Annotated in this window: 112 protein-coding genes, 3 rRNA genes and 1 pseudogene (2 of these 116 only partly in view); 47 read left to right on the top strand and 69 right to left on the bottom strand. The window is 65.5% G+C overall.

Annotation, left to right across the window (positions count from 1 at the left end; translation table 11 throughout):
• Positions 1–208: the start of a helix-turn-helix transcriptional regulator gene (locus LDJ84_RS11495; RefSeq protein WP_024765702.1), read on the bottom strand. 2,501 nt of this gene lie to the left of the window's left edge; the window shows 208 of its 2,709 coding nt (coding positions 1–208); its start codon is at positions 206–208; the stop codon falls past the left edge of the window.
• A gap of 162 nt (positions 209–370) precedes the next feature.
• Between LDJ84_RS11495 and pabB the strand changes: the two genes are divergently transcribed.
• Complete coding sequence (pabB, locus tag LDJ84_RS11490) at positions 371–1,714, top strand: aminodeoxychorismate synthase component I (protein WP_065084146.1); 1,344 nt, start codon at positions 371–373, stop codon at positions 1,712–1,714.
• An 88-nt stretch (positions 1,715–1,802) separates the two neighbouring features.
• On the opposite strand, the gene thrH is transcribed toward pabB, so the two are convergent.
• The gene (thrH, locus tag LDJ84_RS11485) at positions 1,803–2,420 is read right to left on the bottom strand and encodes a bifunctional phosphoserine phosphatase/homoserine phosphotransferase ThrH (protein ID WP_065084145.1); all 618 of its coding nucleotides are present in this window, start codon (positions 2,418–2,420) and stop codon (positions 1,803–1,805) included.
• A gap of 189 nt (positions 2,421–2,609) precedes the next feature.
• Here thrH and LDJ84_RS11480 point away from each other — a divergent pair, with 189 nt between their 5' ends.
• Complete coding sequence (locus LDJ84_RS11480) at positions 2,610–3,344, top strand: phosphoadenylyl-sulfate reductase (RefSeq protein ID WP_037007390.1); 735 nt, start codon at positions 2,610–2,612, stop codon at positions 3,342–3,344.
• An 85-nt stretch (positions 3,345–3,429) separates the two neighbouring features.
• Positions 3,430–3,774 (top strand): hypothetical protein, encoded by a 345-nt coding sequence (locus LDJ84_RS11475; RefSeq protein ID WP_024765700.1) that lies wholly within the window; start codon positions 3,430–3,432, stop codon positions 3,772–3,774.
• A 179-nt stretch (positions 3,775–3,953) separates the two neighbouring features.
• Here LDJ84_RS11475 and cysB read toward each other — a convergent pair whose 3' ends face one another.
• The 5 genes from cysB to LDJ84_RS11450 all read right to left on the bottom strand — a co-directional run bounded on the left by cysB (position 3,954) and on the right by LDJ84_RS11450 (position 7,940).
• Positions 3,954–4,928, bottom strand: a complete 975-nt coding sequence (gene cysB / locus LDJ84_RS11470) for an HTH-type transcriptional regulator CysB (protein WP_024765699.1) — start codon at positions 4,926–4,928, stop codon at positions 3,954–3,956.
• Positions 4,929–5,095: 167 nt separating this feature from the next.
• Positions 5,096–5,581, bottom strand: a complete 486-nt coding sequence (locus tag LDJ84_RS11465; RefSeq protein ID WP_038803683.1) for a universal stress protein — start codon at positions 5,579–5,581, stop codon at positions 5,096–5,098.
• Positions 5,582–5,677: 96 nt separating this feature from the next.
• Positions 5,678–6,589 (bottom strand): 5'-nucleotidase, encoded by a 912-nt coding sequence (locus LDJ84_RS11460; RefSeq protein ID WP_065084144.1) that lies wholly within the window; start codon positions 6,587–6,589, stop codon positions 5,678–5,680.
• A 17-nt stretch (positions 6,590–6,606) separates the two neighbouring features.
• Positions 6,607–7,554 carry a putative 2-dehydropantoate 2-reductase gene (locus LDJ84_RS11455; protein ID WP_226046335.1) on the bottom strand — a complete coding sequence of 316 codons (948 nt, stop codon included), beginning with the start codon at positions 7,552–7,554 and terminating at the stop codon, positions 6,607–6,609.
• Positions 7,554–7,940, bottom strand: coding sequence for a thioredoxin (locus LDJ84_RS11450; protein WP_226046334.1), 387 nt, complete (start codon positions 7,938–7,940; stop codon positions 7,554–7,556). Before LDJ84_RS11450 ends, LDJ84_RS11455 begins: the two co-directional genes overlap by 1 nt.
• Between LDJ84_RS11450 and LDJ84_RS11445 the strand changes: the two genes are divergently transcribed.
• Positions 7,939–8,358, top strand: coding sequence for a PilZ domain-containing protein (locus LDJ84_RS11445; protein ID WP_024765464.1), 420 nt, complete (start codon positions 7,939–7,941; stop codon positions 8,356–8,358). The two genes, LDJ84_RS11450 and LDJ84_RS11445, sit on opposite strands and share 2 nt — an antisense overlap.
• A 180-nt stretch (positions 8,359–8,538) precedes the next feature.
• Positions 8,539–9,615 (top strand): 3-deoxy-7-phosphoheptulonate synthase, encoded by a 1,077-nt coding sequence (locus LDJ84_RS11440; protein WP_024765463.1) that lies wholly within the window; start codon positions 8,539–8,541, stop codon positions 9,613–9,615.
• 228 nt (positions 9,616–9,843) lie between these two features.
• Here the strand turns inward: LDJ84_RS11440 and LDJ84_RS11435 are convergent, their stop codons facing one another.
• Together LDJ84_RS11435 and LDJ84_RS11430 are read right to left on the bottom strand one after the other, a co-directional pair.
• Positions 9,844–10,128 carry a GNAT family N-acetyltransferase gene (locus tag LDJ84_RS11435; protein WP_024765462.1) on the bottom strand — a complete coding sequence of 95 codons (285 nt, stop codon included), beginning with the start codon at positions 10,126–10,128 and terminating at the stop codon, positions 9,844–9,846.
• A gap of 22 nt (positions 10,129–10,150) precedes the next feature.
• Complete coding sequence (locus LDJ84_RS11430) at positions 10,151–11,425, bottom strand: hypothetical protein (protein ID WP_170859573.1); 1,275 nt, start codon at positions 11,423–11,425, stop codon at positions 10,151–10,153.
• A 237-nt stretch (positions 11,426–11,662) separates the two neighbouring features.
• On the opposite strand from LDJ84_RS11430, the gene LDJ84_RS11425 reads away from it, so the two are divergent.
• Positions 11,663–12,352 (top strand): crotonase/enoyl-CoA hydratase family protein, encoded by a 690-nt coding sequence (locus LDJ84_RS11425; protein ID WP_038803681.1) that lies wholly within the window; start codon positions 11,663–11,665, stop codon positions 12,350–12,352.
• Positions 12,353–12,509: 157 nt separating this feature from the next.
• Complete coding sequence (locus LDJ84_RS11420; protein ID WP_024765460.1) at positions 12,510–12,701, top strand: hypothetical protein; 192 nt, start codon at positions 12,510–12,512, stop codon at positions 12,699–12,701.
• 106 nt (positions 12,702–12,807) lie between these two features.
• Here the strand turns inward: LDJ84_RS11420 and LDJ84_RS11415 are convergent, their stop codons facing one another.
• The gene (locus LDJ84_RS11415) at positions 12,808–13,311 is read right to left on the bottom strand and encodes a macro domain-containing protein (RefSeq protein WP_084359124.1); all 504 of its coding nucleotides are present in this window, start codon (positions 13,309–13,311) and stop codon (positions 12,808–12,810) included.
• Positions 13,312–13,595: 284 nt separating this feature from the next.
• Between LDJ84_RS11415 and LDJ84_RS11410 the strand changes: the two genes are divergently transcribed.
• Both LDJ84_RS11410 and LDJ84_RS11405 read left to right on the top strand, forming a co-directional pair.
• Positions 13,596–13,817 carry a hypothetical protein gene (locus LDJ84_RS11410; protein ID WP_037010437.1) on the top strand — a complete coding sequence of 74 codons (222 nt, stop codon included), beginning with the start codon at positions 13,596–13,598 and terminating at the stop codon, positions 13,815–13,817.
• Between the two features lie 92 nt (positions 13,818–13,909).
• The gene (locus tag LDJ84_RS11405; protein WP_017516914.1) at positions 13,910–14,881 is read left to right on the top strand and encodes a magnesium and cobalt transport protein CorA; all 972 of its coding nucleotides are present in this window, start codon (positions 13,910–13,912) and stop codon (positions 14,879–14,881) included.
• Positions 14,882–15,074: 193 nt separating this feature from the next.
• On the opposite strand, the gene LDJ84_RS11400 is transcribed toward LDJ84_RS11405, so the two are convergent.
• From LDJ84_RS11400 to LDJ84_RS11385, 4 genes are all read right to left on the bottom strand, one after another.
• Positions 15,075–15,827 carry an amidotransferase gene (locus LDJ84_RS11400; protein ID WP_024765457.1) on the bottom strand — a complete coding sequence of 251 codons (753 nt, stop codon included), beginning with the start codon at positions 15,825–15,827 and terminating at the stop codon, positions 15,075–15,077.
• A gap of 204 nt (positions 15,828–16,031) precedes the next feature.
• Entirely contained in the window at positions 16,032–16,586 is a 555-nt protein-coding gene (locus tag LDJ84_RS11395; RefSeq protein ID WP_024765456.1) for a cysteine hydrolase family protein, read from the bottom strand.
• A gap of 246 nt (positions 16,587–16,832) precedes the next feature.
• Positions 16,833–18,977: a 3-hydroxyacyl-CoA dehydrogenase NAD-binding domain-containing protein gene (locus LDJ84_RS11390; RefSeq protein ID WP_226046333.1), complete on the bottom strand. Its 2,145-nt coding sequence runs from the start codon at positions 18,975–18,977 to the stop codon at positions 16,833–16,835.
• 161 nt (positions 18,978–19,138) lie between these two features.
• Entirely contained in the window at positions 19,139–20,344 is a 1,206-nt protein-coding gene (locus LDJ84_RS11385; RefSeq protein WP_226046332.1) for an acetyl-CoA C-acetyltransferase, read from the bottom strand.
• Between the two features lie 688 nt (positions 20,345–21,032).
• Between LDJ84_RS11385 and LDJ84_RS11380 the strand changes: the two genes are divergently transcribed.
• Entirely contained in the window at positions 21,033–21,836 is an 804-nt protein-coding gene (locus LDJ84_RS11380; protein ID WP_065084138.1) for a cytochrome c, read from the top strand.
• Between the two features lie 126 nt (positions 21,837–21,962).
• Here LDJ84_RS11380 and LDJ84_RS11375 read toward each other — a convergent pair whose 3' ends face one another.
• The 4 genes from LDJ84_RS11375 to LDJ84_RS11360 form a co-directional block, all read right to left on the bottom strand.
• The gene (locus tag LDJ84_RS11375) at positions 21,963–22,697 is read right to left on the bottom strand and encodes a proteasome-type protease (RefSeq protein WP_024765453.1); all 735 of its coding nucleotides are present in this window, start codon (positions 22,695–22,697) and stop codon (positions 21,963–21,965) included.
• Positions 22,698–22,776: 79 nt separating this feature from the next.
• Positions 22,777–23,586: a transglutaminase family protein gene (locus tag LDJ84_RS11370; RefSeq protein WP_037010443.1), complete on the bottom strand. Its 810-nt coding sequence runs from the start codon at positions 23,584–23,586 to the stop codon at positions 22,777–22,779.
• Complete coding sequence (locus LDJ84_RS11365) at positions 23,583–24,533, bottom strand: alpha-E domain-containing protein (protein WP_065327624.1); 951 nt, start codon at positions 24,531–24,533, stop codon at positions 23,583–23,585. The genes LDJ84_RS11370 and LDJ84_RS11365 overlap by 4 nt, the downstream gene beginning before the upstream one ends.
• Before the next feature lie 2 nt (positions 24,534–24,535).
• Positions 24,536–25,948: a circularly permuted type 2 ATP-grasp protein gene (locus LDJ84_RS11360; protein ID WP_024765451.1), complete on the bottom strand. Its 1,413-nt coding sequence runs from the start codon at positions 25,946–25,948 to the stop codon at positions 24,536–24,538.
• A 350-nt stretch (positions 25,949–26,298) separates the two neighbouring features.
• Here LDJ84_RS11360 and ydcS point away from each other — a divergent pair, with 350 nt between their 5' ends.
• The 5 genes from ydcS (at position 26,299) to LDJ84_RS11335 (ending at position 32,052) form a co-directional block, all read left to right on the top strand.
• A complete protein-coding gene (gene ydcS / locus LDJ84_RS11355) occupies positions 26,299–27,471 on the top strand; it encodes a putative ABC transporter substrate-binding protein YdcS (protein ID WP_089285848.1) in 1,173 nt (390 codons plus the stop codon).
• A gap of 275 nt (positions 27,472–27,746) precedes the next feature.
• Positions 27,747–28,766, top strand: coding sequence for an ABC transporter ATP-binding protein (locus tag LDJ84_RS11350; protein WP_024765450.1), 1,020 nt, complete (start codon positions 27,747–27,749; stop codon positions 28,764–28,766).
• Positions 28,763–29,665, top strand: a complete 903-nt coding sequence (locus LDJ84_RS11345) for an ABC transporter permease (RefSeq protein ID WP_226046331.1) — start codon at positions 28,763–28,765, stop codon at positions 29,663–29,665. The genes LDJ84_RS11350 and LDJ84_RS11345 overlap by 4 nt, the downstream gene beginning before the upstream one ends.
• Positions 29,655–30,476, top strand: coding sequence for an ABC transporter permease (locus tag LDJ84_RS11340; protein WP_024765448.1), 822 nt, complete (start codon positions 29,655–29,657; stop codon positions 30,474–30,476). The genes LDJ84_RS11345 and LDJ84_RS11340 overlap by 11 nt, the downstream gene beginning before the upstream one ends.
• A 151-nt stretch (positions 30,477–30,627) precedes the next feature.
• A complete protein-coding gene (locus LDJ84_RS11335; protein WP_169887874.1) occupies positions 30,628–32,052 on the top strand; it encodes a gamma-aminobutyraldehyde dehydrogenase in 1,425 nt (474 codons plus the stop codon).
• 160 nt (positions 32,053–32,212) lie between these two features.
• Here LDJ84_RS11335 and LDJ84_RS11330 read toward each other — a convergent pair whose 3' ends face one another.
• The 6 genes from LDJ84_RS11330 to LDJ84_RS11305 form a co-directional block, all read right to left on the bottom strand.
• Positions 32,213–32,917, bottom strand: coding sequence for a type 1 glutamine amidotransferase (locus tag LDJ84_RS11330; protein WP_226046330.1), 705 nt, complete (start codon positions 32,915–32,917; stop codon positions 32,213–32,215).
• Between the two features lie 187 nt (positions 32,918–33,104).
• The gene (locus LDJ84_RS11325; protein WP_024765445.1) at positions 33,105–33,443 is read right to left on the bottom strand and encodes a ribonuclease E inhibitor RraB; all 339 of its coding nucleotides are present in this window, start codon (positions 33,441–33,443) and stop codon (positions 33,105–33,107) included.
• 277 nt (positions 33,444–33,720) lie between these two features.
• Complete coding sequence (locus LDJ84_RS11320; RefSeq protein WP_054908468.1) at positions 33,721–34,404, bottom strand: VIT1/CCC1 transporter family protein; 684 nt, start codon at positions 34,402–34,404, stop codon at positions 33,721–33,723.
• A gap of 33 nt (positions 34,405–34,437) precedes the next feature.
• On the bottom strand, positions 34,438–35,199 hold the full coding sequence (locus LDJ84_RS11315; RefSeq protein WP_226046329.1) for an SDR family oxidoreductase: 762 nt from the start codon (positions 35,197–35,199) through the stop codon (positions 34,438–34,440).
• Complete coding sequence (locus LDJ84_RS11310) at positions 35,196–36,143, bottom strand: alpha/beta hydrolase (RefSeq protein ID WP_024765442.1); 948 nt, start codon at positions 36,141–36,143, stop codon at positions 35,196–35,198. The genes LDJ84_RS11315 and LDJ84_RS11310 overlap by 4 nt, the downstream gene beginning before the upstream one ends.
• Positions 36,127–37,602, bottom strand: a complete 1,476-nt coding sequence (locus LDJ84_RS11305) for a flavin-containing monooxygenase (RefSeq protein ID WP_226046328.1) — start codon at positions 37,600–37,602, stop codon at positions 36,127–36,129. Before LDJ84_RS11305 ends, LDJ84_RS11310 begins: the two co-directional genes overlap by 17 nt.
• A gap of 130 nt (positions 37,603–37,732) precedes the next feature.
• Between LDJ84_RS11305 and LDJ84_RS11300 the strand changes: the two genes are divergently transcribed.
• Positions 37,733–38,749 (top strand): AraC family transcriptional regulator, encoded by a 1,017-nt coding sequence (locus LDJ84_RS11300; protein WP_226046327.1) that lies wholly within the window; start codon positions 37,733–37,735, stop codon positions 38,747–38,749.
• A gap of 20 nt (positions 38,750–38,769) precedes the next feature.
• On the opposite strand, the gene LDJ84_RS11295 is transcribed toward LDJ84_RS11300, so the two are convergent.
• From LDJ84_RS11295 to speE, 3 genes are all read right to left on the bottom strand, one after another.
• On the bottom strand, positions 38,770–39,555 hold the full coding sequence (locus tag LDJ84_RS11295) for a sulfite exporter TauE/SafE family protein (protein ID WP_169887878.1): 786 nt from the start codon (positions 39,553–39,555) through the stop codon (positions 38,770–38,772).
• A gap of 219 nt (positions 39,556–39,774) precedes the next feature.
• Positions 39,775–41,850, bottom strand: coding sequence for an LTA synthase family protein (locus LDJ84_RS11290; protein WP_226046326.1), 2,076 nt, complete (start codon positions 41,848–41,850; stop codon positions 39,775–39,777).
• A gap of 286 nt (positions 41,851–42,136) precedes the next feature.
• Entirely contained in the window at positions 42,137–42,997 is an 861-nt protein-coding gene (gene speE, locus LDJ84_RS11285; protein WP_024765438.1) for a polyamine aminopropyltransferase, read from the bottom strand.
• Between the two features lie 180 nt (positions 42,998–43,177).
• Between speE and LDJ84_RS11280 the strand changes: the two genes are divergently transcribed.
• Entirely contained in the window at positions 43,178–44,083 is a 906-nt protein-coding gene (locus LDJ84_RS11280) for a DNA-3-methyladenine glycosylase family protein (protein WP_196912570.1), read from the top strand.
• Positions 44,084–44,085: 2 nt separating this feature from the next.
• Positions 44,086–44,562, top strand: a complete 477-nt coding sequence (locus tag LDJ84_RS11275) for a methylated-DNA--[protein]-cysteine S-methyltransferase (protein WP_196912571.1) — start codon at positions 44,086–44,088, stop codon at positions 44,560–44,562.
• A 9-nt stretch (positions 44,563–44,571) separates the two neighbouring features.
• Here LDJ84_RS11275 and LDJ84_RS11270 read toward each other — a convergent pair whose 3' ends face one another.
• Entirely contained in the window at positions 44,572–45,108 is a 537-nt protein-coding gene (locus LDJ84_RS11270) for a methylated-DNA--[protein]-cysteine S-methyltransferase (protein ID WP_226046325.1), read from the bottom strand.
• A 24-nt stretch (positions 45,109–45,132) separates the two neighbouring features.
• The gene (locus tag LDJ84_RS11265) at positions 45,133–45,711 is read right to left on the bottom strand and encodes a TetR/AcrR family transcriptional regulator (protein ID WP_024765434.1); all 579 of its coding nucleotides are present in this window, start codon (positions 45,709–45,711) and stop codon (positions 45,133–45,135) included.
• Positions 45,712–45,778: 67 nt separating this feature from the next.
• Between LDJ84_RS11265 and LDJ84_RS11260 the strand changes: the two genes are divergently transcribed.
• Positions 45,779–46,306, top strand: coding sequence for a dihydrofolate reductase family protein (locus LDJ84_RS11260; RefSeq protein ID WP_037012955.1), 528 nt, complete (start codon positions 45,779–45,781; stop codon positions 46,304–46,306).
• A 75-nt stretch (positions 46,307–46,381) separates the two neighbouring features.
• Here LDJ84_RS11260 and LDJ84_RS11255 read toward each other — a convergent pair whose 3' ends face one another.
• The 6 genes from LDJ84_RS11255 to aroC all read right to left on the bottom strand — a co-directional run bounded on the left by LDJ84_RS11255 (position 46,382) and on the right by aroC (position 51,031).
• Complete coding sequence (locus LDJ84_RS11255; RefSeq protein WP_024765432.1) at positions 46,382–46,573, bottom strand: PLDc N-terminal domain-containing protein; 192 nt, start codon at positions 46,571–46,573, stop codon at positions 46,382–46,384.
• Between the two features lie 85 nt (positions 46,574–46,658).
• A complete protein-coding gene (gene mtnC, locus LDJ84_RS11250) occupies positions 46,659–47,342 on the bottom strand; it encodes an acireductone synthase (RefSeq protein WP_065327611.1) in 684 nt (227 codons plus the stop codon).
• A gap of 174 nt (positions 47,343–47,516) precedes the next feature.
• Positions 47,517–48,062 carry a 1,2-dihydroxy-3-keto-5-methylthiopentene dioxygenase gene (locus LDJ84_RS11245; protein WP_024765430.1) on the bottom strand — a complete coding sequence of 182 codons (546 nt, stop codon included), beginning with the start codon at positions 48,060–48,062 and terminating at the stop codon, positions 47,517–47,519.
• Between the two features lie 47 nt (positions 48,063–48,109).
• On the bottom strand, positions 48,110–48,736 hold the full coding sequence (locus tag LDJ84_RS11240; RefSeq protein ID WP_024765429.1) for a methylthioribulose 1-phosphate dehydratase: 627 nt from the start codon (positions 48,734–48,736) through the stop codon (positions 48,110–48,112).
• Entirely contained in the window at positions 48,720–49,880 is a 1,161-nt protein-coding gene (locus LDJ84_RS11235) for an MFS transporter (RefSeq protein WP_226046324.1), read from the bottom strand. The genes LDJ84_RS11240 and LDJ84_RS11235 overlap by 17 nt, the downstream gene beginning before the upstream one ends.
• 59 nt (positions 49,881–49,939) lie before the next feature.
• A complete protein-coding gene (gene aroC / locus LDJ84_RS11230; protein WP_226046323.1) occupies positions 49,940–51,031 on the bottom strand; it encodes a chorismate synthase in 1,092 nt (363 codons plus the stop codon).
• 122 nt (positions 51,032–51,153) lie between these two features.
• Here aroC and LDJ84_RS11225 point away from each other — a divergent pair, with 122 nt between their 5' ends.
• Both LDJ84_RS11225 and LDJ84_RS11220 read left to right on the top strand, forming a co-directional pair.
• The gene (locus LDJ84_RS11225) at positions 51,154–52,185 is read left to right on the top strand and encodes an alpha/beta hydrolase (protein WP_084359787.1); all 1,032 of its coding nucleotides are present in this window, start codon (positions 51,154–51,156) and stop codon (positions 52,183–52,185) included.
• A 48-nt stretch (positions 52,186–52,233) separates the two neighbouring features.
• The gene (locus tag LDJ84_RS11220) at positions 52,234–53,016 is read left to right on the top strand and encodes a hypothetical protein (protein WP_024765425.1); all 783 of its coding nucleotides are present in this window, start codon (positions 52,234–52,236) and stop codon (positions 53,014–53,016) included.
• A gap of 217 nt (positions 53,017–53,233) precedes the next feature.
• Here LDJ84_RS11220 and prmB read toward each other — a convergent pair whose 3' ends face one another.
• On the bottom strand, positions 53,234–54,148 hold the full coding sequence (prmB, locus tag LDJ84_RS11215; RefSeq protein WP_024765424.1) for a 50S ribosomal protein L3 N(5)-glutamine methyltransferase: 915 nt from the start codon (positions 54,146–54,148) through the stop codon (positions 53,234–53,236).
• 180 nt (positions 54,149–54,328) lie between these two features.
• Between prmB and LDJ84_RS11210 the strand changes: the two genes are divergently transcribed.
• The 4 genes from LDJ84_RS11210 to folE all read left to right on the top strand — a co-directional run bounded on the left by LDJ84_RS11210 (position 54,329) and on the right by folE (position 56,736).
• Entirely contained in the window at positions 54,329–54,925 is a 597-nt protein-coding gene (locus tag LDJ84_RS11210; RefSeq protein WP_024765423.1) for a cysteine hydrolase family protein, read from the top strand.
• Positions 54,926–55,098: 173 nt separating this feature from the next.
• A complete protein-coding gene (locus tag LDJ84_RS11205; RefSeq protein WP_024765422.1) occupies positions 55,099–55,419 on the top strand; it encodes a hypothetical protein in 321 nt (106 codons plus the stop codon).
• A gap of 70 nt (positions 55,420–55,489) precedes the next feature.
• Positions 55,490–56,047, top strand: a complete 558-nt coding sequence (locus tag LDJ84_RS11200; RefSeq protein ID WP_024765421.1) for a Smr/MutS family protein — start codon at positions 55,490–55,492, stop codon at positions 56,045–56,047.
• Between the two features lie 143 nt (positions 56,048–56,190).
• Entirely contained in the window at positions 56,191–56,736 is a 546-nt protein-coding gene (gene folE, locus LDJ84_RS11195) for a GTP cyclohydrolase I FolE (protein WP_024765420.1), read from the top strand.
• 62 nt (positions 56,737–56,798) lie between these two features.
• Here the strand turns inward: folE and LDJ84_RS11190 are convergent, their stop codons facing one another.
• From LDJ84_RS11190 to LDJ84_RS11175, 4 genes are all read right to left on the bottom strand, one after another.
• On the bottom strand, positions 56,799–57,647 hold the full coding sequence (locus LDJ84_RS11190; protein WP_024765419.1) for a cache domain-containing protein: 849 nt from the start codon (positions 57,645–57,647) through the stop codon (positions 56,799–56,801).
• 97 nt (positions 57,648–57,744) lie between these two features.
• Positions 57,745–58,206 (bottom strand): bacteriohemerythrin, encoded by a 462-nt coding sequence (locus LDJ84_RS11185; protein WP_024765418.1) that lies wholly within the window; start codon positions 58,204–58,206, stop codon positions 57,745–57,747.
• 369 nt (positions 58,207–58,575) lie between these two features.
• The gene (locus LDJ84_RS11180; RefSeq protein ID WP_024765417.1) at positions 58,576–59,178 is read right to left on the bottom strand and encodes a glutathione S-transferase family protein; all 603 of its coding nucleotides are present in this window, start codon (positions 59,176–59,178) and stop codon (positions 58,576–58,578) included.
• A gap of 10 nt (positions 59,179–59,188) precedes the next feature.
• A complete protein-coding gene (locus LDJ84_RS11175) occupies positions 59,189–60,346 on the bottom strand; it encodes a PLP-dependent aminotransferase family protein (RefSeq protein WP_024765416.1) in 1,158 nt (385 codons plus the stop codon).
• 82 nt (positions 60,347–60,428) lie between these two features.
• Between LDJ84_RS11175 and LDJ84_RS11170 the strand changes: the two genes are divergently transcribed.
• Positions 60,429–60,869 carry a MarR family winged helix-turn-helix transcriptional regulator gene (locus tag LDJ84_RS11170; RefSeq protein ID WP_024765415.1) on the top strand — a complete coding sequence of 147 codons (441 nt, stop codon included), beginning with the start codon at positions 60,429–60,431 and terminating at the stop codon, positions 60,867–60,869.
• Here the strand turns inward: LDJ84_RS11170 and LDJ84_RS11165 are convergent.
• Positions 60,866–61,513: a hypothetical protein gene (locus LDJ84_RS11165; RefSeq protein WP_065327605.1), complete on the bottom strand. Its 648-nt coding sequence runs from the start codon at positions 61,511–61,513 to the stop codon at positions 60,866–60,868. The genes LDJ84_RS11170 and LDJ84_RS11165 overlap by 4 nt on opposite strands.
• 162 nt (positions 61,514–61,675) lie before the next feature.
• Here LDJ84_RS11165 and LDJ84_RS11160 point away from each other — a divergent pair, with 162 nt between their 5' ends.
• From LDJ84_RS11160 to LDJ84_RS11150, 3 genes are read left to right on the top strand one after another with little or no spacing between them, the layout of a single operon-like run.
• Positions 61,676–62,278, top strand: a complete 603-nt coding sequence (locus LDJ84_RS11160) for a LysE family translocator (protein WP_024765413.1) — start codon at positions 61,676–61,678, stop codon at positions 62,276–62,278.
• A 13-nt stretch (positions 62,279–62,291) separates the two neighbouring features.
• Positions 62,292–63,491, top strand: coding sequence for a benzoate/H(+) symporter BenE family transporter (locus LDJ84_RS11155; RefSeq protein ID WP_024765412.1), 1,200 nt, complete (start codon positions 62,292–62,294; stop codon positions 63,489–63,491).
• A gap of 47 nt (positions 63,492–63,538) precedes the next feature.
• Complete coding sequence (locus LDJ84_RS11150) at positions 63,539–64,702, top strand: AAA family ATPase (protein ID WP_226046322.1); 1,164 nt, start codon at positions 63,539–63,541, stop codon at positions 64,700–64,702.
• A gap of 112 nt (positions 64,703–64,814) precedes the next feature.
• Here LDJ84_RS11150 and LDJ84_RS11145 read toward each other — a convergent pair whose 3' ends face one another.
• Entirely contained in the window at positions 64,815–65,705 is an 891-nt protein-coding gene (locus LDJ84_RS11145) for a bile acid:sodium symporter family protein (protein WP_024765410.1), read from the bottom strand.
• A 435-nt stretch (positions 65,706–66,140) separates the two neighbouring features.
• Positions 66,141–66,902 (bottom strand): SDR family oxidoreductase, encoded by a 762-nt coding sequence (locus tag LDJ84_RS11140; RefSeq protein ID WP_226046321.1) that lies wholly within the window; start codon positions 66,900–66,902, stop codon positions 66,141–66,143.
• A gap of 228 nt (positions 66,903–67,130) precedes the next feature.
• Between LDJ84_RS11140 and LDJ84_RS11135 the strand changes: the two genes are divergently transcribed.
• Both LDJ84_RS11135 and LDJ84_RS11130 read left to right on the top strand, forming a co-directional pair.
• A complete protein-coding gene (locus tag LDJ84_RS11135; RefSeq protein WP_226046320.1) occupies positions 67,131–68,135 on the top strand; it encodes an NADP-dependent oxidoreductase in 1,005 nt (334 codons plus the stop codon).
• Between the two features lie 190 nt (positions 68,136–68,325).
• Complete coding sequence (locus LDJ84_RS11130) at positions 68,326–70,074, top strand: SulP family inorganic anion transporter (protein WP_226046319.1); 1,749 nt, start codon at positions 68,326–68,328, stop codon at positions 70,072–70,074.
• Here the strand turns inward: LDJ84_RS11130 and LDJ84_RS30915 are convergent.
• Positions 70,042–70,746 (bottom strand): methyl-accepting chemotaxis protein, encoded by a 705-nt coding sequence (locus LDJ84_RS30915; protein WP_413247457.1) that lies wholly within the window; start codon positions 70,744–70,746, stop codon positions 70,042–70,044. The two genes, LDJ84_RS11130 and LDJ84_RS30915, sit on opposite strands and share 33 nt — an antisense overlap.
• Before the next feature lie 201 nt (positions 70,747–70,947).
• Positions 70,948–70,998, bottom strand: a pseudogene (locus LDJ84_RS30910) (hypothetical protein); the annotation flags it as partial.
• Positions 70,999–72,277: 1,279 nt separating this feature from the next.
• On the opposite strand from LDJ84_RS30910, the gene LDJ84_RS11120 reads away from it, so the two are divergent.
• Positions 72,278–72,652: a hypothetical protein gene (locus LDJ84_RS11120; RefSeq protein WP_169887890.1), complete on the top strand. Its 375-nt coding sequence runs from the start codon at positions 72,278–72,280 to the stop codon at positions 72,650–72,652.
• A gap of 24 nt (positions 72,653–72,676) precedes the next feature.
• Here the strand turns inward: LDJ84_RS11120 and LDJ84_RS11115 are convergent, their stop codons facing one another.
• Both LDJ84_RS11115 and LDJ84_RS11110 read right to left on the bottom strand, forming a co-directional pair.
• Entirely contained in the window at positions 72,677–73,285 is a 609-nt protein-coding gene (locus LDJ84_RS11115) for a flavin reductase family protein (protein ID WP_226046317.1), read from the bottom strand.
• A gap of 64 nt (positions 73,286–73,349) precedes the next feature.
• On the bottom strand, positions 73,350–73,628 hold the full coding sequence (locus LDJ84_RS11110) for a hypothetical protein (protein WP_024767322.1): 279 nt from the start codon (positions 73,626–73,628) through the stop codon (positions 73,350–73,352).
• Positions 73,629–73,778: 150 nt separating this feature from the next.
• On the opposite strand from LDJ84_RS11110, the gene LDJ84_RS11105 reads away from it, so the two are divergent.
• Positions 73,779–74,126, top strand: coding sequence for a GFA family protein (locus tag LDJ84_RS11105; protein ID WP_065327598.1), 348 nt, complete (start codon positions 73,779–73,781; stop codon positions 74,124–74,126).
• Between the two features lie 78 nt (positions 74,127–74,204).
• Here LDJ84_RS11105 and mnmH read toward each other — a convergent pair whose 3' ends face one another.
• Together mnmH and selD are read right to left on the bottom strand one after the other, a co-directional pair.
• Positions 74,205–75,305, bottom strand: a complete 1,101-nt coding sequence (mnmH, locus tag LDJ84_RS11100) for a tRNA 2-selenouridine(34) synthase MnmH (RefSeq protein ID WP_226046316.1) — start codon at positions 75,303–75,305, stop codon at positions 74,205–74,207.
• A complete protein-coding gene (selD, locus tag LDJ84_RS11095) occupies positions 75,305–76,339 on the bottom strand; it encodes a selenide, water dikinase SelD (protein WP_024767319.1) in 1,035 nt (344 codons plus the stop codon). Before selD ends, mnmH begins: the two co-directional genes overlap by 1 nt.
• Before the next feature lie 106 nt (positions 76,340–76,445).
• Between selD and LDJ84_RS11090 the strand changes: the two genes are divergently transcribed.
• From LDJ84_RS11090 to LDJ84_RS11080, 3 genes are all read left to right on the top strand, one after another.
• A complete protein-coding gene (locus LDJ84_RS11090; RefSeq protein WP_024767318.1) occupies positions 76,446–77,483 on the top strand; it encodes a patatin-like phospholipase family protein in 1,038 nt (345 codons plus the stop codon).
• Positions 77,484–77,562: 79 nt separating this feature from the next.
• Complete coding sequence (locus tag LDJ84_RS11085) at positions 77,563–77,799, top strand: type II toxin-antitoxin system ParD family antitoxin (protein WP_024767317.1); 237 nt, start codon at positions 77,563–77,565, stop codon at positions 77,797–77,799.
• Positions 77,796–78,137, top strand: coding sequence for a type II toxin-antitoxin system RelE/ParE family toxin (locus LDJ84_RS11080; protein ID WP_024767316.1), 342 nt, complete (start codon positions 77,796–77,798; stop codon positions 78,135–78,137). The genes LDJ84_RS11085 and LDJ84_RS11080 overlap by 4 nt, the downstream gene beginning before the upstream one ends.
• A 59-nt stretch (positions 78,138–78,196) precedes the next feature.
• On the opposite strand, the gene LDJ84_RS11075 is transcribed toward LDJ84_RS11080, so the two are convergent.
• The 6 genes from LDJ84_RS11075 to kdpF form a co-directional block, all read right to left on the bottom strand.
• Positions 78,197–78,889, bottom strand: a complete 693-nt coding sequence (locus tag LDJ84_RS11075; RefSeq protein ID WP_024767315.1) for a response regulator — start codon at positions 78,887–78,889, stop codon at positions 78,197–78,199.
• 43 nt (positions 78,890–78,932) lie between these two features.
• Positions 78,933–81,590, bottom strand: a complete 2,658-nt coding sequence (locus LDJ84_RS11070; protein WP_065327594.1) for a sensor histidine kinase — start codon at positions 81,588–81,590, stop codon at positions 78,933–78,935.
• A 238-nt stretch (positions 81,591–81,828) separates the two neighbouring features.
• A complete protein-coding gene (gene kdpC, locus LDJ84_RS11065) occupies positions 81,829–82,377 on the bottom strand; it encodes a potassium-transporting ATPase subunit KdpC (protein WP_084359780.1) in 549 nt (182 codons plus the stop codon).
• 173 nt (positions 82,378–82,550) lie between these two features.
• Positions 82,551–84,611, bottom strand: a complete 2,061-nt coding sequence (gene kdpB, locus LDJ84_RS11060) for a potassium-transporting ATPase subunit KdpB (RefSeq protein ID WP_226046315.1) — start codon at positions 84,609–84,611, stop codon at positions 82,551–82,553.
• Positions 84,612–84,623: 12 nt separating this feature from the next.
• Positions 84,624–86,318 (bottom strand): potassium-transporting ATPase subunit KdpA, encoded by a 1,695-nt coding sequence (kdpA, locus tag LDJ84_RS11055; RefSeq protein ID WP_226046314.1) that lies wholly within the window; start codon positions 86,316–86,318, stop codon positions 84,624–84,626.
• A gap of 8 nt (positions 86,319–86,326) precedes the next feature.
• Positions 86,327–86,416, bottom strand: a complete 90-nt coding sequence (kdpF, locus tag LDJ84_RS11050) for a K(+)-transporting ATPase subunit F (protein WP_037007992.1) — start codon at positions 86,414–86,416, stop codon at positions 86,327–86,329.
• Between the two features lie 320 nt (positions 86,417–86,736).
• Here kdpF and LDJ84_RS11045 point away from each other — a divergent pair, with 320 nt between their 5' ends.
• The 5 genes from LDJ84_RS11045 to LDJ84_RS11025 all read left to right on the top strand — a co-directional run bounded on the left by LDJ84_RS11045 (position 86,737) and on the right by LDJ84_RS11025 (position 91,566).
• A complete protein-coding gene (locus LDJ84_RS11045) occupies positions 86,737–87,492 on the top strand; it encodes a response regulator (RefSeq protein WP_037018411.1) in 756 nt (251 codons plus the stop codon).
• Positions 87,473–88,579, top strand: coding sequence for a sensor histidine kinase (locus tag LDJ84_RS11040; protein WP_226046313.1), 1,107 nt, complete (start codon positions 87,473–87,475; stop codon positions 88,577–88,579). The genes LDJ84_RS11045 and LDJ84_RS11040 overlap by 20 nt, the downstream gene beginning before the upstream one ends.
• A 108-nt stretch (positions 88,580–88,687) precedes the next feature.
• Positions 88,688–89,458, top strand: coding sequence for an EF-hand domain-containing protein (gene xopAW / locus LDJ84_RS11035; protein WP_226046312.1), 771 nt, complete (start codon positions 88,688–88,690; stop codon positions 89,456–89,458).
• 126 nt (positions 89,459–89,584) lie between these two features.
• Complete coding sequence (locus LDJ84_RS11030; protein ID WP_037016845.1) at positions 89,585–90,232, top strand: FadR/GntR family transcriptional regulator; 648 nt, start codon at positions 89,585–89,587, stop codon at positions 90,230–90,232.
• Between the two features lie 53 nt (positions 90,233–90,285).
• A complete protein-coding gene (locus tag LDJ84_RS11025) occupies positions 90,286–91,566 on the top strand; it encodes a CynX/NimT family MFS transporter (protein ID WP_226046311.1) in 1,281 nt (426 codons plus the stop codon).
• Between the two features lie 266 nt (positions 91,567–91,832).
• Here the strand turns inward: LDJ84_RS11025 and LDJ84_RS11020 are convergent, their stop codons facing one another.
• From LDJ84_RS11020 to LDJ84_RS10970, 11 genes are all read right to left on the bottom strand, one after another.
• Positions 91,833–92,888 carry an AI-2E family transporter gene (locus tag LDJ84_RS11020; protein ID WP_065327589.1) on the bottom strand — a complete coding sequence of 352 codons (1,056 nt, stop codon included), beginning with the start codon at positions 92,886–92,888 and terminating at the stop codon, positions 91,833–91,835.
• Between the two features lie 62 nt (positions 92,889–92,950).
• Positions 92,951–93,838 carry a DUF4892 domain-containing protein gene (locus tag LDJ84_RS11015; RefSeq protein ID WP_226046310.1) on the bottom strand — a complete coding sequence of 296 codons (888 nt, stop codon included), beginning with the start codon at positions 93,836–93,838 and terminating at the stop codon, positions 92,951–92,953.
• Between the two features lie 81 nt (positions 93,839–93,919).
• Complete coding sequence (locus LDJ84_RS11010; RefSeq protein WP_065327588.1) at positions 93,920–94,783, bottom strand: alpha/beta fold hydrolase; 864 nt, start codon at positions 94,781–94,783, stop codon at positions 93,920–93,922.
• A 9-nt stretch (positions 94,784–94,792) separates the two neighbouring features.
• Positions 94,793–95,593, bottom strand: coding sequence for an alpha/beta fold hydrolase (locus LDJ84_RS11005; protein WP_054908420.1), 801 nt, complete (start codon positions 95,591–95,593; stop codon positions 94,793–94,795).
• 148 nt (positions 95,594–95,741) lie between these two features.
• The gene (locus LDJ84_RS11000; protein WP_065327586.1) at positions 95,742–96,389 is read right to left on the bottom strand and encodes a LysE family translocator; all 648 of its coding nucleotides are present in this window, start codon (positions 96,387–96,389) and stop codon (positions 95,742–95,744) included.
• Between the two features lie 44 nt (positions 96,390–96,433).
• Positions 96,434–97,237, bottom strand: coding sequence for an AraC family transcriptional regulator (locus LDJ84_RS10995; protein ID WP_024766924.1), 804 nt, complete (start codon positions 97,235–97,237; stop codon positions 96,434–96,436).
• A gap of 196 nt (positions 97,238–97,433) precedes the next feature.
• Entirely contained in the window at positions 97,434–97,859 is a 426-nt protein-coding gene (locus LDJ84_RS10990) for a hotdog fold thioesterase (protein ID WP_017517381.1), read from the bottom strand.
• Positions 97,860–97,879: 20 nt separating this feature from the next.
• Positions 97,880–99,547, bottom strand: coding sequence for an AMP-binding protein (locus tag LDJ84_RS10985; protein WP_226046309.1), 1,668 nt, complete (start codon positions 99,545–99,547; stop codon positions 97,880–97,882).
• 257 nt (positions 99,548–99,804) lie between these two features.
• Complete coding sequence (gene sixA / locus LDJ84_RS10980; protein WP_037015946.1) at positions 99,805–100,269, bottom strand: phosphohistidine phosphatase SixA; 465 nt, start codon at positions 100,267–100,269, stop codon at positions 99,805–99,807.
• On the bottom strand, positions 100,266–100,622 hold the full coding sequence (locus LDJ84_RS10975; RefSeq protein WP_054908417.1) for a DUF4389 domain-containing protein: 357 nt from the start codon (positions 100,620–100,622) through the stop codon (positions 100,266–100,268). The genes sixA and LDJ84_RS10975 overlap by 4 nt, the downstream gene beginning before the upstream one ends.
• 12 nt (positions 100,623–100,634) lie before the next feature.
• On the bottom strand, positions 100,635–101,657 hold the full coding sequence (locus tag LDJ84_RS10970) for an NAD(P)H-dependent glycerol-3-phosphate dehydrogenase (protein ID WP_226046308.1): 1,023 nt from the start codon (positions 101,655–101,657) through the stop codon (positions 100,635–100,637).
• A 182-nt stretch (positions 101,658–101,839) separates the two neighbouring features.
• On the opposite strand from LDJ84_RS10970, the gene LDJ84_RS10965 reads away from it, so the two are divergent.
• From LDJ84_RS10965 to LDJ84_RS10940, 6 genes are all read left to right on the top strand, one after another.
• The gene (locus tag LDJ84_RS10965) at positions 101,840–103,948 is read left to right on the top strand and encodes a TonB-dependent receptor plug domain-containing protein (RefSeq protein ID WP_226046307.1); all 2,109 of its coding nucleotides are present in this window, start codon (positions 101,840–101,842) and stop codon (positions 103,946–103,948) included.
• A 1-nt stretch (position 103,949) separates the two neighbouring features.
• Entirely contained in the window at positions 103,950–104,870 is a 921-nt protein-coding gene (locus LDJ84_RS10960; protein ID WP_226046306.1) for an ABC transporter substrate-binding protein, read from the top strand.
• Positions 104,867–106,783 carry an ATP-binding protein gene (locus LDJ84_RS10955; RefSeq protein WP_024766930.1) on the top strand — a complete coding sequence of 639 codons (1,917 nt, stop codon included), beginning with the start codon at positions 104,867–104,869 and terminating at the stop codon, positions 106,781–106,783. Before LDJ84_RS10960 ends, LDJ84_RS10955 begins: the two co-directional genes overlap by 4 nt.
• Before the next feature lie 231 nt (positions 106,784–107,014).
• The gene (fabA, locus tag LDJ84_RS10950; RefSeq protein ID WP_017517389.1) at positions 107,015–107,530 is read left to right on the top strand and encodes a 3-hydroxyacyl-[acyl-carrier-protein] dehydratase FabA; all 516 of its coding nucleotides are present in this window, start codon (positions 107,015–107,017) and stop codon (positions 107,528–107,530) included.
• Between the two features lie 10 nt (positions 107,531–107,540).
• Positions 107,541–108,758 carry a beta-ketoacyl-ACP synthase I gene (fabB, locus tag LDJ84_RS10945; RefSeq protein ID WP_024766931.1) on the top strand — a complete coding sequence of 406 codons (1,218 nt, stop codon included), beginning with the start codon at positions 107,541–107,543 and terminating at the stop codon, positions 108,756–108,758.
• A gap of 172 nt (positions 108,759–108,930) precedes the next feature.
• Positions 108,931–109,335 (top strand): GNAT family N-acetyltransferase, encoded by a 405-nt coding sequence (locus LDJ84_RS10940; RefSeq protein WP_226046305.1) that lies wholly within the window; start codon positions 108,931–108,933, stop codon positions 109,333–109,335.
• Between the two features lie 174 nt (positions 109,336–109,509).
• Here the strand turns inward: LDJ84_RS10940 and rrf (LDJ84_RS10935) are convergent.
• From rrf (LDJ84_RS10935) to LDJ84_RS10925, 3 genes are all read right to left on the bottom strand, one after another.
• A 5S ribosomal RNA gene (gene rrf, locus LDJ84_RS10935) occupies positions 109,510–109,625 on the bottom strand.
• Positions 109,626–109,730: 105 nt separating this feature from the next.
• Positions 109,731–109,846, bottom strand: a 5S ribosomal RNA gene (rrf, locus tag LDJ84_RS10930).
• Between the two features lie 135 nt (positions 109,847–109,981).
• A 23S ribosomal RNA gene (locus LDJ84_RS10925) occupies positions 109,982–110,394 on the bottom strand; it runs 2,479 nt beyond the window's last position.

Below are 110,394 nucleotides of genomic sequence, written 5' to 3'. Positions count from 1 at the left end.
CTTCGCTCGCGCGCTTGCCGGCCAGCGCCGCCAGCGCGGTGGTCTTGCCAAAACCGGCCGGCGCGCAGAACTGCAGTATCGAGGCATAAGGATGACGGTCCAAGGCATTCTGGACCGCGGGACGAATCAAATAATCAGCAGGCACCCGAGGGGGTGTTAATCTGGAGCGCAGTAGGCTGCCGACTGCGGGCTCGAGCACTACATCCACGGCCTGTATCCCTATGTCATTATCGTTGTTGGTACGGAGCTTCTGTCCGTGGGATTTCTCACTTCTTATCAGAATGCGTTTCCTACGTAAACGGATGAAGAACGCTCTAGCATCGACTATCCAGCCGCAAGTGAACATCTAACGCACTGCACACTTTTGCCCATGCCTGACTGTTTCTTACACCCGCTTCCTTACGAAGAAGACCCGGGCGAACGCTTCGCCCTGATCCATCAGGCGCCCGGCGCCGTTCTCCTGGACGCCGGTCGCCCCATTGCCACCCGTGGACGCTATGACCTTCTGAGCGCCTGGCCATTGGCAGAACTGGCACCCACCACCGACGAATCGGCCAAGAGCTTTTTCGCCCGCGCAAGAGTCGCCTTGCAGAGCCTGGGCGAGGCAACAGTCCCGGATAATCGCAAAATGCCATTCGTCGGCGGAATGATCGGTTATCTCGGTTATGACTTCGGCCGGCGCGTCGAGCACCTGCCCGAGCCGAACCTCGACGACCTCGCCCTGCCCGATGCGCGCCTGGGCCTGTACACCTGGGCATTGATTACCGATCACGAGGAGTGCAGCAGCCAGTTAGTGTTCCACCCGTCTCTGGTAAGGAGAGAAAGGGAACGCTTGATCGGATTGTTCGAAGGCGCTCACGACGACGAAGCGCTGTCGCCCTTCCGGCTTTGCATGCCATTCCGTCCTGACCTGAGTCGCGAGCAATACCGCGAAGCGCTGGAGCGTGTGCACGGCTACATCCTCGCTGGCGACTGCTACCAGGTGAACTACACCCAGCGCTTCCGCGCGCCCTGCAGCGGCTCCCCCTGGCTGGCCTATCGCGCGCTGCGCGAGGCCTGTCCTACGCCGTTTGCCGGCTATCTGGCATTGCCTGGAGGCGCCGTCCTCAGCCTGTCGCCGGAGCGCTTCATCCAGCTTCACGGCAACCAGGTGGAAACCCGCCCGATCAAGGGTACCCGCCCGCGCGGCAATACCCCCGAGGCCGACCGGAACAACGCCGAAGCCCTGCTCGCCAGCGAGAAGGACCGCGCCGAGAACCTGATGATCGTCGACCTGCTGCGCAATGACCTGGGCCGTAGTTGCCGGCCGGGCAGCGTGCGTGTACCCGAGCTGTTCGCAGTGGAGACCTACCCCAATGTCCACCACCTGGTCAGCAGCGTGCGCGGCGAACTGGCGGCCGACAAGGATGCGCTGGACCTGCTCGAAGGCAGCTTCCCCGGCGGCTCCATCACCGGCGCACCGAAGGTTCGCGCCATGCAGATCATCGACGAACTGGAGCCGACCCAGCGCAGCATCTACTGCGGCAGCCTGCTCTATCTCGACGTTCGCGGCGAGATGGACAGCTCCATCGCCATCCGTACCGTGCTGGTGAAGGACGGCCAGGCCAGTTGCTGGGCCGGCGGCGGCATCGTGGCCGACTCCAACTGGGAGGAAGAATACGAGGAGTCGCTGACCAAGGTGGGCGTGCTGCTGCGCACACTGGAAAGCCTGTGAGGCTCGCTAGGATTGCCAGTTACCTACAGAAAAAGAAGCCGATAAGAAAAAGCCCCGCATCCGCGGGGCTTTTTCATCACAGCCGGTCTTACAGGTTGAGGGGGCGATTGGACGCCTTGAGGAATTCCTTCTTCAGGTCCTCATAGGTGTGCACCGCCGGGAACTGCGGGAACTCGCGAATCACGTTTTCCGGCGCGTGGAACAGGATGCCGGCGTGGGCTTCGGAGAGCATGGTGGTGTCGTTGTAGGAATCGCCAGCGGCGATGACACGGTAGTACAGGCTCTTGAAGGCGATGACCGACTGACGCTTCGGATCCTTCTGGCGCAGCTGGTAATCCACCACGCGATCAGTCTCGTCGGTGATCAGCTTGTGGCACAGCAGGGTCGGGAAACCGAGCTGGCGCATCAGCGGCTGGGAGAACTCGTAGAAGGTGTCGGAAAGGATCACCACCTGGAAGCGCTCGCGCAGCCAGTCGACGAACTCCACGGCGCCTTCCAGCGGCTTCAGGGTGGCGATCACTTCCTGGATGTCGGACAGCTTAAGGCCGTGCTCGTCGAGAATGCGCAGACGCTGCTTCATCAGCACGTCGTAGTCCGGAATATCGCGAGTCGTCGCCTTGAGCGCTTCGATACCGGTTTTTTCAGCGAAGGCGATCCAGATTTCCGGAACCAGAACCCCTTCCAGGTCGAGACAGGCGATTTCCACGAACGATTTCCCCGCAGGATTGACTTGAGAGGCGGCACTCTAGCCGCTCGCTCCAAGCGGCGCAACGCGGCACTTATACCCAAACACATCAGTCGACCTTCCTGATGGTTATTTAGGGGCATATCCCCCTCTTTGCTACCATCGCGCCCACAGAGCGCACTGCGCCATTAAAACTAGGAATACCGCCTGATGAGCCTCCCGTTCGATATCGCGGAAATCGCCGCGAGCTACGCCAGCAAATCCCCACAGGACATCCTGAAGTTTGCCTTCGAGCACTTCGGCGACGACCTGTGGATTTCCTTCAGCGGCGCCGAGGACGTGGTGCTGGTGGACATGGCCTGGAAGCTCAACAAGAACGTCAAGGTATTCAGCCTGGACACCGGCCGCCTGCATCCGGAGACCTATCGCTTCATCGAACAGGTCCGCGAGCACTATGGTATCGCCATCGAGGTGATGACCCCGGACCCTCGCCTGCTGGAGCCGTTCGTCAAGGAAAAGGGCTTGTTCAGCTTCTTCAAGGACGGCCACGGCGAGTGCTGCGGCATCCGCAAGATCGAGCCGCTCAAGCGCAAACTCTCCACCGTGACCGCCTGGGCCACCGGGCAGCGCAAGGACCAGAGCCCCGGCACCCGCAGCCAGGTCGCCGTGGTCGAGCTGGACGGAGCCTTCTCCACTCCGGAAAAGCCGCTGGTCAAGTTCAACCCGCTGGCCAACATGAGCAGCGAAGACGTCTGGGCCTACATCCGCATGCTGGAAATCCCCTACAACAGCCTGCATGAGCGCGGCTTCATCAGCATCGGCTGCGAGCCCTGCACCCGCCCCGTGCTGCCGAACCAGCACGAGCGCGAAGGCCGCTGGTGGTGGGAAGAAGCCACGCAGAAAGAGTGTGGCCTGCACGCCGGTAATTTGATCAGCAAGGCCTGAAGCCTTACCCTCGACTGACGGAAAATTCCTTGTCTACCCGCAGCACAGGATCGGACTCCTCCACGCCTGCGGCGGAGTCGATCCCATGCGTATCACCCTGGTGAAAAAGGTCCTGGCCGATGGCCAGGACTGCCGCAAGTGCCGCGAAGTCCACGAACGCCTGGTCAAGGGTGGCTACCTGAGCCGCATCGACCGCACCCTGGTCGCCGACGAGCGCAACCCCGCCAGCACCGGCTGGCTGGTTGCCGCACAGTACGGCGTGGACACCGCACCGTTCTTCGTGGTTCGTCACGATGACGGCCGCGAGGTGGTCTACACGGTGTTCATGAGCTTCCTCCACGAGGTGCTCGAAGGCCGTGGAGAGCTACCGCTGGACTCACGCGAGGCCCTCGCTGAACTGGCGCGGCGCGACGATCTGGATCGCCTGTAAACCTCAGCCTTGGCGCTTTCTTGATGGGCCAGTTCTGCCCGCCCCTGAGACACAAGGAAGCTTCCCCATGGCCGACGGTTCGGATCGCACGCGCCCGAGCATTCCCGATACTGCGCTAGCGCATAGGCTGATATGAAAAAGCCCGGCAGATGCCGGGCTTCTCGCTGCTATGAACGCAATCAGTAGACCGGTAGCTCGATACCGTCGAACAGCTCATCCAGCTCGGTCTTGTTATGGCACTGCACGGCCTTGGCCAGCAGGTCGCGGGTCAGGTGGGGGGCGAACTTCTCGATGAAGTCGCACATGAAACCGCGCAGGAAGGTGCCGCGACGGAAGCCGATCTTGGTCACGCTGGATTCGAACAGGTGGCTGGCGTCGAGCATCACCAGATCGCTATCCAGCTTCGGATCGACTGCCATGTGCGCGACGATGCCGACGCCCAGGCCCAAGCGCACGTAAGTCTTGATCACGTCGGCGTCGGCCGCGGTGAACACCACCTTGGGCACCAGGCCGCGCTGGTTGAAGGCCTCGTCCAGCTTGGAGCGGCCGGTAAAGCCGAACACGTAGGTGACGATGGGCTGCTCGGCCAGCAGCTCCAGGGTCAGCTTCGGCACCTTGGTCAGCGGGTGGCCCTGGGGCACGATCACGCATCGGTTCCAGCGATAGCAGGGCATCATGATCAGGTCACCGAACAGCTCCAGGGCCTCGGTGGCGATGGCGAAGTCGACGGTGCCGTCGGCGGCCATCTCGGCGATCTGCATGGGCGTGCCCTGGTGCATGTGCAGGGAGACGTCCGGATATTGCTTGATGAAACCACTGATCACGCCAGGCAGCGCATACCGCGCCTGGGTGTGCGTGGTAGCGATGGACAGGGTGCCCTTCTTCTCGTTGGAGAACTCCTGGGCTATCTGCTTGATGCTTTCGACCTTGCGCAGGATCTCGCCGGCCGTGGTGATGATGCGCTCACCGGCCGGGGTAACGCGGGTCAAGTGCTTGCCGCTGCGGGCGAAGACTTCGACACCCAGCTCGTCTTCCAGCAGGCGGATCTGCTTGCTGATGCCGGGCTGGGAGGTGTAGAGGCTTTGGGCGGTAGCGGAGACGTTCAGATCGTGGTGCGCGACTTCCCAGATATAGCGCAGTTGCTGAAGCTTCATGGACTTTCCTCGAAATGAATGTCGCGACCCGCGATCAGGGGCTTGTCGTTTTATAACCATATTAATGGTTTAAGGAATAAAACTAGACGTTTTTTTTTGCCCTGCATGCCATTCGTCTAAAGCCCTACACAAATTCCGGGCTTGCCCGACGTATCGTCACAAAGCGCTCAACGGTGCTGCAGCATCGGTACCAGGTAGACCGGCACCTCGGCCAGTTGCACGAGTCGCCCGGCGGTGCGCCCCAGTGGCGTGTTCAGCCCCTCCCCGTGGCTGTGGCTGCCGGCGACTATGATGTCGACGCCCAGGCGCTTGGCTTCATCGAGAATCACCATCGGCGCATCCCCCTGCACCACGCGCACCGAGCGGATCAGTTCGGCATCCTGGCGCGCTTCCCCCAACTCGTCGCGGAACCCCTCCATCACCCGCTGCTCGATGCTGCCCATGACGTTGGCCAGGCCATGGGTGCGCATCTCGTTCAGCGTGCCTTCGTCCAGATAGGTCTGCAGGACGGACTCGGCGAACAGCCCCAGCGGCTCCACCGCGTGCACGACATACACCTCGGCTCCGTAGGCACGGGCCAGCGAAAGTGCGTGCTGAAGGACATAGGGGGCGTAGAGACCGAGGTCAGTGGCGTAAAGAATCGATCGGATCATGCGGCCTCCTCGACTGCCTGCGCGGCGGGGCCTATCCAGCAGCGTAGCAGGAGAACGCGAATCGCTCCGATAAGGCCGGATGTCGCGGCCCAGCGGCTATCCGGCGACCTGCTTCTCGTTGCTCACACCATGGGGGACATGGCCGGTGGCTACCACTTCCCGGGCCTTCTCGCAGTGCATCGGCTGGTCGTCGAAGAACACGTCCGCGGCGAAGGCTTCGAGGAAAGCGGCCTTGTCCAGACCACCAAGGAACAGCGATTCGTCCAGGCGGATATCCCACTCGCGCAACGTGCGGATCACCCGCTCGTGGGCCGGGGCGGACCGCGCAGTGACAAGAGCCGTGCGGATCGGGCAGGACTCCTGCGGGAAGGCCTGCTGCACACGGTTCAGCGCCGCCAGAAAGGGCTTGAACGGCCCTCCGCCCAGCGGCTCGCGGGCGGACTCGCGCTCGTGGGTCTGGAAGGCTTCAAGCCCGCCCTGCTGGTAGACGCGTTCGGAGTCGTCGGAGAACAGCACGGCATCGCCGTCGAAGGCGAAACGCAGCTCGCCATTGGCCTCCCGGCGTGTGCCGCCGGAGAGGATGGTTGCCGCGGCGAAGCCGGCATCCAATGCGTTGCGCACGTCCTCGATGTGGGTCGAGAGGAACAGGTGGCAGTTGAACGCCTTGAGGTACGGATAGGGGCTGCGACCGCCGACGAAGGCGGCGCGCGAGATGCCCAGGCCGTAATGCTGGATGGAGTTGAACACGCGCAGGCCGGTGTCGGCGCTGTTGCGCGAGACCAGGATGACCTCCACCGGCGCGCTGTCGGTCCCGCCATTGAGGGCCAGTAGCTTCTGCACCAGGGCAAATGCATCGCCTGGCGGCAGGACTTCGTCCTCTCGGGCGATCTGGTATTGGCGATAGGCCTCGACACCCTCGCTTTCATAGACCTGATGGCTTTCCCGCAGATCGAACAGCGCCCGCGAGGAAATAGCCACCACCAGCTTGTCGCCCAACCCTTTTGCCATGCTTCCCCCGGCGTTCGTCAGCGAGCCTGGTTGCGCGCGTCGATGAAGCGCAGCGCGCGATACAGCGCCTCGATCTTCGGCAGTTCGCACCCGGCCCGGCGTGCAGCTTCCAGTGGCGCCGCGTAGATAGCGCCCAGTTCCAGCGGTCGGCGCTGGGCGAAGTCATGGTACATGCTCGGCAGGTAGTCAGGCATGGCATCCGTGGAGCTGAGCATGGCGCCAACAATGCCCGGAGGCAGCGAATGCCCGCTGGCGGCGGCGCCGGCGATGACTTCTTCCATCAGCTCGGCGACCAGGGCGCGGCTGTCAGGGTTGTCCATGATCGCCCGCGTGCCGCTGTCGAGCAGCACGGAGAGGCCGTTGTAGGGGATGTTCCAGACCAGCTTCTGCCAGCGCGCCTGCTCCAGGTTGGGCATGGCGTTGGAGTCCAGGCCCGCGCTGCGAAACAGTGCGGCGCCCTCCTCCACTATCGCCTGGCGCGCCTCGGCCTCGTCGGCAGGGCCGGAGTGATAGCCGATGTTGACGCCGCCGAAGGCCTGGTGCTCGATCACACCCGGCTCGGCGCGATGCACGCAGATGAAGCACAGTCCACCCAGCAGATGGATGTGCTCGGGCAACAGAGCCCGCAATTCGTCTTCCACGGCGAGGCCGTTCTGCAGCAGCAGGACCTTCGCACCCTGTGCAGCGGCCTGAATGATCAGCGGCGCGAGGTCGGCGTTACTGGTGGTCTTGGCGCCCACCAGCAGCCAATCGCAGGGCGGCATCTTCGCCACGTCGGCATAGGCATTCACTGGCGCCAGGCTCAGCGTGCCATGCACCTGGCTGTTCAGGCGCAGACCGTTCTGCGCGACAGCGGGGTATTCGCTGCGCAGCAGGAAATGCACGTCGTGGCCGGCACGGGCCAGCATCAGGCCGTAGAAACCGCCAATGGCGCCGGTTCCGATGATGCCGATTCGCAGATTCATCAAGGCAACTCCTCAGCAGGGCGCGACAGGGCATCGCGCAGGGCTTGGATCAGGGGTTCGGGGCGCAGGGGGGCATGGATAGCGCCCAGGAAGTGGCCGTCGCACACCAGGAACAGTGAAGGCAGGTGGAAAACTTCATAGCGCTCGACCAGGCCACCGCTGTGCCCGGCGTCGATCCAGCACAGGCGAGCCACCGGCAGGTGGAACTGCGGCAGAGCCTGCCGCGCCCAGCGACAGGTGGAGCAGCCTTCTCCAGTGAAAATCAGCAGCGACGCGCCCGGCAGCTCCAGCAGCCGGCGGTCGGCATCCAGGTCGGTCAGCTCCAGGGCCGGCACTATACTCAAGGTGCCACCACTATAAAGATTGCAGTCGGAGCGTTCCGTCATGCGTCAGTTCCTGCGTCACCCTTGCGATTTTCCGGTCGAGCTGGTCATCCGCAAACAGACTTTCCTGCCGCGCCAGCGGTTGCACAATATCAGCCTGGGCGGTGTCGCGTGCAATTCGCCACGGGGCTTTCGCCGCGGCACCTCCATCGAACTGCGCATCCCCCTGCTGGGCGACTCCGCCCGCTACCCCGGCATCATCGCCTGGAGCCGCAAGCAGGCCAGCGACTATCGCGTGGGCATCGCCTTCATCGACGAGGACACGCTGTTCCGGGCACGCATGGTGGAGCAGGTCTGCCAGATCGAGCAGTACCGCCGCCAGCGGGAGCGGGCCAGCGGCAACAGCCTGCCTTTCGAGGACCTGGCACTGGAGTGGATCGCGCAGAACGCCGCGGACTTCCCATTGTTTTGCGCGGTCTGATCGACGTCGCGCAGAAAGTTGCGCAAATGCCCGTGTTGCGGGCACTTTCCTGCATCGAGCCATTGTCGAGGTCACGCCTGAACGGTTAAGGTTCGGGTTCCCCTTAGCGACACATTTGCCTGCGCCCCATCGCACGGGGATTTCTGGCGGCCGGCACCCGTGACCTGATTGAGTACCACGATGGCTGATTTACAGATCGACGACCTTAACGTTGCCTCCAACGAGACACTGATCACGCCGGAGCAGCTCAAGCGCGAAATCCCCCTGACCGATGCCGCCCTGCGCACCGTCGCCAATGGCCGCCAGGTCGTCCGCGACATCCTCGACGGCAAGGACCACCGCCTGTTCGTGGTGATCGGCCCCTGCTCGATCCACGACATCAAGGCCGCCCACGAATACGCCGAGCGCCTGAAGGTGCTGGCCGCGGAAGTCTCCGACACCCTGTTCCTGGTGATGCGCGTGTACTTCGAGAAGCCGCGTACCACCGTCGGCTGGAAGGGCCTGATCAACGACCCGTACCTGGACGACTCCTTCAAGATCCAGGACGGCCTGCACATCGGCCGCCAGCTGCTGCGCGACCTCGCCGAGATGGGCCTGCCCACCGCCACCGAAGCGCTCGACCCGATCTCCCCGCAGTACCTGCAGGACCTGATCAGCTGGTCGGCCATCGGCGCGCGCACCACCGAATCCCAGACCCACCGCGAGATGGCCTCCGGCCTGTCCTCGGCGGTCGGCTTCAAGAACGGCACCGACGGCAGCCTGACCGTGGCGATCAACGCCCTGCAGTCGGTTTCCAGCCCGCACCGTTTCCTGGGTATCAATCAGGAAGGCGGCGTCTCCATCGTCACCACCAAGGGCAACGCCTACGGCCACGTGGTGCTGCGCGGCGGCAACGGCAAGCCGAACTATGACTCGGTCAGCGTCGCCCTGTGCGAGCAGGAACTGACCAAGGCGAAGATCCCGCTCAACGTGATGGTCGACTGCAGCCACGCCAATTCCAACAAGGACCCGGCCCTGCAGCCGCTGGTGATGGACAACGTCGCCAACCAGATCGCCGAAGGTAACAATTCCATCGTCGGCCTGATGGTCGAAAGCCACCTGGGCTGGGGCGCTCAGCCAATCCCGAAGGATCTGTGCCAGCTGAAATACGGCGTGTCGATCACCGACGCCTGCATCGACTGGGACACCACCGAGAAGGCAGTGCGCAGCATGCATGCCAAGCTCAAGGACGTCCTGCCCAAGCGCCAGCGCGGCTGACGCTTCGAGCGGATAGGAAGAAGCCGGGCAGATGCCCGGCTTTTTCTTTGGCAAATTCTGCACCGGTGCTTTTTGTAGGAGCGAGCCTGCTCGCGAATCGCTTGACGCTGGGTAGAAACACCGTTTGCGAGCATGCTCGCTCCTACAGAACTTCTGCCGGAAATGGAATTCCATTAGGCATAAAAAAGCCCGGCATTGGCCGGGCTTTTCATTTCTGCGCCCTGATGATCAGAGCGCAGTATCAGTGTGGCGCTGGCGGCGCTCCAGGTAGCGCTCCACATAGGAGCACGACGGGATGACGCTGTAGCCCTTGCGCTCGGCGAACTGCAGCGCGTGTTCGGTGAGGGCGGCGGCGATGCCGCGGCCGCGAAGGCTGTCCGGAACGAAAGTGCGATAGATGTCGAGCGTCTGCTTGCCCAGATCCATGTAGGCCAGATAGGCGCGATGACCATCAACAGTCGTTACGAACTGGTGGCTGGTTTCATCATGCTGGATGGACAACGACTCACTCACTTGCTCTCTCCTTCCGGGGGCCTCACAACATGACCCGCACCTGATTGATCTTGTTCAGGCGGAGGAACATTTCTGCCGAGCCGGTCCCCATCAGGACCGTGATATAGGCTCGACCGTTCTCCACCTTGTGCAGCACACCCTGGTAATAGGCACCATCGAACGTGATGAACTGCAGGCGCTTGCCGGTGTACTGGGCAAGGCTTTCAACGCTAACGAACTCATATTGCTGCGTTCTGGCCTGCGACTCAACCGTTTCTTGGGCCGAAACCATTTGATATTGGCTTTCCGGCGTGATTTTTTTCTTCAGCGGATCGACCCAGGCGAATCCCAGCGGTGTAACCGACTGCTGGTTTACTAAGACGACCGGATGCAGCATCTGAATCACATCCTTGGGCTCGAAAAATTGCAGGCCGTCCCAGGCCATACCCTCACTGGGGGTCAGCTCAACGCGCAGCGAGCGCGGGTCTTCTAGGTAACGGCCGTAAGCCTCGAGCACCGGCTTGTCCAGGGCGATACGCTGTTGGCGCAGCGCCTTGTCGAACTGTTCCAGCGAAAGCGCGGTATACGCCTTCTGGTCCACGCCCAGCTTGCCCCGGCAGAATTCGCTGACTCGGCGCTGGTACTGGTTGTCATTCATCTCGACGACGACCTGAGACACCCGCGGCGGATTCACACGCATATCGCCCGGGCGCTCGGAGACGTTCATCAGCGTCATGCTGGTGTGCATGTCCAGCATGTCGCGGGTGTCGCTACGCAGGTCGAAGGTCAGGGTCTGCGCGCCCGGCTGCAGGCGGTAGGAGAACTCGATGTCCGATTCGAGGGTGCGGTAACCCATCTGCAGCAACTCATCGACACCGATGTTGCGTACGTTGCCGCAGGCCACTTCGCTCATGGCGGTGAAGGCGCTCTTCTCCGCCGGCTGGGCGTACAGCGACTGCATGAACGGGCCATGAATCTGCAGTTCAACGCCCTTCAGGTCCACCGCCATCTGCTCCGGCAGCTTGCCCTCGCCCAGGCGCTCCTTGAAGCTGAGCAGTTCGCGCAGGCCATTGAACTTCAACTGTGCATGGGAAACCTTCAGGCTGTCACCGGCCATTGGCACCCTGATCACCACGTTCTGCAGCCCCACCCGACCGTCGAAGGACGAGGAAATGCCACCGTAGGAGATCTCCATGAATGGCGAAACACGAGCGATTGCGTCGTTCACCACACTGCGCACAGAGAGCCAGAGCGACGCCTTGATGATCAAGGCAATCGCAACGATAGCAAAAAGAGACCACTTGAGAATCTTCGACATGGAAGGCACATCCTGGATTGTGCGAGAGCGGGGCGCAGGGATAGTGGCAGCTTAACAGCACACCCTCGACCTCTCTATGAGAGCTGCGAGAATTTGCGTGCACAGCGCACAGATATCGCCCGAATTTAGTGGCCGCTGGATGACCCACCAGTCAGTCAAAACGCTTTACGCTCCAGGTCCGCCTCAGTATGTTCTGGCCCACTTCAACCCACGGACTCCAACCCAGGACTCTCTGCCATGAGTGAGCTGATCAGCTACCAATTCGAAGACGGCATCGCCACCCTGACCCTGAACAACGGCAAGGTGAACGCCATCTCTCCCGCGGTCATCGAAGCCTTCAACCAGGCCCTGGACCAGGCGGAGAAGGACCGCGCCATCGTCATCGTCACCGGCCAGCCCGGCATCCTCTCCGGCGGCTATGACCTCAAGGTGATGACCTCCGGGCCTGAAAACGCCGTGAATCTGGTCGCTGCCGGTTCGACCCTGGCGCGCCGCATGCTTTCCCACCCTTTCCCCATCATCGTCGCCTGCACCGGTCACGCGGTAGCGAAAGGCGCGTTCATTCTGCTCTCGGCGGACTACCGCATCGGCGTGGATGGTCCGTTCCAGATCGGCCTGAACGAAGTGGCCATCGGCATGACCATGCACCACGTCGGCATTGAGCTGGCCCGTGATCGCCTGCGCCGCTCCGCCTTCACCCGCTCGGTGGTGAATGCCGAGATGTTCAACCCGCGTGACGCCGTGGATGCCGGCTTCCTCGACAAGGTGGTGCCGGCCGAACAGCTCCAGGCCGCCGCCCTGGAAGCCGCACAGCACCTGAAGAAGCTGAACATGACTGCCCACCGCAATACCAAGCTGAAGGTGCGCAAGCAGTTGTTGGAAACCCTCGACAAGTCCATCGAGCTGGACAAGAACCACCTGGCCTGATCGCCCGAGAACGCAAAGCCCGGCCTGTGCCGGGCTTTTTCATGCCCAAATTATTACCCAAAAAGCAACACTGATTAATCCTGTTTGCTATTTTTCAAAAATTATTACGCATTAATCTATAGATGAACCCAAGCAAAACCAACCGGAGGTGTTCATCATGAAACTCAACATCATCGCCGCCAGCGTCCTGGCCGCCGCTACTGCCTTTGCCGCTCAAGCCAGCTTCGCCGAAGAGTCCCCGCTGATGCAGGACCGCATGGTTCACATGACCCAGGCCGCCATCCAGCAGCAACAGTCCGAGCAGTCTGCCAGCAAGGTGAATGTCGAAGCCGCTGCCAAGCAGGGCTAAGACCTTTACGCCCCTCCAGCCGCCTGCAGCAGGTGACGTCATGCAGTCGAGCCCGAAGCCGAAAGCCCGGCCTGAAGCCGGGCTTTTCAGAGTCGATGACGCAGTCTCAGGGCCTTTCGGCGGCCTCGACTCCCCGGCGGTAGGTCTCGTAGACCCACACAGTGGCGGCCAGGTCTCCCAGGTAACGCTCCACCAGCGGCTTGACTTCCTTCCACTCCAACCCGCCAACCCCTGTTGCCAGACAGGGCAGAGCCACGCTTTCGATGCGCTCGCTCTGCAGGTATTTGGCCAAATCCTTCAGGCAATGGCTGACATTCTCCAGTGTCGCTCCGGCTGGCTTTGCGCCGCGCCCCTCGCCCTGCATGCCCTGGGTGAGCAGGTTGACGATGCAGCGGGTGGAGCCATCGGCGTCCACGCCCGACCAGATCCAGATCGCACCCGGTTTGGGCGCATTCGAGTGCGACGCATGACGGTAGTCGCGAACCATCGACGGCCAGCGCTCGCGCAAGTCCAGCGCCAGGCCGCTGTCGAAATGGTCCTGCGGCGCAATGCCGTGCGCGATGACCTGGGCCTTGCTCAGCAGAATGTCGCCTTCAACGTATCGAATCATGGGGAGTTCCTTGCGTCCGGGGTGTCCGTGGCAGCTTCGCGCCACCACCTGATATCCAAGCTACGCCCGGTAGCCTCCCCCTCCTTGACGAGGGTCAAGCAGCCATGAAGACCGCCAGAGTCCCGGAAACATCCGACGAGGTCCCGCCACCCGCAGCCTTGCGCCTGGCCGTTGCACCACCATCTATCAATTCGCCTGATACCGGGAACCAACCATCATCGTTATTCAATCGAAATAACCAAAGCGACACTGGGCCATCCCATCCCGGAACCCGAGTCGCCAGCATGAACCGCCAAGCCCACCGCTATGCCCGCAACGGCGCCCTCGCTGCCCTGGGGCTCTACACCATCGTGATCCTGGTGGTCACGGCGCTCACTGCCGGCTTCGACGGCGCCCGCCGTGCTCCAGTGGACAATGTCGACCGCAACGGGCTCTTCGAGCGATTCAACCAGGCGGTGCCCGTCGCGCTGCAAGGTATCCAGGCCGCCCTCACTCCCCACTCCTGACTGCACGTCACTGGCGCGTCTCGCCAGGCTGGCCAACACTCAAATCCTGCAGAACGATTCCCGACCGATCCGATAGCAGCGTGGGTTTCAGCATGGGCCGAGTCATCGCTTCCGCCGTCTACAGCAAGGGCCGCAAGGTTTCCGACATCCCGCTTGAGGACGGCTATCGCTGGGCTTGCCAGCCCGATCACTTCGTCTGGACCGGCCTGCAGGAGCCAACGCCGGAAGAAATGTTCAACCTGCAACGGCAGTTCAATCTCCACGAACTGGCTGTCTCCGACGCCCTGGAAAAGCATAGCCGGCCGAAGCTGGAAACCTTCGGCGATGCGCTGTTCATCGTCATCTATTCGCCGATCCGCGCCGATAGCCGGCTGATGTTCGTCGAAACCCACCTGTTTGCCGGCATCGGCTACATCATCAGTGCACGCCATGGTTTCTCCCAGTCCTATGCCCAGGTCAGGCAACGCTGCGAAGCCCGGCCGCTGCTGCTGGCCCATGGCACCGACTTCGTGCTCTACGCCCTGCTGGATTTCGTGATGAGCAACTACGAACCGGTGGTGGAGGCCATACGCGAGGAGATCGAGGAAGTGGAGCAACAAGTGCTGCGCAAGTCACTGACCCAGGAGCAGATCGAGAAAATCTACGGCCTGCGCCGCGAGGTACTCAAGCTCAAGCACTACGCCGCGCCCATGGTGGAAATCTGCCAGGAACTGCAGCGCCTGGACTTCCCCTTCATCGACAAGCAGATGCGCCCCTACTTCCGCGACGTGGCGATCCACGTGAACCGCCTGCTGGAAGACCTCACTACCCTGCGCGATGTCGCCAGCCAGACCATCGAGGTCGGGCTGGCGCTGGAGTCTTCACGGCAGAGCGTGGTGCAGCGCAAATTCGCTGCCTGGGCGGCCATCCTCGCCTTCCCCACCGCCGTGGCCGGTATCTACGGGATGAACTTCGAATACATCCCGGAACTGCATTGGCACTACGGCTACTTCCTGATCATGGGGCTGCTGGCGCTGGGCTGCGTCGGGCTATACATCAGCTTCAAGCAGGCGGATTGGCTATAGAGACCATTGGCGGCCATTCGGCGACGCGGAACGTAAGATGGCGTGGAACGCAGCGATACTCATCGAATGGTACGCATCGGCCTGCATGGGTGTCGCTGCGCTCCACCCATCCTACAAAAACTGTTCAGCCTGACATCTGCGCAAACGAAAACGCCGCTCATCTGAGCGGCGTTTTCAGTCAGCACGGCAGAAATCAGGCCGCGCTTTTCTTCTCGGCTCTTTTCTTCTCGTCGCTGCCCTGCTGGACGAAGCGCATCATCCACTCACCCACCGCCGTCCCCTGGTGCGGGCGCGCAAGGCTATCGATACCGGACTGGAACACCGGCTCGCTGAAGATGTGCTTGCGCAGTTCCAGGATCGCCTGGGAATAGTCGCTCTGGAACTCCGGGTGGCCCTGGAAGCACAGCACCTGATCACCGATGGCGTAGGCAGCATTCGGGCAGAAATCGCTGGAAGCGATGCGGCGCGCGCCGTGGGGTAGCTCGGTGACCTGGTCCTGGTGGCTGACCAGCAGGGTCAGGCCATCACCCAGCGACGGGCTCATCCACTCCGGCTGCTCCTCGATGCGGTAGTCGTGGATACCCACGCCCCAGCCCTGGCTGGCACGCTCGGTCTTGCCGCCCAGCACCAGCGCCAGCAACTGGTGGCCAAAGCACACGCCCAGCAGCTTGTCGCCGCGCTGGTAGAGCTTGAGCACGTAGTCCTTGAGGGTCTGGATCCAGGGATCAGTGCCGAAGGAGTCCGCCTTGCTGCCAGTCACCAGGTACGCATCGAACTTCTCATCATCGGGCGGGTAATGCCCTTCCACCACGTTGTAGACCTTGAACTCGGCCGGAACGGGTTGCTTGGCGAACAGTTGCTGGAACATCCAGCCATAGCCCTTGTACTGATCGATGAGTTCGGGGCGGAGGATGTCGGTTTCCAGAATGCAGATGTGCAACGACATGCAGGGGTGATTCCTGGGGGGTTGGCGGCTGATAAGAGTGGTTATCCTGACACTGATGAAACGCGCGTGAAAATTACGCCCTATTTTTTCACCGCACAAGATGCCGAAGCCGATTCTTGTGCAGGAATTTCAGGGGAAATACCGGAAAAACCGACTTCCTTCAATTGCACCGGCGCACAAGGGTGACGGCCGGTTGGCAAGGATTCAGTCCAATGACCGCTCGCGCAGAACCGAGTTCGCGTCCACTACCTGGGCGTATTCGCCTTGCAGATTGGCCAGGGACATGGCGTGGACCTCCTCTGCGCTGTGCAGCACGCCGTTGAAATCGCGCTTGTCGAAGGCGAAACAGGCATCCGCCGCCACCTGCGTAGAGAAGCCCAGGTTGCCCGCGGTGCGGGCCGTGGATTCCACCGAGTTGTTGGTACTCACGCCGCAGATCACCACCGACTCGATGCCGCGCACGCGCAACCAGCGTTCCAGGGCGCTGTTGATGAAGGCGTCGGGGACGTTCTTCTCCACCACGTGCTCGTGCTTCAGCGGCGCCAGCTCCGGCTGGAATTCCGCGCCGGGCTGGCCGGGCCAGAACGGTGAGCCTGGTGTACGGGAAATGTGCCGCACGTGAACCACCGGCCAGCCTGCCTGGCGCCAGGCTGCCAGTAGCTCACCGATGCGCCGTTCGGCCTGCGGGTTGTTGCGCGACTCGGGGCTGGTGCGCATGCCGTTCTGCATATCGATGATCAACAGGGCGGGAGCGGTCATCGGTGCGGTCCTGATGGGCGGAAAGACGCCATTCTATGGGCTGCGCAGACGAGAAAAAACCGGCCATGCGGGCCGGTTTTAGAGAGCGGTTGAAAGTCCGTGCAAGTCGATTGCCCTCACCCCAGCCCTCTCCCAGAGGGAGAGGGGGCGGATCGTGCCGGCTGATGCCACGGTTTCACCCTGCGCCGAACGGTCCCCTCTCCCTCCGCGAGAGGGTTAGGGTGAGGGGCTCTCGAAGGAACCGACTCAGAAGCTTTCGCCCCGCGCCGCTTTCTCCAGCAACAGCGCCGGCGGCAGGAAGCGCTCGCCGTACTGCTCGGCCAGGTACTGGGCGCGGGCGACGAAGTCCTTCAGGCCGTACTGGTTGATGAACTGCAGCGCACCGCCGCTCCAGGCCGCGAAGCCGATGCCGAAGATCGAGCCGATGTTGGCGTCGGCGGTGGAGGTCAGCACGCCCTCCTCCACGCAGCGCACCGTCTCAATAGCCTGCACGAAGAGAATGCGGTCGCGCACGTCCTCGGCGGAAATCTGCGCGTCAGCCTTCTCGAAGCGCTGTTTCAGCTCAGTCCACAGATGCTTCTTGCCGTTGGCCGGATAGTCGTAGAAACCGGCGCCGGCGGCTTTGCCCGGGCGCTTGTACTCGTTGACCATCAGGTCCACCACGGCGAAGGCCGGATGCTTCGGCAATGGCTTGCCTTCGGCTTCCAGGTCCTTGCGGGTCTGCTCGCGGATATGGGTCATCAGGCTCATGGAGACTTCGTCGCTGATCGCCAGCGGGCCTACCGGCATGCCAGCCTGGCGCGCCTGGTTCTCGATCATCGCGGCGGACACGCCTTCGCCGAGCATGGCCAGGCCTTCGTTGGTGAAGGTGCCGAACACGCGGGAGGTAAAGAAGCCGCGGCTGTCGTGGACGACGATCGGGGTCTTCTTGATCTGCAGGACGTAGTCGAAGGCCCGGGCCAGGGTGGCGTCGTCGGTCTTCGCGCCGCGGATGATTTCCACCAGCGGCATCTTGTCCACCGGGCTGAAGAAGTGCAGGCCGATGAATTTCTGCGGCTGCGCCACGGCTTCGGCCAGGCCGGTGATCGGCAGGGTCGAGGTGTTGGAGGCGATCACCGCGTCCGGCAGCGCGGCGGTTTCCGCAGCAGCGCTGACCTTGGCCTTCAGGCCACGGTCCTCGAATACGGCTTCGATGATCAGGTCGCAGCCTTCGAAATCGGCGTCACTGGCCGTCGGCTTGATGCGGGCGAGGAAGGCGTCGCGTTTCTCGGCCGTCATCTGGCCCCTGCCGACTTTCTTGTCCAGCAGGCCGGTGGAGTACGCCTTGCCCTTTTCCGCCGCTTCGACGGAAACGTCCTTGAGCACCACCTCGATGCCGGCGGCTGCCGAGACGTAGGCGATGCCCGCGCCCATCATGCCGGCGCCGACGACGCCGACCTTCTTCGTCTGCTGCGGCGGGATGCCTTGCGGACGGGATTTGCCGGCGTTGATCTCGTTGAGCTGGAACCAGAAGGTGCCGATCATGTTCTTCGCCACCTGGCCGGTGATCAGCTCGGTGAAGTAGCGCGCCTCGATCAGTTGCGCGGTATCGAAGTCCACCTGGGCGCCTTCCACGGCAGCGCACATGATCTTCTCCGGTGCCGGGAAGCAGCCCTTGGTCTTGTCGCGCAGCACGGACGGGGCGATGGCGAGCATCTGTGCCACGGCCGGGCTGGACGGCGTGCCGCCGGGGATCTTGTAGCCGGCGCTGTCCCATGGCTGCTTGGCGGCCGGGTTGGCGGCGATCCACTCGCGGGCCTTGCTCAGCATCTCGTCGCGGCTGGAGGCCAACTGATGGATCAGGCCGGCCTTGAGCGCCTGGTCCGGGCGCACTTTCTTGCCTTCGGCCAGATACGGCAGGGCTTTCTCCAGCCCCAGCAGGCGCACCATGCGCACTACCCCGCCGCCACCGGGCAGCAGGCCCAGGGTGACTTCCGGAAGGCCGAGCTGGACGTGGCTTTCGTCCAGGGCGATGCGGTGGTGGCAGGCCAGGCAGATTTCCCAGCCGCCGCCCAGCGCCGCGCCGTTGATGGCGGCAACTACGGGCTTGCCAAGGGTTTCCAGGCGGCGCAGCTGGCCCTTGAGCACCAGGATGCCTTCGTAGAAGGCCTTGGCGTCCGCCTTGGTGACCTTGATCAGTTCATTGAGATCGCCGCCGGCGAAGAAGGTTTTCTTCGCGGAGGTGATCACCACGCCGGCGATCGAGTCCTTCTCGGCTTCCAGGCGCGCGACAGTGGCGGCCATGGCCTCGCGATAGACACCGTTCATGGTGTTGGCGCTCTGGCCAGGCATGTCCATGGTCAGGACGACGATGTTGTCCTGGCCTTTCTCGTAACGGATGGCGTCAGTCATTTTTGTTTGCTTCCCATGCTGGGGGATCGCTTCAGGGGCGTCACGAGCGAAGGTCAGGCAGGGCGGAATCTCTTCGGGAAGCGGAGTTGGCTGTAGCCAATGAGCATTCCCGGAGAGCTTCCAACGCGGCATGGCCGAGCGCAGTTGCCCATGATCGATCCTTAAATACGTTCGATGATGGTGGCTATGCCCATGCCGCCGCCCACGCAGAGGGTGGCCAGGCCGTAGCGCAGGTTGCGCCGCTCCAGCTCGTCCAGCAGGGTGCCGAGGATCATGCAGCCGGTGGCGCCCAGCGGGTGGCCCATGGCGATGGAGCCGCCGTTGACGTTGACCTTGCTCTCCGGCACGCCCATGTCCTTCATGAACTTCATCACCACCGAGGCGAAGGCTTCGTTCACTTCATAGAGGTCGATGTCCTCGGCCTTGAGCCCAGCCTTGGCCAGCGACTTGCGGGTTGCCGGCGCGGGGCCGGTGAGCATGATGGTCGGGTCGGTGCTGGTCACCGCGGTGGCGACGATGCGCCCGCGGGCCTTCAGGCCCAGCTCGCGGCCCTTGGCTTCGGAGCCGATGAGCATGGCGGTGGCGCCGTCGACGATGCCGGAGCTGTTGCCCGGCGTGTGTACATGCTCGATGCGCTCGACGAAGCTGTACTTGCGCAGCGCGGTGGCGTCGAAGCCCATCTGTCCCATCATCTCGAAGCTGGGCTTGAGCGCGCCGAGGCCTTCGAGGGTCGAGTCGCCGCGAATGAACTCGTCATGGTCGAGCAGGACGATGCCATTCTGGTCGGTCACCGGCACCAGGGACTTGGCGAACAGTCCTTCGGCGCGGGCCTTGGCGGCCTTCTGCTGGGAACGCAGGGCAAAGGCGTCGACGTCAGCTCGGCTGAAGCCTTCCAGGGTGGCGATCAGGTCGGCGCCGATGCCCTGGGGCACGAAGCTGGTGTGCAGGTTGGTTTCCGGGTCCAGCGCCCAGGCGCCGCCGTCGGAGCCCATGGGCACGCGAGACATGGATTCGACGCCGCCGACCACCACCAGGTCCTCGAAGCCCGAACGCACCTTCATGGCGCCCAGGTTGACCGCCTCCAGACCCGAGGCGCAGAAGCGATTGATCTGCACGCCGGCGACCTGCTCGTCCCAGTCGGCCACCAGCGCAGCGGTCTTGGCGATGTCCGAGCCCTGGTCGCCCACCGGGGTCACACAGCCCAGGACGATGTCGTCGACCTGGGCGGTATCCAGCTGGTTGCGCTGCTGCAGTGCGCGCAGCACGCCGGCCATCAGGTTGACCGGCTTGACACTGTGCAGCGCGCCGTCCTTCTTGCCCTTGCCGCGGGGAGTACGCACCGCGTCGTAAATGAATGCTTCGGTCATGGCGTTCTCTCTTAGAGTTGTCGTCACGCAGGCGTGGCGTGTCGGCCTACCTTAGCGGCGTATCGGCAGGGAGCAATGACCGCAGCGCTCAGCAAAATTGACCGCCACGCTCAGCGACCGACCGGAGGTGATCGAGCCGAAAGCTCTGGAAAGGGGGTTTCGGCGGGAACGGACGAGCGGTCGAAAAGCTGAACCGCGTTGTCACGTTCCAGTCATATAGAGGGAATATGCCTGAAGCTGCATCACTTGCTGCAAGATGGTCTAAGCCCGCGCGGCACTAGGCTTAGACTCCGTTATGCAGTGAATGAAAAGTGTGCAGATGATGCGAAAAGTGCCGTTGCCGGGTTTTGCCGGCTCGGCGGGAGTCACCAGAAGCCAAGGCATGCGCGCCACTATCAACAGGCCGTGGGTGGCCGTGCCAAGAACAAGAAAGGCGGAAGGACATCATGGACAAACAATCGAGAAAGTGGCGTCAGGCAAGCCTGATCGTCTTCGCAACCACCGTTGTACTGATCATCCCCAATCTGAGTCGTCTGGTCGGCTAGGGCCAACACCCGGCTACCCCGTCGCTGCGTACCGCGTGCCGCCATCCGCGCGCCACGGTCAACGCAGCGCGGGAGCCACCCATCTCCTGCGGCGCCCACACCTCTGCTAATGTTCCGCGGCCCACTCCGCCACGGATGCGACCATGCGCCCACTGCTGCTGACGCTGCTCCTGCTCTGCCCCACCGCTTTCGCCGCGACGCTCACCCTCGAACTGCCCGATGGCAAGCACAGCCTGACCAGTGAGCAATTGCTGGCCGATCCCCAGGCGCAGGACATCGAGATTCCCGCCGACGTTTCCTACAACCGCACCATGCATTACCGCGCGGTGCCACTGGCCGCGCTGCTCAAAGGCGTGAAGCCCGGTGATCACCTGCAGGCAGTGGCGCTCGATGGATTCGCCGCCGAGCTGCCAGCCGCGCCGCTGCTGGAGAACACAGGCTCGCGCGCCTGGCTGGCCATCGAGGAAGCCGATAGGCCCTGGCCGAAACTCGGCGACGGCAAGCCGTCCGCCGGGCCGTTCTACCTTGTGTGGAGCGATCCCAAGGCCGCCGGCATAGGCCCGGAGCAGTGGCCGTTCCAGGTTGCCAGCATCCGTTACCTGAAGCCGCTGGCCGAACGCTTCCCGGCGCTGCTGCCGGCGAAGAGCGCACCGAAGCCAGTGCAGGACGGTTTTGTCCAGTTCCAGAAGAACTGCCTGGCCTGCCACCGCCTGAACGGTGCCGGGGACTCGCAGTTCGGTCCGGACCTGAACATCCCGCACAACCCGACCGAATACTTCGCCGCGGGCTATCTCAAGCAGTACATCCGCGACCCGCAGAGCCTGCGGCACTGGCCGGAAGCGCGGATGAAAGGGTTTGCGACGGATGCGATCAGCGACAAGGAGCTGGATCAGATCGTCGCTTACCTGAAGCACATGGCGGGGCGCAAGGTGAAGGTTGGCGGCTAGAAGCCGGGGCTCTTTGTAGGGCGCATAACGCGCCAGCGTTATCCGTCTTATCGATATCGGCGGATAACCTGTTCCAGGTTATGCACCCTACAGCACTATCCCCAAAACCCGGCCCGCAGCGAAACGTCAGTGCCAGTAATCCCCCGGCGGCGCCGGCAGTTCGCCAAGCAACTGACGTAGCCCGGCGCCCCACTGCCCGCGAATGCCCTCGAAATACGCATCGCCCTCCTGGATACGATACCCCGCCGGCACCTCCAGGCTGCCTTCGCGATACACCAGCAGGTCCAGCGGCATGCCCACCGAGAGGTTGCTGCGGATGGTCGAGTCGAAACTGATCAGCGCGCAGCGCAGCGCCTGTTCCAGCGGTGTCGCGTAACTCATGGCGCGGTCGATGATCGGCTTGCCGTATTTGCTTTCGCCGATCTGGAAGTAAGGCGTGTCGCGGCAGGACTCGATGAAGTTGCCCTGCGGATAGACGTTGAACAGACGCGGCACTTCCTGGCCGATCTGGCCGCCGACCAGGAACGAACTACCCAGGTCGACGCCCTGGTTCTGGCCGATGTTCTCATCGTGATCGACCACCTCGCGCAGAGTCGAGCCCACCAGCCGGGCCGCCTCGAACAGGTTCTCGACATTGCCCAGGTTCGGCCCGTCGCTGCCCATGCGCAGGCGCAGCGTGCTGATCACCGATTGCGAGGTGGCCAGGTTGCCGGCGCTCTGCACCACGATCAGGCGCTCGCCGGGTGTGCCGAAGATGTGCAGCTTGCGGAACACGGCGATGTTGTCGACGCCGGCATTGGTGCGCGAATCGGAAACGAAGACCAGGCCCTGGGCGAGGTTCATGGCGACGCAATAGGTCATGGCGTTCTCATGGCAGGTTCAGGGAACGGGAAAGCTGGCACCGATCTTAAGCCGGTGCCCGGTCTTTCGCCACGCCCGCTCATTGCTGCATCTGCTGGGCCTGCTGGAGATGCCCAGGCGCCACGGTGACGCGGGCGTGCATCTGCTCACCGCCGCCACCCCGACGCATGCCCCGCACCGGGCAAGCGTCGAGGTAGTCCAGGCCCACCGCCAGTTTCAGGTGGCGTTCAGGACGGTCCAGCACGTTGGTCACGTCAAAGCTGTACCAGGCATCGTCCAGCCAGGCCTCCGCCCAGGCATGGCTGGCGAGGTGCTCCTCGCTGTCGGTGTAGAGGTAGCCGGAAACGTAGCGCGCCGGCACGCTCAGATAGCGCAGGCAGGCGAGAAAGGCGTGGGCATGGTCCTGGCAGACCCCTTGCCCGGCCGCAAAGGCTTCGGCGGCGGTGCTGTCCACCTGGGTCGAACCGGGCACGTAGGCGATGCGCTCGTTCAGCGCCTGCATCAGGCGGATCATCGCCTTGCGGTCGCGCCGCTCGGCACACTGGGCTCGGGCGAACTCCTGCAGCGCGCCGTCGGCCTGGGTCAGGCGCGTGCCACGCAGGAACGGCAACGGCGACAGGTGATCGTGCTCGCGCTCGTTCTCCACGTCGATTTCAACGTTGCCGTGAGCGGCTATGGCAATGGCCTCGTGGGGCTCGTCGAGGGTCAGCACATGGAGGATGTTGCCGTAGGCATCGCGCTGCGGGTGCGCCGGGCGCGGCAGGTGCAGTTGCCAGTCCAGGACGTGCTGGCGCTCGCTTTCCTGCGGGGTCAGGCGCAGGTACTGGATGCTCGCGCGCACCTGGTCTTCGTAGCGGTAGGTGGTGTCGTGGCGGATGGAGAGTTTCATGCGGCCTCCAGGTACGAGCTGTGAATGGCGTTGGCGAGCTGGCGAACCAGCCCGATGTGGTCGGTGATCCAGGTGTGCAGGCCGGCGCCAAGCACCTCGTCGATGCCGGTGTAGCGCACCCGTGCCTCCAGTTCGGCGGCCATGCGCTGGGCCGGCCGACCGTTGGCGCCCGGCAGGCTGGCGAGGATCTGGCGCAGTTCCTCGGCACAGGCCAGCAGCGAACGCGGGACGTCCTCGCGCAGCAGCAGGAGTTCGGCGATGTTCCGTGCGTTCAGCGCATCGCGATAAAGCTCGGTGTAACCCTCGAAGGCCGAGAGCGCGCGCAGCAATGCCGTCCACTGGTAGTAACCACGGGCGGAACCTTCCGCCGGGCCGGCGCTGTGTTCGCCCAGCACCTGATGCCGCGCATCGAGCAGTCGCAAGGTGTTGTCGGCGCGCTCGATGTAGGTGCCCAGGCGGATGAAGTGGAAGGCGTCGTTGCGCATGCTGGTGCCGAAGGTGGCGCCGCGGAACAGGTGCGAGCGGTCCTTCACCCATTCGCAGAAGTGGCTGATGCCGTAGCGCAGCAGGCCCTGGTGGGCGATATCACGCATCTCCAGCCAGGTGGCGTTGATGTTTTCCCACATGTCGGTGGTGATGCGCCCGCGCACCGCATGCGCCCCGGCGCGGGCGGCGCCGAAGCAGGAATAGATGCTGGTGGGGTTCTGGGCATCCAGGGCGAAGAAGTTCAGCAGGCGCTCGGCGTGGAGCTCGCCGTGGCGGGCGAGATAGGCGTCGAGGTTGCCGGTGATCAGCAGCGGCATGGCCAGCTCTTCCAGGCCATCGCCGCGGCCGTCCTGGGGCATCAGCGACAGCGAGTAGGACACGTCGAGCATGCGCGCGAGGTTTTCGGCGCGCTCCAGGTAACGCGACATCCAGTAGAGATCAGAAGCGGTACGGCTCAGCATGATCAGTCCTCCACCACCCAGGTGTCCTTGGTGCCGCCACCCTGTGACGAATTCACTACCAGCGAGCCTTCGCGCAGCGCCACGCGGGTCAGCCCGCCCGGCACCAGGCGCACGTTGTCCGGCGCGGACAGCACGAAGGGCCGCAGGTCGATGTGCCGCGGGGCGATGCCGTTCTCGACGAAGGTCGGGCAGGTCGACAGGCTCAGCGTCGGCTGCGCGATGTAGGCCTCAGGGCGAGCCATCAGACGCGCGCGGAAGGCTTCGATTTCCGCCGTGGTAGCCGCCGGGCCGACCAGCATGCCGTAGCCGCCGGAGCCCTGGGCTTCCTTCACCACCAGTTCGGGCAGGTGCGCCAGCACGTGGGACAGGTCCTGCGGGCGGCGGCATTGCCAGGTCGGCACGTTGTGCAGGATCGGCTCCTGGTCGAGGTAGAAGCGGATCATTTCCGGCACGTAGGGGTAGACCGACTTGTCGTCCGCCACGCCGGTACCGATGGCGTTGGCCAGCACCACGTTGCCGGCACGGTAGGCGGCCAGCAGGCCGGGCACGCCGAGCATGGAGTCGGGGTTGAAGGCCAGCGGGTCGAGGAAATCGTCGTCGATGCGCCGGTAGATCACGTCCACCTGCTGCGGGCCGGCGGTGGTGCGCATGTAGACGCGCTCGTCACGGACGAACAGGTCGGCGCCTTCCACCAGTTCCACGCCCATCTCGCGGGCAAGGAAGGCGTGCTCGAAGTAGGCGCTGTTGAAACGCCCCGGCGTCAGCACCACCACGCTGGGGTTATCCAGCGGGCTGGAGTTGCGCAGGGTATCCAGCAGCAGGTTCGGGTAGTGGTCGATGGGGGCGATGCGCTGGGCGGAGAACAGCTCGGGGAACAGCCGCATCATCATCTTGCGGTTCTCCAGCATGTAGGAGACGCCGCTGGGGGTGCGCAGGTTGTCCTCGAGCACGTAGTAGGCGCCGTTGCCGTCGCGCACCAGATCGATGCCGGCGATGTGCGCGTAAACATTGCCGGGCACGTCCAGGCCCTGCATCGCCAGTTGGTACTGGTCGTTGGCCAGCACCTGCTCGGGCGGGATCAGGCCTTCCTTGAGGATGCGCTGGTCGTGGTAGAGGTCGGCAAGGAACAGGTTGAGCGCCTGTACCCGCTGGATGCAGCCAGCCTCGATGATCTTCCATTCGCTGGCGGGAATGCTCCGCGGGATGGTGTCGAAGGGGATCAGGCGTTCGGTGCCCTGGTCGTCGCCATAGAGGGTGAAGGTGATCCCGGCGCGATAGAACAGCAGGTCGGCCTCGCGGCGGCGCTGTTGCAGATGCTCGCCGGGCATGTCCGCCAGCCAGCGGGCGAACTCCGTGTAGTGCGGTCGGCAGGCGCCAGCGGCGTCATGCATTTCGTCATAGAACACCCGAGCCATCTTCTACTCCTTGTTGCCGCTCGTCCTCGGCTGCGAAGGCCATCGCAAGGCCCGTGCCAGAGGTCGATTTCCTGTTGGTTCAATGACTTGCAAAGGCTGCCCGGAGGCCACGCACCCGCTTGGTGCACTTTTCCCGGCCAGCCACCCCGGCCCGCCCCGTTTGGGGCCGCAAGCGCCATGCGGCGGGCCTTTGCGGGGTGCCGGAGGCTTTCTTGTCAGCCTCCGGGGCCGGAACTACGCTGCAAGAGCGTGCCCATTCGCTATGGACATGCAGCGGTCAACGGAGGTGCCATTTTTCTGCGCGCTGGTTCCGCAGTGGCTCCCACACGAAGAACAACAGGAGTCCGTCCATGTCATCCGTGCAATTGTCCTTAGTGAAAGCCGCGGCACTGGCCTTCGCCGGCGTCAGCCTGCTCTCCAGCGCCTCGCTGCAGGCGGCAGAAGCACTCAAGCAGCTCGGCAACCCCGAAGGGGCGCTGGATATCATTGCCTGGCCCGGCTACATCGAGCGCGGCGAGAGCGACAAGAACTACGACTGGGTCAGCCAGTTCGAGAAGGACAGCGGCTGCAAGGTCAACGTGAAGACCGCCGCCACTTCCGACGAAATGGTCAGCCTGATGGCCAAGGGTGGCTACGACCTCGTCACCGCGTCCGGCGATGCCTCGCTGCGGCTGGTCTACGGCAAGCGCGTGCAGCCGATCAACATCGCCCTGGTGCCCAACTGGAAGAACGTCGACAAGCGCCTGCAGGACGCGCCCTGGCACACGGTGGATGGCCAGCACTACGGCACGCCCTACCAATGGGGGCCGAACGTGCTGATGTACAACACCAAGGTCTTCCCCAAGGCGCCCGACAGCTGGAGCGTGGTGTTCAGCGAGCAGAAGCTGCCCGACGGCAAGAGCAACAAGGGCCGCGTGCAGGCCTATGACGGCCCGATCTACATCGCCGATGCGGCGCTCTACCTGAAGACCACCCAGCCCGCGCTGGGCATCCAGGACCCGTACGAACTCAACGAGGAACAGTACGCCGCCGCCCTCAAGCTGCTGCGCGAACAGCAGAAGCTGATCCATCGCTACTGGCACGATGCGACGGTGCAGATGAGCGACTTCAAGAACGAAGGCGTGGCCGCTTCCGGTTCCTGGCCCTACCAGGTGAACGCGCTGCAGGGCGAGAAGCAGCCGATCTCCTCGACCATCCCCACCGAGGGCGTCACCGGCTGGGCCGACACCACCATGATGCACGTGGACGCCAAGCACCCGGTGTGCGCCTACAAGTGGTTGAACTGGTCGCTGGAACCCAAGGTTCAGGGTGATGTCGCCGCCTGGTTCGGCTCGGTGCCCGCCGCCCCCGCCGGCTGCACCGGCAGCCAATTGCTCGGCGCCCAGGGTTGCGCGAGCAATGGCTACGACCAGTTCGACCGCATCGCCTTCTGGAAGACCCCGCAGGCCAAGTGCGCCCAGGGGCAGTGCGTGCCGTACAGCCGCTGGACGCAGGACTACATTGCGATCATGGGTGGGAGGTGATCCCCCTGCCGGATCAAAAGCCCCTCACCCTAACCCTCTCCCGCAAGCGGGAGAGGGAACCGTTCGGTGCAGGATGAAACCTTGCCATCAGCCGGCACGGACGGCTCCCTCTCCCTGAGGGAGAGGGCTGGGGGTGAGGGGATGCGTTGGCACAAACCTCTCCAGAAAACAGTCGCCGCTACAAATGCCCCACCTCACCCACAAGTCGGCAAGCACCCCCGCCCCCATGCGCTACCTTTTCTGATGCAGCCCCCGCCACGCAGGTAGCCCGCAGCATGACCACAGCCGTCCAGTTCACCGACGTGAGCCGCCACTATGGCGAGGTGCGCGCCGTCGACCGCGTGTCCATCGAGATCCGCGACGGCGAGTTCTTCTCCATGCTCGGCCCGTCCGGCTCCGGCAAGACCACCTGCCTGCGGCTGATCGCCGGCTTCGAGCAACCCACCTCCGGGTCCATCCGCATCCACGGCAACGAAGCCGCGGGCCTGCCGCCCTACGAGCGCGACGTCAACACGGTGTTCCAGGACTACGCGCTGTTCCCACACATGAACGTGCTGGACAACGTCGCCTACGGCCTGAAGGTGAAAGGCGTGGCCAAGGCCGAACGCTACCACCGCGCCGAGGAAGCCCTGGGGATGGTCGCCCTCGCCGGATACGGCAAGCGCAAGCCGGCGCAGTTGTCCGGCGGCCAGCGCCAGCGCGTGGCGCTCGCCCGCGCCCTGGTGAATCGCCCGCGTGTGCTGCTGCTGGACGAACCCCTCGGCGCACTGGACCTGAAGCTGCGCGAGCAGATGCAGGTGGAGTTGAAGAAACTGCAACGCCAGCTGGGCATCACCTTCATTTTCGTCACCCACGACCAGAGCGAAGCGCTGTCCATGTCCGACCGAGTGGCCGTGTTCAACAAGGGCCGCATCGAACAGGTCGATACTCCGGGCAACCTCTACCGTCGCCCTGCCACGCGCTTCGTCGCCGAGTTCGTCGGTACTGCCAACGTGCTGCGCGGCGATCTCGCCCAACGCCTGCTCGGCGAGTCCCGCCCACATTCGTTGCGCCCGGAACACGTGCGCTTCGGCCGCGCCGGTGAGGGCGAACTGGAGGTCAGTGGCACCTTGTTCGACGTGCAGTACATGGGCGCCAGCAGCCGCTACGAGATCGAACTGGAGAACGGTGTGCGCCTGGTCGCCGCGCTGCCCAACGGCGAGCGCGAGGAACAGCGCCCGAAACCCGGCGACGCAGTGACCGCCTCCTGGGCGCGTAGCGCGCTGGTGCCGCTGCTGGAAGAACCGCCGTCATGAGGGCGATCTCCACCTTCCTCTACCGGCGCAGCACACTCTACCTGCTGATGCTGCTGATCCCGCCGCTGCTGTGGTTCGGCGTGATCTACATCGGCTCGCTGTTCGCCCTGCTGTGGCAGAGCTTCTACACCTTCGACGACTTCACCATGGCGGTGACGCCGGACCTGACGTTGGCCAACTACCAGGCACTGTTCAACCCGGCCAACTACGACATCGTCCTGCGCACGCTGGGCATGGCCATCGCCGTGTCCATCGCCAGCGCCATCCTCGCCTTCCCCATCGCCTACTACATGGCGCGCTATGCCGGGCCGAAGGAAAAAGCCTTCTTCTACATCGCCGTGATGCTGCCGATGTGGGCCAGCTACATCGTCAAGGCCTACGCCTGGACGGTGATCCTGGCCAAGGGCGGCATCCTCTACTGGGTGATCGAGCACCTGCACCTGCTTGGCCTGCTCAACCTGCTGCTGGAAGTGCCCGGCGTGGGCGGCAACACCCTGTCCACGTCACACATCGGGCGCTTCTGGGTGTTCACCTACATCTGGCTGCCGTTCATGATCCTGCCGATCCAGGCCGCCCTGGAGCGTCTGCCGCCCACGCTGCTGCAAGCCTCGGCCGACCTCGGCGCGCAGCCGCGGCAGACCTTCTTCCAGGTCATCCTGCCGCTGGCCTTCCCCGGCGTGGTGGCCGGCTCGATCTTTACCTTCAGCCTGACCCTGGGCGACTTCATCATCCCGCAACTGGTGGGCCCCAGTGGGCTGTTCATCGGCACCATGGTCTACGTGCAGCAGGGCGCAGTGGGCAACATGCCGCTGGCGGCAGCCTTCACCCTGGTGCCCATCGTGCTGATCGCCGTGTATCTCTCCATCGCCAAGCGGCTGGGGGCCTTCGATGCGCTCTGATGCACATTCCACCGACCGCCCCTCCTGGTTCCTGCGCCTGGCGGCCTGGGGCGGGCTGCTGTTCCTGCACTTTCCGATCCTGGTGATCCTGCTCTACGCCTTCAACACCGAGGAGTCGGCCTACAGCTTCCCGCTGCAGGGCTTCACCCTGAAATGGTTCAGCATCGCGTTTCAGCGCGGGGACGTACTCGACGCCATCTGGCTGTCGGTGAAGATCGCCTGCGTCGCCACGCTGATTGCCATGATCCTCGGCACGCTGGCAGCCGGCGCTCTCTACCGCCGCGACTTCTTCGGCAAGGAAGGCATCTCGCTGATGCTGATCCTGCCCATCGCGCTGCCCGGCATCATCACCGGTATCGCCCTGCTCTCGGCGTTCAAGACCCTGGGCATCGACCCCGGCTTCCTGACCATCGTCATCGGCCACGCCACCTTCTGCGTGGTGATCGTCTACAACAACGTGATCGCGCGCTTCCGCCGCACCTCCTTCAGTCTGATCGAGGCGAGCATGGACCTGGGCGCCGATGGCTGGCAGACCTTCCGCTACATCATCCTGCCGAACATCGCCACGGCGCTGCTGGCCGGCGGCATGCTGGCCTTCGCGCTGTCGTTCGACGAGATCATCGTCACCACCTTCACCGCCGGCCACGAGCGCACCCTGCCGCTGTGGCTGCTCAACCAACTGACCCGCCCGCGCGACGTGCCGATCACCAACGTCGTTGCCATGCTGGTGATGCTCGCCACCATGCTGCCGATCCTCGGCGCGTACTACCTGACGCGCGGGACCAGTGATGTGGCAGGGAGCGGGAAATGACTCTGGCGTTTTGCGAAACGCCCTCTCCCCACCCCTCTCCCTGAAGGGAGAGGGAGCATCCGTGCAGCGGGATACCACCGTGCAGAGGACAGCCCCCTCTCCCTCCGGGAGAGGGCTGGGGTGAGGGGAAACCCATTGAAGGAGGAGCCCCATGCAAACCAAACTCCTGATCAACGGCCAGTTCGTCGCCGGTGAAGGCACCAAGCTGGATATCCTCAACCCCTCCACCGGCGAGGTGATCGGCCAGATCGCCGAAGCCAGCGAAGCCCAGGTGGATACCGCGGTGCGCGCCGCCAACGCCGCCTTCGACGGCTGGTCGCAGACCGCGCCGAAGGACCGCGCCATGCTCTTGCTGCGCCTGGCCGACCGTATCGAGGAACACGCCGAGGAGCTGGCCCGCCTGGAATCGGACAACTGCGGCAAGCCCTACGCCGCCGCGCTGAACGACGAGATCCCGGCCATCGCCGACGTATTCCGCTTCTTCGCTGGCGCCTGCCGCGTGCTGCCCGGCTCCGCCGCCGGCGAGTACCTGCCCGGCTTCACCTCGATGATCCGTCGCGACCCGGTGGGCGTGGTCGCCTCCATCGCACCGTGGAACTACCCGCTGATGATGGCCGCGTGGAAGCTCGGCCCGGCGCTGGCGGCCGGCAACTGCGTGGTGCTCAAGCCGTCGGAACAGACGCCGCTGACCGCCCTGCGCGTAGCCGAATTCATCGCCGAGCTGTTCCCCGCCGGCGTGGTCAACCTGGTCTTCGGCCGTGGCCCGAGCGTGGGCGCGCCGCTGGTCAGCCACGACCTGGTGCGCATGGTCTCGCTGACCGGCTCGGTGGGCACCGGCAAGGCGATCATCAAGAGTGCCGCCGACAGCGTGAAACGCCTGCACATGGAGCTGGGCGGCAAGGCCCCGGTGATCGTCTTCGACGACGCCGACCTGGAAGATGTGATCGCCGGCATCCGCACCTTCGGCTTCTACAACGCCGGGCAGGATTGCACCGCCGCCTGCCGTATCTATGCCGGCAAGAAGGTCTACGACAACTTCGTCGCCGATCTGGCCAGCGCGGTATCCAGCCTGAAGACCGGCCTGCAGAACGACCCGAATACCGAACTCGGCCCGTTGATCACCGCGGCCCAGCGCGACCGCGTCTCCGGCTTCGTCGAGCGCGCCAAGGCCAGCCCGCACATCCAGATCGCCACTGGCGGCAAGATGGTCAGCGGCAAGGGTTTCTTCTACGAACCCACGGTAGTGGCCAACGCCCAGCAGGACGACGAGATCGTCCGCCGCGAGGTGTTCGGCCCGGTGGTGTCGGTGACGCCGTTCAGCGATGCGGACGAGGCCGTGCGCTGGGCCAACGACTCCGACTACGGCCTCGCCTCGTCGGTGTGGACCAAGGATGTCGGACGCGCCTCACGAGTCGCGGCGCGCCTGCAGTACGGCTGCACCTGGGTGAACACGCATTTCATGCTGTGCAGCGAAATGCCCCACGGCGGCTTCAAGCAGTCCGGCTATGGCAAGGATTTGTCGATGTACGGCCTGGAGGACTACACCGTGGCGCGGCACATCATGTTCAAGCATTGAGTCGCACACGCATGCAGACACTGTAGGAGCGAGCTTGCTCGCGAACCCCAGCCCCGCAGCGGGGGTTGTTCGCGAGCAAGCTCGCCCCTACGAAAAGCCAGCTCCTGTGTGGGAGCGGACTCTGTCCGCGATGTCCCACCGCCGCACCAAGATCGCCGGATCAGATCAACCCGGCCAGCTTCAACCAATGACGGTAGAACCCTTCCGCCACCTGGTTCATCGCCGCCACTCGCTGCGGCAGACCGTCGAGCATGACTGCTGCGCTTTCCTGGCTTGGCTGACTGGGATCGAGGTATTCCGGGAAACCGTTGACCCAATCGCTGACCAGTTCCTCGGTCATTTCCGGGTGGCCCTGCAGGCCGAGGATACGATCGCCATAGCTGAAGCCCTGGTTCTCGCACCAGGGGCTGGACAGCAGGCGCGTGGCGCCTTCGGGGATGTCGAAGGTATCGCCGTGCCACTGGTAGATCGGGAATTCGTCGGGCAGGTGCGCCAGCCACGGGCTCTGGCCTTCCTGGCGGCGCATCGGCTGCCAGCCGAGTTCGGTGTACGGCAGGCGACGGATGTCCGCGCCCAGCGCCTTGGCCAGCAACTGGCCGCCCAGGCAGTGGCCGATCATCGGTACGTCGCGCTCGATGAAGCGGCGGATTGCTGCGATCTCGTCGCGCAGCCATGGCAGGTCGTCGTTCACGCTCATCGGCCCGCCCATGATGGCGACGGCCCTGGGCCGTTCCAGGTCGTAGCCTTGCAACTCGTCCAGGTCGGCACGGCGGACGTCGAACGGCAATTGCAGACGGTCGAGCACCACGCTCAGGTGGCCGGGCGGGCAGAAATCGACGTGGGTCAGGATCAGGATATCGGTCATGGTCACCTCCGCGCGGCAGTCTGCCGCATCGGTGGCGCCGGGGGAACCGGGCGTGTCCGCAAGGTCCTTCTTGCATCGCCGCCTTTGCCGAGGTGAAGAAGCGCGCCGTCACTGCTGGCGACGGCGCGCTGTCTGGTTTCGCGGGTAGAAGATCGGCCGCCATGAAAGGCGGCTCAACGACGTGCTGCTAGCGCAGGGAAGTGACCTCCTGGGTCACGCCCCATCCATCGAGAATACCGCCCAGTGGCACCACGACCTCCTCAAGATCGTGTTCGAAATCACCGATGGCGGCGTGGGTGGCGAACATCACCTTGCTGATCTGCAGGCTCCAGCCGCCGTCATCGCGGGCCTCGACCTGGGTTCTCAGCGATTCGCCGCGAAACTGCCGGGCAGCTTTGCGGGCGTTCTGTTCATCGGAAAAGATGGCGAAAAAGTCGATGGGATGAATACGTGCGAAATCGAAGCCACCTTCCTTCATCCGGCGCAACACGTTGACGCTGATATCCTCCGAGAGGGGCTTTTCCATGGTACGCACCTCCTGTCGAGACGTTCAGAGTGTATTCCCCGCCAACGAACGCGGCCTTGGCGGTCGCGTTCCGGGCACTTCAGTGTGCCGCCAGGAAACGTCAAATGCCGCAACGTCCCCCGAAATGGTGGCCAACTCCGCCGAACGCGCCGAGCGGCGCAACGGAAATATACCGGCCACATTTCTCAGCGTAGCGTCTCGGCGCCCGACCTGCCGCTACTTTGACGCTTTGCTCCGCTCGGCGGCGACAGGCGGCGGATGGCGCAACCCCGCGGCACTAGCCGCCCAGCGCGATGCACAGGCCCGTCATGGCAACGCCAAGGGCCGTGAAGCCCAGCGCACCCGGCCAGGGGGAGTCACCGGACCAGCGGCTGAGCAGCCAGCCCAGGCCAAACAGCATGACCACACCGATGCCCTGGGCGATGCGCAGTGCCATCAGCTCGTCCGGCACCAGCCACAGCGGCAGGATCAGCGGCAGGGTGATGCCGCTCACCAGCAGCACGATCAGCAACGCCGCCAGCCAGACAGCGGCACCGCCACCGCGCGGCTGACCGATACCCAGTTCCGAGGCCATCAGCCGCTGGCGCAGGCTCCAGACCTCATCCGGATGGAGCACTGCCACCAGCCTGGGCGGCAGGAACTCGTCGAGCCCTTCACGAAAGTCGGTGTCGCTCGAAACACCCCGCAAAGCGCGCAGCCGCCCGTGCTGGTGCACCCGCTCCACCCGCAGGCGCACCAGCAGCATCAGGGCATCCACCACGCCCCAGGCGATGTTGCAGCCCAACGCGGCGACGATCAGGTCCTGTCGGCTCGCACCGCCACTGGCAGCAGAAATCACCGAGATGATGGTCAGGGTCATGATCACCCCGTAGGTCATCTCGCTGATCCGGTCGAACGGTGTGGTGATGTCCTGCAGCACTCGCTGCCAGACAGAGGGCTGGGGTTCGGGGATTCGCTGCATGGGACGGCCTCCTTCGCCGCCCCTGCAGTCTACTCAGGCACGGCTGAGCCAGGCCATCACCCAGCGGTTGATCGCCGGGGGCGACAGCTGACCGGACCAGTACATGGCGCGGAACATCGCGCCGATGGGTCGGTGCACGCCGCCACTCCGGGCCTGGCGCCAGGCGGCCCGAGCGATGTCTTCGGCGACCAGGGTGACGCCCAGGCGGCGCAATACCGGGGGCTCGAAGGTCTGGCTGGCGACCATCGGCGTGCGCACGAACGGCGGCATCAGGTCGGCGACGCGGATGCCGAGCTCGCGCCACTCCAGCTCCAGCGCCTCGGTCAGCCCACGGATGGCAAACTTCGAGGCCGAATAACTGGCCATCTGCGGCACGCCATACAGCCCGGAAGCCGAGCCCATGTTCAGCACCTGTGCACCCGGCGTGTGCTTGAGGTACGGCAGCGCGGCATAGCAACAGTTGAGTACGCCCTGCACATTGATGGCGATGATGCGGTTGTGCTCGGCGAGGCTGATGTCCTCGAAACGCCCGAAGCGCAGGATGCCCGCGCAGTTGAACAGCAGGCGCAGGTGGCCGTCGTTGGCTTCGGCGAACGCGTTCACCGCCGCCGTTACGGCCTCGGCATCGGTAACGTCCAGCGCCCTTTGCCAGGCGCCATCCAGTTCGGCGGCGAGGTTCTCCAGCGGCTCGGGATTGAGGTCGATCAGACCGACGCGCCAGCCATTGCGGTGGAAGAGCTTCGCGGTAGCGGCGCCGATGCCCGAGGCGGCACCGCTGATCAGGATGGAATTCATCGGCGTGCTCCCTGCAGATGGCCGGCGAGATAGTTGGCAACGTCCTGCAGCGCCCGGTCGGCCACGTCCAGCAGGCCGGCGTGAGCCTGGAACACATGCCAGCAGCCGGGGAAACGTTGCAGGCTGACGCTCACGCCATGCCGCCGCGCCGCGTCGGCGAAGCGCAGGCTGTCGTTGCGCAGCACTTCATCCTCGCCGACCTGGATCAGCAACGGCGGCAAGCCGGTGAGATCAGCATGCAGCGGCGACAGTTGTGCGTCCGCGCGCGGCATGCCCGGCGGGCAGAACATCTCCATGGCGCTGTCCATCCAGGCGCGGGTGATCAGCGGATCGCCGGCCGTTGGCACGTGCAGATGCTCGGCGGAGAGATCGGTCACCGGCGAGAAGGTCACCAGCGCGCCCGGCACCGGCAGCCCCTGCTTCTTCGCCTCCAGCGCCAGTTGCAGGGTCAGGTGGCCCCCCGCGGAATCCCCGGCGACGGCGATGGCGGATGCCGGGATGCCTTTGTCCAGCAAGGCGCGGTAGGCCGCCACCGCGTCCTCGCGCTGGGCCGGGAAACGGTGCTCCGGCGCCAGGCGGTAATCGATCACCCACACCTCGGCCTGGCAGCGCCGCGCCAGGTTGGCGGTGATCGCCCGGTGGGTCGCCGGCGAGCCAACCAGATAGGCACCGCCATGCAGGTAGAGGATCACCCTGCCCTCGCCGCCCCCATGGGGACGCCAGACCTCGGCCGGGACACCGCCCAGCGTCGTCTGCTGACGATGCACGCCGCGAGGCGTCAGGGTTGCGGCCGTCAGCCCGCGCAGCAATGCACGTTGAGCTTTCACCGGCAACTGCGGGCCCATCAACCCGCGGAACAGCAGGTTGAGCGTGCCACGCAAGGTGGCGGTCAGGAGTTTCTGGCGGGTCGACAGCGGTACCACGGGCTCAACGGATGCAGTCATAGTCGGCGAACTCCGGCTGGCGGGTCTGTTGGCGGTAACGGAAGGTGAAGCCCGGCCAGTTGACGGTGTTGCGGCCGCTTTCGGTCTTGTACCAGCTGCTGCAACCGCGCTCCCAGATGGTGTGCTGCAGGTCGTGCTGCAACTGGCGATTGAAGCCCTGCTGTACCTGCGGTTTGAGGTCCAGGTACTTCAGGCCCTCGCGCTGGATGCGCTGCAGGCAGCCGAGTACGTAGGGAAACTGGCTCTCCAGCATGTAGATGATGGAGTTGTGCCCCAGGTTGGTGTTCGGTCCGTAGAGGATGAAGAAGTTGGGGAAGCCGCTGACGCTGATGCCCTTGTACGCCTCGGCGCCGTCGCTCCAGGCCTGGTTCAGCTCGCGCCCGGCAAGGCCGGTGATGCGCATCGGCGCGAGGAACTCGGTGGCGGCAAAGCCGGTGCCGTAGATGATCGTATCCACCGGATGACGCTGGCCGTCGCGAGTGACGATGGCGTCCTCGGTGACCTCGCGGATGCCGGTATCGACCAGCTTCACGTTGCTGCGCGCCAGCGCCGGGTAGTAGTCGTTGCTGATCAGGATGCGCTTGCAGCCCATGGGGTAATCCGGCTGCAGCCGCGCGCGCAGCTGCGGGTCGGCGATGCTCTTGCGCATGTGCAGGTGGAAGCTGATCCGCATGAATTTCATCATCGGCGGGAACACCGTGAAGGCCAGCGCCCGTGCCTCGTGCTGCACGTACTTCAGCCCACGATCCAGACGCTGCAGCCAGGGCAGGCGCGACTTGATGCGGCGCTCCCAGTCGGCGTAGGGGCGATCCGGCTTGGGAATCACGTAGGCGGCGCTGCGCTGGAACAGCAGCAACTCGGCGACTTTCGGCGCGATCTGCGGGACGAACTGGATGGCGCTGGCGCCGGTCCCGACCACGGCCACGCGCTTGCCGTCCAATGGCGTGCCATGGTCCCACTGCGCGGAATGGAAGGCCTTGCCCTGGAAGCGCTCGATCCCCGGCAGCTTCGGGATCAACGGGCGGCTCAGTTGGCCCAGGGCGCAGACCAGCGATTGCGCGCGCAATTCTTCGCCATCGGCGCAGGTAACGCACCACTCGCCGGCAGCCTCGTCGAAGTTTGCCTCGCGCACCTCGCAGTTGAAGCGGATGCGTTCGCGCAGGCGGTATTTATCGGCGCAGTGCCGCGCGTAGTCGAGGATTTCCGCCTGGGGCGCGAACTTGCGCGACCAGTCGGCCTTGGGTTCGAAGGAGAAGGAATACAGGTGCGAAGGCACGTCGCAGGCAGCGCCCGGATAGACGTTCTCGCGCCAGCAGCCACCGACGTCGGCGGCCTTTTCGAGGATCAGGAAATCGTCGATCCCGGCCTTTTGCAGGCGGATCGCCAACCCCAGGCCGGCGAAGCCGGCACCGATGATCAGCACGCGCGGGGCGGCCGATCGACGGGATGATGTTGTCATTGTTGTGCTCCCGGTTCTGATGTCCGCATAGCGGCGGATGACAACATCCTAGTGCGACTTCCCGCCACGGGTTATGGCATAGTCGGACAGAAAATTGTGACTTTCGGTCACCCTGACTCCCGAGGTTTCGATGCCTGCTACCCCAGCCTGCTCCCCCCGGCGCAGTGCCATCAGCGTGCAGCTCATGACCCAGTTCGGCCTCGACCATGGCATGACCCTGGAACAGTGCCTGGGCCGCACCGGACTGGACATCGGCGTGCTCGCCGATCCCGGCGCCGAGGTGGAGGCCACCCAGGAACTGGAGTTGCTGCGCAACATCAACCGGCACATCGGCCAGCGCCCCGGCATCGGGCTCAAGGCCGGCCTGCGCTACCACCTCAACGCCTACGGCATCTGGGGCTTCGCGATGCTCAGCAGCTCGACCTTCCTCAGTGCCGCGCACCTGGGCCTGCGCTACCTCGACCTGACCTATGCCTTCCACCGCATGACCCTGGAGGAACACGACGGCGAAGCGCACCTGGTGCTGGACGACACGTCCGTGCCGGAAGACCTGCGCGACTTCCTCATCGACCGCGACGGCGGCGGTGTGCTGCGCATCCAGCGCGACCTCACCAACCAGCCGCCGCCGATTCGCCAGGCGCTGTTCCGCCGCGAGGCGCCAGCCGACCTGCAGCCTTATATCGATGAACTGGGGGTGAAACCGCTGTTCGGCCAGACGGAAAACCGCATCGTCTTCGACAGCCACATTCTCGAAATGCCGCTGCCGGGCGCAAACCCGGAAGTGGCGCGGCGCTGCGAGGAGCAATGCCGCGCCCTGCTCGCCCGGCGCCAGGTACGCACCGGGCTTTCCGGGCAGATCCGCGACCGCCTGCTGGGCACGCCGGGGCGGCTGCCGGACATGGAGCAACTGGCGGATGAGTTGCACATGACCTCGCGCACGTTGCGGCGCCGGCTGGAAGGCGAAGGCAGCAGCTATCGCGCGCTGCTCGACGAGGTGCGCCAGGCGCTGGCCGAGGAATTGCTGGCCACGGGGGCAATTCGTCTGGAGGAAATCGCCGAGCGACTCGGCTACGGCGAGGTGTCGAACTTCATCCACGCCTTCCGTCGCTGGAAAGGCGTGACGCCGGGGCGTTTCCGCCGCGGCTGAGCCGTCTCGAGAAGTGGAGCTTAGAAGACCAGCTTGTAGCCGATCATTGCCAGCATGATCGCCAGGCACGGGCGCAGCACGCCGTCCGGAATACGCCCGGCTAGGTGGCTGCCGATGTAGATGCCCGGCAGCGAGCCGATCAGCAGGTAGCCCAGCAGGCCCCAGTCCATGTTGCCCATGCTGGCATGGCCGAGGCCGGCGACCAGGGTCAGGGGCACAGCGTGGGCGATCTCGGTGCCCACCAGACGGCGGGTGGCGAGGAAGGGATAGAGGATGAACAGCGCCACCGTACCCAGTGCGCCGGCGCCAATGGAAGTCAGCGCGACCATGCCGCCGAGGATGGCGCCGGTGATCACGGTCAGGGTATTCAGCCGGGGGCCGCTGAAGTGGAAGCTGTCCCCGGCGTGACGCTGGGCGAAGGCCAGCACCTGCTTCTTGAACAGCACGGCCAGCGCAGTGAGCAGCAGCACGACGCCCAGGGCGTTCTTGATCACCGCGTTCATGGCCGCGGTGTCGGTATGCAGGCTGTGCAGGAACAGCAACGTCAACGCGGCAGCCGGGACGCTGCCCAGGGCCAGCCAGCCGGTGATGCGCCAGTCGATGTTGTCGTTCTTGCGGTGAACCAGGACACCGCCGGACTTGGTGATAGCGGCATAGAGCAGGTCGGTGCCTACCGCGGCGGCAGGGTTGATACCGAACCAGAGCAGGATGGGCGTCATCAGCGAACCGCCACCGACACCGGTCATCCCAACGATAAAGCCTACGACAAGACCCGCGACTACAAACCCGATATTGCCGAAATCCATCTACGCGTCCTGACTGGCGAAACTGATCACCTCGTGGTGTGGCCGGGAGGATACTGACTTTTCTTATAATCCTTTAGACCGATGTGGTCTTACTTTATAACTGTCTTTTGCTGAAATCTGGATGGGCCGCGCCTGCGCGATGTCATCTGGAATGGCACTCCTGGCGTAGCGGCAGGCAAGAAAAAGGGGCCCGAAGGCCCCTTTTCACCGGCTCATCGATCACTTCACGTCAGGCTTGCCGTCAACCACACCGGTCTTGTTATCCAGCAGGGCCTGGGTGGCGGTCTGAATGAAGGACTCCAGTCGGGTCTTCATCTGCGACTGCTCGGGGGTGTTTTCGATGCGGGTGACACCGAAGTCCTTGCCCAGCTTGTAATCGTAGACACGGATGTCGCCTTCCTTGGGTTTGATCAGGATGCGATTACCGTAAACCAGCGCCACATCCTGGCCACTGCCCGAGGGCTTGATCATGCCGAAGCCCTTATCACCCTCGGGCAGGTTCAGCAGGTCGCGGCCCCAGCACTGGTGGCGCGCTTCGCCGCCCAGGCGACCCATGATGGTCGGCACGATGTCGATCTGGGTGCCGACGGTGTCGCGAGTGGCGCCGAACTTCTCCTGAATGCCGGGCGCGATGACCAGCAGCGGCACGTTGAAGCGGAACAGATCCATCTCGGTCAGTTGCTCGGGGGTACCGAAGCCGTGGTCGCCGACGATCACGAAGATGGTGTCCTTGTAGTACGGCGACTTCTTGGCCTTCTCGAAGAACTGGCCGAGCGACCAGTCGGAGTAGCGCATCGCGGTCAGGTGCTCGTCCAGGCTGCCGTAACCGGTCACCGGCTGTACCGGCAGGTCCTTGGGCAGCGCGTAGGGCACGTGGTTGGACAGGGTCTGCAGCAGCGCATAGAACGGCTTGCCGGTGGCTTCCAGCTTGTCCAGTTCCTCGTTGCCGCGAGCGAACATGTCCTGGTCGGAGACGCCCCAGGTCGGGTCGGAGAACACCGGGTTGACGAAGTCATTGCGGCCGATGAACGAGGTCATGCCCTGGTTGGCGAAGAAGCCGGACTGGTTGTCCCAGGCGAAATCGCCGTTGTAGACGTAGACGTCCTCGAACTTGCGCGCCGACAGCAACTGCGGCAGGCCGGAGAACTTGTGGCCGCCCTCGGGCGTCTGCATCAGGTACTCGAAGCCCGGCAGGTTGGGGAAGCACGCCATGGTGGCGAACATGCCCTGGTGGGTGTGGGTGCCGTTGGAGAAGTACTGGGTGAACAGCAGCCCTTCCTTCGCCAGCTTGTCGAAGTTCGGCGTGATCTCACCCGGAGCGCCCAGAGCACCGACATAGTGGCCGGCAAAGCTTTCCATGAGGATCACCACGACATTCTTCACCGGCAGGGTGCCATCGGCTGGCGGCGTGTAGTCGCGGCGAACCGGTGCGTCATCGGCATCCACCAGCTTGTCGTCCGGCATCACCAGCATCTGACGCACCGTGGCCAAGGCCTGATCCTGCGGCAGGGTCGACTTCCAGATATTGTCGCGGTCTTCGGAGAAGCGGCTCTCGGCGGCCTTGATCAGGCTCAGGGTGCCGTTCAGGCCGAGCTGGTTGGCGAACTGCGAGTCCGTGGTGAACGCATCGCCCCAGCGCAGCGGCGGGCCCTGGCGCAGGGTGCCGCGGGCGGCGACGACGCACAGCAGGACCATGACCAGGAAGACGGCGGTACGGATGTACCAGGCGGCCGCCGACGGGCCGCTGGCGGCCGGACGGGTGGCGCGGTCAATACCCTTGAACAGCAGGTACAGCAGCCAGGTGGCAAAAGCCCAGGCCAGCAGGTAACGGACCACCGGATAGCCGTACCAGATCATGCTCATGACCGTCTTCGGGTCTTCGGACATGTACTGGAACACCAGGCTGTTCAGGCGCTGGTGGAACTCGCGGTAGAAGTCCATTTCCAGCACGCCGAGGAACAGCGTGATGCTCGCGGCGATGGTCAGCCAGGTCTTCCACAGCCAGCGCCAGCCCATGGCGCGCACACTGACGATAGCGAACACCAGCGGAGCAACGATGTAGACCACGGCGCGGATGTCGAAGCGCATGCCGGTGAGGAATGCTTCGACAAAGGTAGAGGCCGGCGTGCTGCCGATCAGCTCGCGGTTATAGATCAACAGCGCCAGGCGCAGCAGGGAGTACATCACCATCAGCGTGACGACGCTGAGCGCGGTGAACGCCAGATGGCTGGACACGGTCGGCCGCGTGAGGCTCGCACCGGTCTGGCGATTGGTCAGGACTTCTGATTGGCCCATTTCTTGGTTCCGTAATGAACGTGTGGGTTCGAAGGTGCTTCGCCTAGGCCGGGCAGAACCGTGGCCCACGCGAGCGCGAAAGGCTGCGGCATTACACCGCAAAAGCAGCGGCGGCGCATTCTAAAGTGCGCCGCTTAAGCGGACATTAAGCCTGGCATGCCAATCGTTTCGGGATGATGCAAGGGTGAATCGGCGCATGTGGGACCGCCCAAGGGCGGGCAGAGTGCCGTAGAGCGCGTGAAGAAAATGTCGTGGCGCGGGGCTTGTCCCCGCGCTTGCACGACGATCAGTCGTTGGCCCGCTTGCCGATGGCCTGCAGCACGTACTGCGGCAGGGCGAAGGCGCCCTGGTGGATAGCCGGGTTGTAGTAGCGGGTCTGGATGCCGCTGGCGGCGAAGCGCTGGGCCAGGGTGGTCACGTCGACGTGGCGCAGGGCCGGGTTGGTCGAACCCCAGGCGAAGGTCATCGAACCGCCGATGTAGGTCGGTACCGCCGCCTGGTAGAAGTGCCAGTCGGCGAACAGGCCGTTCATGCGGCCGGCGGTATTGCGCACGGTGTCCAGTTGCATGAAGGGTGTGCCGTTCTGGGTCACCAGCACGCCGCCGTCGTTCAGGCAGCGATGGCAGGCCTGGTAGAAGTTCTCCGAGAACAGCACTTCGCCGGGGCCGATGGGGTCGGTGGAGTCGGAGATGATCACGTCGAACTTCTCCGTGGTGGTAGCGACGAAGCGCATGCCGTCGTCGATCACCAGGTTGAGCCGCGCGTCGTCGAAGGCGCCCTGGGAATGGTTGGGCAGGAACTCCTTGCACATGTCGACCACGGTGCCGTCGATCTCGACCATGGTGATGTGCTCGACGCTGGCGTGCTTGGACACCTCGCGCAGCATGCCGCCGTCGCCGCCACCGATGATCAGCACGCGCCTGGCGTTGCCATGGGCGAGGATCGGCACGTGGGTGAGCATCTCGTGGTAGATGAACTCGTCGGCCTCGGTGGTCTGGATCACGCCGTCCAGCGCCATCACCCGGCCCATGCGGGCATTCTCGAAGATCACCAGGTGCTGGTGCTCGGTGCGCACCTCGTGGAGCATCCTGTCGACGCTGAAACGCTGGCCATAGCCGTCGTAGAGGGTTTCCTGGTAATCGTGCATGAGTGCGCTCCCGTCGGGGCAAGACAATAGGAGGGGACGGCCGGGCCGCCCCGAAAGAGGCGCGCATTCTACGTGCCCATCGATGACAGGTCGAACCCTGCCGTCGGCGCCAGCCTTCCTGGGGAATTTGAAAGTCAGGCGCGGGAGGACAGCATCGCCGGCAACGGGTAATGTCGCCCCATGACCAACACGCCCCCCACTCCCCAACTCATTCGCCTGCCCTACCGTGCGCCCTGGGACTGGCAGCAGTTCCACGAGCATTTCGCCCTGCGCAGCCTGACCGGCGTCGAATGCCTGTCGCCGCGCCGCTATGCCCGCAGTGTGCGCGTGGGCGGCGATATCGGCTGGTTCAGCGTTCGCCCGCTGGAAGACAGCGCCGAACTGGAACTGGACATTCACCTGGCGCCGCAGCATGCGCAACCGCTGGCGGCGCGGGTGAGCAAGATGTTCGACCTGGACAGCGACCCACTGCAGATCGCCGAGCACTTCCAGGCCGACCCGCTGCTCGCCCCACTGCTACTGCAGGCGCCCGGCCTGCGCCTGCCCACCGCCTTCGACCCGTTCGAGCAGGCCGTGCGCGCCATCGTCGGCCAGCAGGTCACGGTGAAGGCCGCCGTCACCATCGTCGGACGCCTGGTGCAGCGCCTGGGCGAAGCGTTGCCCGGCGATTGTGAAGGCCAGCCAACGCGGCTGTTCCCCACCCCCGAGGCCCTGGCCGAAGCTGACCTAGCCGGCATCGGCATGCCCGGCAAGCGCGTGGAGACATTGCAGCGCTTCTCCGCCGCCTGCGCCAGCGGCGCGCTGGAATTGCACGTGAACGACGGCGCCGACGACCTGGTACAGCGCCTCTGCGCCCTCCCCGGCATTGGTCCGTGGACGGCGGAGTACGTCGCCCTGCGCGCCTTCGGCGATCCGGACGCCTTCCCCGCCGCCGACCTGGGCCTGCTCAAGTCGCCGGTGTGGGGCGCGGAAGGCATCACCGCCCGCGAGCTGCAACGTCGCGCCGAAGCCTGGCGGCCGTGGCGCGCCTACGCCGCCGTCTATCTGTGGCACGCCTATTCCCAGTCCGGCCGCACCGGAGGATGACCATGCACTACCGTTACCACGACAGCCCCACCGGCCGCCTGCTGCTGGCCGGCGACGAAGGCGGCCTGCGCATGCTCTACATGGACCTTGAGGTGCGCCACTACCCTCAGCCGGACTGGCACGAAGGCAGCCCGCTGCTGGACGATGTGGCGCGTCAGCTGGACGAATATTTCGCCGGCAAGCGTCAGCGCTTCGAGGTGAAATTGAACACCGGTGGCACCGAGTTCCAGCGCCAGGTCTGGCAGGCGCTGCTGGAGATTCCCTACGGCTACACCACTGTCTATGCAGAACTGGCGCGGCGGATCGGCCGGCCCAAGGCCATCCGCGCGGTGGGCGCGGCCAACGGCGCCAACCCGATCAGCATCATCGTCCCCTGCCACCGGGTGATCGGCAGCAACGGCAGCCTCACCGGCTACGCTGGCGGCCTGCCGCGCAAGGAGTTGTTGCTGCGCCTGGAGGGCGCGCTGGAAACGGCCTAGCCGTCCGCTCTAGGAGAAGTCGAAGGCGGTCTGCGCTGCCTGCGGATCGACGTAGCCTTCCAACGCCAGCATGCGCATCTTCGAGCCGCTGCCACCGGGTGCGGAGAAGCCACCGGTCTTGCCGCCACTGGCAAGCACGCGGTGACAGGGAATGATCAGCGGGATCGGATTGGACCCCATCGCTTGCCCCACCGCGCGGGACAAGCCGACATCCCCCAGGCGCCGGGCGATCTCGCCATAGGTCGTGGTCTCCCCGCGGCCCAGCTGGAGGATGTCGTCGTAGACGCGGCGGTGGAAATCACTCTGGCCGGACAGGTCCAGCGGCAACGTCTCGAACGACACCGCCTCGCCCTGCGCATAGCCGAAGATCAACCGGCGCGCTTCATCGATGAATGCAGGCCATTGGGCAGTCTCGGTGCCGAGCTTGTCGAAGCGCTCGCGCACGCTGTGCACGGAGTCCCCCGGCAGATAGGCGCGCGTGATCCCCTGCGGGCTCCAGGCGAGCCCGAACCAGCCAAGTTTTGTTTCGATCAGGCAGTAATGCATCGAACGAGTCTCCATCGCGGCGCCTTATCCCGCAACCCTTTCCGCCTTCAGCACGACATCGCACCAACGGCGCAGCTCGTCGCCGATGGCACTCGCCGGATCGCCTCGACGTTCGAAAGCCCACCACAGCTGCGCACCCTGCCACTGGCAGGCCATCAGCCGGCCGAGAATCGGCTGCCGTTGCGGATCATCGCTCAATCGCCGCCCCAATGCCGCGGCCAACGACGCGCCCCATCGTGCACCACGTTCACGAAGCACTGGATCGCGCATGTCCTCGCGCAGGATCAGCAACCCTTCCGCGTAATCGGTCTCACCCTCGCCCACCGGAAACATCGCCACCAGCATCCGAATCGCGCCTTCCGGGCTCAACTCGGTGCTCTCGTCGAGTCGGGCGGTCTGCTCATCCAGTTGGTCCCAGGCGCGCAGCAACACGGCGCGGAGGAAATCCGCCTTGGTCGCGTAGCGCTGCACCAGTGTCGCGGCGCAAAGCCCGACCTCGCGGCCCACGGCGGCGAAGGTCACCGCCTCCGGTCCTGCGCGCACCATCAGCTGCATGGCGGCGTCGAGTATCGCTGCGTCGCTTACTGTCTTGGTTCGAGCCATGCCAATCTCTTTTATAAATGAACATTCATTTATATATTGGCACAAAGCTTATCCAGGGAGACGCAACATGGCCAGAATTCTCGGCTACATCGCCACCAGCCTCGACGGCTTCATCGCAACGCCCGAACACGGGCTGGACTGGCTGTTCAGGCATGACCAGCTGCAGTTGGGCGAACATGACTACACCCTGTTCCTCCAGCGCATCCGCACCGTGGTCATGGGCCGCGCGACCTACGACTTCCTCGCGGCCGACCCCGGCCCCTGGCCCTATGGCGCACAGCGCGTGCTGGTGGTGACCTCGCGCCCCATCGACGACCCGAAGGGCCCGCTGGAAACCCGCAGCGATGTCGACGCGCTGATCGGGGAACTGCGCGCATTGGAAGATGGCGACGTATGGATGCTCGGCGGTGGCCAGCTGCAGATGGCCTTCCTGGAGCGCGGGGCACTGGATGAGCTGGAGATCTATGTGATGCCGGAGATCATCGGCGGCGGTTTTGCGCTATTCCCCGCCACCGGGCTGCGGGTGTCGCCGACGCTGCTGTCGGCCAAGGTGATCGAGCCGGGCTGCGTGCGGATGCATTACCGGTTCGACTGAGGCTGTCGACCTGCAGGAGCGTTCCATGGGCGCTATCGCGAACATGGCCCGCCCCTGCGGGAGTCGGGATGGCGCTCAGACCCGCACGTTGCCGCGCGGCCCTGCCACCGCCCAGATGATCAGGCCGAGAACCGGCAGGATGACGATCACCAGGATCCAGATGATCTTCATCGGCATCTCGGCGTTGCTTTTCACCACGTTGATGATCGCCCAGATATCCAGGGCAAAGATGATCAGGCTGATCAGGCCACTGAGGGTCGAGCCCATTTGGAAGATCCTTCTATGAGAATGTCGGCCTGATCAGCATAGCTGCCCGCGCCGCAGCGGCGCGGGCGTGCATTCAAGGCAGGGGTCAAACCTGCGCCGGGTCGATCAGCGCGAAGCTTGCCACCGTGTCGTGGCCTTCCAGTCCCCCACCCTCGCGGGCCAGGCCGATGGTCTGCAGGCCGGCCTGCTGCGCTGCATCCAGCTCCTGGACGATGTCGGAGAGGAAGAGGATGTCTTCGCCCGGCAGACCGATGGCGGCGGCGATGCGGCGATAGGACTCCACCTCGCGCTTGGGTCCGCTGGTGGTGTCGAAGTAGCCGGAAAACAGCGGCGACAGGTCGCCCGCCTCCGAGCAGCCGAAGATCAGCTTCTGCGCCTGGATAGAGCCGGAGGAATAGACGTACAGCCGGTAGCCCTCGGCGTGCCAGTGGCGCAGCGCGTCGACGGCGTCCGGGTAGACATGGCCCTTGAGCTGGCCGGCGCTGTAGCCCTGCTCCCAGACCATGCCTTGCAGTGCCTTGAGCGGCGTGGCCTTGCGGTCTTCGGCGATCCAGCCGAGAAGGATTTCGATGCAGCGTTCGGTGTCGGCGTTCGTCTCACCGCTGTCGGCGCGTACGGCGGCGAGTTGCTCGGCCACGGCCGGCTCATCGGCATGCCCACGCACGAAGTCCGGCAGGTGCGCGGTGGCATAGGGAAAGAGCACGTCGAAGACGAAGCTGACCGCGCTGGTGGTGCCTTCGATGTCGGTGAGGATGGCTTTGATGGGCATGGGGACTCCAAAGGCCCGCCTTTAACCCAGGCGGGATGACATGTAGGACCGAGGGGGACGCCCAGTCCTTGCTCGCGAACCGCATGGAACCGAGTGGGCCGGCAACACTGTTCGCGAGCAAGCTCGCTCCTACGAAGAGCAGGAAACAGCCTACCCTCCCCGGCTAAGGAGAGATCAGTCTTCCAGCAACGGAAACCGCTTGGCGATCTCGTCGCCGGTGAATTTCGCGACCCAGCCTTCGGCATTGTTGAACAGGCGGATGGCCACGAAGTGCGGGCGCTCGCCCATGTCGAACCAGTGGCGGGTACCGGCGGGCACCGAGATCAGGTCATTCTTCTCGCACTGCACGGCGTAGACGTGATCCTCGATGTGCAGGGTGAACAGCCCGCGGCCGGCGACGAAGAAGCGTACCTCGTCCTCGCCATGGCGATGTTCATCGAGGAACTTGGCGCGCAGTTCATCCTTTTGCGGATGATCGGCGGTCAGGCTGACCACGTCGACGGTGACGTAGCCCTCCTCCTCCTGCAGGCGACGGATCTCGTGCTGGTAGGCGGCGATCACCTCTTCCTGGCTGGCGCCGGGAACGATGGGGGCATTCGCCGCCCAGCGCTGGAAGCGCACGCCCAGCTCGCCCAGGGTGGAAGCGATGTCCTCGGCGTGGGTCAGCAGTTTCAGCGGCTGCTCGGGGTTGGATTCGTGGTAGACGGTCAGGCTGCTCATGGTCGTTGTCCTTCTGGGCTTTTTTCTCAAAAGCGGGCCGGGTTCGCTCAGCGCGTGCCGCCGCGAAGGCTCAGTACTTTCAGTTCGCATTCGAAGAGGAATTCGAAGGCTTCGATCTGGCGCAGGGCATCGGCCATGCGTGGCCCCCAAGTGTACAGGCCGTGGCCACGGATCAGGTAACCGGGGCAGTCCGGATGCGCATCGAGCCAGGGCTGCACCTTGGCCGCCAGCCGGGCGATGTCCTGGTCGTTATCGAAGATCGGCACGGTCACACGGCCTTCGTGAGTACTGACGCCGGCAAAGGCCTTCTGCAGTTCGTAGTCTTCCAGCTCCAGCCGGTCACCCACGGTCAGGCGCGAGAGTACGGTGGCATTGACCGAATGAGTGTGCAGCACCGCGCCGATCTCCGGGCGCCAGGCGTAGAGCTGGGTGTGCAGCAGGGTTTCCGCCGAGGGCTTCTTGCCCGGTTCCAGGCTGTTGCCGGCGAGGTCGGTTTCCAGCACATCGTTCTCACCGAGTTGGCCCTTGTGCTTGCCCGAAACGGTGAGCAACGCACGGTCGGCGGCCAGGCGCGCGGAATAGTTGCTGCTGGTGGCCGGCGACCAGCCACGGCCATAGAGGAAACGGCCGGCCTCGATGATCTGTTGGGTCAGCTGTTCACGGGTGTCGTTCATGCGGGTCCTCGTTCAGACGGGTCCAGATGATGAAGGCGGCAGCCAGCGCAGCCACGCTGGCGATGGCAAAGGTCCAGGCCGGCCCAAGGCTACCCCAGCTGTAGCCGGAGTAAAGCGCGCCGAGCGCGCCACCGGTGCCGGCCAGCGCGGCGTACAGCGCCTGGCCCTGCCCCTGCTGGCGAGCCTGGAAGCTGCGCTGGACGAAATGAATGGCGGCGGCGTGGAAGCTGCCAAAGGTCGCCGCGTGCAGCAACTGGGCAAGCAGCAGCACCGGCAGGTGCCCGGCCAACGTGCCCAGCAGCAGCCAGCGCAAGGCCGCCAGCAGGAAGCTCGCCACCAGTACCTGGCGCAGCGAGAAGCGCTTGAGCAGGCGCGGCATGACCAGAAACAGCAGCACCTCGGCCACCACCCCCAGCGCCCAGAGCTGGCCGATCAGCCCGCGCGCGTAGCCAAGCGACTCCAGGTGCAGGGTCAGGAAGGTGTAGTACGGGCCGTGGGACAGTTGCATCAGGCACACGCACAGGTAGAAGGCGAGCACGCCGGGCTTGAGCAGTTGCTGGAGGAAACCTCCGGCGCTGGCCTCATCCTGCCGCGCCGGCGGCTGGGCATTCGGTACCCACCAACTGGCGCCGACGATGCCGAGCATGATCGTCAGCATCGCCAGCGGATAGGCGTCCAGGCTGGCGAACTCGAACAGCCAGCCCAGGCCGACCACGGTACAGATGAAACCGATGGAACCCCACAGGCGGATGCGGCTGTAGCTCTCGGTGCGCCCGCGCAGGTGCGCCAGCGTGATCACCTCGAACTGCGGCAGTACCGCGTGCCAGAAGAACGCGTGCCCGGCCATGATCAGCGCCAGCCACGCATAGCTATGACCGAGGAAGATGCCGGCGAAACACAGCGCCGTGCACACCGCGCCGAAGCGCACGATGGCCAGCCGCTGGCCGCTGCGGTCGCCCAACCAGCCCCACAGGTTGGGGGCGATGCAGCGCATCAGCATGGGGATCGCCACCAGTTCGCCAATGCGTGGCGCAGAGAACCCCAGGTGATGGAAATACAGCGCGAGGAACGGCGCCGTCCCACCCAGCAGGCAGAAGTAGAAGAAGTAGAAACTGGACAGCCGCCAGTAGGGAACCTGAGTCATCGGCGGCGAATATCCGACGCTCCCGCCACCTGATCAGGCCGGCGGGAGCGCCAGGTCACTCAAAGCTGGCCGAGGACCGGGGTGCCGACCTTCACGTCGGCATTCTGCGCGCGATTGCGCAGCAGGTGGTCGAGCAGCACGATGGCCATCATCGCCTCGGCGATGGGTGTAGCGCGGATGCCCACGCACGGATCGTGGCGACCTTTGGTGATGACATCCACCGGGTTGCCGTCGACGTCGATGGAGCGGCCGGGGGTGGTGATGCTGGAGGTGGGCTTGAGCGCCAGGTGGGCGACGATCGGCTGGCCGCTGGAAATACCACCGAGGATGCCGCCGGCATTGTTCGACAGGAAGCCTTCGGGCGTCAGCTCGTCGCGGTGCTCGGTGCCGCGCTGGGCGACGCTGGCAAAGCCGGCGCCGATTTCCACGCCCTTCACCGCGTTGATGCTCATCAGCGCGTGGGCCAGTTCGGCGTCCAGGCGGTCGAAGATCGGCTCGCCCAGGCCCGGCGGCACGCCTTCGGCGACCACGGTGATCTTCGCGCCCACCGAATCCTGGTCACGGCGCAGCTGGTCCATGTAGGCCTCCAGCTCCGGCACCTTGTCCGGGTCGGGGCTGAAGAAGGCGTTGTCTTCGACGCTGTCCCAGGTCTTGAAGGGGATTTCGATGGGGCCGAGCTGGCTCATGTAGCCGCGCACGCTGATACCCATGCCGGCCAGGACCTTCTTGGCGATCGCACCGGCCGCCACGCGCATGGCGGTCTCGCGCGCCGAGGAACGGCCGCCGCCACGGTAGTCACGGATGCCGTACTTGTGGTGGTAGGTGTAGTCGGCGTGGGCCGGGCGGAACAGGTTCTTGATCGCCGAGTAGTCCTTGGACTTCTGGTCGGTGTTGCGGATCAGCAGGCCGATCGGGGTACCGGTGGTCTTGCCCTCGAACACGCCGGAGAGGATCTCCACCTCGTCGGCTTCCTGGCGCTGGGTGGTATGGCGGCTGGTGCCGGGCTTGCGGCGGTCCAGGTCGCGCTGCAGGTCTTCCAGGGAAATCTCAAGGCCGGGCGGGCAGCCGTCGACGATGGCGACCAGCGCCGGGCCGTGGCTTTCGCCAGCGGTGGTGACGGTGAACAGCTTGCCGTAGGTGTTGCCGGACATGCGAGGCTCCGCGAAAAGACTGGTATCGAAAAGGCCGAGCAGTATACCTGCGTCAATCCGCCCTGCGAACCTTCGCCGCCCGCGAGGATCAAAGCGCCATCAGCCCCATCGCGAAGTCTTCGATGCGCCGTCTCGCCCTGCTCCTCTTCTGTTTCGTCACCAGCATCGCCCAGGCCGCCCCCACCAGCATCCTGCAGCGTCCCTATGACCTGGATACCGGCCACGGCGTGCTGCGCGGCACGCTGCTGCTGCCCCAGGGCGATACCCCTCCGCCAGTAGCACTGCTGATCGCCGGCTCCGGCCCCACCGACCGCGACGGCAACAACCCCGAGGGCGGACAGAACGCCTACCTGCGCAAACTGGCCGAGGCCTTGGCGGAAAACGGCATTGCCAGCGTACGCTACGACAAGCGCGGCGTGGCCCGCAGCCTGCCGGCCGCGCCGCGTGAGGAAGAGCTCAGCGTCGAAGCCTACGTCAGCGACGTGGTGGCCTGGAGCGACAAGCTGGCCCACGACCCGCGCTTCGGCCGGCAGATTCTCATCGGCCACAGCGAGGGCGCGCTGATCGCCAGCCTCGCCGCGCCGCAAACCCACGCCGAGGCGCTGGTTTCCCTGGCCGGCAGCGCCCGCCCGATCGGCGACGTATTGCGCGAGCAGTTGCAAGCCCGCCTGCCGCCGCCCCTGCTCGCCCAGGCTGACCAGTTGATCGACGGTCTGCAGGCCGGGCAGTTGCAGCCACGGGTGCCGGAGCCCCTGAAGGTGCTGTTCCGCCCCAGCGTGCAGCCCTACCTGATCTCGCTGTTCCGCCAGGACCCGGCCCGCGCCTTCGCCGAGTTGAAATTGCCGACGCTGGTCCTGCAGGGCACCAACGATATCCAGGTCGGCGTCGAGGATGCGCAGGCGCTCAAGCGCGCCAAGCCCGACAGCGACTTCCATCTGATCTCGGGGATGAACCATATCCTGCGGATCGTTCCGACCAGCGGTCCGCAGCAGCTCGCCTCCTACAACAACCCCAACCTGCCGCTGGCCCGTGAGCTGGTGCAGCGCATCACGACTTTCATCCAGCACGCGCCGAGCCTGCCCGGCAGTACGCTTGCCGAAAATGCGCCCGGATCTGGAGCGAACGTCTCAAGAAATCCGCCGGTGCGTCGATAAACCACGGGAGAGCCCTGGCCACGCCCGCCAGGCCCCGAGGTAGACCCCATGACCGAAGCCGAACAGACAGCCGTCGCCGCCGACGAGAGCGCCGCCGCCCGCCCGCATCCCTGGGCGGACCTGGCGCCGGAACACTATCGCCTGCTGCGCCTGGCGCCGCTGCCCACCGACCGCACCACTGGCGCGCGGCCGCTGCGCTTCGTGCAACTGGGCCGGGTGGAACGCCACAACGGCGAGCAGAGCCTGCTGCGGCTGACCGTACAGGTGCCCGGCCAGGTGCTGCGCAAGGAAGTGAACCTGCTGGAGGTCTGGGCGGACCACCGCAACAAGGAAGTGCGCTTCGGCGCCGACTCGGGCTTCACCACCGAACCGCTGAACCGCGGACTGGGGCGATTCCTGCTGGCCCAGGGAGTGGCCTGGGCGAAAAAGAAGTGGTCGCACTACCGTGTCGAGGGTGGCGCGCTGGCGATGAAGGACGCACCCAACGAAGAGGCCCGGCAGCGCCGCGACCACTTCCTGCGCGCCCAGGGCTTCGACGTGATCTACGAGGATTCGCGGCTGCTGAAGGCGCGCTACAGCGTCGGCCGGGTCAGCGAGCTGTACGACGACTGGCACAAGGACAAGGTGCAGATAGTCCCGCTGCTGGAAGCCGGCTCGATGCTGGAACAGGCTGACCAGAACCTCGCCACCCAGTCCAACGAGATTCGCCGGCTGGAGCAGCGCATCGAGACCTTCCGCCGCGACGACACCAGCCTGCGCTTCACCATCGCCTGCCTGACGGTGTTCGCCGTGTTCCAGGCGGGACTGCTGATCTGGATCGCCACGCACTAGCGTGCATGCGCCGCCGACCGATCGGCGCGGCCGGTGGGCAACCGCGGACGAAGTCCGCTCCTACCCAAAGCCGACCTCCGCGATGGGCTGAGTCCCACGCCGAAGCATTCTTTTGTAGGAGCGAGCCTGCTGGCGAACCGGCCAGGCGCCGGACCAACCGGTAAATCCATTCGCGAGCAAGCTCGCTCCTACAGATTCAGCCCACCCTTGGAGCGGATCAGGCCTTTACCCGCGCCCTGAACAGCTCCTGATGCTCGCGGCATTGCTGCGCCGAGAGCAGGAATACCCCGTGGCCACCGTACTCGAAGTCGAGCCAGGTGAAGTCCACTTCCGGGTAGAGCGCCGCCACGTGCACCTGGCTGTTGCCCACCTCCACCACCAATGTGCCGCGCTCGGTCAGGTGGTCCGCCGCCTCGGCCAGCATGCGCCGCACCAGGTCCAGGCCGTCGTTGCCGCAGGCCAGGCCCAGCTCCGGCTCGTGGTGGTACTCGGCGGGCATGTCGGCGAAGTCTTCGGCGTCGACATAGGGAGGGTTCGACACGATCAGGTCGAAACGCTGGCCCGGCAGGCCTTCGAAGCCGTCACCCTGCACGGTGTAGACGCGCTCGCCCAGCTCGTGGCGCTCAATATTGATATTGGCCACTTCCAGGGCATCGAACGACAGGTCGCCCAGCACCACTTCGGATTCCGGGAAGGCGCTGGCGCAGGCGATGCCGATGCAGCCCGAGCCGGTGCACAGGTCGAGGATTCGTGCAGGGTCGGCCGCCAGCCAGGGCTCGAAGCGACGTTCGATGAGTTCGGCGATGGGCGAGCGCGGCACCAGCACGCGCTCGTCCACCACGAAGGGCATGCCGCAGAACCAGGCCTCACCCAGCAGGTAGGCAGTCGGCACACGCTCCTCGATGCGTCGGCGCAGCAGGTGCATCAGGTATTCGCGCTCCTCGTCCTCGAGGCGGCAATCCAGGTAGGCGTCGGCCATTTCCCAGGGCAGATGGAGCGCGCCCAGCACCAGTTGGCGGGCCTCATCCCAGGCGTTGTCGGTACCGTGGCCAAAGAACAGTTCCTCGGCGTGGAAGCGGCTGACGGCCCAGCGGATGTGGTCACGCAGGGTCAGCAAACGAGATTCGGTCACGGCAGCAGTCCTCGCAGCTCGCAAAAAGGGGCGCATTCTAGCGGAATGCGGACACTCCGGGGGCTTTCCAGCCCGTTCCGCCACAGAATGCCATTACCACTTTGGCGCGAGTTCGCAAAGATTCACAGCGGACGCGTTACGGCCCACAATGAGTGAACATGCATTTACAGGAGTCGTGACATGTCCCTTCCGCTCAGCATGCTGCAGATCAGTGGGCGCGGATATCCGCCGGCCACCCTGCGCCAGAGCACTCTGTTGATCATCGATGCCCAGGAGGAGTACCGCAGCGGCGTACTGGCCCTGCCTGACCTGGATGCCGCGGTGGCGCAGATTCGCCTGTTGCTGGAGACGGCCCGGGCCATGGGCACTCCCATTGTCCACGTGCACCACCTGGGCGTGGTCGGCGGCCTCCTCGACCCTCAGGGCCCGCGCGGCCGCTTCCTGCCCGAACTGGCGCCGCTGCCGGGCGAGGTGGTGGTGGACAAGCGCCTGCCCAACGCCTTCGCCGGCACCGACCTGCATGACCGCCTGCAGGCCGGCGGCCGCCTGGACCTGATCGTCTGCGGGTTCATGACCCACTCCAGCATCAGCACCACCGTCCGCGCCGCCAAGGACTACGGCTACCGTTGCACCCTGGTGGATGCCGCCTGCGCCACCCGCGACATTCCCACCCCCGAAGGCGGCGTGCTCGCCGCGCGCGACCTGCACCGCGCCGAAATCGCCGCCCTGGGCGACAACTTCGCCGCCGTGGTCGCACAAGCCCAGGCGCTGGTCTGAAGCCATTCGTCCCGACGGGCGGCAACGACAAGCACCCGGGGTTAGGCTCAGCTTAGGCGCGATAGCCCGCGAACCCGCTCACCCAGCGGGTTCGCCGCGCTTCCCGACCCTGGGGTTGGAACCCCACCCCTCCCCACCGGTCATAGCCTCGTTCAATAGATGAGGAAGTCGGGATGAAGATGACCGATAAATTCGATCCACCCAGCCTGCGCCCGAAGCGTCCGGGTCGCTGGCGCTGGCGCTTCGCCGCCGCGATCGCCGCGGTAATCGCCACCTTGGGCATCCTGTCCGCCATGGCCGGCGTCGCCGCCCTGCTCCGCCGCCAGCCCGCGGTGGGCGTGCTGCACATCGAACCGGGAGCCGGCGCCGTGCTGCTGGTAATCGGACTGTTCTGTCTGTGGCTGGGTGTCACATTCTGGCGCGCCGCGCGCCGCCGTGCCCGTGGCCGTGAAGGCCTGAGCCTGTCGCCCCGGCTGATGAAGCGCCGCGACTGATCCCCGCACGGCGCATTTCCGCAGGACCGGCGCGATCCGTTAGACTGCGCGGCTGTTTGAGGAGGTGCGCATGCAAGACGACGATTTTTCCCAATTCGCCAGCGAAATGCGCGGCGTCAGACGGATCACCGTGGACCAGGCCGACACCGGTAAACCCAAGGCCGACCGCAAGCAGCTCAAGGAGCTGCGACAGAACGCGACCGTACGCACCGAGAACATCCGGGTCGACGGCCTCTCCGACCAGTTCGTCATCGACGTCGGCCCCGAGGACGAACTCTACTGGGCCTGCGACGGCGTCCAGGAAGGCCAGATACGCAAGCTCAAGGCCGGCCAGATCAGTTTCGAGGGCAGCCTCGACCTGCACGGCATGAAGATCGAAACGGCCCGCGAAACCCTCTGGGACTTCATCGCCGAAGCCACGCGCTTCGAGATCCGCTGCGTCCGCGTTACCCACGGCAAGGCGGCGCGCGTCGACGGCCGCAGCCCGATGGTGAAGAGCCATGTGAACACCTGGCTGCGCCAGCACCCGCAGGTACTCGGCTTCACCTCCTGCCTGCCGCGCCACGGCGGTACCGGTGCCATCTACGTGATGCTGCGCCGCAACATGCTCGAAGGCCGCGACGAGTAAAAGCCCTGCCCCCGGCTAGCACTCGCGTCCGGCGACAATCCGCCTGCCATAACGCGCCAACCGGCGCTCGGGCCTTGCCAGCCAAGGCTGAGCGCCCTACCCTGCGCCACGGTTTTTATTTTTGTCATTGCCACAGGTAGATCATGTCCCTGGAACAAAACTACTCCGCGATCCTCAGCCAGCTCGGTGAGGACGTCACCCGCGAAGGCCTGGTGGACACGCCCAAGCGCGCCGCCAAAGCCATGCAGTACCTTTGCCGCGGCTACCAGCAGACGCTGGAGGAGATCGTCAACGGCGCCCTGTTCAGCTCCGACAACAGCGAGATGGTGCTGGTCAAGGACATCGAGCTCTACTCGCTGTGCGAACACCACCTGCTGCCGTTCATTGGCAAGGCCCACGTGGCCTACATCCCCAACGGCAAGGTGCTGGGGCTGTCCAAGGTGGCGCGCATCGTCGACATGTACGCCCGCCGCCTGCAGATCCAGGAAAACATGTCGCGGCAGATCGCCGAGGCGGTCCAGCAGGTCACCGGCGCGCTGGGCGTGGCCGTGGTGATCGAGGCCAAGCACATGTGCATGATGATGCGCGGCGTGGAGAAGCAGAATTCCTCCATGGTCACCTCGGTGATGCTCGGCGAGTTCCGCGAGAACGCCGCCACCCGCAGCGAGTTCCTCAGCCTGATCCGCTGACAGCCGCCGTCATGAAAAAACCGGCCCTCGGGCCGGTTTTTTGTGCCTGTGAATCGCTGCAATCAGCGCGTGTAGTAACCCACCGCAACGAGGTAATGGCCGGCCTTGCGCAGGAAGGCGTGCTTGTTCTCCACCTTGCTGGTCACCGGGTTGCGCCACTGGTACTCGAATTCCGCCTCGCCCTTGGACTTGGCCAGTTCCAGCATGGCGTGGCCGATCGGGTTGCCGCCCGGGTCCTTCAGCGAATCGAAGTCCGTGCCGACCATCCGCGTATTGAAGCCATGGGCAACGAATTTCGACGTATCCAGGTCGACAACGAAGACGTAGAGGTCATCCTGGATAAATGCGGGATCGCGCGCGGTGATCTTCTTGAAGGTGTCCTGCGGATCGGCCTCGACGGCCTTCACCGCCTTGTCCAGCATGGCCGCCGCCTGCTGCGCCGACGCGCGCGGGATGTAGTAGCCCACCGCGAGGAAGCGCTCACCCACACGCTGGTAATAGACGTGCTTGCGCTCGACCTTGCCGTCCGCCCAGTTCTTCCAGCGGTAGTCGGCCTGTTGCACCTTGCCTGTCTCCGGCGATTTCAGCGCCTGCGCAAACTGCTTCTGCAATGACGGATCGAGTGTGGTCGACACATCCCGATCGATCAGCACCACCGATGGCCCGCCGCTGGCAAGCATGGTGCCCTTGCTGTCCACGACGAACACATACAGGTCCCCGTCGATGAACTCGCCCTGGCGGCTGAACGCAGCGAAGGCCTTGTCGCCCTCCTGCTTGTAGGCGGCCACCGCCTTGGACAGCAACGCCTTGGCGCGCTGGTCGTCCGTTGGCGAGGTCGTCGGCTGGGCGGCGAACAATGGGAAGGATGAGAGGAAAGAAAGCAGCAGCAGTGACTTCAACAGCGTCTTCATGCGCGAATACCCCCGTGGCATTGCTTGTAGTTGTGCACAGAGCATAGCCAGCCGAAGGGGATTCGCGTCGGCATTCACCGCCGAAGTGACTGAAAATTCAGCCGAAGAATCGCTTCATCGAGCGCGACAGCCAGCCACCGTGGCTCTGGTCGCGGGTCAGCTCGTGCATGCTGGCCATCACCGACTCCACGTAGTTGGCGTCGTCATTACGGATATGGTTGAACAGCCAGCGTCCGAGCAGGCCCTTGAGTTCCTCGGCGACGTCCTCGCCGGCGTCGAAGCGCAGGCGGTAGTCGGAAACGCGCTTGATGAAGAGTTCGTGGACCTTCTTGTGCGCACGGGTGAACTGGTAGCCGGAATCCTCCAGCAGCGTCTCCTCGAAGGCGAAGTGCGAGATGGTGTAGTCGACCAGTTCCTCGATCACGCCGCCGAGCATGGCTCGGTCGTGATGGGCCTGGGCCTCGTGCAGCTGGTTGATCATTTCGACGATGCGTTTGTGCTGCGCGTCGATCACTCCGATCCCGGTGTCGAGATCCGCCTGCCAGACCAGATAGGCCATCTTTCCCCTCCCCACGCCGGGCGACGACACTGCCTGCCGCTCGCGCCCGGCCACATCGGTACGTCCCGCATGGCAGCCCGTCCAGATTAGGGAGGGCGACAAAACGCCGCCATGATGCCGGTCAACCCCAAAGTACCGAAATCAGCGGTTTAGAGCGGCTTTTCGGACTTATCTGATGGCAAATTGCCTGTTTTCGCTTCGCACAAAGCGAAACTTTGCCAGGAGCAGACTCCGTTCGCGAGTGCTATCCGGCCACCTCGAATCGACGAGAAAACGATCGCGGACCGAATCCGCTTCCGCATCATTGGGTCTGCCAACGAAAAACGCCGCTTCGAGGGAAGCGGCGTTTTCAATGGCCGGGCGTGATGATCAGTCCTGCATCGCCACGTGCCGCGGATGGTCGGCCACCCGCGCCAGCCAGGCATTGATGGCCGGGAAGTTCGACAGGTCGAAGCCGCCCTGGTGCGCCACATGGGTGTAGGCATACAGGGTGATGTCGGCGATGGAGTACTGGTCACCCACCAGGTAAGGCGTCTGCTGCAGCTGCTTTTCCATCACTTTCAGCGCCTTGTAACCGCCCTTCTGGCAGCGCACATACTCCTCGCGGCGCTCTTCGGGCAGGCCCAGGTAGAACTCGATGAAACGCGCCACCGCCACGTAGGGCTCATGGCTGTATTGCTCGAAGAACTGCCATTGCAGCACCTGGGTGCGCAGGCGCGGTTCACGTGGCAGGAGATCGCTGCCATCGGCGAGGAAGTTGAGGATGGCGTTGGACTCCCACAGGCAGGTGCCATCTTCCAGCTGCAGCACCGGCACCTTGCCGTTGGGGTTCATCGCCAGGAACTCGGCGGTCTGCGTCTCGCCCTTGAGGATATCGATCTCGCGCCACTGGTAAGGCAGGCCGAGCAGGTGCAAGGCCAGCTTGACCTTGTAGCAGTTGCCGGACAGTCGATCGCCGTAGACGGTGTACATGCTCATCTCCTCATTGGGCCTGGGCTTCGCGGATGACCGTCGCCAGACGGCGCAAACCTTCGCCGGCACGTTCCGGCGCCACGTGGCTGAAGTTAAGCCGCAAATAGCCGGGATTGGCATCCGGTTGCGTGAAGAAAGGCTCGCCCGGCATGAAGGCCACGTTCTGCGCCAACGCCGCGTCCAGCAGTGTACGGGTATCCAGCGGCTGCTTGAGCTTGAGCCAGAAGAACAAGCCGCCCTGGGGCACATTCCACTCCGCCAGCTCGGCGAAATGCTCTTCCAGTTGCTGCTGCATGGCGTCGCGGCGAATGCGATAGAAATCGCGCAGCTCGGCCAGGTGGCCGCGATAGGCCTCGGTGCCGAACCACTGCAGTGCCTGCCACTGGCCGACGCGGTTGGTGTGCAGGTCGGCGGACTGCTTCAGGCGCAGCAGGTGCGGGAACAGGTCCGGCGTGGCGATCAGGAAGCCCACGCGCAGCCCCGGCAGCAGCGTCTTGGAGACGGTACCGGTGTAGATCCAGCTGGATTTCTTCAGGCGACTGACCAGCGGAGTCGCGGCGCCCGCATCGAACACCAGCTCGCGGTAAGGCTCGTCCTCGATCAGGGTCACGCCGAACTCGTCGAGCACGGCGGCCACTTCATCGCGGCGTTGCTCGCTGTAGCGCACGCCGGACGGGTTCTGGAAAGTCGGGATCAGGTAGGCGAAGGCCGGCTTGCTGGCCTGCAGGCGCTGGCGCAGCGCGGCGACATCCGGGCCTTCGGCGCCCAGCGGCACGGTCAGGCAGTTCGCGCCGAACAGCTGGAAGGCCTGCAGCGCAGCAAGATAGGTCGGCGCTTCGAGCAATACCTCGGTGCCCGGATCGATGAACAGCTTGCTGGCCAGGTCGAGCGTCTGCTGCGAACCGCTGACGATCAATACCTGGCTCGCTTCGCAGGGCACGCCCAACGCTCGCGCCTCGGCGGCGATGGCCTCGCGCAGCGCCGGCTCCCCTTCGCTCATGCCGTACTGGCCCATGCTCACCGGCATGTCGTCCCAATTCACCTTCGGCAACATCGGCTCGGCGGGCAGGCCGCCGGCAAAGGACATCACCTCCGGGCGCTGCGCCGCGGCGAGGATTTCACGGATCAGAGAGCTTTTCAGTCGGGCGATGCGTTCGGAGAAGGCCATGGGGGTCACCGGTAGCGGGAGCACGGAAGAATGAGTCAAACTGCTTGACCGAAGCTACGACGCCCGGGATGGATACGTCAATATGCCTGACCTAACAAAAAACAGCCTGCAACTCGAAGCGATCCAGGCCTTCTTCTACAGCTACCGGGCCTTCACCGCGAAACCCGACGAGATGCTCGCCCGCCGCGGGCTGAGCCGGGTGCACCACCGCATCCTGTTCTTCATCGCGCGTAATCCGGGGCTGAGTGTCAGCCAACTGCTGGCCGCCCTGGGCGTGACCAAGCAGGCACTGAACCTGCCGCTGCGTCAGTTGCTCGAGCGCGAACTGATCAGCAGTGAGGCCTGCGGCAACGACAAGCGCAAGCGGCGGCTGGGGCTGACCGCTGAAGGCGGCAAGCTGGAAAAGGCCCTGCGCCGCGAGCAGGACCGCCTGCTGCAGCGCGCCTTCGGCGAGGCCGGGGAAGAAGCGGTGAAAGGCTGGCTGGCGGTGAACCAGGCCATTGCCCGCTCGCCGGACGATTAGCGGACGGCCCGCTCCTGCTCGCCGGCGGCGCGCAGGAAAATCAGCGCCAAGGGGATGGTGTTGATGATCGACAGCAAGGTGCCAAAGGCGAACAGTACGATGCTCGCCAGGCAGATGCCGCTCACGACGTCGAACCAGCCCATGACCTTCACCGAGGTGAACGGCAGCTGGATCTTCAGCACACGAATGCCATACCAGAGCTGCACCAGGCCGCTGGGCAGGTACATCATCATGAAATACACCGTCGCGTTGCTTTGGCGCGAGCCGGTCAGGTCGACGTCGAAAAGCATGGAAAACACCTGCATCACCACGGCGATGACGATGAGAATCCACATTGGCCAGCGGAGCCCGCGGGCCGCGAATCGATCCTCAAGCAGACGCGTGCTGCGCCAGGCCAGAAAACACCCCAGCAGCATACTCAGCGCACCCAGCCACTCCTCATACGGCATCAGGAACTTCGGGCCACCCGGCAGGCGAGCGACCATGCCGATACCGATCAGCGTCAGGTCCGTCAGCAGCAGAGCAAGCGTGAGTCCCGCCAGCAGCCGCAGCTTGCCGGACGACCAGTCGCCGACGAGGAAAGGCGTGGGCGCGCGCGTGTCGACCAATTCCACCTGCGGCGCGGCATATGGGTTCTGCTCCATGAACGGCTGACTCCTGTCTGTCGGGAGTGTGCAACATACTGCGGGCATGCGGGCCGTGCCAGCGATGCCGCCACTGTACGGGCCACTCGGCCACTGGCTGTTATGGGACAGCCCTGCGTTGGCAGGATTAGTCTGGCCCTACAATTAGACCGGTACTCCGCCATGCCCCTCGAACTCCTCGGCGCTTTCGTGCTGTTCGCCTTCGTCACCTCCATCACCCCCGGCCCCAACAACATGATGCTGCTGGCCTCGGGCGTGAACTTCGGCGTGCGCCGGACCATCCCGCACATGCTCGGCATCAGCATCGGCTTCCTGCTGCTGGTGGTCGCCGTGGGCCTGGGCCTGCACCAGCTGTTCGAGCGTTTCCCGGCGACCTACACGGCGCTGCGCTATGCCGGTGGCGCCTACCTGCTCTACCTGGCATGGAAGATTGCCCGCTCCGGCGCGCCCGAAGCGAAGGGTGAGAACGCCGCCAGACCCATGACCTTTCTCCAGGCAGCCGCCTTCCAGTGGGTCAACCCCAAGGCCTGGGTGATGGCCGTCGGCGCCATCGCCACCTACCTGCCGGCCAACAGCTGGATCGGCAACGTCGTGCTGATCGCCACCCTGTTCGCCGTGGTCAACCTGCCCAGCGTGGGCGTCTGGACCATACTCGGCAGCCTGCTGCGGCGCTGGCTGGAAGACCCACTGCGGCTGCGCCTGTTCAATGTCGGCATGGCCGCCCTGCTGGTAGCCTCGCTCTACCCGCTATTCACCCGCACCTGATGGAAGTTCGTGCATGACTGACACCACTCCCGCCGCCGCGCCCTTGCGCCCGCTGGCCGATTCTTCCCCCGCCGCCATCGTCGCCGGGTTCGTCGCCATGCTTACCGGCTACACCAGCTCGCTGGTGCTGATGTTCCAGGCCGGCCAGGCGGCGGGGCTGACCACCGCGCAGATTTCTTCGTGGATCTGGGCGCTGTCCATCGGCATGGCGCTGACCACCATCGGCCTCACCCTGCGCTACCGCACCCCCATCGTCATCGCCTGGTCCACCCCCGGCGCGGCGCTGCTGATCAGCAGCCTGCCCGGCGTGCCGTATGGCGAGGCCATCGGCGCGTTCATTGTCTGCGCCGCGCTGATCACGATCTGCGGCGTCACCGGCAGCTTCGACCGCCTGATGCGCCAGGTGCCCGGCTCGCTGGCCTCGGCGCTGCTGGCCGGCGTGCTGTTCCGCATCTGCATCGAGATCTGCAACGCCGCGCAGCAGCAGACGGCGCTGGTAGTGGCGATGTTCGTCAGCTACCTCGTCGCCAAACGTCTTTCGCCACGTTACGCGGTGTTCGCTGCGTTGCTGGTTGGCGTCGCCCTGGCCGGTTTCCTCGGCCTGCTCAACTTCAGCCACTTCCAGCTGGAGATCGCCCGTCCGGTGTGGACGACGCCGAGCTTCTCCCTGGCCGCCACCATCAGTATCGGCATCCCGCTGTTCATCGTCGCCATGGCCTCGCAGAACATGCCGGGCCTCGCCGTACTGCGGGCCGACGGCTACCAGGTGCCCGCCTCGCCGCTGATCTCCACTACCGGCATCGCCTCGCTGCTGCTGGCGCCCTTCGGCTCCCACGGCATCAACCTGGCGGCCATCAGCGCGGCGATCTGCACCGGCCCGGAAGCCCACGAGAACCCGCACAAGCGCTACACCGCCGCGCTCTGGTGCGGGCTGTTCTACGGCATCGCCGGCATCTTCGGCGCCACCCTGGCAGCGCTGTTCGCCGCGCTGCCCAAGGCGCTGGTGCTGTCGATCGCCGCGCTGGCGCTGCTTGGTTCGATCACCAATGGCCTGACCAACGCGATGGCCGATGCGCGCCAGCGCGAAGCGGCGATGGTCACCTTCCTGGTCACAGCCTCCGGTTTCACCCTGTTCTCCGTGGGTTCCGCCTTCTGGGGATTGGTTGCAGGCCTGCTGACACAGCTGGTACTGAACTGGCGTCGTTCCGCGTAAGACCCTTCTGCTAGCATGCGGGCGTTTGCCCGAACCGGATCGCCCGCATGCTGCACACCCTGGCCGTCGCCAATTACCGCTCGATCAACTCGCTGGTGCTGCCGCTGGGCCGGCTGAACCTGATCACCGGCGCCAACGGCAGCGGCAAGTCCAACCTCTACCGTGCCCTGCGCCTGCTCGCCGAGACCGCCCAGGGCGGCGTGGTGAATGCATTGGCGCGCGAAGGCGGGCTGGAATCCACCTTCTGGGCCGGCCCGGAAAACCACTCGCGGCGCATGCGCTCGGGCGAAGTGGAAGTCCAGGGCGGCCCGCGCAACGAAGTGAAGCGCCTGCGCCTGGGCTTCGCCGGTGAGGACTTCGGTTACGCCATCGCCCTCGGCCTGCCGCCCCCGCCGGTGGTCAGCGCCTTCGGCCTGGACCCGGAAATCAAGCACGAAAGCATCTGGGCCGGCCCCTGGTATCGCCCCGCCTCGCAACTGGTGGAACGCAACGGTCCGATGCTGCGTGCCCGCGAAGGCCGCAGCTGGCAGGTGCTGGAACAGCACATCCCGACCTTCGACAGCCTGTTCACCCAGATCGGCAGTGGCTCGGACTGCCCCGAAGCACTGCTGCTGCGCGAGCAGATTCGCGGCTGGCGCTTCTACGACCACTTCCGCACCGACGCCGACGCCCCCGCACGCCAGCCGCAACTGGGCACCCGCACGCCGGTGCTGCACCACGACGGCCGCGACCTGGCCGCCGCGCTGCAGACGATTCGGGAAATCGGCGATGCCAATGCCCTGGAAGCCGCCATCAGCGACGCCTTCCCAGGCGCCGAACTACAGATCGATTGCCAGCTTGGCGGGCGCTTCGCCGTCGCGCTGAAACAGCACGGGCTGCTGCGGCCCCTGAGCGCGGCGGAACTCTCCGACGGTACGTTACGCTACCTGCTGCTGGTGGCCGCCCTGCTCACTCCGCGGCCGCCGTCGCTGATGGTGCTCAACGAGCCGGAAACCAGCCTGCACCCGGACCTGCTGCCCGCGCTGGGACGGTTGATCATCGCGGCGTCGAAACACACCCAGGTCTGGGTCGTGTCCCACGCCAGCCGGCTGATCGCCACGCTGGAGGAACACCCCGAGTGCAATTGCCTGCACCTGGACAAGGAACTGGGCCAGACGCGCATCCGCGACCAGGGCATGTTCGATACCCCGGCGTGGCATTGGGCGGATTGAGCTCGGAGTCAGGCAACGATATGGCGTAGGAGCGACGGGAAAACAATCGCGGATGGAGTCCGCTCCTGCGCTCACGAGAACATGGACACCCGATGGCGGGTGCGGTAGCGGATCAGGCAGGCGCCTGCTCCGCGGCTGTCTTCGCCACGCCGCGGCTGACCCACCAGCCGAACAGACCAGCGGTGAAGAACATCAGCACGCCGTAGATCGCCGCCGGAATCGCCATGGTGCTGTTGTTCAGCAGCATCGGGCTGAGCGCCAGGGCAATGGCCAGGGTGCCGTTGTGGATGCCGATCTCCATGCCGATGGCGATGGACTGCGGCTTGGACAGCTTGAGCAGGCGTGGCACCCAGTAGCCCACGGCGAGGCTCAGCAGGTTGAAGCTCAGGGCGGCCGCGCCAACGATGGGGGCGTAGGTCAGGAAGGTCTGCCAGTCCTTGGTCACGGCCACGCCGATGATCACCGCCAGCAGCAGCGCCGAGAGGATCTTCACCGGCTTCTGCAGCGCCGCCGCCACGCTCGGCAGCAGGCGCCGCACGATCATGCCGATGGCGACCGGTCCCAGGACGATGACGAACACCTGCAGCACCTTGCCGAATTGCAGCGGGATGGTCTGGCCATCGTTCATGAAATAGAGCAGAGACATGTTGACGATCAGCGGCATGGTGAGGATGGCGATCACCGAGTTCACCGCGGTCAGCGTGATGTTCAGCGCCACGTCACCGTGGGCCAGGTGGCTGTAGAGGTTCGCGGTGGTGCCGCCGGGGGATGCGGCGAGCAGCATCATGCCCACCGCCAGTGCGGCTTCGAGGGCAAAGCCGACGGTAATGAGGAAGCACGCCAGGGGCAGCAGGATGATCTGGCAGACCAGGCCAATGAGCACCGGCTTGGGATAGCGCACCACGCGGGCGAAGTCGGCGACGGTCAGGGACAGGCCGAGGCCCAGCATGATGATGCCCAGGGCGATGGGCATGAAGAGCGTCAGCAAGGGATCGTTGGTCATTGTCATTATTCTCCAACTGGGGTGGGCCGATTGTTTCGGCCTCTTGGGCGCTTGTAACTGGCCTTGCAGGCCAAAACCACTTCATCCTGTAACAGAATGCAAAGTCTTGTTGCGAACGGGTCGGGATCGTCGGCGGGTACGCTTTTTGTAGGAGCGCGCTTGCTCGCGAACCGCCCAGCGCCGAATCGGCTGGTAAATGCGCTCCTACAGGTGATTCATGAAGTAATAGGACTGGGAACACCCTCTCCCTGAAGGGAGAGGGATTCGTCCTCCGCCACATTCAGTTCGTCGCTCACCTGACACCGTTTCGGTTACATGAAACGGGGGACAAGCCGGCTAAACGGGCGTGTCACCCGCATGCCGAACAGCCCCCTCTCCCTTCAGGGAGAGGGTTGGGGAGAGGGAACACTCGAACGCACCGCTCCCCCGAGACGATCAGATCGCCGTGGCCCCGCCATCCACCGGCAGCGCAATGCCCGTGGTGAAGCCGGCGTGGTCGCTGCACAGGTACAGCACCGCACTGGCGATTTCCTCGACGCGCCCCACACGGCCCACCGGATGCATGGCAGCGGCGAACTCGGCCTTCTTCGGGTCGGCCTCGTAGGCACGGCGGAACATGTCGGTGTCGATCACCGCCGGGCAGACGGCGTTGACGCGGATTTTCTTCTTCGCGTACTCGATGGCGGCGGACTTGGTCAGGCCGATCACCGCATGCTTGGAGGCGGCGTAGATGCTCATCTTCGGCGCGGCGCCCAGGCCAGCGACCGAGGCGGTGTTGACGATGGCGCCGCCGCCCTGCTCCAGCATCACCGGGATCTGGTGCTTCATGCACAGCCAGACACCCTTGACGTTGACGCCCATGATGGCGTCGAACTCGCTCTCCTCGCCGTCGGCCAGCTTGCCCTTCTCGATCTCGATGCCGGCATTGTTGAAGGCGTAGTCCAGGCGGCCGTAGGCGGCCACGGTGCCTTCCACCAGCGCCTTGACCTCGGCGTCGCGGGTCACGTCGCAACGGATGAAGGTGGCCTCGCCACCGGCGGCGCGGATCAGCTCGACGGTAGCTTCGCCGCCCTTGGCGTCGACGTCGGAAACCACGACCTTCACACTCTGCTGGGCAAAGGCCTGGGCGGTGGCGCGGCCGATACCGTTACCGGCGCCAGTGACCAGGGCAACCTGGCCGGAAAGCAGCTGACTCATGAGCGAACCTCGAAGCGGTTTGGGAAATAACCGTCGCAGTCTAGCCAGCGCTCCAGCGGCGCGAAGCACTATCAGGCGGGGCGACGTTCCTGCATCCATGGCAATGATGATTCCTGCAAATCCGGATCACTGGAACCGATGGGTGAACATTCCTCCGGCGGACGAAACTTGCCCCGGCGCAGCAGGCGGACTATCACCTAGGCTTTCCCCCTGACTGAGTCCACTGCCATGTCTGCCGAGATCAACCGCCAGTTCCAGCTCGCCCAGCGCCCGGTCGGTGCCGCCACCCGCGACACCTTCACCTATGTGGAAACCCCGATCGGCGAACCCGGCCCGGGGCAGATTCTGGTGAAGAACCAGTACCTGTCGCTGGACCCGGCCATGCGCGGCTGGATGAACGACGCCAAGTCCTATATTGCCCCGGTGGCCATCGGCGACGTGATGCGTGCCCTCGGCGTGGGCACGGTGATCGCCTCGCAGCACCAGGACTTCAAGGTCGGCGACGAGGTGAACGGCGCCCTCGGCGTGCAGGATTACTTCCTCGGCGAGCCGAAGGGTTTCTACAAGGTCGACAGCCAGCGCGCGCCCCTGCCGCTCTACCTGTCGGCACTGGGCATGACCGGCATGACCGCCTACTTCGGCTTCCTCGACGTCGGCCTGCCTCAGGCCGGTGACACCGTGGTCGTCTCCGGCGCCGCCGGCGCGGTGGGCAGCGTGGTCGGGCAGATCGCCAGGATCAAGGGTTGCCGCGTGGTGGGCATCGCCGGCGGCACCGACAAGTGCCGCTATCTGGTGGATGAGCTGGGCTTCGACGGCGCCATCGACTACAAGGCCGAGGACGTCAACGCCGGCCTCAAGCGCGAATGCCCCAAGGGCGTGAACGTATTCTTCGACAACGTCGGCGGCGACATCCTCGACGCCGTGCTGGCCCGCCTGGCGCCCAAGGCGCGGGTGGTGATCTGTGGCGCGATCAGCCAGTACAACAACAAGGAAGCCGTGCGCGGCCCGGCCAACTACCTCTCCCTGCTGGTCAACCGCGCGCGCATGGAAGGCATGGTGGTGATGGATTACGCCCACCGCTTCCAGGAAGGTTTCAAGGACATGGCGACCTGGATCGGCGAAGGCAAGCTGAAATCGAAGGAAGACATCGTCGAAGGCCTGGAAACCTTCCCCGAGACCCTGGCCAAGCTGTTCAGCGGCGAGAACTTCGGCAAGCTGGTGCTCAAGGTCTGATCCGCCCCTCAGCCCCAAAGCCCCTCTCTCCCGCTAGCGGGAGAGAGTTGGGGTGAGGGGTAAACCCAGCGCTGAAGTTGCCGTGAGTTGCTGGGATGGCTATGCGCCCTCTATCTCAATGATTTCCGACAAGCTCTGAGGCGCCTTTCCAGCTAGGATTTCCCTTGGCCGATTCCAAGGAAGATCCCCGATGTCCCTCGCCCGCTGGCTGCCCGGTCTGGACAGCCTGCTGCACTACCGCTCCGACTGGCTGCCGCGCGATATCCAGGCCGGCCTGTCGGTGGCTGCGGTGCAGATTCCCACTGCCATTGCGTACTCGCAGATCATCGGCTTTCCACCGCAGGTCGGGCTCTACGCCTGCATCCTGCCGATGCTGATCTACGCCATCGTCGGCAGCTCGCGGCAATTGATGGTCGGCCCGGATGCCGCCACCGCCGCCATGGTCGCGGCGGCCATCACGCCGCTGGCGGCAGGCAACCCGGAGCGGCTGCTGCAACTGTCGATGATAGTCGCGGTGCTGGTGGGCGCGCTGTCCATCGCCGCCGGTTTCGCGCGTGCGGGCTTCGTCGCCAGCTTCCTGTCGCGGCCGACGCTGGTGGGTTACCTCAACGGTATCGGCCTGAGCCTGATCGCCGGCCAGCTCGGCAAGATCCTCGGCTACCACAGCGAGACCAGCGGTTTCGTCCGCGGCCTGATCGCGCTGGTGCGCAATCTCGCCGATACGCACCTGCCGACGCTGGCGCTGGGCGTCGGCACCCTGGCGCTGATGATCCTGTTACCACGTCGCTACCCGAAGATTCCCGGCGCACTGGTCGGCGTGTTGTTCGCCTCGGTCATCGCCGCCCTGTTCGGCCTGGACCAGTGCGGCATCAAGCTGCTCGGCGAGGTGCCGCAAGGCCTGCCCCACCTGACCTGGCCGAAGACCAGCGTCGAGGAGGCCGGCAGCCTGTTCCGCGATGCCATGGGCATCACCATCGTCAGCTTCTGCAGCGCGATGCTCACCGCGCGCAGCTTCGCCGCCCGCCACGGCTACGCCATCGACGCCAACCACGAGTTCATGGCGCTGGGCATGGCCAACATCGGCGCGGGGATTTCCCAGGGCTTCGTCATCAGCGGCGCCGACTCGCGTACCGCGGTGAACGACATGGTCGGCGGCAAGAGCCAGATGGTCGGCGTGGTCGCCGCCCTGGTGATCGGCCTGGTCCTGCTGCTGTTCAGCAAGCCGCTGGGCTGGGTGCCGATGCCGGCGCTGGGCGCGGTGCTGCTGATGGCCGGCTGGGGCCTGATCGACTTCCGCGCACTGCGCGGTTTCTGGGCGCTGAGCCGGTTCGAGTTCGGCCTGTGCGTGCTGACCACGGTCGGCGTGCTCAGCGTCGGCGTGCTGCCGGGCATCTTCGTCGCCATCATGCTGGCCCTGCTGCGCCTGCTCTATCTCACCTACCGCCCGCACGACGCGGTAATGGGCTGGGTGCATGGCATCGACGGCCAGGTGGAAATCGAGCAATACCCCAACGCGCGCACCTTGCCGGGGCTGGTGATCTACCGCTTCGACGCGCCGATCCTGTTCTTCAATGCCGACTACTTCAAGCAACGCATCCTCGAGGTGGTGGCCCAGACGCCGAACGCCCGCGCCGTGCTGCTCAACGCCGAAGGCATCCTCAACCTGGACATCAGCGGCCTGACCACGCTACGCGAAGTGCAGCAGACCCTGGAGGCCCGGGGCGTTTACCTGTCGCTGGCGCGGGTCACCGGCGAAACGCTGGCCCTGCTCAAACGCTCGCAACTGCTGGGCGAGGTCAAGCCGCCGCTGGTGTTCAGCTCCGTGCGTGCGGGTGTCAACGCCTACCGGCGCTGGCACCAGCAGCGCAAGCGCGAGCAGGAAGCGGCCGAGCGCGCCGCGGCGGCGTCACAGCCGGAACTGCCCCACCAGCCCCTGTAGCTCGCGACTGAGCTGCGCCAGCTCGACGCTGGACGATGCGGTGGACTCCATGGCCTGCGCCGATTCGTCGGCGATGCCACGGATGCTGGTGACGCTGCGGCTGATCTCCTCGGCGACCGCGCTCTGCTGTTCGGAAGCGGCGGCGATCTGCTGGTTCATCTGGTGGATCACCGCCACCGCCGAGGCGATGTTGCCCAGCGCGGCCTCGGTCTGTACCGCGTCGCCCACGGTCATCTCCACCAGCGCGTGACTGCGCTGCATGCGCTGGACCGACGTGGTCGCGCCGCTCTGCAGTGCGGCGATCAACGTCTCGATTTCGGCGGTGGACTGCTGGGTGCGCCGCGCCAGCGCCCGCACTTCGTCGGCCACCACGGCAAAGCCCCGGCCCTGCTCGCCGGCCCGCGCCGCCTCGATGGCGGCATTGAGCGCCAGCAGGTTGGTCTGCTCGGCGACGTTCTTGATCACCACCAGCACGCTGCCGATGCTCTGGCTCTCGCGGCCGAGCTGCTCGATGCTTTCGGTGGCCGCGCGCACGGCGTCGGCCAGTTGCTCGATACGGCCAAGGGTCTGGCGCACCACATCCTGCCCGCTGGCGACCTTGCCATCGGCCTGTTCGGCGGAACTGGCGGCTTCCTCGGCGTTGCGCGCGACATCATGCACGGTGGCCGCCATCTGGTTCATCGCCGTGGCGACCTGATCGGTCTCGGCCTTCTGCGAGTTCACCCCGTGCTGGGTGCGCTCGGTGACGCTGGAAAGCGCCTGCGCCGACGCGGTGATCTGCCCCACGCCATCGCTGAGGCGGCTGACAATGCCGCGCAGGCTGTCGGCCATGCTGCCCACCGCGCCCATCAATTGGCCGACTTCGTCCTTGCGCCGCACTTCGACACTCACACTCAGATCGCCCTCGGCGATGCGGCTGGCCATGCCGATCACCTGGCGCAGCGGCCGCACGATCATCCAGGTGATCAGCAGCGAAGCCAGTGCGCCCACCAGCAGCGCCAGCGCCGCCGAAGCGACGATCAGCAGCGTATTGGTGCGTAGCTGGGTCTGCATGGCCGCCCGCTGCGCCGCATAGGCGTCATCGACCTGCTGCATGACCTGGGCCGCGCGGTCGTTCATCTGCGCGTGGACCTGTTTTTCCTGCTCGAGGCTGGCGGTGTATTCGTCGAGCTTCTCGACGAAGGCGTTGATGTTGGTGATCACGTCCTTGAGCACCGAGACGTAGGTCGGGTCGGTGATGGCCTCCTGCAGCTTGGCGGACAGTTCCAGCGCCTCGGCGGCGGACTTGATGCGCCCACCCTCGGCCTTCTCGCCGCTCTCGCCGCCGACCGCCATGCGCGAGCGCGCCTCGTTCAGGCCCTGCAGCACCAGGCGGTAGAGCTGGCTGACCTGGGCGGCCTGCTGCAGCAACTCCTCACCCTTCTGGCCCTGGGATTCCTTGAGTTCGTAGGCGCCGTCATCGGCCAGGCTGGATTGCAGGATGTCCAGGCTGTTGGACGCACCGTTCACCGACCAGGTGGCGGCGTCCAGCGACAGCCGCCGGCTTTTGCTGGACTTTTCGAACTTCTCGAATGCCGCCAGGTAATCGGCGATGCCCTGCTCCACCCGGGCCATGACTGCCGCCTGGTCCGGCCGGGCCTTGAGCCGCGCCACCGCCTCGCCGAGATTGCCGGCGTGCTCGCGCAGGCGCTTGGCGGAAGCATCGCTGGCGTCGATGACGAAATCCTTCTCACTCTGGCGCATCTCCAGCAGTTCGCGGTTGATGGTCGACATGTCGCCGAGCAGGTCGAAGCGCTGGGAAATGGCGCGCAACGACGTCACGCCGATGACCGCCACCAGCGCCGTGAGCAACAGCACCAGGCCGAAGCCGATGGCCAGTTTCTTCGCCGTGCCCATGTCGGCCAGACGACGCTGCACGAAGGCAACCATGGCTACTCCCCCCATCCGCAATGGCGTTGCAGGAAATCCTCGTAGGTCTCCTGCTCGTTATCGGTGCTTGTGGGCGGAACATTAGGAGCGCTGCCCATCGACTGGATAGAGGGCGCGACGGTGATGGCACGGTGATGCTGCGCAGGGATACGTGGAGGTCGTATCCAGAACACTGAACAGGACTTTCCTGGCACGGATACGGAAATCGCCGACAGCGACCTGCCTGCCCGACCATTCAGATTCCGACACCTGCCCTTCCACTCCAGGTGCGCGGATGAACGCCTTCTATCAACTGGTCCTGCAGCGCCCGCTGACAGGATTCGCCGACCAACTCTTCCTGCCGGAGCTGTACCGCGAGCAACGCCGCCTCGACCCCCTGCTGCTGACGCGCGGGCATCTGCCGATTCGGCATTTCGTCTGCCCGCAGACCTACGACGAGAGCAAGGGCGAATGGCTGGACTGCTGGTTCGAGGCGCAGGCCGGCTGGCGCCTGGTACAGGTCGTCGTCAGCCTGGTTCACGGCAGTACGCTGGAATTCACCCACCGCGACGAATTGCTCTCGGAACTCTTCGCCCTCGGCGAGCGGCTGGACGAGGCGCGCCTCGGCGACATCCGCTGGCAACTCGGCCTGGAGCTGGAATTTGCCTGACGTCGCAGCGCCAGGCGCGCAGCCCTACTTCGGACGAATCATGCTGAAGGTGTCACGGGTGTAGCTGTACTGGGTGCCGCCCAGACGGCCCACCAGGTCCAGCCGCGCCGGGTCGATGTGGCGTTCGTCCTGCATCACCGCATCGTCGATATGCGCCAGTAGCACTCGGGCGAAGATCAGCATGCTCGAGGGGTTTTCCGCCGGGTACGGCATGATTTCCGCCAACTGGCATTCGAAGGCCACCGGCGCGCCCACGACGCGAGGTGGAGCAACACGCTCGCTGGGCACGGTGGCGATGCTGGCGTGCTCGATCTCGCTGACGCCGTGGGGCAGCCAGGCGGCGGTAGCGTTCATGGCTTCGGCCTGCGCGGCGCTGACCAGGTGGATCACCAGTTCGCCGGTCTCGCGCACGTTGCGCAAGGTGTCCTTGACGCTGCCGTCGTCGCGCACGCTGGTGTTGACCAGCAGGGTCGGCGGCGAATCGCTGATGACCTGGAAGAAGCTGAACGGCGCGAGGTTGCTTTGTCCCTCTTTCGACAGCGTGGAGACCCAGGCGATGGGCCGCGGCGTGACGGTGGAAGCCAGCCAGCGATAGGCCTCGGCCTTGGACAGTTGGGTGAAGTCGAGTTGCATGGGCAGATCCGGACAAATCGGTGGGAAGACGCGGACCGCGCCAGGCGGCCCGGCGGTGCGCGGCTCAGCGGCCGGCGCGGGATTCCTTGATGTAGAAACGCGCGCGGCTGGCCTTGTCGGAGCAACCGGTGTACGCCTCGACCTGCTGCTGGGTCTTGGCGGCGGTCAGCAGGCCCAGGGCCTTGGAGTAGCTGACTGTGCCGGCGAAGCCTTCGGCCTTGGCCAGGTCCAGTTCGTGCCAGGCGGCATCCAGTTGCGAGGCGCAACTGTCGCGGTTGACGGTCTTGCCCGAGCAGCCAGCGACGGCCAGCGCCAGGGCGATGATCAGGGGAATGCGCGGCATGACGGAACTCCTGGGAATATTCGCGGTGAATCCAGCTTAGAACGCGGCGCGGGGGCCTGCCGGATGGCGCCGCAGTATGCCATCGGACGGATGGCGTTCAAGCGACTACTACACTGTCTGCCCACGGGATATCCCGACAGGAGAAGGATCATGGTGCATCAGGGCAGTTGCCATTGCGGGCAGATCGCGTTCGAAGTGGAAGGGGATGTCGGTGAGGTCGTGTCATGCAACTGCTCGATCTGCCGGCGCAAGGGCTCGCTGCTCTGGTTCGTGTCGCGCGGCAAGCTGAAGCTGACGACTCCTGAGAGTGCGATGAGCACCTATACGTTCAACACCCATCGCATCGAGCATCGCTTCTGCCCCACCTGCGGCTGCGCACCGCTGGCCTACGCCAGCGCGCCGGACGGCACGCCGATGGCGGCGATCAATGTGCGCTGCCTGCCGGGAGTGGAGCTCGCCGGGCTGACGGTGAAGGAATACGACGGCAAGAGCCGGTGAACAGACCAATGCCCCGCTGCGGCCTTGAAATCATCGCGGACGGAGTCCGCGATCAGCCAGCCGCTGCAGAAGATTCGATCAACGCTCCGCGCGGAACCGCAGGTATTCCACCACCTCGTCCTGGGTGCCGCGGAACTCCACGCGCTCGCCCTTGCTTTCGCGCTGGAAGGCGTACATCGGGTCGTAGTATTCGCCCAGCAGTCCCTCGATCCAGCCCCGGTGCAGGTCCACCGCGCCCGTCACCTTCTGCTCGTCCAGCGCTGCGTCCATGATCGCCGCCAGGCGCTGATAGCGCTCGCCGCCCAGCCGCTTGACGATGCCCGACAGGCTCTTGCGCAGGTATACCGCGAAGGAGTCGAAGCCCCCCTCCTCGCCCACCACCTGGACATGGTCGGCGCACAGATTCACCACGTAGTCCTTGAGGATGCGCTCCACGCGCTGCTCGAAGCTGTCCTCCAGCCACACCAGCGGGTAGTGCTGCATGCCCTGGTACAGCTCCAGCGGCACCGAACAGCTGCCAACGATGCGGCCCTCATCCTCCAGCACGAACTGCTCCATGCCGGCGTGGCGCTTCTTCAGGATGTCGATGGCCAGGCGGTTCTCGAAATCGATCTGCGCGGGCTGCGGCGTGGCGCGGCGGCCGAAGGCGGAGCCGCGATGGTTGGCGTGGCCTTCAAGGTCCAGGCTGTTGGCCAGTTGGGCGATGACCTCGGTCTTGCCGGTGCCGGTCAGGCCGCCCACCAGCACGAACTGGCATTCCTCGGTGGCCGCACGGGTGGTATCGAAGAGGAATCCACGCATCGCCTTGTAGCCGCCGACAACCCGCGGGTAGTCGATGCCAGCCTCGGTCTTCAGCCACTGCTGGGTGATCTGCGACCGCAGGCCACCGCGGAAGCAGTACAGGTAACCTTCGGGGTTGGCCTTGGCGAAATTCGCCCAGGCTTCGATCCGCTCGGCCTTGATCTGGCCGCAGACCAGTTCGTGGCCCAGGGCAATGGCCGCCTGTTGGCCATGTTGCTTGTAGCTGGTGCCGACCTTCTGCCGCTCGATGTCGTTCATCAGCGGCAGGTTGATCACATTGGGGAAGGCGCCCTTGCCGAATTCGACCGGGGCGCGCACGTCCATCATCTTCACATCGCCGAGGAACAGCTCGCGGTAGTGGCGGGTGTTGTCGCGCATCACTCCACCTCGACCGCGTGGCGCTGTCGGCCAACCAGTTCGCCGATGGGCGCCAGGTCCATGCCCAGTTCCTTCGCCGTGGCGAGGAATTGCGCTTCTCCCTCCGGCTCCACTGCCACCAGCAGGCCGCCGCTGGTCTGCGGGTCGCACAGCAGCAGCTTGTGCAATTCGGGCAACGGCGCGATGCGCTCGCCGTAGCTGTCGAAGTTGCGCAGGGTGCCGCCGGGCACGCAGCCGGCTTCCAGGTAATGCTCGACGCTGGCCAGGCGCGGCACGGCGTCGTAGCGCACGCGAGCGGTCAGCCCGCTACCGTCGGCCATTTCCACCAGGTGGCCGAGCAGGCCGAAGCCGGTGACGTCGGTCATCGCCTTCACGCCGTCGAGCTTGCCGAAGCGCGCGCCGGGTTTGTTCAGGGTGCACATCCAGTCGCGGGCGACGCCCACGTCTTCGGCGCGCAGCCTGGCCTTCTTCTCGGCGGTGGTGAGGATGCCGATGCCCAGCGGCTTGGTCAGGTACAACTTGCAGCCGGCGGTGGCGGTGTCGTTGCGCTTCATGAAGCGCTTCTCCACCAGCCCGGTGACGGCCAGGCCGAAGATCGGCTCGGGCGCGTCGATGGAATGCCCGCCGGCCAGCGGGATACCGGCTTCGTCGCAGACCTTGCGGCCACCGGCGATCACTTCACGGGCGATTTCCGGCGCCAGCACGTTCACCGGCCAGCCGAGAATGGCGATCGCCATCAGCGGGTCGCCCCCCATGGCGTAGATGTCGCTGATCGCGTTGGTGGCGGCGATGCGACCGAAATCGAAGGGATCGTCGACGATCGGCATGAAGAAGTCGGTGGTGGACACCACGCCGCGTTCGGCGTCGATAGCATAAACCGCAGCGTCATCGCGCGAGGCATTGCCGACCCACAGCTTCGGGTCGAGGTTCTGCGCGCCGCTGCCGGCGAGGATCACCTCCAGCACCTTGGGGGAAATCTTGCAGCCGCAACCGGCACCATGGCTGTACTGGGTCAGGCGGATCGGTTCGCTCATCGGGAGGCTCCGGCAGGGAAACAAACGCCGATTCTAGCAAAGCCCGGCTTGGCTCGACCGGTGTGCCCGGCGTATCGTCAGGCAGTTCGTAACGCGGAGTTGCCCTATGTCAAAACAGATTGCGCTGGTGCTTGGCTCCGGCGGAGCCCGAGGTTATGCGCACATTGGCGTAATCGAGGAGATCGAGCGGCGTGGCTATGAAGTGGTGTGCATCGCCGGCTGCTCCATGGGCGCGGTGATCGGCGGCATCTACGCCGCCGGCAAACTGGGCGAATACCGCGACTGGGTGGAAAGCCTGGACTACCTCGACGTGCTGCGCCTGCTGGACGTCAGCTTCCGCCTCGGCGCCATCCGCGGCGAGCGGGTGTTCGGCAAGATTCACGAACTGCTCGGCGAGATCAATATCGAGGACTTGCCCATCCCCTACACGGCGGTCGCCACCGACCTGACCAACCAGCAGGAAATCTGGTTCCAGGAAGGTTGCCTGCACCAGGCCATGCGCGCTTCGGCGGCGATTCCCAGCCTGTTCACCCCGGTCATGCAGGGCACCCGCATGCTGGTGGACGGCGGCCTGCTCAACCCGCTGCCCATCGTCCCGGTGGTCTCGACCCACGCCGACCTGATCGTCGCGGTCAATCTCAACGCCACCAACCAGCGCCAGTACTCACTGCCGGTGATCGAGCGCCCCGCCGCCCTGAAAGGCCGCTTCGATGCGGTGCTCTCCGGGCTGTCCAACAAGCTGAGCTTCTTCCGTAAAGGGGAGTCCGAGCCGCCACCCGAGCTGATCGCCGACGCCCTGCTCCACCCGGTCCCGGCCGCCGCCGAGGAGCCCGCCGAGCCGGAAATGCAGCAACCCGCCGCCGCCCCGCAGGCCAAGGGCTCGCCGCGCTCCGCGACCGGCAGCCACGTGATCGACAGCAGCAGCCCGGCCTCCTTGCTGGAACTGGTGAACCAGAGCTTCGAGGTGATGCAGACGTCGCTGGCGCAGTACAAGATCGCCGGCTACCCGCCGGATATCCTGATCAACGTGCCCAAGCGCGTGTGCCGCTTCTTCGAGTTCTACAAGGCCCCGGAACTCATCGCCCTCGGCCGGCAGATCGCCAGCGATACGCTGGATAGGTATGAGGCGGAGAATCCCTACTGACCGGCTGGCGGAAGGCTTTTGCCATGCGGAATGAACGGCGTATGCTTTGGCAAATTTTGCCATTTCCGAGAGAGCCGGCATGAGCACGATGAATATCTCCCTGCCTGAAGCATTGAAAGGCTTCGTCGATGATCAGGTCAGCCAGCGTGGCTACGGCACCAGTAGCGAATATGTGCGCGAGCTGATCCGCAAGGACCAGGATCGCCAGCACCTGCGTGATCTGCTTCTGGCCGGTGCTGCGTCCGAGCCCGGTGAAGCTGTGGATGACGGGTATTTCGAAGCGCTGCGTGACCGCGTACGCAGGCGCGATTCGTGAAAGCCCGCCCGGTCAGACCCCGGGCCATAGCCCGGCAGGATGTCGCAGAGTCCTTGGAATACTATTTGAGCGAAGGTGGTGAGAAGGCCGCCTTCGGCTTCATCGACGAGCTACAACGTGCCTATCAGTTGATTGCACGAAACCCCGCAGCATCCTCTTCACGATATGCCCACGAACTGGACATTCCAGGCCTGCGCAGTTGGCCTCTGAAACGCTACCCACACTTGGTGTTCTTCATCGAGCGAGCCGACCACATCGATGTCTGGCGCGTGCTTAACGGTAAGCGAGATATCGCCGACTGGCTGCTGACCAACGAAGACCAAGGCTTCAACCTGTAGGAGCACCCCATGGGCGCGATCACGGGCATGGCCCACGCAACAGCGTGAATACCGGGCGATCAGGCCTCGCGCAGGCGGTAACCGACGCCCGCCTCGGTCACGATAAAGCGCGGACTCGCCGGATCATCGGCGAGCTTCTGCCGCAGATGCCCAACCACCACCCGCAGATAGTGCGTGTCCTCGGTATGCGTCGGCCCCCAGATATCCTTGAGCAGTTGCTGCTGGGTAACCACCCGCCCGACGTGCCGAGCGAGGGTCGAAAGCACCGCGTACTCCTTGCGCGTCAGCGAGACTTCGTCACCGTCGAGCAGCACCCGGCGGTAGGAGAAATCCACGCTCAGCGGCCCGACCGCCACCACCGCTTCCTGCGCCTCGCCACTGCCGCCCTGGCGCAGCAACACACGGATGCGCGCAAGAAACTCCTGGATGCCGAAGGGCTTGGTCACGTAGTCGTTGGCGCCGCTGTCCAGCGCCAGCACCTTCTCGCTTTCGCTGGCGCGCACCGACAGCACCAGTACCGGTACCTGCGACCACTCGCGCAACTCACGCAGCACGTCCTGGCCGTCCTTGTCCGGCAGGCCGAGGTCGAGCACCACCAGGTCCGGTCGCCCCAGCGCGGCCTGGGCCAGGCCCTCCTCGCCGGTACCGGCTTCCAGCACCTTGTAGCCGCCAGCGCTGAGGCTGATGCGGAGAAACTTGCGGATCTGCGGTTCGTCGTCGACGACCAGAATCGTGGCGGCGCTGGCGTTCATCGGGGTGTTGGGCTGGCTGACGGAAGCGTTCAGCTTGAGCCTTTCAGACAGCAGCATCAAGCTCCTCCATATCCGGCTGCTGCTGCAGCGGCAGGTGCAGCACGAGGGTGGTGCCGCGCCCGTCGATGCCATCCTCGACGGTGATCCGCCCGCCGTGGGCACCGACCATGCCCTGGCAGATCGCCAGGCCCAGCCCGGTGCCCTGCCCGCCTCGGTCACCACGGGCCGCGGTGTAGAACATGTCGAAGATCTTCTCCCGCTCCGCCGGCGGAATTCCCGGCCCTTCGTCGCTGACCGAGAAGCGCAACTCGTCCTCGATGGAATCCACTGCAACGCGCAAGCGGCCCTGTGGCGGCGAAAAGCGTGCGGCGTTTTCCAGCACGTTGACCAGCGCCTGCTCGATCAGCGCGGCGTGCACGTAGAGCAGCGGCAACTCCGGCGGCACGCGGGTTTCCACGCGATACGGCGCGACCACGGCGCGCAGGCGGTTGAGCGCGCTGCCGACGATGTCGCCGGGCGATACCCAGTCGCGCGAGAGTTTCAGGCCGCCGTGGCCGAGGCGGGTCATGTCCAGCAGGTTCTGGATGTAGCGGTCCAGGCGTTCGGCCTCGTCGCGGGTGCTTTCCAGCAGTTCGCGGCGGTCCGGCGGCGGGATCGCGTCGCCCAATGCCAGCAGGCTGTCGATGGCGCCGCGCATGGAGGTCAGTGGCGTGCGCAGGTCATGGCTGACCGAGGCCAGCAGCGCGCTGCGCAGTTGTTCGGTTTCGCCGTGCAGGCGCGCGGCTTCCAGGTCTTCGGCCAGACGCGCACGGGCCAGGGCCTGCCCCAGCGGCTGGCCGAGGGCGGCGAGCAGACGGCGGCGCGAACCTGGCAGCGGTTGGCCATCGCGCGGGCTGACACCCAGCAGAGCCAAAGGGCCATCCTCGCCGAACAGCGGCCACCACCACCAGCGCCCCCCCGGCAGCGTGCCGGTACCCAGCCCGGCGGGCTGGTCGTGTTGCCAGGCCCAGTCGGCGGCGGCGCGCTCCTGGTCGTCGAAAGGCCGGTTCAATCCTCCTTCGACTTTCCACTCGCGGTTGACCTGCCCGAGCAGGCAGATGTCCAGCCCGTCCCAGCCGCCCAGTTGTTGCGCGGCGGCGGCCATCACCGCCTGGCGATCGGTGGCGGCGGTGAGCTTGCGCGACAGGTCGAGCAGTTGGCTGGTCTCTTCCTGCGTCTCGCGCAGGGCCTGCAATTGCCGGCGCTGGCGGGCGGCAAGGTTGCCGGTGAGGCCGGCCATGAGCAGGAAGAACAGCAGCGTCAGCACGTCTTCTTCGCGCTGGATGGAGAAGGAGAAATGCGGCGGGATGAACAGGAAGTCGTAAGCCAGGAACGACAGCACCGCGCAGGCCAGCGCCGGGCCGAGGCTGCTGCGCACCGCCACCAGCAGCACGGCGGCGAGGAACACCAGGGAGATGTTCGGCAGTTCCAGCACGCTGGCCACGCCCCAGGCCAGCGCGCTGGCGCAGGCAGCGGCCAGCGCGGCGAGCAGGTAATTGCCCCAGGGCCAGGGCGTCTGCGCGCGAACCTTGGGTGGCGTGAGATCAGCCTCGCTGTCGAGCACGCTGATTTCCAGCCCGTCACCCAGGCGCAGCAGGCGCGCCGCCAGGCCGCCGCCGAACAGCTGGCGATACCAGCGTTGTCGTGAACGGCCAACCAGCAACAGCGTGGCGCGACGCTCCTTGGCATGTTCGACCAGGGTTCGCGCGACTTCGCCACCGCGCAGTTCGACGACATCGCCGCCGAGGCGCTCAGCGAGTTGCTGGGCGCTCTGCAATTGCATGCGCGACTCTTCGCTGCGCGCCTCGCCGGTGTCGACATGCACCAGCGACCAGGGCAGGTGCCGGCGTTCGGCTACGCGACTGGCGTGGCGCACCAGGCGTTCGGCGTTGTGTTCGCCATCCACGCCGACCAGCAGGCGCCCACGCACGGCGGGCGCCTCGCCGCCCTGCTGGCGGTAGCGATGGGTAAGGTCGGCATCGACCCGCGCGGCGGCCGTCTGCATGGCCAGCTCGCGCAGCGCGGTCAGGTTGGTCTGGCTGAAGAAGGCATCGATGGCGGCGCGCGCCTGTTCGGGCACGTAGACCTTGCCCTCGCGCAGGCGCTCCAGCAGTTCGCGCGGCGGCAGGTCCACCAGCAACAGCTCGTAGGCTTCCTGCAGGACCCAATCGGGCACGGTTTCGCGCACCTGCACGCCGGTGATGTCGCGGACGTGGTCGTTGAGGCTTTCCAGGTGCTGGACGTTGACCGTGGTGTAGACGTCGATGCCGGCGGAGAGCAGCTCCTGGATGTCCTGCCAGCGCTTGGCGTGGCGGCTGCCGGGTGCATTGCTGTGGGCCAGTTCGTCCACCAGCGCCAGCGTAGGCGGGTCGGCGAGCAGGCCGTCGAGGTCCATTTCTTCGAGGGTGATGCCACGGTAGACGGAGCGCTTGAGTGCCTGCTGCGGCAGACCGGCGAGCAGTGCTTCGGTTTCGGCGCGGCCGTGGGTTTCGACGATGCCGACGCGCAGCTTGACGCCCTGGCGCAACTGGCTCTGGGCGGCCAGGAGCATGGCGTAGGTCTTGCCGACACCCGGAGCGGCGCCGAGGAAAACCTTGAGGCGGCCACGGCCCATGGCAGGCAGGTCGGCCAGCAGGGCGTCGGCGCGGTTGGGGTCGGTCATGTCGCTATCCTCGAAGTGCCTGATGGCGCTCGTTCATGTGTTGCTGGAGAAGGGGCCGAAACCTCTTTCCCACGGGAAGATTCCGTCAGCCAGCGCCGCCTTCCTGCATAGCGTCGACGGCGCTCCTACCAGAACAACGCGCGCGTGCGTTCACGATCAGAGTCGGCGGATAACCTGTTCCAGGTTATTCGCCCTACGGTCCAACCCTGGCTGCACCCTGCTACACAGGCGCTGGAGTCTAGCGAGGCAGGCTGGCCAGGGCCATGTTCAGCGCCAGCACGTTGACCACGGCGGGGCCGATCAGCGGGCGTTCGGTGTTCGCCTCCACCAGCTTCTCCAGGCTCGCCGCCGGTACGCCGCGTTCCAGGGCGATGCGCGGCACCTGGTACAGCGCGGCGGCGGGCGGCAGCTGCGGGTCGAGCCCACTGCCGGAGGTGGTGACCAGCGCCAGCGGCACCGGCTGGCCGCCAATCTGCTGGGCGGCGGCATCCTTGGCGATGCGTTCGGCCAGCGCCGGGTTGCCGGGCGCAAGGTTGCTGGCGCTGCTGGAGACGGTGGCGAAATCACCGGCCGAGGGGCGCGAATGGAACCACTGGGCGCCGTCGAATTTCTGCGCGATCAGGGCCGAGCCGCGGACATTGCCCTGCTCGTCGCGCACCAGGCTGCCATTGGCCTGGTCGTGGAAGGCCACCTGGGCGATGCCGGTGACGGCCAGCGGGTAGACAACACCGGTGATCGCGCTGAGCAGGACCAGCGAGGCGATGGCGGGGCGGAGTTGGTTGAGCATTTTTTCGTGATCCTCTGTTGGGTTCGGAGCGAGAGGCGTCCCTCACCCCAGCCCTCTCCTGAAGGGAGAGGGAGACGTTCGGTGTGTCCGGCGAGGTCGGCGTTTCCCGATCACTCCGGACGGTCCCCTCTCCCATTGGGAGAGGGCCAGGGCGAGGGGAAAAGGCGCGCGCCTCAGGCCAGGCCCACCGCTACCAGAATCATGTCAATCACCTTGATCCCCACGAACGGTGCGACCAGGCCGCCCACGCCATAGATCAGCAGGTTGCGCCGCAGCAGCTGCGAGGCGTCGCTGGCCTGCACGCGCACGCCGCGCAGGGCCAGGGGGATCAGCGCGACGATGATCAGCGCGTTGAACACGATGGCCGAGAGGATGGCGCTCTGCGGGCTGGCCAGTTTCATCACGTTGAGCACGCCCAGCTGCGGGTAGATGCCGGCGAACAGCGCGGGAAGGATGGCGAAGTACTTGGCCACATCGTTGGCCACCGAGAAGGTGGTCAGCGCGCCACGGGTCACCAGCAGTTCCTTGCCGACCTGCACCACGTCCAGCAGCTTGGTCGGGTCGCTGTCCAGATCCACCAGGTTGGCGGCCTCGCGGGCGGCCTGGGTGCCGTCGTTCATGGCCATGCCGACATCCGCCTGGGCCAGGGCCGGAGCGTCGTTGGCGCCGTCGCCGCACATGGCGACCATGCGCCCCTCGCCCTGCTCCTGGCGGATGCGCGCCAGTTTCTTCTCCGGCGTGGCTTCGGCGATCACGTCGTCCACGCCGGCTTCGGCGGCGATGGCGGCGGCGGTCAGCGGGTTGTCGCCGGTCACCATCACGGTGCGGATGCCCATGCGGCGCAGTTCGGCGAAGCGCTCGCGGATGCCTGGCTTGACCACGTCCTTGAGGTGGATGGCGCCCAGCAGTTTGCCGTCGGCCACCACCAGCAGCGGCGTGCCGCCGCTCTGGGCGATGCGTTCGATTTCCTTGGCCAGGCTTTCCGGCATCTGCGCGCGGCCCAGGCCAACGAAGGCCAGTGCGGCGTCCACGGCGCCCTTGCGGTAGATGTGGCCGTCCATGTCGATGCCCGACAGGCGCGTCTCGGCGCTGAAGGCAATCGGCGTCACGCGGCTGCGTTCCGGCTCCGGAAGGACGATCTGCGCGCGCAGGAACTCCACGATGGATTTGCCTTCCGGCGTATCGTCCGCCAGCGAGGCGAGGAAAGCGCCTTCGGCCAGCTCCAGCGGCTGCACGCCGGGTGCGGTATGCAGCGCGCTGCAGCGACGGTTGCCGAAGGTGATGGTGCCGGTCTTGTCGAGCATCAGCACGTGCACATCCCCCGCCGCCTCCACGGCGCGGCCGGACTTGGCGATGACGTTCAGGCGCACCAGTCGGTCCATGCCGGCGATGCCGATGGCCGAGAGCAGGCCGCCGATGGTGGTGGGGATCAGGGTCACCAGCAGCGCCACCAGGAACACCAGCGGCAGGTTGCCGCCGGCGAACAGGGCGAAGGGCTTCAGGGTCACGACCACCAGCAGGAAGATCAGCGTCAGGCCGATCAGCAGGATGTCCAGCGCCACTTCGTTGGGGGTCTTCTGGCGCTTGGCGCCCTCCACCAGCGCGATCATGCGGTCGAGGGTGGATTCGCCGGGGTTGGCGGTGATCTTCACCAGCAGCCAGTCGGAGACCAGCCGGGTGTTGCCGGTGACGGCCGAACGGTCGCCGCCGGATTCGCGGATCACCGGCGCGGATTCGCCAGTGATAGCGGCCTCGTTGACCGCCGCCACGCCTTCGATCACCTCGCCGTCGCCGGGGATCAGCTCGCCGGCTTCGACGCGTACCACGTCGCCCTTGCGCAGGCTGCTGGCGGCGACTTTCTCGAACTTGCCGGTCACCGCCATGCGCATGGCCTGCAGGCCCTGGGTACCGGCCTTGAGGCTGTCGGCGCGGGCCTTGCCGCGGCCTTCGGCAAGGGCTTCGGCGAAGTTGGCGAAGAGCACGGTGAACCACAGCCACACGGCGATCTGCACGGCGACGAAGGTGGGCACCGCCTCGCCGCCGACCACACACAGCACGGTGGTCAGCACGGCGGTCAGGGCGACCACCAGCATCACCGGCGAGCGTTGCAGCTGGCGTGGGTCGAGCTTGATGAAGGCCTGCAGCAGTGCCGGCTTCCAGAGGGCGGACAGCGCGGTGGTCGGGCGTTTTTCAACGGCCTTTTTCATCGCGAGTTCCCGGGTATGTGCGTTCATTCAAGGAGCTCCTCAGAAACCAAGCGTCAGGTGGTCGGCCACCGGGCCCAGCACCAGCGTTGGCAGGAAGTTCAGGCCGCCGACCAGCAGGATGGTCGCGGTCAGCAGGCTGACGAACAGCAGGCCGTGGGTCGGGAAGCTGTTGGGGCCGACCGGCGTGGCCTTCTTCGCCGCCAGGCTGCCGGCGATCGCCAGCACCGGCAGGATGTAGCCGAAGCGGCCGATCAGCATGGCCAGGGCGATCATCAGGTTGTGGAACGGCGTATTGGCGCCGAAGCCACCGAAGGCCGAGCCGTTGTTGGCGGTGCCCGAGGTATAGGCGTAGAGCAGTTGGCTGAAACCGTGCGCGCCGGGGTTGCTCACCGAGGCGGCCGGGCCGGGCAGGCTGGCGGCGATGGCGCCGAGCACCAGCACGCCCACCGGCATCACCAGCAGGGTTGCCACCAGCAGGCGGACTTCGCGGGCTTCGAGCTTCTTGCCGAGGTATTCCGGGGTGCGGCCGACCATCAACCCGGCGAGGAACACGGCGATCAGGACGAACAGCAGCATGCCGTAGAGCCCCGCACCGACGCCGCCGAAGATCACTTCGCCGACCATCATGTTGAGCATCGCCACCATGCCGGACAGCGGATTCAGGCTGTCATGCATGGCGTTCACCGAGCCGTTGGAGGCCGCGGTGGTGGTCACAGCCCAGAGCACGCTGGCCGTGGTGCCGAAGCGGCTTTCCTTGCCTTCCAGCGGGGCGACCTGCTCCACCGGCAGCGCGCTGAGCGCCGGGTTGGGCTGGTACTCGGCCCACAGCGAGGCGCCCAGGCCGAGGGCGAACAGCACCAGCATGCAGCCGAGGATGGCGCGGCTCTGGCGCAGGTCCTTCACGTAGTGGCCGAAGGTGAACACCAGCGCAGCCGGGATCAGGATGATCGAGACGACTTCGAACAGGTTGCTCCAGATGGTCGGGTTCTCGAACGGGTGCGCCGAGTTCACGCCGAAGAAGCCGCCGCCATTGGTGCCCAGTTGCTTGATGGCGATCTGGCTGGCCGCCGGGCCCAACGGGATGGACTGGTCGGCGCCCTGCACGGTCAGCGCGTGGGCGTAGTCGAGGAAGGTCTGCGGCACGCCCTGCCAGACCAGCAGCAGCGCCAGCAGCAGGCACAGCGGGATCAGCCCGTAGAGGGTGGCGCGGGTCAGGTCGACCCAGAAGTTGCCGAGGTTGTTCGTCGACTTGCGCGAGATGCCGCGGGCCAGCGCCACCAGCACGGCCAGGCCGACGGCGGCGCTGACGAAGTTCTGCACGGTCAGGCCGAGCATCTGGCTCAGGTAGCTCAGCGAAGCCTCACCGCTGTAGGCCTGCCAGTTGGTATTGGTGACGAAGCTCACCGCGGTGTTGAACGCCAGCGTCCACTCCAGACCCGGCAGGTGCTGCGGGTTGAGCGGCAGGCCGCCCTGCAGCAGGAGGATGGAGAACAGAAGCACCAGCCCTACCAGGTTGAAGGCCAGCAGGGCCAGGGTGTAGCTCTTCCAGTCCTGTTCGTCGTCAGGGTGGATGCCGCACACGCGGTAAATGGCCCGCTCCACTGGCAGGAAGACCGGACTGAGGAAGGTCCGCTGGCCCTCCATCACCTTGTAGTAGAAGCGCCCGAGGAAGGGCGCCGGCACCAGCACCAACGCCAGGAAGGCAATGATCAGCAGCACGTCATGACTGTTCATGAACGCTCCTAGGAACGGTCGGCGCGCAGCAGCGCCACCAGCAGGTAGATGAACAGTCCCGTGGCCAGGACCAGTGACACAGCGTCGAGCACGCTCATGATCTATTTCTCCTCACGCGGGCGATTCCATCGCTTGCGCGGCTGTTTGCCGCTTGACGGAAATTCTCCGCAAGCAACGCGTAAAGGAGCGATTCCCGAGCGTGCCGGGCGGCATAAAGAAAGCGTAAAAAGCCGCTCTGGCGCGGCGATTGGCGCTTATGTATCCGGACCGATACACAGCCGACACGCTGACGACACCCGCGCACCGCAGCCTCGCCGACCATGGCCCGCGCACGCGCTGACGGGTTAGCATGCGTGTGTCGCATGCCCCTGGCGGCCCCTGGCCACCCTGCCCCACGATTCCCGCGACAGGTTTCTTCATGCACCCGACCACTTCCGACGATCCGCGCCGCTGGACCACCCGCGCCCTGCTGGTGGACGACGACCAGCCGATCCGCGAGCTGCTCTGCGGCTACCTCGCGCGCTTCAACATCGAGGCCCATGGCGTGGCCGACGGCGTCGAGATGCGCCGTGCGCTGGAAAACGAAAACTTCGATGTCGTGGTGCTCGACCTGATGCTGCCCGGCGAAGACGGCCTGTCCCTGTGCCGCTACCTGCGCGCCGAGTCGGACATCCCGATCCTCATGCTCACCGCCCGCTGCGAACCGGCGGACCGCATCATCGGCCTGGAACTGGGCGCCGACGACTACATGGCCAAGCCCTTCGAGCCGCGCGAGCTGGTAGCGCGCATCCAGACCATCCTGCGCCGCGTGCGCGGCACCAGTCTCCCCAGCGAGGAAGGCACCCGCGGCGAACCGCGTGCCCAGGTGCGCTTCGACCAGTGGCGGCTGGACAGCGTGCTGCGCCAGCTGCATGCCCCGGATGGCCTGGTGGTGCCGCTGTCCAACGCCGAATTCCGCCTGCTCTGGGTGTTCCTCGAACGCCCGCGGCGGGTGCTCAACCGCGAACTGCTGCTGGACGCCGCCCGTGGCCGCGCCATCGAGGCCTTCGACCGCAGCATCGACCTGCTGGTCTCGCGTCTGCGGCAGAAGCTCGGCGACGATCCGCGCTCGCCCCGGCTGATCAAGACCGTACGCGGCGAAGGGTACCTGTTCGATGTCCGCGACATCGCCTGAATCCGCGCCCGTGCGCGCAAAGGAAAAACCCCTGGAGCGCGCCGACAGCCTGTTCGCCCGGCTGTTCGGCGTGTTCCTGTTGGCCATCGTGGTCGCGCACCTGCTGGCCTTCGCCTGGTTCCATCACTACGGGCCGCGTCACGAGCCACCGCCTCCGCCGCCAGCGGAGCACAGCTTCGAGCGCGGCCCGCCGCCCCCCGGCATGATGCCGCCGCCACCGCCCGGCCCGCGCCTGCCGTTCTGGAGCGTGCCGTTCGCCTTCCAGTTGCTGACCCTGATCCTCGCCGCCTACATCGGCGCGCGCCTGCTGGCCCGCCCGGTGCAACATCTGGGAGACGCTGCGCTGCGCCTCTCCGAAGACCTGGACAGCCCGCCCCTGCCGGAGACCGGCACGCGTGAAGCGCGCCAGGCCGCGCGCGCCTTCAACCGCATGCGCGAGCGCATTCGCGAACAGGTGCAGCAGCGCAGCCGCATGCTGGTGGCGGTTTCCCATGACCTGCGCACGCCGCTCTCGCGCCTGCGCCTGCGCGTCGAGGAAGTCGACAACCCGCAGTTGCGCACCCGCATCAGCCAGGACCTGGCCGAAATGATCGGCATGCTCGACTCCACCCTGCACTACCTGCAGCAGGAGCGCGCCAGCGAACCCCTGCAGTGGTTCGACGTGAAGGCGCTGGCCGACTCCCTCGCCGAGGACGCCTGCGAGCGCGGCGCCAATGTCGGCGTGGAAGGCTACTGCGCGCCGCTCAAGGTGCAGCCGATGGCACTGCGCTCCTGCCTGAACAACCTGCTGGACAATGCGCTGCGCTATGCCGGCGATGTCAGCATCGAGCTGCGTGACGGCACCCGCGAGCTGGAAATCCGCGTACGCGACCACGGCCCGGGCATTCCCGCGGAGCTGCGCGAGCAGGTGTTCGAGCCGTTCTTCCGCCTGGAAGGCTCACGCAACCGCAACTCCGGCGGCGTCGGCCTGGGCCTGGCCATCGCCCGCGATGCCGCGCGGCGCCAGGGCGGCGACCTGTTCTTCGAGGAAACCCCTGGCGGCGGCGCCACCGCCGTGCTGCGCCTGCCCAGAAGCGCGGCTGCGTAACGCCGTTGTAGCCGCCAGCAAACAAAGCGCACAAACCCGCGACACAGGCGCGCCCGAGGCTGTCATCACCGGAGAACCCTCCGGCTTGGCAACCATGGAGACTCTCCTATGATCAGCGGCGTGAGCAGCAGCTATGCGAGCTACTACACCAGCTCGCTCGCCCGGACCCAGACCGCCAGCAGCACCGCCACACAGAGCGGTAGCACTGGCGCGTCCCAGGGCGCGGCGAAGTTCCAGGAAGACCTGTTCAAGTCCATCGACAGCGATGGCGACGGCAGCATCAGCAAGGACGAACTGACCAGCGCGCTGTCGTCCGGCGACGACTCGGACAGCAGCGATATCGACATCGACGCCCTGCTCAGCGAGTTGGACAGCGATGCCAGCGGCGGCATCTCCCAGGACGAACTCTCCGCCGCCATGCCCCCGCCTCCCCCTCCGCCGGGCGGCATGGGGGGAATGGCCGATGCGGGGGAATCCGCCGACGACCTGATCAGCGCCCTGGACAGCGACGGCGACGGCAGCCTCAGCAGCGACGAGCTTTCCGCTCTGGGCAGCAGCGACGACAGCGAGCGCCTGAGCGAACTGTTCAGCCAGCTCGACGCCGACGGCAACGGCTCCATCAGCAGCGACGAACTCGCCAGCGCACTGCAGGCGCAGCGCAGCGACGGTCCGCCGCCACCGCCGCCTTCGGCCTCCAGTGGCTCATCCAGCGATTCCTCGGACAGCTCGACGACCACCGCCTCCAGCAACTCCGCAAGCAGCGCCAACACCGGCGCTGCCTACCAGAAGCTGGTGGCCAACCTGCTCAAGCAATACCAGAGCAGCGAGGTCACCGCACTCCAGGCTACCAGCGGCAGCCTGGTGAACATCGCCGCCTGATCCGCGTCGTACCCACCGCCGAAGCCCCCGCTCCGGCGGTATCACCCGTCAGTCCCGCATTGCCAGCGACCCCGTGCCTGGCCTAGTCTTGGCCTCTTCAAATTCATCCGATGATTGGATGTTTCCATGCCAAGCCCTCTTCAAAAGCGCTCCCTGGTCGACATCGCCCTGGAGCAGATCCATCAGCGCATCGGCGACGGCACCTGGCCGCTGGGCCAGCGCCTGCCCCCCGAACCCGAACTGGCCGAAGCTCTCGGCATGAGCCGCAATACGGTTCGAGAGGCCGTGCGCGTGCTGACCTTCTCCGGTGTACTGGAAGTGCGCCAGGGCGATGGCACCTACGTGCGCGCCTGCGCCAACCCGCTGGACGCCATGCTGGTGCTCGCCCGCAGCTCGGTGGAGCAGGCGCTGGAGGCACGCGGCATCATCGAGGTGGAAGCCAGCCGACTGGCCGCCGAGCGCCGCAGCGAAACCGACCTCGCCGCGCTGCATGAGGCCCTCGAAGCTTCCGCCGTGCACCACGGCGGATCGCTGGACGAATACATCGCCCACGACCTGGCCTTCCACCAACGCGTGGTGGACAGCGCCCACAACCCGGTGCTCAGCGAGCTGTACCGCTACTTCTCCCAGGTCATCCGCGCCGGGCTGGAGCGCACCATCGGCGACCCGAGCCGGCCGCAGCCGAGCTTCGAGCTGCACCGCGAGCTGGTGGACGCCATTGCCCGTGGCGACGCCGAAGCCGCCGCGAAAGCGAACCGCGCGCTGCTGATCTGACTCCCATTTCCTATACCGAACGCTTTCTGCCTTGCTGCCCTGGAATGCCCACCATGTCCCTGCCCAATGAACCGAAAGACGTCGAACACAAGGTGTCCTGCCCGCCCGAAGAACTGCTGATCGACGCCGAAGACGACAGCGCGCCGAAGAGCGGACCGCGCCCGCAACGTACCTGGCTGTTGCTGCTGGGCCTGGTGCTGGTGGCGATCAACCTGCGCCCGGCGCTTTCCAGCCTGTCGCCGCTGCTCAATACCGTGCGCGACGACACCGGCCTTTCCGCTGCTGCCGCCGGCCTGCTGACCACCCTGCCGGTGCTCTGCCTGGGCCTGTTCGCGCCGCTGGCGCCGATGCTCGCGCGGCGCCTGGGCGCCGAGCGCACCGTGCTGCTGATCCTCTTCACCCTGGCCGGCGGCATCGTCCTGCGCAGCCTGTTCCCGGTGGCCGGGCTGTTCCTCGGCAGCCTGGTGGCCGGCGCCAGCATCGGCATCATCGGCGTGCTGCTGCCGGGCATCGTCAAGCGCGACTTCCCGCATATCGCCGGGACCATGACCGGCGTCTACACCATGGCCCTGTGCCTGGGCGCCGCCACCGCCGCGGGCTCCACCGTGCCGCTGGCCGGGCTGATGGGCAACAGGTGGCAACTGGCCCTGGCGTTCTGGGCGATTCCCGCCGTGGTCGCGGCGGCGATCTGGCTGCCGCAGACGCGCCAGAACCACCACGCCCACCGTGCGGTGTACAAGGTGAAGGGCCTGTGGCGCGACCCGCTGGCCTGGCAGGTGACGCTGTACATGGGCCTGCAATCGTCGCTGGCCTACATCGTCTTCGGCTGGGTGCCGTCGATTCTCATCGACCGTGGACTCAGTGCGGTGGAAGCCGGGCTGGTGCTCTCCGGTTCGGTGATGGTGCAGCTGTTCAGCGCCCTGGCCGCCCCCTGGCTGGCCACCCGCGGCAAGGACCAGCGCCTCGCCGTGGTGATCGTCATGAGCCTGACACTGGCCGGCCTGCTCGGCCTGCTGCTCGCCCCGCTCTCGGGTATCTGGGGCTGGGCGGTGGTGCTCGGCCTCGGCCAGGGCGGCACCTTCAGCATCGCCCTGGCGCTGATCGTGCTGCGCTCGCCGGACTCCCACGTCGCCTCCAACCTCTCCGGCATGGCCCAGGGCGTGGGCTACACGCTGGCGGCCTGCGGACCTTTCCTGGTCGGCGTGGTGCACGACGTCACCGGCGGCTGGGCGGCAACCGGGGTGATCTTCGTGGTGGTGACGGTGGCGGCGATCATCTTCGGCCTGGGCGCCGGGCGGGATCGGTTGGTGCAGGTGAAGAGCGAGCACGTCTGACACCTGAAGCCGCAGGGCGCATAACCCGTTCGGGATTGCGCCTTAACTGTAGGAGCGAGCTTGCTCGCGAATGGAGCTTCCCGTCAGCTCCGAAGCGGCCGTTGCGCCCTCTCCCCCGCCCTGGCTGCGCGCCCCGCTCCGCAGGGCGAGGGAGCCGCTCGGCGCGGGGCTCTTCTACGGAGTCAGCCGGCGAGTGCCGCGCTTTCGGCACACGCCGGACAGTCGCCTCGCCCTTCAGGGAGAGGGCAAAACCCTGCTCCGAACCATCAAACTACAGGCGGTGACGGCGGCCGGCGCGAGCTCTCGACCCAGGCGCTGATCAGGTTGTAGACCACCGCCAGCAGCACCGGCCCGAGGAACAAACCGATGAAGCCGAAGCTGAGCAAGCCGCCAAGCACGCCCAGCAGCACCACCACCAGCGGCAGGTTGCCGCCCCGGCTGATCAGGTAGGGCTTGAGGATGTTGTCCACGCCACTGATCACGAAGAAGCCCCAGATGGCCATGAACACGCCATAGCCATAGCTCTCCTGGTAGAACAGCCAGAGCACGGCCGGCCCCCAGATCAGCGGTGGCACCATCAGCAGGCTACAGACGAAGGTCAGCAAGCCCAGCACCAGCGGGCCCGGCACGCCGGCGATGAGGAAGCCGACGGTCGCCAGCACCCCTTGTGCGGCGGCGGTGCCGATCACCCCGTTGACCACCCGTTGCACGGTACCGGCGATGATGTCCATGTACTGCTGTGCGGTGTCGCCGATGAGGCGCTGCAGCATGCCGTGGGCAAAAGCCTGCAGGCGCAGGCCGTCACGGTAGAAGAAGAAGATCAGCACCAGGCTGAGTACCAGCTCGAAGATCCCCGCCCCCAGTTTGGCGCTGCGCGCCAGCACCCAGTTGCCGACCTCACCCATGTACGGCTTGAGCGCGGAGAACATTGCCACGCCCTGCTGGTCGGCCTGGTACCACCAGCCGATCAGGCGATCGCCGATCAGCGGCACGCGGGCCATCCACTCCGGCGGCGGCGGCAGGCCGGAGACCTGCAGGTTCTTCACCAGCTCCACGCCTTCGCGCACCCGGTCCACCAGCCCGAAGCCCAGCCATACCAATGGCAGCGCCACCAGCACGATCCAGCAGACGGTGAGCACGCCGGCCGCCGCTGCCTGGCGGCCGCCCAGCAGTTGAGTGAGCAGGCGCATCAGCGGCCAGCTGGCGAAAGCCAGCACTGCGGCCCAGACCAATGCCGACCAGAAGGGCAGCAACACCCAGATGCTGGCCGCAAGCAGGCCCAGCAACAGCAGGCGCAGCAACAGGCGATCATTGTCGAACATTGGAAACCCCGGTTGGCTCGAAAGCCCCAGTGTAGGGCGTTTCGCCCTTCAGCGTAGGGGAATCAGCGCAGCCAGGTCAGGTGCAGGCCGTCACTATCGTCCTTGCCTTGCTCAAGACGCGCATCGCGCACGCCCTGGGCGGTGAGTGCTGCGCGCCAGTCACTGGCATGCTTGCCGGCCAGCTCGACGCGCACCCCGGTATCCAGGCGCAGGGTACGCACCAGCAGGTCGAGCCAGGCGCCGCCCGGCTCCTGAGGCACATGGCTGAGGGTCAGCTCGCCGTTGGCCTTGAGCAGGCGCATCAGGGTCGCCGGGCTGGGCAACAACTCGCCGAGGGCGGCGCCGCTGTCCAGCTGTTCGGCATGCAGGTAGGCGCGGCGGTTGCCGCGGGTGATGGTGTAGACCGCTACCAGGCTGTCCTCGTGAGGCGCAGCAAGGCGTACCAGCAGGTAGGCCTGCTGGTCGTCCGGGCCGAACAGCTTGGAGTTGCCGAACACCGAATTGGCCAGCAGGTTGCTGGAGCCGCAATCGCGGCTCTCGCACCAGAACAGCGGCGTGGCGTCGGCCTTGAGCAGGTCCTTGCGCGCGGCGGCGAAGGCGCTCTGGCTGGAGTCCTCGTCGGGCAGGCGGTAGGTCACGGCGGTCAGGTCGCCGATGGCACGCACCTCCCCCTCCATGCGCAGGCGCCCGCTGATACGACTGATCGAACCCTGTGGGTAGATGCGCTCCTGGCCGGCAGCCTGGTTGAAGTCGACGATTTCCGAACGCGGGAAGCGCGGGAGGATGTCCAGGTCGTGGCTGTCGGGCAGGTCGGCGGCGCCGGCAACGGCGCTGACACCGAGAATACCGGTGAAGATCAGGGAGTGAAGGAGCCGCGAGATCCGGGCCTTCTGCGCGTCCGCCGAAAGGTTTTTGCCGTCTTGGCGCGCGGTGGTCTGGACGTCGAGCATGCACAATCTCCCTGAAACGATCCGTGCAGACTCGCGGCAGGCCCCGCTTTAGTCAAGCTGCGCGCCGCTACAGGGTATTGCTCAGTCCGCCAGCAGGAACGGCCGGAAGATCGCGGCAACCGCCTCGGCGCCCGCCTCGTCATCCAGGTGCAGGTGGTGCTGGCCCGGCAGTTCATGGACCTCGAAGGGCCTGTCCTTGAGCAGTTCGCGGGTGGCCGGCTCGACCAGCATCAACCCCTGCTGCGCCAGCACCAGGCTGGTCGGGCACTGCACGGACTGGACGAATTGTCGCGCATGGGCGCGGGTCAGGCGCAGCGGCGACGGCAGTGTCAGGCGCGCGTCGGTACGCCAGGTGTAGCCGCCGGGCACCGGTACCAGACCACGGGATGCCAGCAGCTCGGCGGCTTCCCGGCTCACCGCGCCGACGCCCTTCATGCGCGCTTCCACCGCGCGGTCGATAGCCTCGTAAACCGGTTTGCGCTTGTTCGGCAGGGCCAGTTGCGCGCGCAGGGCTTCGCCAAGCTTCTGCGGCGAGGTGTCCGGTTCACCGGTGTAGGGCACCAGGCCGTCGATCAGCGCCAGGCGCTCGATGCGCTCGGGCATGGCGCCGGCCAGCAGCACCGAGACGATTGCGCCCATGGAGTGCCCGAGCAGGGAGAAACGCTCCCAGCCCATCTGGTCGGCCACCATCAGCACGTCCAGCGCGTAATCCCAGAGCAGGTAGCTGGCCCCCGGTGCGCGGTGGCCCGAGTGGCCGTGGCCGGCGAAATCGAGGGCGAGGATGCGCACGCCTTCGAGCTTCGGTGCCAGGCGGGCGAAGCTCATGGCGTTGTCCAGCCAACCGTGCAGGGCAATCACCGGCCGGCCGTCTTCCGGGCCGAACAGGTGCGCGGCCAGCTCGATATGCGGCAGGTTCAGGCGGATTTCCTGGACTTTGGCGGTCATGGCGGTTCCTCAGGCGTTGGTGCGCTGTTGCCAGCGGGCGAAGACGGTCTTGAGCAGAGCGGCGGTGTCCTGCGGGCGCTCCAGCGGGAACATGTGCCCACCGGGCAGCGACAGGCTCTCCCCCATGGGGATGCGGCCGATCATACGGGCGTGGTGCGGCAGCACCACCCGACTGTGGCGGCCGCGCACCATGGTCAACGGCACGGCGAGCTGCTTCGCGCGGCCGGGGCTGGTGTGTGGCACGTTGCGGTAGATGGAGATTTCCGTGGCCGGGTCGAACTTCAACCGCAGGCCCCTTGCGTCGGCCGGTGCCAGCCCGTGGCGCACGTAAGCTTCCAGGCAATCGCGGTCGAAACGCTTGAACAGCGGCTTGCCGGCGAAATACTCCAGCGCCTCGGCAAAATCGTCGAAATCCTCGCGGCGACCGAGCGTGCGGCCGGCGGGCGTCAGCCGGTCGATGAAGCCGAAGCGCTTGGCGACACGGATCACCAGTTGATCGGCCAAGGTCAGCAGGGGCGAATCGAGCATGACCACCCCGCGATACAGCTCGGGCCTGCGCAGCGCCGCGTGGTAATGCAGCACGCCGCCCAGGGAATGGCCGACGCCCCACACCGGTTCATCCAGCGCCTCCAGGTGATGCAGCAGCTCTTCCACCAGGTTTTCCCAGTTGGCGTTCACCGGGAAGCGCGGGTCATGGCCGTGCATGTCCAGCCGATGGACCCGGTAATCCGGCTCCAGGGCGTCGAACAACTTGCCATAGGTACCCGAGGGGAAACCGTTGGCGTGGGCGAAGAAGACCGCTTGCGACATGCTGGGTGAACTCGGGGGAATGACAGCCTGGATTTTCCGACAGCAACCCGAGTGCGGCAATGACCCGCATTCCCGCGAATGACGGCACTACGGCCAAAGTCCATGGCGCTCCGGCGGATTTGCCCTTCCCGCCCTCTTGCGGCGCGACTCAGACCCACTGCACCGCGTGGTTCACCACGCTGAACAGGATGCCGCCAGCCACCAGCAGGAACACCAGCCCACAGGCTCCATCGATCACCGGCACCGCCCGCAGCAGGCGCTTCTGCCAGACCGGTCGGGTGAGGATCACGCTGAGCAGGCTGAACCAGAGGAAACCAGTGCCGAACAGCATCACAGCCACCGCCACCTTGCCAGGTGCCGACATGTCTACCGGGATCAGGCTGGTCAGCAATGCGAGGAAGAACACCAGCGCCTTGGGATTGAACAGGTTGGTCGCCAACCCGCGCAGCCAGGGGCCAAGCCTGGATTCAGCCAGCTCGCCGTCGATCCGCCCTGCCCCGCCCGGCTTGCGCAGGGCACGCAGAGCACCGATGCCCAGCCAGCCGAGATAGAACGCGCCCACCAGCTGCAACGCACTGAACAGCAGCGGCGAACGGCTGAGCAGCAGCGACACGCCGGTCAGCACCAACGTGCCGTGGACCAGGATGCCGCAGGCCAGCCCCAGGGCGCTGAGCACGCCGGCGCGGCGGCCCTGGTGCAGTGACGTGCGCACCACCAGCGCGACGTCCGGGCCGGGGCTGACCAGGGCGACGGCAAACACGGCGGTGAGCATGAGCAAGACGTGAACCTCCTGCATCGCGGGATTCTCCAGTGGGAAAGGAAACGGGATCGGTGGGTGGATCAGCGCTGGCGCAGTCGCGCGGGCGGCAATCCGTAGGTGCGGCGGAACAGGCGGCTGAAGTGCGCCTGGTCATAGAAGCCCAGGCTTAGGGCGATCTCCGACAGCGGCTGGCCCTTGAGCACCCGCGGCAAGGCGCGCTCGAGTCGCAGGTGCGTCAGCCACTGGTGCGGCGGCAATCCGCACTGGTGGCGGAAGCGGCGCAATACCTGCCAGGGGCTGAGGTCGCAGAACTCGGCGATCTCCTCCAGCGTCGGCGGCGTTTCCAGGCGCGACTCCAGCCATTCGCGGATACGTGCCCAGGTCGGCGCGTCGAAACCCTGCCCCGGCTCACGGATGCGCAGGCTGGAGGCGCGCTCCAGCAAGGCGGCCAGCGCCTGCCACAGCTGGCCTTCCTGCTCCAGCCGCTCGCCACCCAGCATCAGGGCATGGGCTTGTTGCAGTTCGGCCTGCAGCCGTGGATCGCGCAGTTGCGCGGCCGTCAGCCGCGGCGCGCCCTGGCGGCCATCGCTGAAGGCGCGGCAGGCGTCGTCCAGCCAGTGCGGGTCGATGGACAGCACGCGGATGCGATAGCCGTCCTCACCGTCGCTGGAGCCGTCGTGGATACTCTCGGGGCTCATCAGCAGGATGTCGCCATTCCCGGCCAGCGAGCGCTCACCGCGATGGGTGTAGCGCTGGCGACCGTCGAGCATCAACCCGACGTGATAGTCGAGGTGAAAATGCCGCGGAAAGGCGAAACGGCGGTACTCGGCGTCGATGAAACGGACGCCGGGCAAGCCGCTGCTGTGGTGTTCGATGCGTTCCATGGGCCTACTTTACCGGCGCAGGAACGGCGGGTCTTGGACAAAATTGCGAGCGCCCGCTCCTCCAGTCAGATGCAACCGCAGGGAGCGCCCTTGTAGGATGGGTGGAGCCTAGGCGATACCCATGCTGCCGGAGCAGTAATTGATGGGTATCGCTTCGCTCCATGCCATCCCACGTTCGAGCCAGTTCCCGGCCCCCTCAACGCTCCAGCGGCACCACCGCCATGGTCAGCCGCGAGATGCAGCTCGGCTTGCCATCATCCCCATGCAGGCGGATTTCCCAGACGTGGGTCGAGCGACCGATGTGCACCGCCTTCGCCACCGCCGTCACCCGCCCACTGCGCAGGCCGCGCAGGTGGTTGGCGTTCACTTCCAGGCCAACGCAGTAGTACTTGGACGTATCCAGGCACAGGTAGCTGGCGGTGGAGCCGACGGTCTCCGCCAGCACCACCGAGGCGCCGCCGTGCAGCAGGCCGTAGGGCTGGTGGGTACGCGAATCCACCACCATGCTGGCGGTCAGCGAGTCGTCGTCGAACGCCTCGAAGCGGATATCGAGCACTTCACCGATGGTGTTCTTCAGGTTCGCATTGAGCTTTTCCAGATCGGGCGTGGTGCGCCAGGTCATGCCATTCCCCTCATGTCGTCTCATTCATGCCATTGCACCGCCTCGCGGCGCTCCGCCCATTCATTGAAGCGCTGACCGTAGGTGCCTTCCACCACGTTGCGCTTGATCTTCAGAGTGGGCGTGAGGAAGCCGTTATCCACCGTCCAGACGTCCTTTACCAGCACCAGTCCGGCCAGGCGTTCGTGCTTGTCCAGCGCCTCGTTCACCTCCATCAGCAGCGCCTGCAGGCTCTGTTCGAGCTCGATGCGCGAGCCGTTGGCGGCTTCCTGGCGGCCCACCTCGGAGAGCACGCACAGGCCCAGCGGGGCAATCAGGCCGTCGCCGACCACACAGATCTGCTCGATCCGCGAATGCACGGCCAGGCGGTTCTCGATGGGCGCCGGGGCCACGTACTTGCCCTTGGCGGTCTTGAAGATTTCCTTGATGCGTCCGGTCAGGCGCAGGTGGCCTTCGGCATCCTGCTCGCCCTTGTCGCCGGTACGCAGGAAGCCGTCCTCGGTGATGGTCTCGGCAGTGCGCTCCGGGTCCTTGAAGTAGCCGACCATGGTCGCGCCGCTGCGCACCTGCACTTCGCCCTCGTCGCTGATGCGCACTTCCACGCCGGGGCTGTTGCGGCCGATCCAGCCGGTCTTCTGCTCGCCCGGTCTGCAGACGTGGGAGTAACCGCAGTTCTCGGTCATGCCGTAGACCTCGAGCACATTCAGGCCCAGGCGCTGGTACCAGTTCAGCAGCGCCTCGGGCACCGGCGCGGCACCGCACAGGGCGTAGCGCACGGCGTCCAGGCCAAGGCCGGCGAGTACCTTGCGACCGACCAGGCGGCCGACGATGGGCAGGCGCAGCAGGCGGTCGAGCTTTTTCGCCGGCATCTGCGCGTAGACGCCCATCTGGAACTTGGTCCAGATGCGCGGCACGCCGAAGAACACCGTGGGCCGCGCCCGGCGCATGTCGGCAACGAAGGTGTCCAGGCTCTCGGCGAAGAAGATCGTCTGCCCGGCATAGATCGACGCCATCTGCACGAACATCCGCTCGGCCACATGGCACAGCGGCAGGTACGACAGCAGCCGGTCCTCCTCGCCGACACCGAACAGGTCGATGGCATGGCTGGCGGCGAAGGCGAAGTTGCCGAAGGTGTGCATCACGCCCTTGGGCGTACCGGTGGTGCCGGAGGTGTAGATGAGGGTCGCCAGGGTGGTGGTGTCCGGGCGCGGATCATCGCTGATCGGCGCCTGCTGCTGGAGATCGCCCCACTGGTGGTCGAATCGCCCTTCCGGATGCAGCGGCAAAGCCACCGTGGGCACGCCCTCGGGAATACCGTCGACCATCGCAGGCCAGTCGTCCAGCTTGCCGATGAAGGCCACCCGCGCTTCGGAGTGGGTCATCACCTGGCGCACGGAGTCGGCGGTGAGGTTGGGATACAGCGGCACCGAGACGTGGCCGGCCATCCAGATGGCGACGTCGGCAACTATCCAGTGCGCACAGTTCTTCGAAATGATCGCCACCCGGCTGCCTTCGGGCAGGTCAAGGCTGCGCAGCCAGGCGGCGGCGCGGCGGGCCTGGTCGCCCACTTCGCCCCAGGTCAGGGTCTGCACTTGGCCGCCAGTGAGCGGCTGCACCAGGTAGCGCTTGTTCGGGTGGCTCTTCTCGCGCTGATAGAACAGGTCGAGTGGTAATCGGACTGCTTTAACCACGTGCCCCTCCTTTGTTTTTTTTGTCAGAGGTGTAGCTCAGGGATATAGCGATGGATCAACCAAGCACTTGCTTGGTTGAATATTCCACGCAGCGCAGCGGCAGACAAGGCTGGTCGTGTGAACTTTTGTAGGATTTAGCCGAAGGATTGGCCACCAGCCGCTCTGCAACGGGGCTCGCGAAGAAACATCCAGGCACGATTTGCCGGCAATGGAAATGCAAAAGGCCCCTTTCGGGGCCTTTTTCGGAAACGGACGACTCAGGAATGCCGCGGATGGTAGAGCGACACCAGCTCCATCAATCCCGCCACCGGCACCTCGCCTTCCAGTTCCGCCAGCGTGGCGGTGCTGAACGGCACGGCATCGCTGCGGCTGCCATGCACCAGCAGGCCGGCCAGCGCACCGACCAGAGGCTGATGCGTGACCAGCAGCAGGTTCTGCTCGTTGCGGCCATCGAGGAAACGCAGCACGTCTTTCGGATCGTCATCCGGAGTCAGCCAGGGCGCGGTGCCGACCGCCCCCTCGAAACCCAGCGCCTCGCGAACCAGCTCGGCGGTTTCCTGGGCGCGCACGTAGGGGCTGGCGAGGATGCCGTCCAGCGGCTGGCCGGCCAACTGGGCGGCGCTTTTCAGCGCCTCCTTGATGCCATGGGCCGTCAGTCGGCGCTCGGCATCACGGCGGGCCTGGGGCTCGGCCTCGCCATGGCGCAGCAGCCAGAGCTTCAAAGCTTCGGCTCCTCGTCACGCACCGGGTGCGGCGCCGGCGGCACGTCGTGCGGGGCCTCGCCTTCCGGGGCACGGGCAGTTGGCCAGTCGGCGAACGGCCAGGGCTTCTCTTCGGTCTGGAAGGTGCCGAAGCGGCCAATCTGCGCAAAGTACTGGCTCAGGCTGTCGCCGAAGCCCATCAGGCTGCCGCTGGGCGCACCGTAGATGATGCGGTAGATCAGCTGGATGATCACCACGGCGCCGAGGATCATCTCGGCGACGAACCAGACCAGCGCGAAGACCAGCATCCAGACGACGCGCAGGACCAGGGATTCCTTCTCCAGACGGTCAGCGGGCTGACGTTCAGCGGACATGGCGAAACCTCCTCAGAAACCGGTGGTGGGAATGAAGTCGACGTCGGTCTTCGGCTCGCCGCTCATCAGCGCTCCGATGACCTGCTCCAGTGTACGGCCGCCGAACAGGATGGCGTTGAGGCCGGCCACCAGCGGCATGTAGACCTGCAGCTCGTCGGCCTTGGCCTTGAGCACCTTGAGGGTATTCACGCCCTCGGCAGTCTCGCCCATGCGCGCCACGGCGTCCTCCAGGGTCAGGCCTTCGCCCAGGGCGAAGCCCACCTGATAGTTACGACTCTTGGGTGACGAACAGGTGACGATCAGGTCGCCCACACCGGCCAGGCCGAGGAAGGTCATGGGGTTGGCGCCGAGCTTGACGGCGAAGCGGGTGATCTCCGCCAGAGCGCGGGTGATCAGCATGCCCTTGGTGTTCTCGCCCATGCCCAGCGCGGCAGCCATCCCGGCAATAATGGCGTAGACGTTCTTCAGCGCGCCGCCCAGTTCGACGCCAAAGCGGTCGCCACTGGCGTAGACGCGGAAAGTGCGGCCGTGCAGGGCCTGCTGCACCTGGGCACAGAGGTCTTCGTCCTCGCTGGCGACCACGGTGGCGGTCAGCTCGTGCTCGGCGATCTCGCGCGCCAGGTTCGGGCCGGAAATCACCGCGATGCGGGATTTCGGTGCGATCTCTTCGAGCACCTGACTCATCAGCTTGAAGCTCTGCGCTTCGATGCCCTTGGTCAGGCTGACCAGCATCTTGCCCGCCAGCTCTTCGCTGCGGCCGTCGAGCACCTTGCGCAGGGCGCTGGAAGGCACTGCGACGAAAATCATCTCGCACTCGGCCAGGGTCGCCACCAGGTCCGTGGTCGGCTCCACGCCGTCATGGATACGCACGCCCTTGAGGTAGTTGGGATTCTCGCGGCGGGTGCGGATCGCCTCGGCCTGCTCCTCGTCGCGCATCCATTGACGAACGCGCTGCCCGTTTTCTGCCAGCAGATTGGCGAAGGCGGTGCCGAAACTGCCACCACCGAGGACGGCGATCGGTTGCTGCTGTGTCATGTCTGTTCCATTGGTGGCCGCCCTGAGGCAGCGATTGGGGCATTATAAGGCCGCATCGGCGAGCGACCAGCCCGGATCGCCGGACTGGCAATCAGCGCTGCCTCGTTTAACATCCGTCTGACAGAAAACGTCTAACTCCAGACGTCGACACATCTGATAAAAACCGAGAACAAGGTCGTTCCGTGCAGCATCCCGCCCGCGTCCCTTTGCCGCTTACCCTGCTTGCCGCGCTGCTGGCCGGCAAGGCCATGGCGGGCGATCTGTTCGTGGACAGCCTCGACGTTCCCCAGGTTCTGACCGCGACGCGGCTCAAACAGTCCCCCGCGGAGGTGCCCGGCAGCATGACGGTACTCGACCGCGACCTGATCAAGGCTTCCGGCGCTCGCGACATTCCGGAGCTGATGCGCCTGGTACCGGGCATGATGGTCGGCTACCTGTCGGGCAACCAGGCGACGGTGAACTACCACGGCACCAACGTCACCGAGGCGCGGCGCCTGCAGGTGCTGGTGGACGGCCGTTCGGTGTACCGCCCGGGCCTGGCGACGGTGGACTGGAGCGACATCCCGGTGGCCATCGAGGACATCGACCGCATCGAGGTCTTCCGCGGCCCCAACGCGGTGAGCTACGGCGCCAACGCGCTGATGGGCGTCATCAACATCCTCACCCGCCACCCGGCCGACAGCCAGGGCACGCGCTTGAAATACACCGCCGGGCAGAACGGCGTCCGCGACTGGTACGCGAGCCAGGGCATCCACGACCGCTCGGGCTATTACCGGTTGTCGTTGTCCGGCCAGGAAGACGACGGCTTCGACCATGACCAGTTCGATCGCGACTACCGCGATGGCCGGCGCCTGAACCGCTTCAACCTGGTGGCCAGCCACAACCTCGACCTGCGCAACAGCCTGGACTGGCAGTTGGCAGCCAAGGAAGGCACCAACCAGCGGCCCTACAGCTACGAGCCGATCTTCGGCGACATCGCCCCCGGCGACGACAACTCCGACCTGACCGCGCGCGACTACGCGGGCTCGATGCGCTGGACCTTCGACGTGAACCCCGAGCACAGCTTCTACGTGCAGGGCTACGCCGAGCACTGGGAGCGTCTGCAGGACTTCGGCGCCTGCGAGGCCCAGGTCGCCTTCAGCCCCCAGCTGGCGCAGCTCTGGTCGCTGAACCCGAAGTACGTCGACGACCTGGCCGAGTCGCTGCCCAGGATTCCCCGCGGGACCGCTCAGGAACAGGCTCTGGCCGGGCAGGTGCTGCAGCAACTGGCCAATGGCGCCTACCTGCCGGTGTGCGGACAGGTGAACCAGAACATTCGCGAGACCCGCTACGACCTGGAAATCCAGGACACCCTGAGCCTCGCCGAAGGCGTGCGGCTGGTCAGCGGCATGAGTTATCGGCACGACCAGGCCACCTCGGAGACCTACTTCGACGGCACGGTGAACAACGACATCTGGCGCCTGTTCGGCCAGCTGGAATGGCACCTGTCGCCGCACTGGCTGCTGCAGGGCGGTGCGATGGCGGAAGACGACCAGCTTTCCGGCAGCTCGGTCAGCCCGCGCCTCGCGCTGAACTACCTGATCAATCCGCGCCACAGCCTGCGAGCGGTGTATTCCGAAGCCGTGCGCTCGCCGGACATGTACGAGAACGACGTGAACTGGAGCTACCGGGCGCGCCACCTCTCGCCGCTCGCGTATGGCCAGTCCAGCGCCTACTACTTTGCCCGCGCCCACGGCCCCGGCGACCTGGATCAGGAGCGCATGCGCTCGCGGGAAATCGGTTACAACGGCCAGTTCGACGAACTCGGGCTGGCGGTGGACATCAAAGCCTACTACGACGAAATCCACGGGCTGATCAGCGATCCCTTGCAGGTATCCGACTTCGAACCGACCAACGACAACGACATCCGCTTCAGCGGCGCCGAAACCCAGCTGGACTGGCGCCTGACGCGGCAGGACCGCGTGCGGCTGACCTATGCCTATGTCGACTATGACGCCAGCAGCCGATTCGACCGGCGCCTCACCGCGCGCAACAGCGGCTCGGCCGGGTGGATGCGCGACTGGGGCCGCGGCTGGTCCAGCTCGGTCTTCTACTATGGCGACGATGCGCTGAACGAACACCGCTTCGAGCGCATCGACCTGCGCGTGGCCAAGCGCATTCCCCTGGGCCGCGCCGCGCTGGAACTGGCCGGTGTCCTGCAGCAGCGCCTGGACGACGAACCACTGACCTGGCCGGAAAACCGCTACGACAACCGCCACCTGCTCTACTTCAGCGCCGAGGTGGCCTTCTAGCATGTCTGCCCGCCGCTCATGGACGAGCCCCGGTCCCCTCTTCGCCGCCCTGCTGCTCTGGTTGGCCTGCCTCTTCGCGCTGCCGGCCCAGGCCCGCGACATCCTGCTGGTCAGCACCGAGCAGAGCCCAGCCCTGCAGGACTTCGCCGAAGCGCTGGCGCAACACCGGCCGAATGACCAGGTGCGACTGGAGACCCCGGAAAACCTGCCCCCCGCCGCCAACCTCGATGGCCAGACGCGCCTGCTGCTGCTCGGCAGCGGCGCGCTGAACTGGCGCCTGGCCAGCCACGACGCACCGCCGGCGCTGACGCTACTGGTCAGCCGCGTCGAAGCCCGGCAGGTCCTGGGCGAGCGTGAGCCACCGCATCTCAGCCTGCTCTGGAGCGACCCGCCGCCGGCCCGGCAACTGCAACTCGCCCTGCAACTCAGCCCGCGTCCGCAGCGCATTGGCGTACTGCTCGGCCCTGCCAGCGAGTTCCTCCTGCCGGAGCTCGACCAGGCTGCGCAGGAGCTCGGCGTCGAGCTCACCAGCGAACGGCAAACCCGCCCCGACGACAGCCGCCCGTTGCGAGAATTGCTCGGTCGCAGTGACCTGCTGCTCGGGCTGGACGACAAACAGCTCTATAACGCGCAGACCATCAAGGGCATCCTCCTCAGCGCCTACGCCGAGAACCGGGCGCTGATCGGCCCTACCGCCGCCTTCGTCAAGGCCGGCAGCCTGGCCAGCAGCTACAGCGACCAGAGCGACTGGCTGGAGACCCTGGACACCCTGCTCGACCGGCCGGCGGAGCAATGGCCGCGCAGCCTCTACCCCGAACGCTTCAAGGTGCAGAGCAACCGCCAGGTGGCGCGTTCGCTGGGCATCGACCTGCCGGACGACGCGCAGCTTGCGCAGCGCCTGGCCGAAGGAGAGAAACCATGAGCTCCCGCAAGAGCTGGAACATCCAGACGCGCATGCTGGCCATCAGCCTGGGGCCCGCACTGCTGTTGACCGTGCTGCTGACCGGCTACTTCACCTACTCGCGTCTGCAGGACCTGCGCCTGGAGTCGAACCATACCGGCCAACTGATCGCCAACCAGCTCGCCCCGGCGGCGGAATACGGGGTGATCTCCGGCAACCTGCCCGTGCTGCAGAGCCTCCTGCGGGCGACCCTGAGCACCGCCCACGTGCGCTTCATCGAGGTGCGCGACCGGGGCGACAACATCCTCGTCTACGTCGAGCACGCAGCCGATCCCGCGCAGGCGAGTACCAAGGTGGAAATATTCCACGCCTCGATCCAGCGCGAGAACATCGCCCTCAATGGCAGCGAGCTGGGCGGCTCCAACGACATGCTGCCGGCCGCCGCACCGCCCAGCGGCGACTACCTGGGCCGCGTGGTGGTCGGCATGGCCAGCGACGCCTTCAGCGAGCGGCAGCAGGAGATCCTCCTCAAGGCCAGCCTGCTCGCCCTGTTCGCCCTGATCCTCACCTACCTGCTGGCGCGCCGTCTCGCCCGTCGCCTCGCCGCGCCGATCCGCACCATGGGCCGCGCCGTGCAGGCGATCCAGACCGGCGACTACCACACCACCCTGCCGGTGCCGGACGACGGCGAAGTCGGTGACCTCGCCCGCCACATCAACAACCTCGCCCGCGGCCTGCAACAGGCCAGCCTGGAGCAGGAGCGCAGCATTGCCCAACTGGTGGCGGCGCGGGAGGAGGCCGAGGAGGCCAACCGTGCCAAATCCGACTTCCTGGCAATGATGAGCCACGAGCTGCGCACTCCGATGAACGGAGTGCTGGGCATGCTGCAACTGCTGGAAACCACCGAATTGAACCAGGAGCAGGCCGAATACAGCGCACTGGCCACCGAATCCACCGAGCACCTGCTCAAGGTGATCAACGACATCCTCGACTTCTCCCGCGTCGAGCGCGGCGCTCTGGAACTGGAGCGCATTCCGTTCAACCTGCTGGAACTGATCCAGAGCTCCATTCAGGTCTTCCAGCACAGCGCCCAGCAGCGCGGCCTGGCACTGGAAATGAATGTGCAGGACGGGCTGGACAATCTCGAGGTGCAGGGTGACCCGACGCGCATCCGGCAGATCCTCGTCAACCTGTTGGGCAATGCGCTGAAATTCACCGAAGAAGGCGGCGTGCGACTGGAGGCCACCTGGCAGGCACTGGACGCAGAGGTGCTCTGGCTCAGTTGCTCGGTGCAGGACAGCGGCATCGGCATCTCTCACGAACGCCTGGAACACATGTTCGAGGCCTTCCAGCAGGCAGACTCCTCCACTTCGCGGCGCTATGGCGGCACCGGGCTGGGCCTGTCCATCGCGCGCACACTCGCCGAACGGATGGGCGGCACCCTGGGTGCGGTCAGCGAAGAAGGCTGCGGTTCGACTTTCACCCTGGAGATTCCCCTGCCCTTCCGCGAGCGTCAAAGCGCCGCGGAGGACGGGACGAACGGTGGCGCCGCGCTTGCCACTGGTCAGTCCGTGCTGCTGGTGGAAGACAACCCGGTGAATCAAACAGTCATAGAAGCTATGTTGCGCAGCCTGGGCTATCGCGTCACGCTGGTGGGTGACGGCGCCCAGGCAGTGCGCACCTCGGAGCGCGGCGAGTTCGCGGTGATCCTGATGGACTGCCGCCTGCCCGTGCTCAACGGCTACGAAGCTACCCGGCAGATCCGCGCAAAACCGGGCGGCGAACAGGTGCCGATCATCGCCCTGACCGCCAATGCGCTACAGGGCGATCGCGAAGCGTGCCTTGAGGCGGGAATGAACGACTATCTCGCAAAGCCGTTCAAACGTGCGGAGTTGCAGCGGATTCTGCAGCGCTGGGTTGCTCCAGGTCGTTGATCCAGGGAGCACTTGCCCGCAAACTGCGGACCGGCCCACGGCCTGCGTCCCGACAGGGAAACCTGGCGTCGGCGAAAAGTGAACAAGCGTTCGCCGATTGCTGTGACTTTCACTTAAAGGCAATAGTCTATGACTAGGCTGCCGCATGACACCGTGACAAGTACGACGGTACGCGGCACCGCAGGCACAAGCCAAACAACGCCTGCTATCCAGGATTTTTGAGGAGCTCGCATGACCAAACAAAACGCCTTCACCCGAGAAGACCTGCTGCGCTGCAGCCGCGGCGAGCTCTTCGGCCCGGGTAATGCGCAACTGCCCGCCCCGAACATGCTGATGATCGACCGCATCACCCACATCAGTGATGTCGGCGGCAAGTACGGCAAGGGCGAACTGGTCGCCGAGCTGGATATCAACCCGGACCTGTGGTTCTTCGCCTGCCACTTCGAAGGCGACCCCGTCATGCCGGGCTGCCTGGGCCTCGACGCCATGTGGCAGCTGGTAGGCTTCCACCTCGGCTGGCAGGGCAATCCCGGCCGCGGCCGCGCCCTGGGTTCGGGCGAAGTGAAGTTCTTCGGCCAGGTCCTGCCGACCGCCAAGAAAGTCACCTACAACATTCACATCAAGCGTACGATCAATCGTTCGCTGATCCTGGCCATCGCCGACGGCACCGTCAGCGTCGATGGCCGCGAAATCTACAGCGCCGAAGGCCTCCGCGTCGGCCTGTTCACTTCCACTGACAGCTTCTAAGGGTATCCGCATGCGTCGCGTCGTGATCACCGGTCTGGGCATCGTTTCCTGCCTGGGCAATGACAAAGACACCGTCTCCGCCAACCTTCGCGCAGGCCGTGCTGGCATCCGCCACAATCCCAGCTACGCCGAGATGGGCCTGCGCAGCCACGTGTCCGGTTCGGTCAACCTGAACCTGGAAGAGCTGATCGACCGCAAGGTCTTCCGCTTCATGGGCGACGCCGCCGCTTACGCCTACCTGGCAATGGAACAGGCGATCAAGGACTCCGGCCTCACCCCCGAGCAGATCTCCAACCCGCGCACCGGCCTGATCGCCGGCTCCGGCGGTGCTTCCACCCTGAACCAGATGGAAGCCATCGACACCCTGCGCGAGAAGGGCGTCAAGCGCATCGGCCCATACCGCGTGACCCGCACCATGGGCAGCACCGTTTCCGCGTGCCTGGCCACTCCCTTCCAGATCAAGGGCGTGAACTACTCCATCTCCTCGGCCTGCGCCACCAGCGCGCATTGCATCGGCCAGGCCATGGAGCAGATCCAGCTGGGCAAGCAGGACGTCGTCTTCGCTGGCGGCGGTGAGGAAGAACACTGGAGCCAGAGCTGCCTGTTCGACGCCATGGGCGCCCTCTCCACCCAGTACAACGACACCCCGGAAAAGGCTTCCCGCGCCTACGACGCCAAGCGTGACGGCTTCGTCATCGCCGGCGGCGGCGGCATGGTCGTGGTCGAAGAGCTGGAACACGCCCTCAAGCGTGGTGCCAAGATCTACGCCGAGATCGTCGGCTACGGCGCCACTTCCGACGGCTACGACATGGTCGCCCCGAGCGGCGAAGGCGCCATCCGCTGCATGCAGCAGGCCCTGGCCACCGTCGACACCCCGATCGACTACCTGAACACCCACGGCACCTCCACCCCGGTCGGCGACGTCGCTGAAATCCGTGGTGTGCGCGAAGTGTTCGGCAGCAACGCCCCAGCCATCAGCTCCACCAAGAGCCTGTCCGGCCACTCCCTGGGCGCTGCCGGCGTTCACGAAGCGATCTACTGCCTGCTGATGATGGAAGGCAACTTCATCGCCGGCTCCGCGAACATCGACGAACTGGACCCGGAGGTCGCCGACCTGCCGATCCTGCGCGAGACCCGCGAAAACGCGAAGATCGACACCGTCATGAGCAACAGCTTCGGCTTCGGCGGCACCAACGCCACCCTGGTCCTGAAACGCCACAACGGCTGATCGGTGATCCAAACAAAAAAGGCGCCTCAGGGCGCCTTTTTTGTTGCCTGCGATTCCGCCCTACCCTCCCGCGCTCGATCCGGTCAGGATGAACAGGCTGATAAAAGGGAGTACGCAGATGGATTTGATGATCAGACAAGCCCGCAGCAACGACGCCAAGGCCATCAGCTAGGTGATCGTGGCGGCGGTCAGGGAGAGCAACGGCCAGGACTACCCGACGAGCGTCATCGAGTCGGTGGTGGCGCACTTCACGCCTGAACGGGTGATGGAATTACTCGAACATCGGTTGGCGTTCGTCGCCCTGCTGGGCAACCAGGTGGTCGGCACAGGCGCACTGGATGGCAATGCCGTGCGCAGCCTCTTCGTAGCGCCTCAGCAGCAACGCAAAGGCGTCGGCCAGGCGCTGATGGGGCAAATCGAGAAAGCCGCCCTGGAGCGTGGTATAGATGCCCTGTTGGTCCCGTCGTCCCTCACCGCTGAGAGCTTCTACTCGCATCTGGGCTATCACGTCGTACGCGAACAACTCCAGGGAGAAGAGCGCACCATCATCATGACCAAGCGCCTTGTCCCTCTGTAGGAGCGAGCTTGCTCGCGAACCGAATCCCTCAAGGTTCTAGCCCGGGAACGACTCCCTTCCCCTTTCCACTCAGGGAGAGGGCAGCACCATACCGAAGCATCCTGTCGGCATTTTTCCGCCCCAAAAACAAAGCCCCCGATCAGCTTTCGCTGATCAGGGGCTTTGGAATTAGAAGCTTGACGATGACCTACTCTCACATGGAGAAACTCCACACTACCATCGGCGATGCATCGTTTCACTACTGAGTTCGGGATGGGATCAGGTGGTTCCAATGCTCTATGGTCGTCAAGCAATTCGGTTGGATGCTCGCCTTGGCGTTCATCCGAATTCGGCTTGCTTACACTAATAAGCAAAACCCCCGGCCAGCGAAGCTGACCAGGGGTCTTGGGATAGGAGCTTGACGATGACCTACTCTCACATGGAGAAACTCCACACTACCATCGGCGATGCGTCGTTTCACTACTGAGTTCGGGATGGGATCAGGTGGTTCCAACGCTCTATGGTCGTCAAGCAATTCTTTATGGACGCTCGTGGCAGTTGCACACGCTCATCCAGATTCGGGTATGTGACAGGTAATTTGCGGTTCACACGAACTTTCGGTTCGTTACGTCTTCACCGTACAACACGCAAATTGTTTGGGTGTTATATGGTCAAGCCTCACGGGCAATTAGTATCGGTTAGCTCAACGCCTCACAGCGCTTACACACCCGACCTATCAACGTCGTAGTCTTCGACGGCCCTTTAGGGGAATCAAGTTCCCAGTGAGATCTCATCTTGAGGCTAGTTTCCCGCTTAGATGCTTTCAGCGGTTATCTATTCCGAACATAGCTACCCGGCAATGCCACTGGCGTGACAACCGGAACACCAGAGGTTCGTCCACTCCGGTCCTCTCGTACTAGGAGCAGCCCCTCTCAAATCTCAAACGTCCACGGCAGATAGGGACCGAACTGTCTCACGACGTTCTAAACCCAGCTCGCGTACCACTTTAAATGGCGAACAGCCATACCCTTGGGACCGGCTTCAGCCCCAGGATGTGATGAGCCGACATCGAGGTGCCAA

Origin of the sequence: Pseudomonas sp. HS-18, from assembly GCF_020401845.1 — a bacterium.
GTDB classification, from domain to species: domain Bacteria; phylum Pseudomonadota; class Gammaproteobacteria; order Pseudomonadales; family Pseudomonadaceae; genus Pseudomonas; species Pseudomonas nitroreducens.
Note: the sequence above shows the minus strand (reverse complement) of the source record. Positions and strands in the feature narration are given on the sequence as shown.

Bases quoted from the DNA above. Each gene is read 5' to 3' on its own strand.
- LDJ84_RS10960 (WP_226046306.1), top strand. From the start codon at position 103,950: ATGTCTGCCCGCCGCTCATGGACGAGCCCCGGTCCCCTCTTCGCCGCC.
- LDJ84_RS10995 (WP_024766924.1), bottom strand. From the start codon at position 97,237: ATGGAACGCATCGAACACCACAGCAGCGGCTTGCCCGGCGTCCGTTTC.
- LDJ84_RS11280 (WP_196912570.1), top strand. From the start codon at position 43,178: ATGACCAACACGCCCCCCACTCCCCAACTCATTCGCCTGCCCTACCGT.
- LDJ84_RS10975 (WP_054908417.1), bottom strand. From the start codon at position 100,622: ATGTCCGCTGAACGTCAGCCCGCTGACCGTCTGGAGAAGGAATCCCTG.
- LDJ84_RS11350 (WP_024765450.1), top strand. From the start codon at position 27,747: ATGACCACAGCCGTCCAGTTCACCGACGTGAGCCGCCACTATGGCGAG.
- kdpB (WP_226046315.1), bottom strand. From the start codon at position 84,611: ATGAACGCACATACCCGGGAACTCGCGATGAAAAAGGCCGTTGAAAAA.
- LDJ84_RS11115 (WP_226046317.1), bottom strand. From the start codon at position 73,285: ATGCAACTCGACTTCACCCAACTGTCCAAGGCCGAGGCCTATCGCTGG.
- LDJ84_RS11395 (WP_024765456.1), bottom strand. From the start codon at position 16,586: ATGACCGCTCCCGCCCTGTTGATCATCGATATGCAGAACGGCATGCGC.
- LDJ84_RS11010 (WP_065327588.1), bottom strand. From the start codon at position 94,783: ATGACCGCCAAAGTCCAGGAAATCCGCCTGAACCTGCCGCATATCGAG.
- xopAW (WP_226046312.1), top strand. From the start codon at position 88,688: ATGATCAGCGGCGTGAGCAGCAGCTATGCGAGCTACTACACCAGCTCG.
- LDJ84_RS11405 (WP_017516914.1), top strand. From the start codon at position 13,910: ATGGGCCGAGTCATCGCTTCCGCCGTCTACAGCAAGGGCCGCAAGGTT.
- folE (WP_024765420.1), top strand. From the start codon at position 56,191: ATGTCCCTGGAACAAAACTACTCCGCGATCCTCAGCCAGCTCGGTGAG.
- LDJ84_RS11300 (WP_226046327.1), top strand. From the start codon at position 37,733: ATGCCTGCTACCCCAGCCTGCTCCCCCCGGCGCAGTGCCATCAGCGTG.
- LDJ84_RS11070 (WP_065327594.1), bottom strand. From the start codon at position 81,590: ATGACCGACCCCAACCGCGCCGACGCCCTGCTGGCCGACCTGCCTGCC.
- LDJ84_RS11275 (WP_196912571.1), top strand. From the start codon at position 44,086: ATGCACTACCGTTACCACGACAGCCCCACCGGCCGCCTGCTGCTGGCC.
- LDJ84_RS11365 (WP_065327624.1), bottom strand. From the start codon at position 24,533: ATGCTGAGCCGTACCGCTTCTGATCTCTACTGGATGTCGCGTTACCTG.
- LDJ84_RS11005 (WP_054908420.1), bottom strand. From the start codon at position 95,593: ATGTCGCAAGCGGTCTTCTTCGCCCACGCCAACGGTTTCCCCTCGGGT.
- LDJ84_RS11290 (WP_226046326.1), bottom strand. From the start codon at position 41,850: ATGGGCCAATCAGAAGTCCTGACCAATCGCCAGACCGGTGCGAGCCTC.
- LDJ84_RS11205 (WP_024765422.1), top strand. From the start codon at position 55,099: ATGAAGATGACCGATAAATTCGATCCACCCAGCCTGCGCCCGAAGCGT.
- LDJ84_RS11190 (WP_024765419.1), bottom strand. From the start codon at position 57,647: ATGAAGACGCTGTTGAAGTCACTGCTGCTGCTTTCTTTCCTCTCATCC.
- selD (WP_024767319.1), bottom strand. From the start codon at position 76,339: ATGAGCGAACCGATCCGCCTGACCCAGTACAGCCATGGTGCCGGTTGC.
- LDJ84_RS11225 (WP_084359787.1), top strand. From the start codon at position 51,154: ATGCGCCGTCTCGCCCTGCTCCTCTTCTGTTTCGTCACCAGCATCGCC.
- cysB (WP_024765699.1), bottom strand. From the start codon at position 4,928: ATGAAGCTTCAGCAACTGCGCTATATCTGGGAAGTCGCGCACCACGAT.
- aroC (WP_226046323.1), bottom strand. From the start codon at position 51,031: ATGTCCGGCAACACCTACGGCAAGCTGTTCACCGTCACCACCGCTGGC.
- LDJ84_RS10970 (WP_226046308.1), bottom strand. From the start codon at position 101,657: ATGACACAGCAGCAACCGATCGCCGTCCTCGGTGGTGGCAGTTTCGGC.
- LDJ84_RS11170 (WP_024765415.1), top strand. From the start codon at position 60,429: ATGCCTGACCTAACAAAAAACAGCCTGCAACTCGAAGCGATCCAGGCC.
- fabA (WP_017517389.1), top strand. From the start codon at position 107,015: ATGACCAAACAAAACGCCTTCACCCGAGAAGACCTGCTGCGCTGCAGC.
- LDJ84_RS11480 (WP_037007390.1), top strand. From the start codon at position 2,610: ATGAGCCTCCCGTTCGATATCGCGGAAATCGCCGCGAGCTACGCCAGC.
- ydcS (WP_089285848.1), top strand. From the start codon at position 26,299: ATGTCATCCGTGCAATTGTCCTTAGTGAAAGCCGCGGCACTGGCCTTC.
- LDJ84_RS11220 (WP_024765425.1), top strand. From the start codon at position 52,234: ATGACCGAAGCCGAACAGACAGCCGTCGCCGCCGACGAGAGCGCCGCC.
- LDJ84_RS10955 (WP_024766930.1), top strand. From the start codon at position 104,867: ATGAGCTCCCGCAAGAGCTGGAACATCCAGACGCGCATGCTGGCCATC.
- LDJ84_RS11150 (WP_226046322.1), top strand. From the start codon at position 63,539: ATGCTGCACACCCTGGCCGTCGCCAATTACCGCTCGATCAACTCGCTG.
- kdpF (WP_037007992.1), bottom strand. From the start codon at position 86,416: ATGAGCGTGCTCGACGCTGTGTCACTGGTCCTGGCCACGGGACTGTTC.
- LDJ84_RS11235 (WP_226046324.1), bottom strand. From the start codon at position 49,880: ATGACTCAGGTTCCCTACTGGCGGCTGTCCAGTTTCTACTTCTTCTAC.
- LDJ84_RS11380 (WP_065084138.1), top strand. From the start codon at position 21,033: ATGCGCCCACTGCTGCTGACGCTGCTCCTGCTCTGCCCCACCGCTTTC.
- LDJ84_RS11255 (WP_024765432.1), bottom strand. From the start codon at position 46,573: ATGGGCTCGACCCTCAGTGGCCTGATCAGCCTGATCATCTTTGCCCTG.
- LDJ84_RS11440 (WP_024765463.1), top strand. From the start codon at position 8,539: ATGGCTGATTTACAGATCGACGACCTTAACGTTGCCTCCAACGAGACA.
- LDJ84_RS11305 (WP_226046328.1), bottom strand. From the start codon at position 37,602: ATGACAACATCATCCCGTCGATCGGCCGCCCCGCGCGTGCTGATCATC.
- LDJ84_RS11105 (WP_065327598.1), top strand. From the start codon at position 73,779: ATGGTGCATCAGGGCAGTTGCCATTGCGGGCAGATCGCGTTCGAAGTG.
- mtnC (WP_065327611.1), bottom strand. From the start codon at position 47,342: ATGCCCATCAAAGCCATCCTCACCGACATCGAAGGCACCACCAGCGCG.
- LDJ84_RS11330 (WP_226046330.1), bottom strand. From the start codon at position 32,917: ATGACCGATATCCTGATCCTGACCCACGTCGATTTCTGCCCGCCCGGC.
- LDJ84_RS11015 (WP_226046310.1), bottom strand. From the start codon at position 93,838: ATGCTCGACGTCCAGACCACCGCGCGCCAAGACGGCAAAAACCTTTCG.
- LDJ84_RS11020 (WP_065327589.1), bottom strand. From the start codon at position 92,888: ATGTTCGACAATGATCGCCTGTTGCTGCGCCTGCTGTTGCTGGGCCTG.
- LDJ84_RS11475 (WP_024765700.1), top strand. From the start codon at position 3,430: ATGCGTATCACCCTGGTGAAAAAGGTCCTGGCCGATGGCCAGGACTGC.
- LDJ84_RS11210 (WP_024765423.1), top strand. From the start codon at position 54,329: ATGTCCCTTCCGCTCAGCATGCTGCAGATCAGTGGGCGCGGATATCCG.
- LDJ84_RS11000 (WP_065327586.1), bottom strand. From the start codon at position 96,389: ATGCAGGAGGTTCACGTCTTGCTCATGCTCACCGCCGTGTTTGCCGTC.
- LDJ84_RS11085 (WP_024767317.1), top strand. From the start codon at position 77,563: ATGAGCACGATGAATATCTCCCTGCCTGAAGCATTGAAAGGCTTCGTC.
- LDJ84_RS11410 (WP_037010437.1), top strand. From the start codon at position 13,596: ATGAACCGCCAAGCCCACCGCTATGCCCGCAACGGCGCCCTCGCTGCC.
- LDJ84_RS11425 (WP_038803681.1), top strand. From the start codon at position 11,663: ATGAGTGAGCTGATCAGCTACCAATTCGAAGACGGCATCGCCACCCTG.
- LDJ84_RS11090 (WP_024767318.1), top strand. From the start codon at position 76,446: ATGTCAAAACAGATTGCGCTGGTGCTTGGCTCCGGCGGAGCCCGAGGT.
- LDJ84_RS11130 (WP_226046319.1), top strand. From the start codon at position 68,326: ATGTCCCTCGCCCGCTGGCTGCCCGGTCTGGACAGCCTGCTGCACTAC.
- LDJ84_RS11320 (WP_054908468.1), bottom strand. From the start codon at position 34,404: ATGCAGCGAATCCCCGAACCCCAGCCCTCTGTCTGGCAGCGAGTGCTG.
- LDJ84_RS11165 (WP_065327605.1), bottom strand. From the start codon at position 61,513: ATGGAGCAGAACCCATATGCCGCGCCGCAGGTGGAATTGGTCGACACG.
- LDJ84_RS11325 (WP_024765445.1), bottom strand. From the start codon at position 33,443: ATGGAAAAGCCCCTCTCGGAGGATATCAGCGTCAACGTGTTGCGCCGG.
- LDJ84_RS11310 (WP_024765442.1), bottom strand. From the start codon at position 36,143: ATGACTGCATCCGTTGAGCCCGTGGTACCGCTGTCGACCCGCCAGAAA.
- LDJ84_RS11180 (WP_024765417.1), bottom strand. From the start codon at position 59,178: ATGTACACCGTCTACGGCGATCGACTGTCCGGCAACTGCTACAAGGTC.
- LDJ84_RS11075 (WP_024767315.1), bottom strand. From the start codon at position 78,889: ATGAACGCCAGCGCCGCCACGATTCTGGTCGTCGACGACGAACCGCAG.
- LDJ84_RS11040 (WP_226046313.1), top strand. From the start codon at position 87,473: ATGTCCGCGACATCGCCTGAATCCGCGCCCGTGCGCGCAAAGGAAAAA.
- LDJ84_RS11315 (WP_226046329.1), bottom strand. From the start codon at position 35,199: ATGAATTCCATCCTGATCAGCGGTGCCGCCTCGGGCATCGGCGCCGCT.
- LDJ84_RS10990 (WP_017517381.1), bottom strand. From the start codon at position 97,859: ATGACCTGGCGCACCACGCCCGATCTGGAAAAGCTCAATGCGAACCTG.
- LDJ84_RS11265 (WP_024765434.1), bottom strand. From the start codon at position 45,711: ATGGCTCGAACCAAGACAGTAAGCGACGCAGCGATACTCGACGCCGCC.
- speE (WP_024765438.1), bottom strand. From the start codon at position 42,997: ATGCACGATTACCAGGAAACCCTCTACGACGGCTATGGCCAGCGTTTC.
- kdpA (WP_226046314.1), bottom strand. From the start codon at position 86,318: ATGAACAGTCATGACGTGCTGCTGATCATTGCCTTCCTGGCGTTGGTG.
- LDJ84_RS11110 (WP_024767322.1), bottom strand. From the start codon at position 73,628: ATGCCGCGCATTCCCCTGATCATCGCCCTGGCGCTGGCCGTCGCTGGC.
- LDJ84_RS11375 (WP_024765453.1), bottom strand. From the start codon at position 22,697: ATGACCTATTGCGTCGCCATGAACCTCGCCCAGGGCCTGGTCTTCGTT.
- LDJ84_RS11145 (WP_024765410.1), bottom strand. From the start codon at position 65,705: ATGACCAACGATCCCTTGCTGACGCTCTTCATGCCCATCGCCCTGGGC.
- LDJ84_RS11460 (WP_065084144.1), bottom strand. From the start codon at position 6,589: ATGGCAAAAGGGTTGGGCGACAAGCTGGTGGTGGCTATTTCCTCGCGG.
- LDJ84_RS30915 (WP_413247457.1), bottom strand. From the start codon at position 70,746: ATGGCGGCCACCGTGCATGATGTCGCGCGCAACGCCGAGGAAGCCGCC.
- LDJ84_RS11245 (WP_024765430.1), bottom strand. From the start codon at position 48,062: ATGAGCAGCCTGACCGTCTACCACGAATCCAACCCCGAGCAGCCGCTG.
- LDJ84_RS11415 (WP_084359124.1), bottom strand. From the start codon at position 13,311: ATGATTCGATACGTTGAAGGCGACATTCTGCTGAGCAAGGCCCAGGTC.
- LDJ84_RS11400 (WP_024765457.1), bottom strand. From the start codon at position 15,827: ATGTCGTTGCACATCTGCATTCTGGAAACCGACATCCTCCGCCCCGAA.
- LDJ84_RS11260 (WP_037012955.1), top strand. From the start codon at position 45,779: ATGGCCAGAATTCTCGGCTACATCGCCACCAGCCTCGACGGCTTCATC.
- LDJ84_RS11240 (WP_024765429.1), bottom strand. From the start codon at position 48,736: ATGAACGACACCCGTGAACAGCTGACCCAACAGATCATCGAGGCCGGC.
- LDJ84_RS11135 (WP_226046320.1), top strand. From the start codon at position 67,131: ATGTCTGCCGAGATCAACCGCCAGTTCCAGCTCGCCCAGCGCCCGGTC.
- LDJ84_RS11200 (WP_024765421.1), top strand. From the start codon at position 55,490: ATGCAAGACGACGATTTTTCCCAATTCGCCAGCGAAATGCGCGGCGTC.
- LDJ84_RS11185 (WP_024765418.1), bottom strand. From the start codon at position 58,206: ATGGCCTATCTGGTCTGGCAGGCGGATCTCGACACCGGGATCGGAGTG.
- LDJ84_RS11445 (WP_024765464.1), top strand. From the start codon at position 7,939: ATGCGTCAGTTCCTGCGTCACCCTTGCGATTTTCCGGTCGAGCTGGTC.
- LDJ84_RS11420 (WP_024765460.1), top strand. From the start codon at position 12,510: ATGAAACTCAACATCATCGCCGCCAGCGTCCTGGCCGCCGCTACTGCC.
- LDJ84_RS11370 (WP_037010443.1), bottom strand. From the start codon at position 23,586: ATGAAACTCTCCATCCGCCACGACACCACCTACCGCTACGAAGACCAG.
- LDJ84_RS11175 (WP_024765416.1), bottom strand. From the start codon at position 60,346: ATGGCCTTCTCCGAACGCATCGCCCGACTGAAAAGCTCTCTGATCCGT.
- fabB (WP_024766931.1), top strand. From the start codon at position 107,541: ATGCGTCGCGTCGTGATCACCGGTCTGGGCATCGTTTCCTGCCTGGGC.
- LDJ84_RS11045 (WP_037018411.1), top strand. From the start codon at position 86,737: ATGCACCCGACCACTTCCGACGATCCGCGCCGCTGGACCACCCGCGCC.
- LDJ84_RS11465 (WP_038803683.1), bottom strand. From the start codon at position 5,581: ATGATCCGATCGATTCTTTACGCCACTGACCTCGGTCTCTACGCCCCC.
- LDJ84_RS11360 (WP_024765451.1), bottom strand. From the start codon at position 25,948: ATGGCTCGGGTGTTCTATGACGAAATGCATGACGCCGCTGGCGCCTGC.
- LDJ84_RS11030 (WP_037016845.1), top strand. From the start codon at position 89,585: ATGCCAAGCCCTCTTCAAAAGCGCTCCCTGGTCGACATCGCCCTGGAG.
- LDJ84_RS11140 (WP_226046321.1), bottom strand. From the start codon at position 66,902: ATGAGTCAGCTGCTTTCCGGCCAGGTTGCCCTGGTCACTGGCGCCGGT.
- LDJ84_RS11450 (WP_226046334.1), bottom strand. From the start codon at position 7,940: ATGACGGAACGCTCCGACTGCAATCTTTATAGTGGTGGCACCTTGAGT.
- pabB (WP_065084146.1), top strand. From the start codon at position 371: ATGCCTGACTGTTTCTTACACCCGCTTCCTTACGAAGAAGACCCGGGC.
- LDJ84_RS11335 (WP_169887874.1), top strand. From the start codon at position 30,628: ATGCAAACCAAACTCCTGATCAACGGCCAGTTCGTCGCCGGTGAAGGC.
- LDJ84_RS11270 (WP_226046325.1), bottom strand. From the start codon at position 45,108: ATGCATTACTGCCTGATCGAAACAAAACTTGGCTGGTTCGGGCTCGCC.
- mnmH (WP_226046316.1), bottom strand. From the start codon at position 75,305: ATGCGCGACAACACCCGCCACTACCGCGAGCTGTTCCTCGGCGATGTG.
- LDJ84_RS11295 (WP_169887878.1), bottom strand. From the start codon at position 39,555: ATGGATTTCGGCAATATCGGGTTTGTAGTCGCGGGTCTTGTCGTAGGC.
- LDJ84_RS11155 (WP_024765412.1), top strand. From the start codon at position 62,292: ATGACTGACACCACTCCCGCCGCCGCGCCCTTGCGCCCGCTGGCCGAT.
- LDJ84_RS11120 (WP_169887890.1), top strand. From the start codon at position 72,278: ATGAACGCCTTCTATCAACTGGTCCTGCAGCGCCCGCTGACAGGATTC.
- LDJ84_RS11340 (WP_024765448.1), top strand. From the start codon at position 29,655: ATGCGCTCTGATGCACATTCCACCGACCGCCCCTCCTGGTTCCTGCGC.
- kdpC (WP_084359780.1), bottom strand. From the start codon at position 82,377: ATGCTCAACCAACTCCGCCCCGCCATCGCCTCGCTGGTCCTGCTCAGC.
- LDJ84_RS11390 (WP_226046333.1), bottom strand. From the start codon at position 18,977: ATGACTGACGCCATCCGTTACGAGAAAGGCCAGGACAACATCGTCGTC.
- LDJ84_RS11385 (WP_226046332.1), bottom strand. From the start codon at position 20,344: ATGACCGAAGCATTCATTTACGACGCGGTGCGTACTCCCCGCGGCAAG.
- LDJ84_RS11025 (WP_226046311.1), top strand. From the start codon at position 90,286: ATGTCCCTGCCCAATGAACCGAAAGACGTCGAACACAAGGTGTCCTGC.
- LDJ84_RS11160 (WP_024765413.1), top strand. From the start codon at position 61,676: ATGCCCCTCGAACTCCTCGGCGCTTTCGTGCTGTTCGCCTTCGTCACC.
- LDJ84_RS11430 (WP_170859573.1), bottom strand. From the start codon at position 11,425: ATGTCGAAGATTCTCAAGTGGTCTCTTTTTGCTATCGTTGCGATTGCC.
- LDJ84_RS11455 (WP_226046335.1), bottom strand. From the start codon at position 7,554: ATGAATCTGCGAATCGGCATCATCGGAACCGGCGCCATTGGCGGTTTC.
- LDJ84_RS11345 (WP_226046331.1), top strand. From the start codon at position 28,763: ATGAGGGCGATCTCCACCTTCCTCTACCGGCGCAGCACACTCTACCTG.